General features: G+C 65.9%; 101 protein-coding genes and 3 tRNA genes (1 of these 104 running past the window's edge). 48 read left to right on the top strand and 56 right to left on the bottom strand.

Annotated features, from left to right (window positions below; genetic code table 11):
• Positions 1-2400 carry the 3' portion of a DNA-directed RNA polymerase subunit beta' gene (gene rpoC / locus ABIC17_RS11110; protein ID WP_354281862.1) on the top strand. Its footprint begins 1893 nt before the window's first position, so only the last 2400 of its 4293 coding nucleotides appear in the window; its start codon lies beyond the left edge, outside the window; its stop codon occupies positions 2398-2400.
• 102 nt (positions 2401-2502) lie between these two features.
• Positions 2503-3051, top strand: a complete 549-nt coding sequence (locus tag ABIC17_RS11105) for a pseudouridine synthase (protein ID WP_354281860.1) — start codon at positions 2503-2505, stop codon at positions 3049-3051.
• Positions 3052-3235: 184 nt separating this feature from the next.
• Here the strand turns inward: ABIC17_RS11105 and ABIC17_RS11100 are convergent, their stop codons facing one another.
• From ABIC17_RS11100 to ABIC17_RS11085, 4 genes are all read right to left on the bottom strand, one after another.
• Positions 3236-4015 carry a 3'(2'),5'-bisphosphate nucleotidase CysQ gene (locus ABIC17_RS11100; RefSeq protein WP_354281858.1) on the bottom strand — a complete coding sequence of 260 codons (780 nt, stop codon included), beginning with the start codon at positions 4013-4015 and terminating at the stop codon, positions 3236-3238.
• The gene (locus ABIC17_RS11095) at positions 4008-5363 is read right to left on the bottom strand and encodes a TldD/PmbA family protein (RefSeq protein ID WP_354281856.1); all 1356 of its coding nucleotides are present in this window, start codon (positions 5361-5363) and stop codon (positions 4008-4010) included. The genes ABIC17_RS11100 and ABIC17_RS11095 overlap by 8 nt, the downstream gene beginning before the upstream one ends.
• 71 nt (positions 5364-5434) lie before the next feature.
• Complete coding sequence (gene ubiA / locus ABIC17_RS11090) at positions 5435-6361, bottom strand: 4-hydroxybenzoate octaprenyltransferase (protein WP_354281854.1); 927 nt, start codon at positions 6359-6361, stop codon at positions 5435-5437.
• 117 nt (positions 6362-6478) lie between these two features.
• The gene (locus ABIC17_RS11085) at positions 6479-6793 is read right to left on the bottom strand and encodes a hypothetical protein (RefSeq protein ID WP_354281852.1); all 315 of its coding nucleotides are present in this window, start codon (positions 6791-6793) and stop codon (positions 6479-6481) included.
• 281 nt (positions 6794-7074) lie between these two features.
• On the opposite strand from ABIC17_RS11085, the gene ABIC17_RS11080 reads away from it, so the two are divergent.
• Positions 7075-7230, top strand: coding sequence for a hypothetical protein (locus tag ABIC17_RS11080; RefSeq protein ID WP_354281851.1), 156 nt, complete (start codon positions 7075-7077; stop codon positions 7228-7230).
• Here the strand turns inward: ABIC17_RS11080 and ABIC17_RS11075 are convergent.
• Genes ABIC17_RS11075 through ABIC17_RS11065 form a run of 3 tightly spaced genes read right to left on the bottom strand, consistent with a single transcriptional unit; the run spans position 7217 to position 8782 of the window.
• Positions 7217-7618 (bottom strand): VOC family protein, encoded by a 402-nt coding sequence (locus ABIC17_RS11075; protein ID WP_354281849.1) that lies wholly within the window; start codon positions 7616-7618, stop codon positions 7217-7219. The genes ABIC17_RS11080 and ABIC17_RS11075 overlap by 14 nt on opposite strands.
• Before the next feature lie 25 nt (positions 7619-7643).
• Positions 7644-8105, bottom strand: a complete 462-nt coding sequence (locus ABIC17_RS11070) for a hypothetical protein (RefSeq protein ID WP_354281847.1) — start codon at positions 8103-8105, stop codon at positions 7644-7646.
• A complete protein-coding gene (locus tag ABIC17_RS11065; RefSeq protein ID WP_354281845.1) occupies positions 8102-8782 on the bottom strand; it encodes a YoaK family protein in 681 nt (226 codons plus the stop codon). The genes ABIC17_RS11070 and ABIC17_RS11065 overlap by 4 nt, the downstream gene beginning before the upstream one ends.
• A gap of 174 nt (positions 8783-8956) precedes the next feature.
• Between ABIC17_RS11065 and ABIC17_RS11060 the strand changes: the two genes are divergently transcribed.
• Together ABIC17_RS11060 and ABIC17_RS11055 are read left to right on the top strand one after the other, a co-directional pair.
• Entirely contained in the window at positions 8957-9697 is a 741-nt protein-coding gene (locus ABIC17_RS11060) for a 16S rRNA (uracil(1498)-N(3))-methyltransferase (RefSeq protein WP_354281843.1), read from the top strand.
• 54 nt (positions 9698-9751) lie between these two features.
• On the top strand, positions 9752-11125 hold the full coding sequence (locus tag ABIC17_RS11055; protein WP_354281841.1) for a glutamate--cysteine ligase: 1374 nt from the start codon (positions 9752-9754) through the stop codon (positions 11123-11125).
• Here ABIC17_RS11055 and ABIC17_RS11050 read toward each other — a convergent pair.
• Complete coding sequence (locus ABIC17_RS11050) at positions 11122-11379, bottom strand: hypothetical protein (protein ID WP_354281839.1); 258 nt, start codon at positions 11377-11379, stop codon at positions 11122-11124. The genes ABIC17_RS11055 and ABIC17_RS11050 overlap by 4 nt on opposite strands.
• 117 nt (positions 11380-11496) lie before the next feature.
• On the opposite strand from ABIC17_RS11050, the gene ABIC17_RS11045 reads away from it, so the two are divergent.
• Positions 11497-12204 (top strand): PAS domain S-box protein, encoded by a 708-nt coding sequence (locus ABIC17_RS11045; protein ID WP_354281837.1) that lies wholly within the window; start codon positions 11497-11499, stop codon positions 12202-12204.
• 16 nt (positions 12205-12220) lie between these two features.
• On the opposite strand, the gene mmsB is transcribed toward ABIC17_RS11045, so the two are convergent.
• The 5 genes from mmsB to ABIC17_RS11020 all read right to left on the bottom strand — a co-directional run bounded on the left by mmsB (position 12221) and on the right by ABIC17_RS11020 (position 17880).
• A complete protein-coding gene (gene mmsB / locus ABIC17_RS11040; protein ID WP_354281835.1) occupies positions 12221-13099 on the bottom strand; it encodes a 3-hydroxyisobutyrate dehydrogenase in 879 nt (292 codons plus the stop codon).
• 131 nt (positions 13100-13230) lie between these two features.
• Positions 13231-14004, bottom strand: coding sequence for an enoyl-CoA hydratase (locus tag ABIC17_RS11035; RefSeq protein ID WP_354281833.1), 774 nt, complete (start codon positions 14002-14004; stop codon positions 13231-13233).
• Positions 14001-15044 (bottom strand): enoyl-CoA hydratase/isomerase family protein, encoded by a 1044-nt coding sequence (locus tag ABIC17_RS11030; RefSeq protein ID WP_354281831.1) that lies wholly within the window; start codon positions 15042-15044, stop codon positions 14001-14003. Before ABIC17_RS11030 ends, ABIC17_RS11035 begins: the two co-directional genes overlap by 4 nt.
• A gap of 111 nt (positions 15045-15155) precedes the next feature.
• The gene (locus tag ABIC17_RS11025; RefSeq protein WP_354281829.1) at positions 15156-16301 is read right to left on the bottom strand and encodes an acyl-CoA dehydrogenase family protein; all 1146 of its coding nucleotides are present in this window, start codon (positions 16299-16301) and stop codon (positions 15156-15158) included.
• A gap of 37 nt (positions 16302-16338) precedes the next feature.
• On the bottom strand, positions 16339-17880 hold the full coding sequence (locus tag ABIC17_RS11020) for a CoA-acylating methylmalonate-semialdehyde dehydrogenase (protein WP_354281826.1): 1542 nt from the start codon (positions 17878-17880) through the stop codon (positions 16339-16341).
• A 714-nt stretch (positions 17881-18594) separates the two neighbouring features.
• Between ABIC17_RS11020 and ABIC17_RS11015 the strand changes: the two genes are divergently transcribed.
• A tRNA-Gly gene (locus ABIC17_RS11015) sits at positions 18595-18668 on the top strand.
• Between the two features lie 246 nt (positions 18669-18914).
• Positions 18915-20243, top strand: a complete 1329-nt coding sequence (locus tag ABIC17_RS11010) for a DUF2142 domain-containing protein (RefSeq protein WP_354281824.1) — start codon at positions 18915-18917, stop codon at positions 20241-20243.
• 100 nt (positions 20244-20343) lie between these two features.
• Here the strand turns inward: ABIC17_RS11010 and ABIC17_RS11005 are convergent, their stop codons facing one another.
• Together ABIC17_RS11005 and ABIC17_RS11000 are read right to left on the bottom strand one after the other, a co-directional pair.
• Entirely contained in the window at positions 20344-20895 is a 552-nt protein-coding gene (locus tag ABIC17_RS11005; protein ID WP_354281822.1) for a dTDP-4-dehydrorhamnose reductase family protein, read from the bottom strand.
• Positions 20896-21139: 244 nt separating this feature from the next.
• A tRNA-Tyr gene (locus ABIC17_RS11000) sits at positions 21140-21226 on the bottom strand.
• 189 nt (positions 21227-21415) lie between these two features.
• Between ABIC17_RS11000 and ABIC17_RS10995 the strand changes: the two genes are divergently transcribed.
• A complete protein-coding gene (locus tag ABIC17_RS10995) occupies positions 21416-23038 on the top strand; it encodes a M20/M25/M40 family metallo-hydrolase (RefSeq protein WP_354281820.1) in 1623 nt (540 codons plus the stop codon).
• A 40-nt stretch (positions 23039-23078) separates the two neighbouring features.
• Entirely contained in the window at positions 23079-23825 is a 747-nt protein-coding gene (gene rlmB / locus ABIC17_RS10990) for a 23S rRNA (guanosine(2251)-2'-O)-methyltransferase RlmB (protein WP_354281818.1), read from the top strand.
• Positions 23826-23966: 141 nt separating this feature from the next.
• Here the strand turns inward: rlmB and ABIC17_RS10985 are convergent, their stop codons facing one another.
• On the bottom strand, positions 23967-24284 hold the full coding sequence (locus ABIC17_RS10985) for a 2Fe-2S iron-sulfur cluster-binding protein (RefSeq protein WP_354281816.1): 318 nt from the start codon (positions 24282-24284) through the stop codon (positions 23967-23969).
• A gap of 81 nt (positions 24285-24365) precedes the next feature.
• Between ABIC17_RS10985 and ABIC17_RS10980 the strand changes: the two genes are divergently transcribed.
• From ABIC17_RS10980 to ABIC17_RS10970, 3 genes are read left to right on the top strand one after another with little or no spacing between them, the layout of a single operon-like run.
• Positions 24366-24989, top strand: a complete 624-nt coding sequence (locus ABIC17_RS10980; RefSeq protein ID WP_354281814.1) for a DNA-3-methyladenine glycosylase family protein — start codon at positions 24366-24368, stop codon at positions 24987-24989.
• Positions 24989-25339, top strand: a complete 351-nt coding sequence (locus ABIC17_RS10975) for a hypothetical protein (protein WP_354281813.1) — start codon at positions 24989-24991, stop codon at positions 25337-25339. The genes ABIC17_RS10980 and ABIC17_RS10975 overlap by 1 nt, the downstream gene beginning before the upstream one ends.
• Positions 25336-26205 carry an S-methyl-5'-thioadenosine phosphorylase gene (locus ABIC17_RS10970; RefSeq protein WP_354281812.1) on the top strand — a complete coding sequence of 290 codons (870 nt, stop codon included), beginning with the start codon at positions 25336-25338 and terminating at the stop codon, positions 26203-26205. Before ABIC17_RS10975 ends, ABIC17_RS10970 begins: the two co-directional genes overlap by 4 nt.
• A 238-nt stretch (positions 26206-26443) precedes the next feature.
• Here ABIC17_RS10970 and ABIC17_RS10965 read toward each other — a convergent pair whose 3' ends face one another.
• From ABIC17_RS10965 to ABIC17_RS10945, 5 genes are all read right to left on the bottom strand, one after another.
• Positions 26444-27262 (bottom strand): HpcH/HpaI aldolase/citrate lyase family protein, encoded by an 819-nt coding sequence (locus ABIC17_RS10965; protein WP_354281811.1) that lies wholly within the window; start codon positions 27260-27262, stop codon positions 26444-26446.
• Entirely contained in the window at positions 27259-28809 is a 1551-nt protein-coding gene (locus ABIC17_RS10960) for an efflux transporter outer membrane subunit (protein WP_354281810.1), read from the bottom strand. Before ABIC17_RS10960 ends, ABIC17_RS10965 begins: the two co-directional genes overlap by 4 nt.
• On the bottom strand, positions 28806-32006 hold the full coding sequence (locus tag ABIC17_RS10955; RefSeq protein ID WP_354281809.1) for an efflux RND transporter permease subunit: 3201 nt from the start codon (positions 32004-32006) through the stop codon (positions 28806-28808). The genes ABIC17_RS10960 and ABIC17_RS10955 overlap by 4 nt, the downstream gene beginning before the upstream one ends.
• A 10-nt stretch (positions 32007-32016) precedes the next feature.
• Positions 32017-33123 (bottom strand): efflux RND transporter periplasmic adaptor subunit, encoded by a 1107-nt coding sequence (locus ABIC17_RS10950; protein ID WP_354281808.1) that lies wholly within the window; start codon positions 33121-33123, stop codon positions 32017-32019.
• A gap of 307 nt (positions 33124-33430) precedes the next feature.
• On the bottom strand, positions 33431-34699 hold the full coding sequence (locus ABIC17_RS10945; protein WP_354281807.1) for an amidohydrolase family protein: 1269 nt from the start codon (positions 34697-34699) through the stop codon (positions 33431-33433).
• A gap of 48 nt (positions 34700-34747) precedes the next feature.
• On the opposite strand from ABIC17_RS10945, the gene ABIC17_RS10940 reads away from it, so the two are divergent.
• The 4 genes from ABIC17_RS10940 (at position 34748) to ABIC17_RS10925 (ending at position 42931) form a co-directional block, all read left to right on the top strand.
• Positions 34748-36958, top strand: coding sequence for a penicillin acylase family protein (locus tag ABIC17_RS10940; protein ID WP_354281805.1), 2211 nt, complete (start codon positions 34748-34750; stop codon positions 36956-36958).
• A gap of 253 nt (positions 36959-37211) precedes the next feature.
• Positions 37212-38396 carry an efflux RND transporter periplasmic adaptor subunit gene (locus ABIC17_RS10935; RefSeq protein WP_354282315.1) on the top strand — a complete coding sequence of 395 codons (1185 nt, stop codon included), beginning with the start codon at positions 37212-37214 and terminating at the stop codon, positions 38394-38396.
• Between the two features lie 4 nt (positions 38397-38400).
• A complete protein-coding gene (locus ABIC17_RS10930; RefSeq protein WP_354281803.1) occupies positions 38401-41568 on the top strand; it encodes an efflux RND transporter permease subunit in 3168 nt (1055 codons plus the stop codon).
• An 88-nt stretch (positions 41569-41656) separates the two neighbouring features.
• A complete protein-coding gene (locus ABIC17_RS10925; protein WP_354281801.1) occupies positions 41657-42931 on the top strand; it encodes a DUF445 domain-containing protein in 1275 nt (424 codons plus the stop codon).
• A 22-nt stretch (positions 42932-42953) separates the two neighbouring features.
• On the opposite strand, the gene ABIC17_RS10920 is transcribed toward ABIC17_RS10925, so the two are convergent.
• Positions 42954-43625 (bottom strand): HAD family hydrolase, encoded by a 672-nt coding sequence (locus ABIC17_RS10920; protein ID WP_354281799.1) that lies wholly within the window; start codon positions 43623-43625, stop codon positions 42954-42956.
• A 62-nt stretch (positions 43626-43687) separates the two neighbouring features.
• Between ABIC17_RS10920 and ABIC17_RS10915 the strand changes: the two genes are divergently transcribed.
• From ABIC17_RS10915 to ABIC17_RS10900, 4 genes are read left to right on the top strand one after another with little or no spacing between them, the layout of a single operon-like run.
• A complete protein-coding gene (locus ABIC17_RS10915) occupies positions 43688-44785 on the top strand; it encodes an ABC transporter permease (protein ID WP_354281797.1) in 1098 nt (365 codons plus the stop codon).
• Positions 44785-45618 (top strand): ABC transporter ATP-binding protein, encoded by an 834-nt coding sequence (locus ABIC17_RS10910; RefSeq protein WP_354281795.1) that lies wholly within the window; start codon positions 44785-44787, stop codon positions 45616-45618. Before ABIC17_RS10915 ends, ABIC17_RS10910 begins: the two co-directional genes overlap by 1 nt.
• A 3-nt stretch (positions 45619-45621) precedes the next feature.
• Entirely contained in the window at positions 45622-46593 is a 972-nt protein-coding gene (locus ABIC17_RS10905; protein ID WP_354281794.1) for an MlaD family protein, read from the top strand.
• Entirely contained in the window at positions 46590-47192 is a 603-nt protein-coding gene (locus ABIC17_RS10900) for an ABC-type transport auxiliary lipoprotein family protein (RefSeq protein WP_354281792.1), read from the top strand. Before ABIC17_RS10905 ends, ABIC17_RS10900 begins: the two co-directional genes overlap by 4 nt.
• Positions 47193-47207: 15 nt before the next feature.
• Here the strand turns inward: ABIC17_RS10900 and ABIC17_RS10895 are convergent, their stop codons facing one another.
• On the bottom strand, positions 47208-48110 hold the full coding sequence (locus ABIC17_RS10895) for a peptidylprolyl isomerase (RefSeq protein WP_354281790.1): 903 nt from the start codon (positions 48108-48110) through the stop codon (positions 47208-47210).
• Between the two features lie 122 nt (positions 48111-48232).
• Here ABIC17_RS10895 and ABIC17_RS10890 point away from each other — a divergent pair.
• From ABIC17_RS10890 to ABIC17_RS10880, 3 genes are all read left to right on the top strand, one after another.
• A tRNA-Ser gene (locus ABIC17_RS10890) sits at positions 48233-48323 on the top strand.
• Positions 48324-48551: 228 nt separating this feature from the next.
• On the top strand, positions 48552-49322 hold the full coding sequence (locus ABIC17_RS10885) for a DeoR/GlpR family DNA-binding transcription regulator (protein ID WP_354281789.1): 771 nt from the start codon (positions 48552-48554) through the stop codon (positions 49320-49322).
• 16 nt (positions 49323-49338) lie between these two features.
• Complete coding sequence (locus ABIC17_RS10880) at positions 49339-50481, top strand: MFS transporter (RefSeq protein WP_354281787.1); 1143 nt, start codon at positions 49339-49341, stop codon at positions 50479-50481.
• On the opposite strand, the gene ABIC17_RS10875 is transcribed toward ABIC17_RS10880, so the two are convergent.
• Positions 50410-51375: an SDR family oxidoreductase gene (locus ABIC17_RS10875; protein ID WP_354281785.1), complete on the bottom strand. Its 966-nt coding sequence runs from the start codon at positions 51373-51375 to the stop codon at positions 50410-50412. The two genes, ABIC17_RS10880 and ABIC17_RS10875, sit on opposite strands and share 72 nt — an antisense overlap.
• Before the next feature lie 95 nt (positions 51376-51470).
• On the opposite strand from ABIC17_RS10875, the gene ABIC17_RS10870 reads away from it, so the two are divergent.
• Positions 51471-52292, top strand: a complete 822-nt coding sequence (locus ABIC17_RS10870; RefSeq protein ID WP_354282313.1) for a helix-turn-helix transcriptional regulator — start codon at positions 51471-51473, stop codon at positions 52290-52292.
• A 158-nt stretch (positions 52293-52450) separates the two neighbouring features.
• On the opposite strand, the gene ABIC17_RS10865 is transcribed toward ABIC17_RS10870, so the two are convergent.
• On the bottom strand, positions 52451-55447 hold the full coding sequence (locus ABIC17_RS10865; RefSeq protein WP_354281783.1) for a TonB-dependent receptor: 2997 nt from the start codon (positions 55445-55447) through the stop codon (positions 52451-52453).
• Positions 55448-55746: 299 nt separating this feature from the next.
• On the opposite strand from ABIC17_RS10865, the gene ABIC17_RS10860 reads away from it, so the two are divergent.
• The 5 genes from ABIC17_RS10860 to ABIC17_RS10840 all read left to right on the top strand — a co-directional run bounded on the left by ABIC17_RS10860 (position 55747) and on the right by ABIC17_RS10840 (position 60212).
• Positions 55747-56286 (top strand): RNA polymerase sigma factor, encoded by a 540-nt coding sequence (locus tag ABIC17_RS10860; RefSeq protein ID WP_354281781.1) that lies wholly within the window; start codon positions 55747-55749, stop codon positions 56284-56286.
• Entirely contained in the window at positions 56283-57245 is a 963-nt protein-coding gene (locus ABIC17_RS10855; RefSeq protein WP_354281780.1) for a FecR family protein, read from the top strand. The genes ABIC17_RS10860 and ABIC17_RS10855 overlap by 4 nt, the downstream gene beginning before the upstream one ends.
• A gap of 129 nt (positions 57246-57374) precedes the next feature.
• On the top strand, positions 57375-58940 hold the full coding sequence (locus ABIC17_RS10850) for an alkaline phosphatase D family protein (protein WP_354281778.1): 1566 nt from the start codon (positions 57375-57377) through the stop codon (positions 58938-58940).
• A gap of 115 nt (positions 58941-59055) precedes the next feature.
• On the top strand, positions 59056-59334 hold the full coding sequence (locus tag ABIC17_RS10845; protein WP_354281777.1) for a hypothetical protein: 279 nt from the start codon (positions 59056-59058) through the stop codon (positions 59332-59334).
• A gap of 260 nt (positions 59335-59594) precedes the next feature.
• Complete coding sequence (locus tag ABIC17_RS10840; protein WP_354281775.1) at positions 59595-60212, top strand: PEPxxWA-CTERM sorting domain-containing protein; 618 nt, start codon at positions 59595-59597, stop codon at positions 60210-60212.
• A gap of 57 nt (positions 60213-60269) precedes the next feature.
• On the opposite strand, the gene ABIC17_RS10835 is transcribed toward ABIC17_RS10840, so the two are convergent.
• Complete coding sequence (locus ABIC17_RS10835) at positions 60270-61601, bottom strand: dicarboxylate/amino acid:cation symporter (protein ID WP_354281774.1); 1332 nt, start codon at positions 61599-61601, stop codon at positions 60270-60272.
• A 165-nt stretch (positions 61602-61766) separates the two neighbouring features.
• Here ABIC17_RS10835 and epsC point away from each other — a divergent pair, with 165 nt between their 5' ends.
• The 7 genes from epsC (at position 61767) to ABIC17_RS10800 (ending at position 69922) form a co-directional block, all read left to right on the top strand.
• Positions 61767-62744 carry a serine O-acetyltransferase EpsC gene (gene epsC, locus ABIC17_RS10830; protein ID WP_354281773.1) on the top strand — a complete coding sequence of 326 codons (978 nt, stop codon included), beginning with the start codon at positions 61767-61769 and terminating at the stop codon, positions 62742-62744.
• Entirely contained in the window at positions 62741-63526 is a 786-nt protein-coding gene (locus tag ABIC17_RS10825) for a gamma-glutamyl-gamma-aminobutyrate hydrolase family protein (RefSeq protein WP_354281772.1), read from the top strand. Before epsC ends, ABIC17_RS10825 begins: the two co-directional genes overlap by 4 nt.
• Positions 63523-63786 carry a hypothetical protein gene (locus ABIC17_RS10820; protein ID WP_354281770.1) on the top strand — a complete coding sequence of 88 codons (264 nt, stop codon included), beginning with the start codon at positions 63523-63525 and terminating at the stop codon, positions 63784-63786. The genes ABIC17_RS10825 and ABIC17_RS10820 overlap by 4 nt, the downstream gene beginning before the upstream one ends.
• A gap of 205 nt (positions 63787-63991) precedes the next feature.
• Positions 63992-66478, top strand: coding sequence for a TonB-dependent receptor plug domain-containing protein (locus ABIC17_RS10815; protein ID WP_354281768.1), 2487 nt, complete (start codon positions 63992-63994; stop codon positions 66476-66478).
• A gap of 82 nt (positions 66479-66560) precedes the next feature.
• Complete coding sequence (locus ABIC17_RS10810; RefSeq protein ID WP_354281766.1) at positions 66561-67571, top strand: cell wall hydrolase; 1011 nt, start codon at positions 66561-66563, stop codon at positions 67569-67571.
• A gap of 250 nt (positions 67572-67821) precedes the next feature.
• Positions 67822-68481, top strand: coding sequence for a sugar transferase (locus ABIC17_RS10805; RefSeq protein ID WP_354281764.1), 660 nt, complete (start codon positions 67822-67824; stop codon positions 68479-68481).
• A complete protein-coding gene (locus ABIC17_RS10800) occupies positions 68468-69922 on the top strand; it encodes an O-antigen ligase family protein (protein WP_354281762.1) in 1455 nt (484 codons plus the stop codon). Before ABIC17_RS10805 ends, ABIC17_RS10800 begins: the two co-directional genes overlap by 14 nt.
• Here ABIC17_RS10800 and ABIC17_RS10795 read toward each other — a convergent pair.
• The 5 genes from ABIC17_RS10795 to ABIC17_RS10775 form a co-directional block, all read right to left on the bottom strand.
• A complete protein-coding gene (locus ABIC17_RS10795; RefSeq protein WP_354281760.1) occupies positions 69829-70398 on the bottom strand; it encodes a hypothetical protein in 570 nt (189 codons plus the stop codon). The genes ABIC17_RS10800 and ABIC17_RS10795 overlap by 94 nt on opposite strands.
• A 110-nt stretch (positions 70399-70508) precedes the next feature.
• Entirely contained in the window at positions 70509-72668 is a 2160-nt protein-coding gene (locus ABIC17_RS10790; protein WP_354281758.1) for a GumC family protein, read from the bottom strand.
• A gap of 25 nt (positions 72669-72693) precedes the next feature.
• Positions 72694-74010, bottom strand: a complete 1317-nt coding sequence (locus ABIC17_RS10785; RefSeq protein ID WP_354281756.1) for an outer membrane beta-barrel protein — start codon at positions 74008-74010, stop codon at positions 72694-72696.
• Positions 74007-74534, bottom strand: coding sequence for a hypothetical protein (locus tag ABIC17_RS10780; protein WP_354281754.1), 528 nt, complete (start codon positions 74532-74534; stop codon positions 74007-74009). The genes ABIC17_RS10785 and ABIC17_RS10780 overlap by 4 nt, the downstream gene beginning before the upstream one ends.
• Before the next feature lie 42 nt (positions 74535-74576).
• Positions 74577-75101, bottom strand: coding sequence for a polysaccharide biosynthesis/export family protein (locus tag ABIC17_RS10775; RefSeq protein ID WP_354281752.1), 525 nt, complete (start codon positions 75099-75101; stop codon positions 74577-74579).
• A gap of 410 nt (positions 75102-75511) precedes the next feature.
• On the opposite strand from ABIC17_RS10775, the gene ABIC17_RS10770 reads away from it, so the two are divergent.
• The 3 genes from ABIC17_RS10770 (at position 75512) to ABIC17_RS10760 (ending at position 77570) form a co-directional block, all read left to right on the top strand.
• On the top strand, positions 75512-75655 hold the full coding sequence (locus ABIC17_RS10770) for a hypothetical protein (RefSeq protein WP_354281750.1): 144 nt from the start codon (positions 75512-75514) through the stop codon (positions 75653-75655).
• A gap of 101 nt (positions 75656-75756) precedes the next feature.
• The gene (locus ABIC17_RS10765; protein WP_354281749.1) at positions 75757-76374 is read left to right on the top strand and encodes a transglutaminase-like cysteine peptidase; all 618 of its coding nucleotides are present in this window, start codon (positions 75757-75759) and stop codon (positions 76372-76374) included.
• A gap of 137 nt (positions 76375-76511) precedes the next feature.
• Positions 76512-77570, top strand: a complete 1059-nt coding sequence (locus ABIC17_RS10760) for a glycosyltransferase (protein ID WP_502958461.1) — start codon at positions 76512-76514, stop codon at positions 77568-77570.
• On the opposite strand, the gene ABIC17_RS10755 is transcribed toward ABIC17_RS10760, so the two are convergent.
• Positions 77567-78664 carry a glycosyltransferase family 4 protein gene (locus tag ABIC17_RS10755; RefSeq protein ID WP_354281745.1) on the bottom strand — a complete coding sequence of 366 codons (1098 nt, stop codon included), beginning with the start codon at positions 78662-78664 and terminating at the stop codon, positions 77567-77569. The two genes, ABIC17_RS10760 and ABIC17_RS10755, sit on opposite strands and share 4 nt — an antisense overlap.
• Before the next feature lie 302 nt (positions 78665-78966).
• On the opposite strand from ABIC17_RS10755, the gene ABIC17_RS10750 reads away from it, so the two are divergent.
• The 4 genes from ABIC17_RS10750 to xylA all read left to right on the top strand — a co-directional run bounded on the left by ABIC17_RS10750 (position 78967) and on the right by xylA (position 84474).
• Entirely contained in the window at positions 78967-80466 is a 1500-nt protein-coding gene (locus ABIC17_RS10750; RefSeq protein ID WP_354281743.1) for an oligosaccharide flippase family protein, read from the top strand.
• A gap of 104 nt (positions 80467-80570) precedes the next feature.
• Positions 80571-81680, top strand: coding sequence for a glycoside hydrolase family 43 protein (locus ABIC17_RS10745; protein WP_354281741.1), 1110 nt, complete (start codon positions 80571-80573; stop codon positions 81678-81680).
• 8 nt (positions 81681-81688) lie between these two features.
• The gene (gene xylB / locus ABIC17_RS10740; RefSeq protein WP_354281739.1) at positions 81689-83143 is read left to right on the top strand and encodes a xylulokinase; all 1455 of its coding nucleotides are present in this window, start codon (positions 81689-81691) and stop codon (positions 83141-83143) included.
• 20 nt (positions 83144-83163) lie between these two features.
• Positions 83164-84474, top strand: a complete 1311-nt coding sequence (xylA, locus tag ABIC17_RS10735) for a xylose isomerase (RefSeq protein WP_277970067.1) — start codon at positions 83164-83166, stop codon at positions 84472-84474.
• 98 nt (positions 84475-84572) lie between these two features.
• Here xylA and ABIC17_RS10730 read toward each other — a convergent pair whose 3' ends face one another.
• From ABIC17_RS10730 to ABIC17_RS10700, 7 genes are all read right to left on the bottom strand, one after another.
• On the bottom strand, positions 84573-85796 hold the full coding sequence (locus tag ABIC17_RS10730) for a glycosyltransferase family 87 protein (protein ID WP_354281737.1): 1224 nt from the start codon (positions 85794-85796) through the stop codon (positions 84573-84575).
• Between the two features lie 196 nt (positions 85797-85992).
• The gene (locus tag ABIC17_RS10725) at positions 85993-86577 is read right to left on the bottom strand and encodes a nucleotidyltransferase family protein (RefSeq protein WP_354281735.1); all 585 of its coding nucleotides are present in this window, start codon (positions 86575-86577) and stop codon (positions 85993-85995) included.
• Positions 86574-87506, bottom strand: a complete 933-nt coding sequence (locus ABIC17_RS10720; RefSeq protein ID WP_354281733.1) for an XdhC family protein — start codon at positions 87504-87506, stop codon at positions 86574-86576. Before ABIC17_RS10720 ends, ABIC17_RS10725 begins: the two co-directional genes overlap by 4 nt.
• Before the next feature lie 119 nt (positions 87507-87625).
• Entirely contained in the window at positions 87626-89833 is a 2208-nt protein-coding gene (locus ABIC17_RS10715; protein ID WP_354281731.1) for a xanthine dehydrogenase family protein molybdopterin-binding subunit, read from the bottom strand.
• A gap of 24 nt (positions 89834-89857) precedes the next feature.
• Positions 89858-92083, bottom strand: coding sequence for a xanthine dehydrogenase family protein molybdopterin-binding subunit (locus tag ABIC17_RS10710; protein ID WP_354281729.1), 2226 nt, complete (start codon positions 92081-92083; stop codon positions 89858-89860).
• Complete coding sequence (locus tag ABIC17_RS10705; protein WP_354281728.1) at positions 92080-93054, bottom strand: FAD binding domain-containing protein; 975 nt, start codon at positions 93052-93054, stop codon at positions 92080-92082. Before ABIC17_RS10705 ends, ABIC17_RS10710 begins: the two co-directional genes overlap by 4 nt.
• Entirely contained in the window at positions 93051-93572 is a 522-nt protein-coding gene (locus ABIC17_RS10700; RefSeq protein WP_354281726.1) for a 2Fe-2S iron-sulfur cluster-binding protein, read from the bottom strand. The genes ABIC17_RS10705 and ABIC17_RS10700 overlap by 4 nt, the downstream gene beginning before the upstream one ends.
• Positions 93573-93719: 147 nt before the next feature.
• On the opposite strand from ABIC17_RS10700, the gene ABIC17_RS10695 reads away from it, so the two are divergent.
• Positions 93720-94742 (top strand): glycerophosphodiester phosphodiesterase, encoded by a 1023-nt coding sequence (locus ABIC17_RS10695; RefSeq protein WP_354281724.1) that lies wholly within the window; start codon positions 93720-93722, stop codon positions 94740-94742.
• The gene (locus ABIC17_RS10690) at positions 94739-94987 is read left to right on the top strand and encodes a hypothetical protein (protein WP_354281722.1); all 249 of its coding nucleotides are present in this window, start codon (positions 94739-94741) and stop codon (positions 94985-94987) included. Before ABIC17_RS10695 ends, ABIC17_RS10690 begins: the two co-directional genes overlap by 4 nt.
• Before the next feature lie 39 nt (positions 94988-95026).
• On the opposite strand, the gene ABIC17_RS10685 is transcribed toward ABIC17_RS10690, so the two are convergent.
• Positions 95027-95731 (bottom strand): alpha/beta fold hydrolase, encoded by a 705-nt coding sequence (locus ABIC17_RS10685; protein ID WP_354281721.1) that lies wholly within the window; start codon positions 95729-95731, stop codon positions 95027-95029.
• Positions 95728-96390, bottom strand: a complete 663-nt coding sequence (locus ABIC17_RS10680; protein WP_354281719.1) for a TIGR02117 family protein — start codon at positions 96388-96390, stop codon at positions 95728-95730. Before ABIC17_RS10680 ends, ABIC17_RS10685 begins: the two co-directional genes overlap by 4 nt.
• 46 nt (positions 96391-96436) lie before the next feature.
• Here ABIC17_RS10680 and phhA point away from each other — a divergent pair, with 46 nt between their 5' ends.
• Both phhA and ABIC17_RS10670 read left to right on the top strand, forming a co-directional pair.
• Complete coding sequence (phhA, locus tag ABIC17_RS10675; protein ID WP_354281717.1) at positions 96437-97303, top strand: phenylalanine 4-monooxygenase; 867 nt, start codon at positions 96437-96439, stop codon at positions 97301-97303.
• A 21-nt stretch (positions 97304-97324) separates the two neighbouring features.
• Positions 97325-97630, top strand: a complete 306-nt coding sequence (locus ABIC17_RS10670) for an EthD family reductase (protein ID WP_354281715.1) — start codon at positions 97325-97327, stop codon at positions 97628-97630.
• 8 nt (positions 97631-97638) lie between these two features.
• On the opposite strand, the gene ABIC17_RS10665 is transcribed toward ABIC17_RS10670, so the two are convergent.
• The 15 genes from ABIC17_RS10665 to nusB all read right to left on the bottom strand — a co-directional run bounded on the left by ABIC17_RS10665 (position 97639) and on the right by nusB (position 115070).
• Positions 97639-98571: a 50S ribosomal protein L11 methyltransferase gene (locus tag ABIC17_RS10665; protein ID WP_354281713.1), complete on the bottom strand. Its 933-nt coding sequence runs from the start codon at positions 98569-98571 to the stop codon at positions 97639-97641.
• Between the two features lie 173 nt (positions 98572-98744).
• Positions 98745-99953 (bottom strand): ABC transporter permease, encoded by a 1209-nt coding sequence (locus ABIC17_RS10660; RefSeq protein ID WP_354281710.1) that lies wholly within the window; start codon positions 99951-99953, stop codon positions 98745-98747.
• Positions 99954-100080: 127 nt separating this feature from the next.
• The gene (locus ABIC17_RS10655; RefSeq protein ID WP_354281708.1) at positions 100081-100893 is read right to left on the bottom strand and encodes an ABC transporter ATP-binding protein; all 813 of its coding nucleotides are present in this window, start codon (positions 100891-100893) and stop codon (positions 100081-100083) included.
• Positions 100826-102223, bottom strand: a complete 1398-nt coding sequence (locus tag ABIC17_RS10650; protein ID WP_354281706.1) for an efflux RND transporter periplasmic adaptor subunit — start codon at positions 102221-102223, stop codon at positions 100826-100828. Before ABIC17_RS10650 ends, ABIC17_RS10655 begins: the two co-directional genes overlap by 68 nt.
• Positions 102224-103705 (bottom strand): efflux transporter outer membrane subunit, encoded by a 1482-nt coding sequence (locus ABIC17_RS10645; RefSeq protein WP_354281705.1) that lies wholly within the window; start codon positions 103703-103705, stop codon positions 102224-102226.
• 77 nt (positions 103706-103782) lie between these two features.
• Positions 103783-105951: an ATP-binding protein gene (locus tag ABIC17_RS10640; protein WP_354281703.1), complete on the bottom strand. Its 2169-nt coding sequence runs from the start codon at positions 105949-105951 to the stop codon at positions 103783-103785.
• 55 nt (positions 105952-106006) lie between these two features.
• A complete protein-coding gene (locus tag ABIC17_RS10635; protein WP_354281701.1) occupies positions 106007-106369 on the bottom strand; it encodes a lysozyme inhibitor LprI family protein in 363 nt (120 codons plus the stop codon).
• Entirely contained in the window at positions 106360-107493 is a 1134-nt protein-coding gene (gene bioB, locus ABIC17_RS10630; protein WP_354281699.1) for a biotin synthase BioB, read from the bottom strand. The genes ABIC17_RS10635 and bioB overlap by 10 nt, the downstream gene beginning before the upstream one ends.
• A complete protein-coding gene (gene scpA, locus ABIC17_RS10625; RefSeq protein ID WP_354281697.1) occupies positions 107490-109832 on the bottom strand; it encodes a methylmalonyl-CoA mutase in 2343 nt (780 codons plus the stop codon). The genes bioB and scpA overlap by 4 nt, the downstream gene beginning before the upstream one ends.
• A complete protein-coding gene (locus ABIC17_RS10620; protein WP_354281695.1) occupies positions 109832-110614 on the bottom strand; it encodes an enoyl-CoA hydratase-related protein in 783 nt (260 codons plus the stop codon). The genes scpA and ABIC17_RS10620 overlap by 1 nt, the downstream gene beginning before the upstream one ends.
• A gap of 122 nt (positions 110615-110736) precedes the next feature.
• Positions 110737-110886, bottom strand: coding sequence for a hypothetical protein (locus ABIC17_RS10615; RefSeq protein ID WP_354281694.1), 150 nt, complete (start codon positions 110884-110886; stop codon positions 110737-110739).
• 50 nt (positions 110887-110936) lie between these two features.
• Positions 110937-113084 carry a sodium-translocating pyrophosphatase gene (locus tag ABIC17_RS10610; protein WP_354281692.1) on the bottom strand — a complete coding sequence of 716 codons (2148 nt, stop codon included), beginning with the start codon at positions 113082-113084 and terminating at the stop codon, positions 110937-110939.
• Between the two features lie 107 nt (positions 113085-113191).
• Positions 113192-114232, bottom strand: a complete 1041-nt coding sequence (locus tag ABIC17_RS10605) for a thiamine-phosphate kinase (protein WP_354281690.1) — start codon at positions 114230-114232, stop codon at positions 113192-113194.
• 188 nt (positions 114233-114420) lie between these two features.
• Positions 114421-114597: a DUF4169 family protein gene (locus ABIC17_RS10600; protein ID WP_277970094.1), complete on the bottom strand. Its 177-nt coding sequence runs from the start codon at positions 114595-114597 to the stop codon at positions 114421-114423.
• A gap of 2 nt (positions 114598-114599) precedes the next feature.
• Positions 114600-115070, bottom strand: a complete 471-nt coding sequence (gene nusB / locus ABIC17_RS10595; RefSeq protein ID WP_354281688.1) for a transcription antitermination factor NusB — start codon at positions 115068-115070, stop codon at positions 114600-114602.
• Between the last annotated feature and the right edge of the window lie 273 nt (positions 115071-115343).

Here is a 115343-nt window from a genome sequence, read left to right as displayed (position 1 = left end):
TTCAAGGCGGGCATCTCGTTCGGCAAGGACGACATGATCATTCCGGACGCCAAGATCGCGTTGGTCGACGAGACCAAGGGTCTTGTGAAAGACTTCGAGCAGCAATATCAGGACGGCCTGATCACGCAGCAGGAGAAGTACAACAAGGTGATCGACGCCTGGAGCCGTTGCGGCGATCAGGTCGCGAACGCGATGATGAACGAGATCAAGGCGGTCAAGCATTACGACGACGGCCCCAACAAGGGCCGCGAGAAGCCGATCAACTCGATCTACATGATGGCCCACTCGGGTGCCCGTGGTTCGCAGGCGCAGATCAAGCAGCTTGCCGGTATGCGCGGACTTATGGCCAAGCCGTCGGGCGAGATCATTGAAACGCCGATCATCTCGAACTTTAAGGAAGGTCTGACCGTCCTTGAGTACTTCAACTCCACCCACGGTGCCCGTAAGGGTCTCGCGGATACGGCATTGAAGACCGCCAACTCGGGCTACCTTACCCGCCGTCTCGTCGACGTGTCGCAGGATTGCGTCATCATCGAGGAGGATTGCGGGACGACCCGTGCGCTCGAAATGCGTGCGATCGTTCAGGGCGGTTCGACCATCGCGTCGCTCGGTGAGCGCATCCTCGGTCGTACGACCGCGGAAGACATCGTGGACAGCAAGACCGGCGAAATCGTGATCCCGTCGGGCACGCTGCTCGACGAGCCGATGGTGGCACGGATCGAGGCAGTCGGGACGCAGTCGTGCAAGATCCGCTCGCCGCTGGTCTGCGAAACCAAGATCGGTGTCTGCGGCAAGTGCTACGGGCGCGATCTCGCCCGCGGTACGCCGGTGAACATCGGTGAAGCAGTCGGCGTCATTGCGGCGCAGTCGATCGGTGAGCCGGGCACGCAGCTGACCATGCGTACCTTCCACATCGGTGGTGCGGCACAGCTCAACGAGCAGTCCAACCTGGAGGCAGTGGCCGACGGCACGATGGAATATCGTGATCTTCGCACCATCACCGACCAGCGTGGCCGCCGCGTCGTGCTCAGCCGCTCGGGTGAAATCGCGATCGTCGACATGGACGGTCGCGAGCGTGCGGTGCACCGCATTCCGTACGGCGCATACGTGCTGTTCGACGATGGCCACATCGTTGAAAAGGGCGATCGTCTGGCGGAGTGGGATCCCTTCACCATGCCGGTGATCACCGAGAACCCGGGTGTCGTGAAGTATCAGGATCTGATCGAGGGCAAGACGCTCACCGAGCAGGCCGATGAAGCGACCGGTATCTCGCAGCGTGTCGTCATCGAATATCGCGCCACGACCAAGGCCAAGGAGGATCTTCGTCCGCGCCTCACCCTTACCGGTGCAAGCGCAGAAGAAGCCGGCCGGTACATGCTGGTTCCGGGCGCGACGCTCTCGGTCGAGGATGGAGCGACGGTTTCGGGCGGTGACGTTCTGGCCCGTGTCAGCCGCGAAAGCGCCAAGACGCGCGACATCACCGGCGGTCTGCCGCGTGTTGCCGAGCTGTTCGAGGCCCGCAAGCCGAAGGAGAATGCGATCATCGCAAAGGTCTCCGGCCGCGTCGTGTTCGGCAAGGATTACAAGGCAAAGCGCAAGATCGGTATCCAGCCCGAGGACGGCGGTGATGTCGTGGAGTATCTGGTGCCGAAGTCGAAGGTCATCGACGTGCAGGAAGGCGATTACGTCAAGCGCGGCGACAATTTGATCGGCGGCTCGCCTGATCCGCACGACATTCTCGAAGTGCTCGGCATCGAGCCCTTGGCCGAATATCTCGTGTCGGAAATCCAGGAGGTCTATCGTCTCCAGGGCGTGAAGATCAACGACAAGCACATCGAAACGATCGTTCGTCAGATGCTGCAGAAGGTCGAGATCACCGACGGCGGCGACACCACGCTGCTCGCCGGCGAGCAGGTCGATCGCGACGAGATGGACGAGATCAACTCGAAGATCGACAAGAAGGAGCGTCCGGCCCAAGGCAAGCCCGTCCTGCTCGGCATCACCAAGGCGTCGCTGCAGACCCGCAGCTTCATCTCGGCGGCGTCGTTCCAGGAGACCACCCGAGTCCTCACCGAGGCATCGGTGCAGGGCAAGAAGGACACGCTGACCGGTCTCAAGGAGAACGTGATCGTGGGTCGACTGATCCCGGCGGGTACGGGTGCGGGAATGAACCGCCTGCGTGTCACCGCTTCGTCGCGCGATGCGGCACTGCGGGTCCAGCAGCGGCGTCTCGCCGAGGTTGCGATCGTCGCGCCGAACTCGGCAAAGGAAGAGCATGACGCAGAGCTCGCGCGGTCCACGCGCGACTCGGGCGGCATCGGCAGCGATCCGCTCGCGGCCGTCACCACCAGCGGTCATGGCACCGATGCCGACGCGGGCGAGTATCTGAACAAGGAGTAAGCTCCGCGTTCGGGTCTCGCGCCTGATCCGAAAAAAAGCCGCCGTCCGGGACAGCCCCGGGCGGCGGTTTTTTTATGCGCGCCTTGCGCGTAAGGCACGGCGATGGCCCGCCTGATCCTGCTCAACAAACCCTATGACGTCCTGTCGCAATTCACCGACGCGAAGTCCCCCACCCCGCGCGCGACGCTGTCCGACTATGTCGCGGTGCCGGGGATCTATCCCGCGGGGCGGCTGGACCGCGACAGCGAGGGGCTGATGCTGCTGACCGACGACGGGCGATTGCAGGCGCGAATCGCGGACCCGAAATTCAAGCTGCCCAAGACTTATCTGATCCAGGTCGAGGGCGACCCGGACGACGCTGCGCTGGCGCCGCTGCGCAAGGGGGTGGCGCTCAAGGACGGGATGACGCTGCCGGCCGAGGTCGAGCGGATTGCCGATCCGGCGTTATGGCCGCGCGACCCGCCGGTGCGGTTTCGCAAGAGTGTGCCGGATGGCTGGATCTCGCTGACGATCCGGGAGGGGCGTAACCGGCAGGTGCGCCGCATGACGGCTGCTGTGGGGTTTCCGACCTTGCGGCTGGTGCGGTGGCGGATTGGGAAGTGGACGATCGAGGGGCTGGCGGCTGGGGAGATGCGGGAGGTTATTGCGTGAGGGGTAAGGTTGGTTCTCGGTGAGACACGGCCCCACCCCCAGCCCCTCCCCTGAAGGGGAGGGGAGAATATGTCGCTAAGGCCCTCCCCTGAATCAGAGGGGAAATTCTCTTGTGTTCTTAAGCCCCTCCCCTTCAGGGGAGGGGTTGGGGTGGGGCCGTGCAGCAAAGCCCCCCTCAGCCATCTCACCCAGAAAGCGCCACAGCCCGCTCCCGCAACCGCTCGATCGCAGCAGCATGGATCCCCGGCACACACGTCACCACTCCGAACGCCTGCGCCCGCGGGGTGTTGAACGCGAGCGGCTGCCCCAGCGCATCGGTAACCCGCGCCCCCGCCTCAGCAGCGATCAGCACGGCGGCGGCAACATCCCATTCCCAGCCCCAGCGCAAGGTCGCGACCAGATCAGCCTCGTCCGCCGCAACCATCGCAATGCGCAGGGCAATCGAATTGGGTTTCGCCACCACGACCAGATCGCGATCGACCTTGGGTAAGGCGTCGGTCGGCACACGCGACCCGCTGAACGCCTGCCGATCCCCGACCGCGATCCGCGCATCGTTGCGCCACGCCCCCTGCCCCAGCTCCGCACGAAACACCTGCCCGCGCGCGCCCGCGTCGAGCACACCGATCACCGGACGCCCCGCATCGACCAGCGCGACAGACACCGCCCAGCCGTCACGCCCGCGAATATAGTCGCGCGTGCCGTCGATCGGGTCGACCACCCACAGCCGCGTGCAGCCCAGGCGGTCGGCATTGTCCGCCGTCTCTTCGGAAAGCCACCCGGCATCGGGGAGCAGCGCGCTCAGCCGGTCGCGCAACAGCGCATTCACTTCCAGATCGACCGCACACACCGGATCGCCCGGGCTCTTCTCCCAGCGAACGAAATCGGTGCGCCATTGCCGCAGCGCGAGCGCGCTTGCCTCCGCGACGACCGCGGCAACCGCGTCGGTCAGTCCCGCCTCAACCACTGGCGACGGTCATCCCCTCGACCCGCAGTGTGGGGACGTTGGTGCCATAGCGGAACTCGAGATCATTGGCAGGCGTGAGGTTGCGGTACATGTCGCGCAGATTGCCCGCGATCGTGAATTCGGCGACCGGTCCGGCGATCTGCCCGTCGACGATCCGGAACCCGGCAGCGCCGCGCGAATAATCGCCGGTCACGCCGTTGACGCCCATGCCGATCAGCTCGGTGACGAACACACCGCTCGCAATGTCGCCGATCAGCGTCTGCACCGGCATCTTCCCCGCGACCATGTGGAGGTTGCTCGGCGATACACCCGGAGCGCCGCCGACGCCGCGTGCGGCATGGCCGGTCGGCTCGAGCCCCAATTGCCGTGCCGATGCGCTGTCAAGCAGCCACGCTTCCAGCATGCCGTGCTCGATGATCGCGCACGGGCTGACCGGCAGCCCCTCGCCATCAAACGGGCGTGAGCGCAGCCCGTGCGGACGATGCGGATCATCAAGGATCGTCACGCCAGTCGAAAACACCTGGGTGCCCAGCGCATCGAGCAGAAAGCTCGTCTTGCGCGTGATCGCCCCGCCCGAGATCGCGCCGACCAGATGCCCGAGCAGGCTCGACCCGACACGCGGATCGAACACCACCGACATCGGGCCACTGGCGAGCCGTCCGGGATTGACCCGCGCCACCGCGCGCTCGCCGGCCTTGGTGCCGATCGCTTCCGGGGCTTCGAGCGCGCGCCGGTGCCGCGCGGAACTGTACGCATAATCGCGCACCATCTCGCCGCCGCCCTCGGTTGCGCCCGCCAGGACGCTGGCGGAGAGGCCGTAGCCCGTTGCCGCATAGGCCGCGGCGAACCCGTGGCTGGTCGCAAGCGCCCAGATCGACCGCGATCCGCTGGCCGAGCCGCCTTCGCTATTGGTGACACCGGGCACCGCACGCGCTGCATCTTCCGCCGCACGCGCCGCTTCGCGCAAGCTCTCGGGCGATGCCTCGCCACCGTCGTCGAGGTCCAACATCGGTGGTGCGCCATGCATCAGGCGTTCCTTGGGCGCGAGTCCGGCCCAGGCGTCCTCGGGGGCTTCCCGCGCCATCGCCACCGCCCGCTCGACTAGGGCGCTAATCGAATCTTCCGACAGGTCGGAGGTGGAAACGCTCGCCGAACGCTTGCCGACGAAGACGCGCAACCCAAGGTCCGCGCTTTCAGACCGTCCGACATCCTCAAGCGCACCAAGCCGAACGGATATGTCGAGCGACATGTCCGCGGCGTAAACGGCGTCGGCGGCGTCAGCGCCTGCAGCAGCGGCGCGGGCAACGATATCGGCAGCGCGATCCTGCGCTTGTTCGGGTGTCAGCATCAGCCGGACTTAAGGTGTCCCACCGCGCGATGCTAGAGCGGTTTCACGCAGCACCGCCCTTCAATGCCCCGTCAGATCGTCGTCCCCACGACCACGCACGCCAGGAACACCAGCAACCCTGCGAACCGGTTCGACCGGAACCGCGCAAGCGCGCCCGCGCCATCGTCGGGCGACAGCGTCGCCACCTGCCAGATGAAGTGCATCGCCACCGGCAGCAATGCGGCCACCGCAAGCCAGTCGGGCCGCAAGGTCCAGATCGCGCCAGCCCACAGCGCGAGTGCGGCCCCGTAAAATCCCGCCACGCCTGCGCGCACCTGGCTTCCCATCCGCAAGGCCGACGAGCGGACACCAATCAACGCGTCATCCTCGCGATCCTGCAGCGCGTAGATCGTATCATAGCCGACGACCCAGCAGATCGATCCCGCGTACAGCAGCAGCCCCGGCAGCGAGAGCGTCCGCGTGATCTCCCCCCAGCCAACCAGTGCCGCCCAGGAGAAGACCAGCCCGAGCCAGATCTGCGGCCACCACGTGATCCGCTTCATAAAGGGATAGGCAGCAACCGGCGCGAGGCTGCTCAGCGCAATCACCGCCGCGAACCAGTGCAGTTGCAGCAGGACGACCAGCCCGATGAGACACAGCAACACCAGCCAAACCGCCGCCGCCTTGACCGACACGGCCCCGCTGGCCAGCGGCCGACTGCGTGTGCGCGCAACTTGGCGGTCGAGGTCGCGGTCGACGATATCGTTGAAGACGCACCCCGCACCGCGCATCGCGATGCTCCCGAGCAGCAACCACAGGATCAAGTCCCACCGCTCGATCGCCGCGCCAGCCAACGCGATGCTCCACGCACCCGGCCAGAACAGCAGCCACCAGCCGATCGGCCGATCGAACCGCGCGAGTAAAGCGAAGGGTCGTACGCTCGCGGGCAACACCCCGATTATCCCGCTATGTTCGGTGTCGGGGGTCAGATGCGGGGCGGAGGGATCGGGTACGGGCATTGCGCTGCCGTAGCGAAGAGTTCGGGACTGGGAAATGCGTGGCGGCGTCTGTGCCACCACGAAAAAGGCCTCCGACCCGAGGGGCGGAGGCCTTTCGTACCGATCAAGCCGTATGGCTTACTTGTTGTCGTCCTTGACGCCGATCGTCGGGACCGAGACGGTCTCCTTCTCGGTCTTGACCTTGGGCACTTCGACGGTCTTCTCCGACGTGCCGACAACGACTTCCTTCGAGTCCATGTCGACCTTCGGCAATTCGCCACCCTTGACCGAAACCTCGGGGAGTGCACCGCTCTTGGTCACGTTCGCGCTCCAGAAGCCGGTCGCGAACAGCAAGCCAATAACGACCGCGATCACCACGAGGATGATGAGGATCGTGCGGCCCGCGCCGCTGCGCTTCTCGATGACAGGGTCGGTGCTGCGGTAGTCGGACATGGTTGGCTCCCTTTGGTAACGTTTTGTAATGACGACACTGAAACGAGATATGCGACGAGTGGTTCCGTGAAACTGACGAACGACAACGCAACCGATCACGCCTACCCCTTGAGCTGACGCGCATTTCTCCCCAAGCCTTGCTGCCCGGGGTGGCGCCGCGGGACATCGGCGGGCAACATGCTGCCTCGCTTTCGCCACCAGCGTTCGTCACAGCGGTCGCACCGCGTTGACCGGCTTTCACGTAGTCGCACTCGATTTTACGATCCCGGAGAACCCTGCCCTTGGTCCATCTATCCGTCGCGATCGGACGCTTTTTCGAAGCGTTGCTATGGGCACTCGCGCGCAGCGTCGGGATGGTCGCGGCGTGGGTGGTTCTCGGCGCGATCGCGGTCGCACTGTTAACGATGCTGATCCGCGCCGGGCTCAGGCGGCGGTAGGGCGCATCGGCTGGATCAGGTCCCAGCGATTGCCGTAAGGGTCCTCGAACACCGCGACGATGCCGTAAGGCTCATGTCGCGGGGCCTCGACGAAGCGAATGCCGCGATCGAGATAGGTCTGGTGGTCTCGCGCGAAATCATCGGTTTCGAGAAACAGGAACACCCGCCCCCCGCTCTGCGCCCCAATGGCCGCACGCTGCCGTTCCGTCGCGGCCCGCGCCAGCAAAAGCCCGCCGCCTCCGCCGGAAGGCACAACCACGACCCAGCGCTTGTCTGCGCTCAGCTGTCGATCCTCGTGCAGCTCGAACCCCAGCAGACCCACGTAGAAAGCGATCGCGCGATCGTAATCGTCGACCAGCACGGCGGTCAGCGCGATTCGTTGCGGCATCAGGACATCCTTCCATGAGGGCGCATCACACCAGTGCCGCCAGTCGTGCTGCGCGAACACGGTCCTTGGGTCTGCCGAAGTCGCGCAATAGCACACCCAGTTCCGCCCGATCGGGAACGAAGACGCTGACCCCTTCCACGTCCACCGCCACGCGGGTCTGCGGTCGCACCGCGTGCCAGCCATGCTCCGTCCGGTAACGGAACCCCGCCATCAACTCGACCGGAAGCGGGGCAGCCATCCACGTCCCGAACAGGTCCGACCGGAACTGCGGATGGTCGGCTTGAGGATGCGGTGCAATGTCGAGCGCAGCGAACAGCCGCCTGGCGTCGCCAATGCTCAGCAACACGTCGACATCCGCGACATCGTCCAGATCCACGCCGTGGAGCGCCACTGCCGCACTGGCGATCACCCACCACGGATCGTGCGCAGCCTGCATCACCTCGCCGACCGCGCGCAGGGTAAGCGTGAGCGCGGAACCGGGCGTCATTGGACGTTCCGGCCCGCCCGGCCGGACGCAACGTACGAAGGCTCCACCGGACCGAACGACAGTGCGAGCAGCGCAAGAGCGACCGCAAAGCTAGCCGCGCCCCAGATGCTCGCCATCCCAAACGACCGATAGGCGACGCTCCCCGCGACCGCGCCGCCGACCAGCCCGAGCCACAGTGCAAGATAAGGCACCCAGCCCCACCGGTCGCCGCCCATCAGCGCGTCGGCCAGCCGCTGTCCGAACTTTACCAGCGTTCCCGTCATGTAGGTCACCCCGATGCTGACTTCTCCCGCACGCTGGAAGGTCGTGTTCACACACCCCATTGCCGCCGCCATCAGCAGCGTCGCCCAGCCGTCCGCTACCAGCAGGTCGACCCATGCCGCAAGCGCAAGCAATCCGCCGACCGCCAGCAGGACGATGGGTTTGCGCCACGATCCCGCCACCCTGGCAATCACCGTTCCGGCTACGACTCCGCCGACGAACGCGGCCAACAGCCAGATCGCCATTCGGGCCACGGCAGGGTCGCCCGCCAAGCCGACCGCGAACCGCGTCGAGTTCCCGCTCATGAACGAAACGAACAACCCGCCGAGCTTTAGGAAGCCGACCGCGTCGACATACCCCGCCATTCCCGACGTGGCGGCCGCCAGCAGCCAGATGCGCGCGCCATAGCGTGTCATGGTCGATTCCCCATCTTCTCCCCCGGCGATGACCGGACCCCAGTAGCACAGCGTGGCGGGCAGGGCATTTCTCCCGATCTGCCGCACCCCGACTGGGCTCCCGCCCTTGCCGGGCAAACGCTCGTGCGATGCGAGCGATTGTACTGCCCCCGCGAATCCTTCTACGACGCCGCCATGCCCGCTACGCCCGCCTGGCCCCCGCAATCCACCCCGCGCCTGTTCGTCGAGCATCCGCTCGCGCCCGGCCCTTTGCGCGTCGAGGGCGCGCAGGCGCATTATCTCGCCACCGTGATGCGGATGAAGCCGGGCGATCCGGTCAAGCTGTTCGACGGCACGTCCGGCGAATGGCTTGGCGTCGCGGCAAGCGTAGGGAAGCGCGACCTGCTGCTCGACGTCACCGAACAGCTACGCGAGCGTGAGCACGTTCCCGACCTGTGGCTGTGCGCTGCACCGATCAAGAAGGGGCGGATCGACTGGGTCGCGGAGAAGGCGTGCGAGCTAGGCGTCGCGCGGCTGGTGCCGGTGCTGACTCGCCGGACGATCATCGACCGGTTGAACGGCGAACGCCTGCGCGCACACATGATCGAGGCGGCTGAACAATGCGGGCGCACCGCGGTTCCCGAACTCGTCGAACCCGTCAAACTGACCGCACTGCTACGCGACTGGCCTGTCGGACGGGCGCTGTATTTCGCGGACGAGACGGGCGGCGTGCCCGCTGCGGCAGCCATGCGCAACGGACCGGCAAGCGCCGCGATCCTGATCGGTCCCGAGGGCGGATTCGACGATGCCGAGCGCGAAGCGATCCGCGCCGTGACGGGCGCTGTGGCGATCACGCTCGGCCCCCGCATCCTCCGCGCGGACACCGCTGCGGCGGCCGCAACCGCGTTGTGGATGGCCGCGCGCGGCGATTGGTAGGTGGCGGATCGAAACGCGCTGGCGGGCGGCGCATCCCGGCGCTAAGGCGCGACGATGACGACGCGATCCGACACCATCAAGACCTCGCCTTTGATCGAATCGCGCGACCAGCTCGTCGCCAGTTTCGCAGCCGGGGAAAAGCCGCCCGAACGCTGGCGGATCGGCACCGAACACGAAAAGTTCGTCTACGCCGACAGCGATCATCACGCGCCGAGCTACACCGAAGAGGGCGGCATTCGTGACCTGCTCGATGCGCTGCAGGCGTATGGCTGGAAGCCGGTCGAGGAGAATGGCAACGTCATCGCGATGACCGGCAGCGACGGCTCGATCAGCCTAGAGCCCGCCGGCCAGTTCGAACTGTCGGGTGCGCCCCTCGAGAACCTCCACCAGACTTGCGCCGAGACCGGTCGCCATCTGGAACAGGTCAAGGCGATCGGTGAGAAGTTCGGGATCGGCTTCCTCGGCCTCGGCATGTGGCCCGACAAGACTCGCGCCGAACTGCCGATCATGCCCAAGGGACGCTATGCGATCATGCTGCGCCACATGCCGCGCGTAGGCACGATGGGCCTCGACATGATGCTGCGCACCTGCACGATCCAGGTGAACCTCGATTACCAGTCCGAAGCCGACATGGTACGCAAGTTCCGCGTCGGGCTCGCGCTGCAACCGCTCGCAACTGCGCTGTTCGCCAATTCGCCCTTCACCGAGGGCAAGCCCAACGGCATGCTCTCCTACCGCAGCCACATCTGGTCGGACACCGACTCGGCGCGCACGGGGATGCTCCCGTTCGTGTTCGAGGATGGCTTCGGCTACGATCGCTACACCGACTATGCGCTCGATGTGCCGATGTACTTCGTTTATCGCGAGGGCCGCTACATCGACGCCGCCGGGCTGTCGTTCCGCGACTTCCTCAAGGGGGAGTTGTCGGTCCTGCCGGGCGAGACGCCGACACTCGACGACTGGAACGATCATCTGTCGACCGCCTTCCCCGAGGTGCGCCTGAAGAGCTTCCTCGAAATGCGCGGCGCGGATGGCGGACCCTGGGGGCGGATCTGCGCACTCCCGGCCTTGTGGGTCGGTCTGTTGTACGACGATCAGGCGCTCGATGCGGCGTGGGATCTGGTCAAGCACTGGACGATCGAAGAGCGCCAAGCATTGCGGGACTCGGTACCGCGGCTCGGGCTCGACGCGCCGATCGCGGGTGGCAGAAAGCTGCGCGACATCGCGGGCGAGGTCCTCGACATCTCGCACGCGGGTCTTGCCGCGCGATCGCGGCTCGATGCGGGCGGAAGCAACGAGACGGGGTTCCTCGATCCGCTGCGCGAAGTCGTCCGTAGCGGCAAGGTGCCCGCGGAAGTGTTGCTCGAAAAGTATCACGGGCCGTGGGGCGGCGACGTGTCGCGAGTCTACGAGGACCTGCGGTTCTAGTCTGTCGTGACGGATCGTTCGCGGATCACCGCGACGATCTGTCGCCAGCTATCCGCGACCGTCGGCTGATCGGGCGTTGCGGCATCGACCTGTGCCTGCGCCAGGGAAAGCGCACGGGCGCCGAAGGTCTCGATCATAACCGTCGCCATCGTCGCGATCTTGTCGATGTCAGTGGCAGCATTCCCGTCCGCGCCTGCGTCGGGCGCGCCGCGTTCCGGATCAGTATTGGTCCCTCCGGACACGGCGGTGGGCATGGCGTGACACTCCCAACTAGGCGATGCACTGCCGGATACGCGCCGGATCGATGCCGCACCATAGCGCAGAAAGATCTATTAGCGGATTGAATCTGCACCCGAGATTGATGGAGAAAGATGACGTCGCCCTTTTTCGACCCTGTAGCGCCAATGGCGCATGTGCTGACGGATCTGGCGGGCACGTATCTCTCGGTCGATGACGCCTATTGCGAAATCCTGCGACGCGATCGGCGCGAACTGGTGGGCAAGGCCGCTGTCCAGTTCACCAGTCCGGTGGAACAGGCGCGGCACTTAGCCCTGATCGAACAAATGCGGGAAACCGGCGAGTCGGTCACGCTGAACAAAAGTTATGTCCGGTCGGATGGCAAGCTGAAGCGCGTGCAAAACCATGGGTCGGTAATCTCGGACGGCATCGGTCCCCGTCGCCTGATCGTAACGGTGCGGTCGCTACGCGATGCGGCCCCGATCGGGACGCTGGAGAGCAATTTCATCACGGTTTCACGCATGTTGCGGGCACGGCGCGGCAGGGAGGCGGCGTTCGGTGCGGACCGGTTCGCGGGCAGCCGATGGGACATCGCACTGGCTTGCTACAAGCTCGAATGCGCCGGTCCGCACATGACCGTGGGCGACATCTGCCGCGAAACCGCGATCGACGTGTCGCGTGGGATGTTGCTGGTGCTCGAAATGGTTGCGCGGGGCGATCTCGACATCGAGCGTGCGGGGCAGACCCTCGACGACTCATCGATCCGCATGGCACCGCGGCTTCAGCAGGATCTCGGTGCTTACCTCGCACATCATGGCGGTCCGCCCAGCCGGTGCGGCTGAGCGGCGCCATCCCGTATTACCCCCGCAGCAGCTTGATGATCGCGGAGAAGTCCAGGCCGCCTTGCCCGGCGTCCGCGAACCGCTGGTAGAGGTCCGCCGCCTGCGCGCCCATCGGCGTGTTCGCGTCCGCGTCTTTCGCAGCTTCGGCCGCGAGCTTGAGGTCCTTGAGCATCAACGCGGTCGCGAACCCGCCCTGATAGTCATGGTCGGCGGGCGTATCGGGGCCGACGCCCGGCACAGGGCAATAGCGCGTCATCGACCAGCTCTGCCCCGACGACACGCTCGAAATGTCGTAAAAGGTCTGCGCGTCGAGCCCGAGCTTTTCCGCGAGCAGGAACGCCTCGCACGTCGCGACCATCGTCGCGCCGAGCAGCATGTTGTTGGCGATCTTGGCGGCCTGGCCGGTGCCGTTGGCACCCGCGTGGATCACCGCCTGCCCCATCGCCGCGAGGATCGGTTGCGCGAGCGCGAAGCCTGCGTCGGTGCCACCGACCATGAAGGTCAGCGTCCCCGCATTCGCCGCGCCAATCCCGCCCGACACCGGCGCATCCACCGCGGTGACACCGTTGGCGAGCGCGAGCGCCGCGACATGCTTGGCGGTGGCGACGTCGATGGTCGAGCAATCGATCAGGATCGTCGCGGGCGAGACGTGCGCGGCGAACAGTTCGGCATAGACCGCTTCGACATGCCGCCCGGCGGGGAGCATCGTGACGATCGCCTCGGCCCCGTCCGCTGCCGCGGTGGCGGAACCCACCGGCGCGCAGCCCGCCGCCTTCGCGCGATCGAGCGCGTCCGCCGACAGATCGAACGCGCGGACGTCATGCCCCGCCTTAGCGAGGTTCGCGGCCATCCCGCCGCCCATGTTGCCGAGCCCGATGAATGCGATGCGTGCCATTGTCTCTCTCCTACTTCTCATACCCCCCTCCCGTTTGCGGGAGGGGTTGGGGGAGGGCAGTGCCGCATGGCGCACCGCTTGAGGCACGCCCCTCCCCTAGCCCCTCCCGCAAGCGGGAGGGGGATTTTGGGTTACTTCCCCGTCCACACCCCTTGGCGCTTCTCGACGAAGGCGGTCATGCCCTCGCTCTGGTCCTCGGTGCCGAACAACGCGTGGAACAGGCGGCGTTCGAACTGCACGCCCATGCTCAGGCTGGTCTCGAACGCGGCATTGACCATTTCCTTGTTCGCCAGCACCGCGAGCGGGGCCATGCCCGCGATCGTCGCGGCGACCTTGACCGCTTCCTCGACCAGATCGGCGGCGGGGATCACGCGCGAGGCGAGCCCGGCGCGTTCGGCTTCGTCCGCGTCCATCATGCGTCCGGTGAGGCACATTTCCATCGCCTTGGCCTTGCCGACCGCGCGGGTCAGCCGCTGCGACCCGCCCATGCCGGGCGAGACCGCGAGCTTGATCTCGGGCTGGCCGAACTTCGCACTGTCGGCGGCGAGGATGAAGTCGCACATCATCGCGAGCTCGCACCCGCCGCCGAGCGCATAGCCCGCGACCGCCGCGATGATCGGCTTGCGCGTGCGCGTGAAGCGATCCCAGCCTGCGAAGAAATCATGCGCGTACATGTCGGCAAAGCCCTGCGCCTGCATCTCCTTGATGTCCGCGCCCGCCGCGAACGCCTTCTCGCTGCCGGTGATGACCGCGCAGCCCTGCGACGGATCCGCATCGAACGCCGCCATCGCGGCGAGCAGGTCGGCGAGGATCTGGCTGTTGAGCGCGTTGAGCGCCTTGGGCCGATTGAGCGTGATCAGCGTGACGCGGTCGCGCTGTTCGACGAGGAGGGTTTCGTACGTCATGCCGGGGTCCATTCATCGGCTGGAGAGAGAGGCGCAAAGATCTGGTCGATCACGTGATCGGTCACGTCCTCCGGGGTTGCCGGGTCCCAGCGCGGGGCGTTGTCCTTGTCGACGATCACCGCGCGGACGCCCTCGAGGAAATCATGCCGCTGCACGACGCGCGAGCCGATCGCATATTCCTGCCGCATCTCGTCCTCGAACGTCGCCATCATGTGGCCTTCGTGGAGCAAGCGGAGCGACACCTTCATCGTCTGCGGCGACTTGGTGCGGAGCGTGGCGAGCTGCTGCGTCGCCCATTCCCCGCCATCCGCTTCGAGCGCAGCGTAGATCTCCTCGAGCACGTCCGAGGCGAACAGCCGGTCGATCGCATCGCGCTGCGCGAGGATTTTTGCTTCGGGCGGGGTTTCGCCGATCGCGTCGAGGGTTGCCGCGATCGCCTGTGGGTTGGCGGCGATCCGCGCCTTGGCATCGTCCAGCGCCGCGCTCGGCAGGTAATGCGTCGCCAGACCCAGCGCGAGGCACTCCGCCCCGTCGAGCCGGTGCCCGGTCAGCGCGAGATACTGCCCGATCCGCCCCGGCAACCGCGACAGATACCATCCGCCACCGACGTCGGGGAACAGGCCGATCCCGGTCTCGGGCATCGCGAACTTGGTGTTCTCCGTGGCGATGCGGAAATCGCACGGGCAGGCGATGCCCACGCCGCCGCCCATCGTGATCCCGTCCATGAAGGCGACCGTCGGCTTGGCGTAGGTGAACAGCCGGTGGTTGAGGCGATATTCGGTATGGAAGAACGCCCGCGCCGCGACGCCATCCGCCGCGCCGCTTTCCGCGAGCATCCGGATGTCGCCACCGGCGCAGAAGCCCCTGCCCTCGGCGTGGTCGAGCAGCACCACCTCGATCGCGGGGTCGGCACGCCACGCGTCGAGCGCGTCGAGCATCGCCGTGCACATGTCGGTCGTCAGCGCGTGAAGCGCCTTCGGGCGATTGAGCCGGATCCGGCCGACAGGCCCTTCGATCGAGGTCAGAACGTCGCTGTTCATGCAAGGTCTCTCATCACTGTCTTTGTGTCTTTGTGGCTTCGTGCGAGAAAAGTTCTTTTGCGCGCAAAGCCACAAAGCCACGAAGAAGAAGGGGGGCTTGGCTCCGCCGGGTTATTGTCGCGTCAGTTCGCGACCGATGATCATCCGCATCACCTGATTGGTCCCCTCCAGGATCGAATGCACCCGCAGATCGCGCCAGAAGCGTTCGATCGGGTAATCCATCAGATAACCGTAGCCGCCATGCAGCTGGAGCGCGCGGTCGGCGACCAGCGAGCCGGTGTCGGTCGACAGACGCTTCGCCATCGCCGCGAACTTGGTCTTGTCGGGCGCGTTCGCCGTCACCTTGGCCGCCGCCATGTACAGCAGCGCGCGCGCCGCCTCGAGGTCGGTCGCCATGTCCGCGAGCATGAACTGCGTGTTCTGGAAATCGCCGATCGCCTTGCCGAACTGCTTGCGATCCTTGGTGTAACCAATCGATTCATCGAGGCACCGCTGCGCGCCCCCGAGTGAGCACGCACCGATATTAAGCCGCCCGCCATCGAGCCCCATCATCGCGATGCGGAACCCTTCGCCCTCGCCGCCCACAAGGTTATCCACAGGGACATGCACATCCTCGAACACGACCTGCGCGGTCGGCTGCGAGTGCCAGCCCAGCTTGCGCTCGTTCGCGCCGAAGCTGACGCCGGGCATGTCCTTCTCGATCACGAGGCACGAAATGCCCTTGGGGCCATCCTCACCCGTGCGGACCATCGTGACATAGACTTCGTTCTCGCCGCCGCCCGAGATGAACTGCTTGGTGCCGTTGACGACATAATGATCGCCATCGCGGACCGCGCGCGTCTTGAGCGCCGCTGCGTCCGAGCCCGAGCCCGGCTCGGTCAGGCAATAGCTCGCGATCCGGTCCATCGTGACGAGCGAGGGAAGGTACTTGTGCTTCACCCCCTGCGCGCCGAACCGGTCGATCATCCAGCTCGCCATATTGTGGATCGAGATAAACGCCGAGGTCGATGGGCAGCCATAAGCCATCGCCTCCATGATCAGCGCCGCTTCGAGCCGACCGAGGTTGATCCCGCCCGATTCTTCGGAGACGTAGATCGCCGCGAACCCGAGCTCCGCCGCTGCCTTGATCGTGTCGCGCGGGAAGATGTGTTTCTCGTCCCACTCCGCCGCGAACGGCGTGATCCGGTCGGCGGTGAAGCGGCGCGCGAGTTCCTGGATCTCGCGCTGATCGTCGGTAAGGTCGAACTGGTCGGTCATTGCAGGCTTTCTTCTAGGGTCGCGGGCGATGCGGCAGTCAGCCCATTGTCGGAATCACGAACGCATCCTGGATCCGGCTCGGGCCGCCGTCCTCGCTGCCCGAAGACAGGGCCGAGCCGTCGGGCCAGCGTTGCGTCACGGTCTTGACCTTGGTCCAGAACTTGACGCCCTCCATGCCGTGTTGATTGGTATCGCCGAACGCCGATCGCTTCCACCCGCCGAAGCTGTGGTAGGCGACCGGCACCGGGATCGGCACGTTGATCCCTACCATGCCAACGTTGACGCGCGCGGCGAATTCGCGTGCGGCATGTCCGTTCCGCGTGAATATCGCCACGCCGTTACCATATTGATGCTCGCTCGGCAGGCGGACAGCATCCTCGAAATCGTTCGCGCGGACGATCTGCAGGACCGGGCCGAAAATCTCCTCCTTGTACGATTCCATCGACGTCGTGACGTGGTCGAACAGCGACGGGCCGATGAAGAACCCCTTTTCATGCCCCTGAAGCTCGAACCCGCGGCCGTCAACGACGAGTTCCGCGCCTTCGTCGACCCCGGTCTGGATCCAGTTCTCGATGCGGGTACGGTGCGCGGCGTTGACGACCGGGCCGTAATGCGCGTCCTTGTCGGTCGAGACGCCGACGCGAAGCGCGGCGATCGCCGGGATCAGCTTTTCGCGCAGCGCAATCGCGGTCTTCTCGCCGACGGGCACGACGACCGGCAGCGCCATGCACCGCTCGCCCGCAGAGCCGAACGCAGCGCCGGACAGATCCGCGACGACCTGGTCGAGATCCGCATCGGGCATGACGATCCCGTGGTTCTTCGCGCCCCCCATCGCCTGCACCCGCTTCCCCGCGGCAACACCGCGCCGGTAGACGTAATGCGCGATGTCGGACGATCCGACGAAGCTCACCGCGCTGATCGCGGGGTGATCGAGGATCGCGTCGACCATCTCCTTGTCGCCGTGGACGACCTGAAGGATACCCTCGGGCAACCCCGCCTCGCGGAACAGCTCGGCGAGCCGCACCGGCACCGACGGGTCACGCTCGGAGGGCTTGAGGATGAACGCGTTGCCGGTCGCGATCGCGACGCCCGACATCCACAAGGGGATCATCGCCGGGAAATTGAACGGGGTAATGCCGGCACCAATGCCGAGCGGCTGGCGCATCGAATAGACGTCGATCCCCGGGCCCGCACCCTGGGTGTACTCGCCCTTGAGCACATGCGGGATACCGCAGCAGAATTCGATCACCTCGAGCCCGCGCTGGATATCGCCCTTCGAATCCGCGATCACCTTGCCGTGCTCGGACGACAGCAGCTCGGCGAGCTCGTCCATATGCAGTTCGACCAGCCGCTTGAACTCGAACATCACGCGCGCCCGGCGCTGCGGATTGGTCGCGGCCCAACCCGGCTGCGCCTTCTGCGCGGCAGCGATGGCCGTATCCAGGTCGGCCTGCGTGCCGAGCGTCACGGTCGCCTGGACTTGCCCGGTGTTGGGGTCGAACACGTCGCCGCTACGCACTGCACCACCGCTGGTGCCGCCGTCGGCCCGCCCGGCGATGTGATGATCGATAATCCGCATGGCATCCTCTTCCGCTTGTTTTCCCGGCCTGTCGCCGATTCCGCAACGCACGCCAAGGGGCTATGACGCCAGAGATGGTTACAGGGGAAACTTTTTGCGATGGGTCGGGAGCGGTGACGGCCAGGTCGCGCGCGGGCGCATTCGGCGTCCTCATACCGCGCGCGCCGACATACGACATGATCGTCTCGTTTTGAAGCAAATGGCGGCAACCAATGCTTAACGCTGTATTAACCCGCATTGCGATTCTTACGTGCTCTTATACACTCGGCAACGTTGGAGGGGGTGATGCTCGCATTGCCGATCAACGACGTCGGCGCGCCTGTCTTTTGCAGCCGCGACGACGGTGCGCATTCATCGCTCACGTCGAACATCGGCGGAGCGAGGGTCAGTTGTCAGAGTGAGAGGATCGTCGTTTGGTCATGTTGAAACGCGCTGTGGGAACGCTCGAACCCGTTGCGATCGCGCTGGTCGTGATCCTGCTCTTCCTGGTCGCCTTTGCAGGATATTGGCTGGATAATCCCAAGTCGAGCGTCTGATCGGCCGGCACGGCATATCGACCGACGGCAAGCCGGTACGCGCCCGAATGTCACCAAATCGACCGCAGGATATTGACCCGCGGTGCGCGATCATGCGAATGGCCGGTCGTCGACGATGTGGTGTGCCAGCCAACGCAGCCCCGCCTCAGCCGACACTAGCGCAAGACGCCGGTGCGTCGCGGGTATAGTACAATGGTAGTACAGCAGCCTTCCAAGCTGAATACACGGGTTCGATTCCCGTTACCCGCTCCACTGCCGATAGCCGGTGCTACAGCGTTCGCCGGCCAGGATCACCGGACGCACCAGCGTATCGTTCAAGATCATCTCGCGCCCCTTCGCACCATCGATCTGACTCCAAAAACCGCTTTTATGGTTAATCCAAAAAAGGCATGGTTTTAAGCACATCGCACTGCCTTCGTGGACATAGATGCGAGCGTTGGGGGGAGAGATATGCAGTCGCGATTTCCGTGGCGGAAACTGGACACCATCTACCTGTGGATGGTCGCGCCGCTGATCCTCGCGATGGTCTATATCCTGCCGCCGTTCCAGGCCCCGGACGAAGCCGCCCACTTCTATCGCGCAGTACAGATTTCGCACGGCCAGTTTCGACCCGCAATCGCTCCACCAACCTATCGCCAGGGGGCCGGCGGTTCAGTCGATACCGCGGCATATCAATTGGTCGACCGATATTGCGGGATGCCGAACTGGAACTGCGCACGGCAAGACCGGCCAACCCTTGCTGCGTTGGCAGCCGGATCGCCGCCGGGTCCGTTGCAGACGGTCTCCTTCAGCAATACCGTCGTTTACCTGCCAATAGCGCACGTCGTCCCCGCCGTGGGGATCGCGATCGCGCGAGCGGCTGGTTTGAACCCGCTGGCGTGGCTTTACGCAGGACGGGTCGCAGCCGCTCTTTTCGCCATAGCGATGAGTTGGTTGGCACTGCGTCTGCTGCGCGATCACAGCGCGTCGGCTTTGGTGTTCGCGGTCGCCGCTCTGCCGATGGTATCCTCCATCTCGCCGACGCTTTGCGCCGATTCGGGCGTTGTCAGCTGCAGTCTGCTGTTGTTTGCCTTGTGCGCCACCTTGCTGGAGGGATCGCCGTTTGGCTGGCAACTAGGTCTGGCCCTGGTCGTCGCGGTTTTCTACGCATCCGCGGCCAAGCTTGCTTACCTGCCGCTGGCCCTGCTTCCGTTGGGATGTGCAATCTCTGGACGGCGTTCGAGAACAGTCGTGATCACCACGGCCCTTGTTGCGCTGTGCGCGATCGGAACGACGCTCCTGTGGTCGTCGGCCATCAGAGAGTATGTGTTCCCAATATCGCAGGACCTGAAGGTCGATCCGGAGGGCCAGCTTGTTTATATTCGCGGTCATCCCATCGCGTTTGCCCTGACCATCGGGAAGTCGATGATCGTTCAGGCGCCCTTCGCGGCTATAACGCTCATTGGACGAAAGCTGTCTGATCTGCGGGTATTGTTGCCGTGGGCCGTGGTCGCGATGTCCGCCGTCACTCTTGCGGCGGGAGCCATCACCTCGGGCAGTCGACGCGTACGGCTGCCGTTGCACTTGTTCGCGTTCGTGATCGTCGCCGGGTGCGCAGCGGCGACCTTCCTGTTTCTCTACGTGCAGAACAGTGCGGTCGGCAGCACGCGGGTTGAGGCGTACCAGGGTCGCTACCTCATTCCGCTATTGCCGTTCCTCGCGTTCGTTGTTCCGCCAGTACGGCCACTGGAGTCCATTCGTGTAGCGGCACGCTCTTGGGTTGGTTTCGGCGGAACGCTTGCGACCATTTCGGTAGCATTGTTTCTCGCCGTACGGACGTGGGGCTGATCGGCTGCGTGATTGCCGCCGGGAGTGTCCAGTCCCGGACCAGCTGCGCACGCCCGTCCGGGAAGATGGCGATGCGCCTGAACATCCCGAATGCCCGAACTCACGCTGTCGTGGCCGCGCAGACCTCCGCCACGTCATCCGCCCGCCGCGCGGGTTTCGCCACGCTGCCTACGGGGTGTCCCGTACCCCCCATCAGACGCTCCATCACGCGCGCATACAGCACGTCACCCGTCACCAGCTCGTGATAGAAGGGGTTGGCCGGATCCCCCGCAACTCCGTCGCCGGGAAAATAGCCGACCCGGTCCGTCACCACATTGGCACCCTCGCCGCGATAGAAGACGACGAGTTGCTCGATCACCAATTTCGCGCGTCCATAAGCAGTGTCGGTTCCGATATGCAGCGACGAGGGGATGAAGATCCCGGCCAGGCGCCGCCATTCCGCAAGATGCTGCACCGCGCGCTGGACGTGACCCGCCGGATCTTCATGCTGATACGCGCAATCGAACAGATAGGCGCGCGCGCCGACCATCGGCCACTCTAGCCGCGCGATCGCATCGCCGGTGATCACCTCAAGGCCGTCCCGCGCAAGGCGTGCCGCAAACGCACTTCCGACGCGACCTTCATGGCCGTGAACAATCGCAATACGGCGCATGTCAATTCCTTGGCAGTTGGCCGATCGACCGGGAGTGACGGGCGATGGCGATTTGCCACTTCCCCAGGAGAATAACGCTAGCGGTGAAGGAGCGCAGACAGCGCCCTGCTCTTACCTCGGCGAGCATAGGCAAATGCGCGCTACCGTCGCAAGCGGCGCGTGGTGGTCCGTGCCGACCCGGGGGCGGGTCGAGCAAAACCGCGTCGTGATGATTGAACGTGCTTCCGGAAACGCCGGAAGACGATGGTGGACAGGGTAGGGTTCGAACCTACGTAGGAGAAACTCCGGCAGATTTACAGTCTGCTGCCTTTAACCACTCGGCCACCTGTCCCCAGGCTCGCTCCCCGAAAGGATCGTCGCTCCGAAAAGCGAGGGCGTCCAATGCCGATCACCGGGCGTGCTGTCAACGCCCCCGATACGCAATTTTGCGCAAACCGCCCGGGCTTGCACGCTCGCCCCGCCCCGCATACCGGTAGACCGTCGTCCGGCCGGACGGCATCAGACAACCGGGGGGTTTATCATGCGTCGAGTCCTGCTTCTGTCCAGCGCGGTCGCGCTCGTCTCCACGCCCGCGTTCGCGCCCGTGTTCGCGCAGAGCGTCGATCGCGTGGCGGTGACCCGCATCATTGACGAAGGCATGGCGCATAGCGACGTCATGCCGATCGCGGCGCACCTGTCCGATGTGATCGGCCCGCGGATGACCAACTCCCCCGCAATGCGGCAGGCCGAGGCGTGGACGCAGGCGAAGTTCAGCGAATGGGGCCTGCGCAACGTCCACAAGGAAGGATTCGATTTCGGTCGCGGATGGTCGATCGTCAGTTCGAGCGTACGCATGCTGACCCCGCGCCCGATCGCGCTGACCGCGATCCCGATCGCATGGACGCCCGCGACCAACGGCCCGCTCCGCGCGCCGGTCATCGTCGCGCCGATGAAGCGCGAGCGCGACTTCGCCAAATGGCACGGCCAGCTGACGGGCAAGATCGTCATGGTCACCCTGCCCGACAGCGGATCCGAACCGAAGGAGGCCGCTTTCCAGCGCTACAGCGCGGACGAGCTGCGCAAGCTCGACCAGTATCAGCAGCCGACCTACGATCCCGACGCGATCGACCGGCGGGTCAAGCGGCTCGACTACGCCAAGAAGCTCGACGCGTTCCTCAAGGCGGAAGGCGCAGTCGCGATGGCGACGATGGCGTATCGCGACGGGAAGCTCGTCAGCGGCGAAGGCTACACGTTCGGGGTCGGTGACACGCCGTCGCTCCCCGCGGTGCAGATTGCGGCGGAGGATTACCGCCGGCTCGCGCGCCTCGCCAAGGTCGGCCCCGCCCCCACGCTCGAGATCACCAGCGACGTGCGCTTCGATGACGCGGACACGCAGGCGTACAACGTCATCGCCGAAATCCCCGGGACCGACCCCAAGGCGGGCTATGTCATGGCCGGCGCGCATCTCGATTCGTGGGTCGCGGCAGACGGTGCTGCCGACAATGGCGCAGGCTCGGCGATGGTGATGGAAGCCGCGCGGATCATCGCCAAGACCGGCATCCGTCCCAGGCGGACCATCCGCTTCGCGCTTTGGGCAGGCGAGGAACAGGGGCTGCTCGGCTCGCTGTCCTATGTCGAGAGGCATCTCGCCACGCGCGGCAACCCCGCCGATCCCAAGCTGACCGGGCTCAAGCTCTACACCGGCTGGTCGAACCGCTGGCCGATCACGCCGCAGTCCGGCTGGGGTGATCTCGCGGCCTATTTCAACCTCGACAATGGCTCGGGCAAGATTCGCGGCATCTATGCCGAGAACAGCCCCGCGGTGGTACCGATCTTCCGCGACTGGCTCGCACCGTTCGCGTCGATGGGCGCGACCGAGGTGGTGATCCGCAAGACCGGCGGGACCGATCATGTCTTCATGCAGGCGGTCGGCGTGCCGGGGTTCCAGTTCATTCAGGATCCGCTCGATTATGGCAGCCTGGTGCATCATTCGAGCATCGACACGTTCGATCACCTGAAGGGCGACGACATGCGGCAGGGCGCGACGATCCTTGCATCGTTCCTGGTCAATGCGGCAAATGCGGACAAGGCCTTGCCTCGCCCGCCATTGCCGACCAAGCCCGTCGCGACCGACCCCTTCGCTTATTCGGACGAGGAAGAATGACCGTGACTGTAGTGCGTATGATGAAGTTGGAGCAGCGTTGATGGCAGCACGTCGTGGACATCGTCCGTCCCAGGCCCCCGCGGGCCGCCCGCGGTTCTGGGGACGGCACGCCGTCGCCGCCGCGTTCGAGAACCCCGAACGCGTCGTCCGCAAGATCTGGGCGACGCGCGAGGCGAGCGCCGCGCTGGACATCCCCGCGGATGTGCCGATCGTGTTCGCCGAAGTGACCGATCTCGCGCGGCTGGTGCCGGGCGACGCGCCGCATCAGGGGATCGTGATCGAAGTCGAACCGCTCGAGGACATGTGGCTCGCCGACCTGTTGCAGCAGGGGCAGGACGACAAGCGTCCGCTGATTGTGCTCGATCAGGTCACCGACCCACACAATGTCGGCGCGATCATGCGTTCGGCGGCGGCGTTCGATGCGTTGGGCATCGTGACGCCCGACCGGCACGCGCCCCCCGAATCGGGAACGATCGCACGTGCGGCTTCGGGCGCGCTCGAGATCGTACCGTGGGTGCGCGTGGTCAATCTGGCGCGCGCGCTCGACGAGATCGCGGAAGCGGGGTTCTGGCGGGTCGGGCTGACCGGCGAGGCGACGCAGACGCTCAACCAGGCAATGGGCACGCAGCGCGTCGCGCTGGTGCTGGGGGCCGAGGGCGAAGGCATGCGGCAGAATACCGCGTCGCATTGCGATGAACTCGCACGCCTGCCTATTTCGCCGAAGATGGAGAGCCTCAACGTGTCGAACGCAGCGGCGATCGCGCTGTATGCGGCGGCGAGCCGGTAGGAGTTTTTCCTGAAACCCTTCCCCGGCGAAGGCCGGGGCCCAGGAGCGAGCCGATCGTAGTTCACGCGCTGCGCAAGATTACATCGGCCATCACGACTGGGCCCCGGCCTTCGCCGGGGAAGAGCCTTTATCAGTTACCGATCAATCCTCGGCGGCGATCGTCACCTTGAGGCCATCGAGATCATCGGTGAACGCGACCTGGCACGACAGCCGCGACGTTGCGTTGCGATCCGCCGACGAATCCAGCAAATCGTCCTCGTCCGCGCTCATTTTCGGAAGTTTGGCGACAAAGTCCGGGTCGACATGCACGTGGCACGTCGCACAGGAGCAGCAGCCACCGCACAAGGCAAGCAGTTCATCGATCCCGGCGTCGCGAATGACTTCCATCACCGAAAGGCCGGCCTCTCCCATGATCTCGCGTTCTTCTCCTTCACGAGTCACGACGATAAGCTTGGGCATAGGTGAATCCTTGTATCACTGCGTCACCCTTGCCATGCCCAGCCGGACGCCGCGACGCAAGCGGCAAGCACGGGGTTTCCTATGGGCTTGACGACCGAACAGTTGACCGAGGCGATGGACGCGCTCGCCGCGCGCGAGCCTGCGTTCGCGGTGGCGCTGGAGCGCATCGGCTATCCGCCGCCCCGGATCAGCGAACGCGGCTTCGGCACGCTGCTGCGCACGATCATCGGGCAGCAGGTGAGCGTGACCTCGGCACAATCGACCTACCGGAAGCTCGAGGGGATCGTCGGCAGCCTCGACGACCCGGCGAACATCATCGCCGCGACCGACGAACAACTGCGCGCCGCCGGCCTGTCGCGCCAGAAGGCAAGCTATGCGCGCAGCCTCTCCACGCTCGTCACCAGCGGGGAGCTCGATCTCGCCAACCTCCCCGAGGATGATGAGGAAGCGATCGCCAAGCTGGTCGCGGTCAAGGGCATCGGGCGCTGGTCCGCCGAAATCTATCTGCTGTTTGCCGAAGGGCGCACCGACATCTGGCCCGCAGGGGATCTGGCCGTGCAGATCGAAATCGGGCGGCTGCTCGGTCATGAAGCGCGCCCCAGCGAGAAGCTAGTGCGCGAACTTGCCGAACCCTGGCGACCCCATCGCGGCGCGGCGGCGATCTTTGCCTGGTATCACTACCAAAGCGACATGAAGGTCATCTGATGGCGCGTGCCGATCGCCTCGCCCGGATCGATGCCGACCGCATCGAGCATGAGACAGACTATCGCGCCGCGCTGGTCGCGGCGTTGCAGACGACCGCGAAGGGCCGCTGGGGGCTGTTCGGGCATCAGGGCAAGAAGGGGGAGACCCCGGCGTCGGTCGCGACCGTCACAGCGTTGATCGAATTGGGCGAGACGATCGACGATCTCCGCGACACGCTGGGAATGGAGCCCTTCGCATTGCATGCGGACTTCGTTGCGGCGCGCGGACCGGTGCGCTCCGATGCAGTGGGTGAACCCAAGCAGGCGCAGGCGTGGCTTGCGCGTCTGGAACAGGAATCGGGAACGGCATGAGCGGACAGTGGACAATCGGGATCATCGGCGGCTCCGGCCTGTATGCGATCGACCAGTTGGAAAATCCGGAGTGGCGGCGCGTCGATACGCCATGGGGGTCGCCGTCGGATGACTTGCTGTTCGGCAATATCGGCGCGGTTGAACTCGTGTTCCTTCCCCGCCACGGTCGCGGGCACCGGATCAGCCCGTCTGAGCTCAACGCGCGTGCCAATATCGATGCGCTGAAGCGGGCGGGCTGCACCGACATTCTGGCGATCTCGTCGATCGGGTCGTTGCGCGAGGAACTGGAGCCGGGACGGTTCGTCGTGGTCGACCAGTTCATCGATCGCACCACACAGCGCGACCCCAGCTTCTTCGGCACCGGCATGGTCGCGCACGTCTCGATGGCGGAACCGGTGTGCCCGCGCCTGTCCGCCTTTGCCGCGGAAGCCGTGGCAAGCGCGGGCGGCAACGTGACCAAGGGTGCAACCTATCTCGCGATGGAAGGCCCGCAATTCTCGACCCGCGCGGAAAGCCTGATGTATCGCCAATGGGGCGCTGACGTGATCGGCATGACCGCGATGCCTGAAGCCAAACTCGCGCGCGAGGCGGAGATGCCCTACGCGCTGATCGGCATGGTGACCGACTATGATTGCTGGCGCGAGGAAGCGGCATTCGTCGAGGTCAGCGAGGTCATCAAGCAGATGGGCGCGAACGGCGCGATCGCGCGGCAGACGGTCGCAGCGCTGGTCGCGGCTCTCCCTGCCGAGCGCACCCCCTCCCCGCTCGACACGGTGCTCGACCATGCGCTGATCACCGCGCCCGACACGCGCGACCCGGCGGTGCTTGCCAAACTCGACGCAGTGGCAGGACGCGTGCTGCGCTAACAGCGCCGCAGGCTAATCTACTCTCTTCTACCTTCGTGGCTTTGTGTCTTTGTGCGAGAAAAAGACTTTCTCACGCAAAGGCGCAAAGGCGCGAAGTTAGAAGAACAGGAAGATGCGGACCAAGGAACGCAACCCTTTTTCTCTTCGCGGCTTTGCGCCTTTGCGTGATCAGAATTTCTCGCACAAAGACACGAAGCCACAAAGGTAGAAGAAGGGCTACTGGCTTCGCCGGTTTGGGTCAGGCGCTCGCCACGATCTGCTCGGCTTGTGCAAGATGCAGCCGCTCGACCATTTCGCCGTCGACGCGGATCGCGCCCAGCCGCGCATTCTCGGGCAAGGCGAATGCGGCAATGACCGCCTCCGCCCAGCGCACCTGATCCGCCGACGGCGCGAACGCGCGGTTGGCGGGGGCGATTTGCGCGGGGTGGATCAGGGTCTTGCCGTCGAACCCGAACGCCGCACCCTGCGCGCACTCCGCCGCGAGTTCGGAGGTGTCAGCAAGCACGTTGGAAACACCGTCGAGCGCGATCAGCTGATGCGCCCGCGCCGCCGTGACGATCGCGACCAGATGCGGCAGCAACGGCAGCCGATCGCTCCCCGGCGTGCAACGCATGTCCTTCGCCAGATCATTCGTCCCCGCGATCAGGCACACTAGCCCCGGTGCCGCCGCAATCGCTGGCAACGCGAGCATCGCTGCGCACGTCTCGATCATCGCCCATAGCGGCACATCGCCCAACGTCGCGTGCGCCAGCGCTAGATCGTCGGGGTGCGACACCTTGGGCAGCAGCACCGCATCGAAGCCCGCGCCGCGCGCCGCTTCCAGATCCGCCTCGCCCCATTCGGTGTCGAGCGCATTGACGCGCAGCACGAGCAACCGATCGCCGAACCCGCCGGTCCGCGCCGCAACAATTGCCTGCGCACGGGCGTCCACCTTGCTGTCGGGCGCGACCGCGTCTTCCAGGTCGAGGATCACCGCGTCGCAGTCGAGCCCGCGTGCTTTCTCGATCGCGCGCCCATTCGACGCGGGCATGAACAAGGCGCTGCGGATCCGCTTCACGGTTGCACCACCGGTTCGCGCCGCACCGGCGCGGGCGCGTCTTCCCAGCCACCGCCAAGCGCCTTGAACAGGCTGATCTGCGCATCCGCCACCACCGCATCCGACTGCGCGAGCGCGGCGCGCGCGTCGGCACGGTCGCGCTCGGCCTGGATCAGCAGCAGGAAACTGTCCGCGCCATAATCGAAGCGCAATTGCGACAGCTTCGCCGCTGCGCTGCTCGACGCTTCGGCACGGCGCAGTGCCGCGTTGCGATCGAGCGCCCCCGAATAGCGCGCCAGCGCCTGTTCGACTTCCTGCAACGCGGTCAGCACGCGTCCGTCGAACGTCGCGAGGCTCGCATCCGCCCCGGCCCGCGCCTGGCGGATCCGCGCGCGCGCGATCGTCTGGTTGGGGAAGCTCCATGAAATCAGCGGCCCCGCCGAATAGGTCACCGCGCTGCTCTTGAACAACTGGCTCCCGCGCTGCGCGTTGAGCCCGATCGACCCGAGCAGCGAGATCTTCGGATACAGCTCGGCAGTCGCGATCCCGATCCGCGCAGTGTCGGCGGCGAGCGTGCGCTCGGCCTGGCGCACGTCGGGACGCCGGCGGATCAGCGCCGCGCCGTCGCCGATCGGCAGGATGTCGCGCACCGTCGGCGGCGTGGAGCACGCGTTGGCCGCGGCATCGATCTGCTCGGGCGGCAAACCCGTCAGCACCGCGAGCGCATAGAGCGACGCGCGCCGCTCCGCCTCGAAGCCGGGGATCGTCGCCTGGGTCTGCGCGAGCAGCACGTCAGCGCGATCGACGTCGCGTCGCGTCCCGCGCCCGGCGGTGAACAGCGTGTTGGTCAGCCCGAGCGTGCGTTGCTGGAGCTTGACCGTTTCCTCGGCGACCCCACGCTGCTGGGCGTTGCTGCACGCGCTCGCATAAGCGCGCGCGGTCTCGGCCGCGACCGAGACGCGCGAGGCGTCGAGCTGTGCCTGCGCCGCCTGGACGTCGCCGCGCGCCGCCTCGATCGCGCGGGTGATGCCGCCAAACAGGTCGACTTCATAAGAGGCGTCGAACCCGAGCTTGAAACTGTTAAAGACGAACGACTGCGGCGTCACTGCACCGCCAGTCCCCGTACCGGTTCCAGTTCCGGTCCCAGTCCCGGTTCCTGTTCCAGTTCCTGTCCCGGTCCCAGTTCCGACGCCGGTCCCCGCCCCCCCGAAACCGAGGCTCGCGGTATTGATCTGCGCGCGCGTGAAGCTCGCGTTCGGGCCGGTCGTCGGCAGGCGCGCGCCGCGCTGTTCGGATAGCACGGCGCGGGCACGCTCGAGGTTGCCCGCCGCGACGCGCACGTCGGTATTGTGCGCGAGCGCATCTGCGACCAGCCGGTCGACCACGGGGTCGTTGTACAAGCGCCACCAATGGTCGGGGAGCGGCGTCGGGGTGATCCCCTTGCCGATCCCGGCCTCGGCGAACGCGCCGCCCGTGGGCGGCACCGGCGTCGTCGGCGTCTTGTAGTTAGGGCCCACCACGCACGCCGAAAGCGCGAACGCGGGGAGGACGGTCAGGATACGCTTCATGCCGGTTTTCCTTCCGGAGCGGGCAGCTGGGCGGGCGCGTGATCGTCCGTCCCCGGCCGCTTCCGGCGCAGTTTCGAGGCGACCCAATCGCCCCCCTTGCGGCTGATGACGTAGAAGCTCGGCGTGAACAGTAGGCCGAACGTCGTCACGCCGATCATCCCGAAGAACACCGCCACGCCCAACGCCTTGCGCATTTCCGCGCCAGGCCCCGACCCGAGCACCAGCGGCAACACGCCGAGGATGAACGCGATCGACGTCATCAAAATCGGGCGGAGACGCTGCTCGGCGGCATGTTCCGCTGCCTTGTAGAGCTCCATCCCGGCATCTTCGTTCGCGCGCGCGAATTCGACGATCAGGATCGCATTCTTCGCCGCCAGACCGATCAGCACGACCAGCCCGATCTGGGTCAGGATGTTATTGTCCATCCCCATCAGGTTCACGCCCACGATCGCCGCGAGCAGGCACATCGGCACGATCAGGATAACCGCGAACGGCAGCACCAAGCTCTCGTAATTCGCCGCGAGCAGCAGGAAGACGAACAGCACCGCCAGCCCGAACACCAGCGAGCCGGTATTGCCCGCCTGCTGCTGCTCGAACGCGATTTCGGTCCATTCGTAGCTCATGCCCTTGGGCAGCGTCTCGCCCGCGATCTTGGCCATCGCCTGCAGGCTCTGCCCGGAGGAATAGCCGCGCGACGTGTCGCCCTGCAATTCCGCCGACGGGTAGAGGTTGTACCGCACCACGCGGTACGGCCCGGTATCGTTGCGCAGCGTCATCACCGCATCCAGCGGCACCATGTTGCCCGCCGCCGACCGAGTCCGCAAATGCCCGACGTCGGACACCTGGTCGCGATACGGCGCATCCGCCTGCGCGGTGACGCGGTAGGTGCGCCCCAGATAGTTGAAGTCGTTGATGTACGACGACCCCAGATAGCTGCCGAGCGTCGAGAACACGTTCGATACGGGTACGCCGAGCTGCTCGGCACGCTCGCGGTCGATGTCCGCGAACAGGCGCGGGGTGCGGTTGTTGAAGGTGGTGAACGCCGCCGTGATCCCCGGCGTCTGGTTCGCCTTCGCCATCATCCCGAACGCAGCGCCTTCCAGCGCCTTGAACCCGAGATTGCCGCGATCCTCGATCAGCATCTTCCAGCCGCCGCCGGTCCCGATCCCGCGCACCGGCGGTGGCGGGATGACGAGCAGCAAGCCCGCACTGAGCGGCGCGAACGCCTGTCGCATCTCGTTGGCGATCGCATCCGCGGCGCCACGGTCGGCATGCGGTTTGAGCGTGATGAACATCGCGCCGCCATTGGACGCGGTCGAGAAGGTCGCGCCGTCGAGACCCGCGAACGCCACCGTATCCTGTGTCGCCGGGTTCTTGTGGGCGATCTCGGCCGCGCGCCGGATCAGTTCGTCGGTCCGCTGGAGCGATGCGCCGGGCGGCAACTGCGCCGCGACGATCAGATAGCCCTGATCCTGCGCCGGAATGAACCCGGTCGGGGTCGCGGTGAAGCGCCAGCCAGCCAGCCCGATCAGGATGACATAAGCGATTCCGATGATCGCGAGGCTGCGGATCGCGCGAGCGGTGAACTTGCCGAAGCGATTGCCGAGCCAGTCGAACCCGCGGTTGAAGCCGCGTGCGAACCGCGTCCCGAGCCCGCGGATACCGGGCTTGGGCTCGGCATCATGCTTGGGCTTGAGGATCAACGCAGCGAGCGCGGGCGACAGCGTCAGCGAGACGAATGCCGAGATGGCGGTCGCCGATACAATCGTCAGCGCGAACTGCTGATAGAATTGCCCCGAGATGCCCGGAATGAAGCTCGTCGGGATGAACACCCCGCACAGCACCAGCGCGATCGCGATCAGCGCGCCCGACACTTCGTCCATCGTCTTGTGCGCGGCATCGAACGGGGAGAGGCCCTCCTCTTCCATCAGGCGTTCGATATTCTCGACCACGACGATCGCGTCGTCGACCACGATCCCGATCGCGAGCACCATGCCGAACAGCGACAGGTTGTTGAGCGAGAAACCGAATGCCGCGAGCACCGCGAGGCTGCCGAGCAGCGACACCGGGATCGCGATGATCGGGACGAGCGCCGCGCGCCAGCTTTGCAGGAACAGCAGCACGACCAGCGCGACCAGCACCAGTGCCTCGACCAGCGTATGCTCGACCGCTTCGATCGACGCCTGAATATACTCGGTCGGGTTGTACGGGATCGAATAAGTGAGGCCCGGCGGGAAGGTCTTGGCGACGTTGGCGACTTCCGCCTTCACCGCATCCGCCGTGCTGAGTGCATTCGAACCCGGCAACTGCGTGATGCCGATCGCGGTCATCGACTTGTTGTTGAGCATCGCGTTGATCGTGTAATCCTGCGCGCCCAGCTCGATCCGCGCGACGTCGCGCAGACGCGTCAGTCGCCCCTGGGCATCCCGCTTGACGATGATCGCGCCGAATTCCTCGGGCTTGGTCAACCGTCCGGTCGCCTGGATCCCGAGCTGGAATGCGGTCCCGCCCTCGTTGAACGGCGGCTGCCCGACCGACCCCGCGGCGACCTGCGCGTTCTGCGCCCGGACTGCGGAGGTGATCTCGTCGACCGTCAGATTGCGCGATGCGGCGCGGTCGGGGTCGACCCAGACGCGCATGTTGTAATCACGCCCACCGAACACGCGCACGCCACCCACGCCGGGAATCCGCGACAGGCGATCGATCAGCTGGGTAGTGGCGTAATTGGAGACGTAGGAGGAACTCAGCGACCCGTCGGGCGACGTCAGCGCGACCACCATCAGGATGTCGGGCGAGTTCTTGCGGACCGTCACGCCGATCTGGCGGACTTCCTCGGGCAGGCGCGGCTCGGCGGTGGAGACGCGGTTCTGCACCAGCACCTGCGCCTGATCGACGTTAGTGCCCTGCTTGAACGTGACGGTGATGGCGAGCGCGCCGTCACCGGTCGCCGACGAGGACATGTAGATCATGTTCTCGACGCCGTTGATCGATTCCTCGAGCGGCGCGGCGACGGTGGCGGCGAGCGTTTCCGCGTTCGCCCCCGGGAAGGTCGCGTTGACGACCACGGTCGGCGGCGCGATCTCGGGATATTGCGCGACCGGCAACCCCGGATAGGCGACGACCCCGAACACGATGATGAGGATCGACAGGACCGCCGCGAAGATCGGGCGATCGATGAAGAAATGGGGGAATTTCACGGGCTGCGCCTTAGTTCGCGGTCGCGTCGGAAGCGGGGGGTGCGCTTTCCTGGGTCGACTGCGGCGCGGTGTCCGCCGCCTTGGGCTTCATCTTGACGAGGTTTTCCTTGACCGTCGCGCCCGGTTGCAGCGTCGTGATGCCGTCGATCACAACATGCTCGGTCGGGGCCAGCCCCGACTTTACCACGCGTAACCCCTCGACCTGTGGGCCGGTCTCGACCGGGCGGGCGATGACCTTGCCTTCCTTGCCGACGACGTAGACGAGCTTGCGTGTCTGATCGGTGATGACCGCTTCATCGGGCACCAGCATCGCGCGGTAATGGCCCGATCCGAGCAGGCGCGCGCGACCGAACAGCCCCGGCGTCAGGAAGCCGTCGGGATTGGCGATGACGGCATGCGCGCGGATCGTCCCCGAATTGGGATCGATCGCATTGTCAACGAATTCCATCTTGCCGTGCCAGCGAAAGCCCTTCTCGTCGGCAAGCTGGACGTCGACCGGGTTGTGCGTCGTGCGCGACGAGCCACGCTCGCCGGTCTTCGCCTGACGCAGATATTTGAGGTAGAAGCTTTCGGCCCCTTCGAACGAGAACCAGATCGGGTCGGTCGAGACGACGCGGGTGAGGACGCTGGTGGCTTCCGTGGCGTAATTGCCGGTGCTGACGCGCCGGTCCGACACGATCCCGGTGATCGGCGAACGCACCGTGGTGAAGCCGAGGTTGAGCTGCGCGGTCGTCACATTGGCACGTGCCGCGCCAAGGTCGGCCTGCGCGGTGCGGACCGCGGCGAGCTTGGTCTCATATTCCTCGCGCGCGATCGCTTCGGCCTTCAGCAGCACGTTGGCGCGGGTGAGTTCGGACTGGGCATTGGTCACCGACGCCTGCGCCTTGGCGACCTGTGCGCGCGCTTGTGCCAGTGCGGCCTGATACGGACGCGGGTCGATCGTGAACAGGGCATCGCCCTTCTTCACGCGCTGCCCGTTGGCGAAGAAGATCCGCTCGATCGTGCCCGACACGCGCGGGCGCAGCTCGACGTCCTGGATCGCCTCGAAGCGGCCTACGTATTCATCCCAATCGGTCACGTCGCGCTGCAAGGGTATGGCGACACTGACCTGCGGCATCGGGGGCGGCGGCGGTGCCTTTTGCGAACAGGCCGCAAGCAGACCGAAAGCGGCCGCACCAACAACCGGGCGCAAGATGCGCGCATGTGAACTCGTCAATGTCTGATCCCCATTTGGCGCATCGCTCGGCGGCCGGCCAGTGCGGCTCTGCTCTTCCGGCACGCCGCCGCTATGCAGGGACAAAAGTGCTGCCGCCGATGCTGCAATGCAAGAAGAATATACCGCCCGATCGGTACATATTTGCTAACACACTGTTTAAACGCCGTTATTATTCGGTGCGTGAGACAGCCGGGGCGAGATCGTCTCCTCAGCGCGGCACGACTGCCCCGCCCTTCATCACCCAGTCGACGTGCTGCACCGCCCCTGCATCCCGCATCAGGTGGCCCCGTACCGCGATCAGGTCGGCAAGCAGACCGGGCTTGATGCTGCCGCGATCGGTGAGGTGGAAGGCGCGGGCATTGCCCGATGTCGCAGCGATGAGCACGTCGCTGATCGGCATTCCGGCTTGTGCCAGCAGCACCATTTCGCGCGCATTCTCGCCATGCGCGAACACGCCGACGTCGCCCCCCATGCAGATCGGCACCCCGGCCGAGCGCGCCAGCGCCAGCGACGCGCGGTTCTCCGCGACCGCCTGCGGCACCGGATCGCCGCCGCTCCAGCCACGATAGCGCGATACCGCGTCCGATGCCGCGAGCGTCGGGCACAAGGCGATCCCGCGCGCCGCCATCGCCCGAAAGATCTCGGCTGTGCCACCATAGCCATGTTCGATCGTGTCGGCCCCGGCGGCGATTGCGCGGCGCATGCCTTCGGGGGTGGAGGTATGGACCGCGACGGTCCGTCCAGCATCATGCGCGGCGGCGACCGCGGCGGTCATTTCGGCTTGCGAGAAGGTCGCGCGGCTGGGCTCGCCCGGCCCCCAGCGATAGTCGCCGTACAGCTTGACCACGTCCGCCCCCGCCGCGATCTGGCTGCGGACGACGCGCACCACGTCATCGACACCACTCGCCTCTTCCGCGCCCTGCGGAACCGCGATCCCGGGTTCATAGCCCTTGGGCCCATACGCCCCCTTGGCCACGATCGCGCGCGTCGCGACGAGCATCCGCGGCCCCGGCACGATCCCCTGCGCAATCGCCTGCTTGAGACCGACGTCCGCATAGCCCGCCCCCTCGGTCCCGAGATCGCGTTCGGTCGTGAAACCCGCCAGCAGCGTCGCCCGCGCGCTCACCGAGGCACGCGCGGTGCGCAGCGCGAGCGGTTCGTGGAGCACCTGATCGTCCCACGACGTCTCGTTATAAGGGTGGAGGAACAGGTGCCCATGCCCCTCGATCATCCCGGGCATCAGCGTTTCGCCCGGCAAGTCGATCGTCTCCGCGCCCGCCGGCACCGCGAGCGCAGGGCCGACCGCTGCGATCCGTTCGCCCGTCACCAGCACCTGCCATCCGGCATGCGCGACCGGATCGACCCCGTCGAACACCGCGGCGGGCCGCAACAGGATCGTGCGCGTCGGTGCAGGGGCTGCCCCCATCGCCAGCAAGGCCACCCCGATCAGCCACGTCTTCGCGATCCGCCGCATCATCCACCCCAAGAGTTGTCGCGAGGCACGATGCCCGATAGCGTCGCCCCCATGGATACCCCCGCCCCCGCCATGCGCAAGCGCGCTGCTCTCCTTCTGGCGGCAACGCTGCTGTCGACCGCCGCTGCGCCCGCCCCGTCGGAACGCGCTCGCTGGAAGGCGGAGGCCGCCCGCGTCACAATCACGCGCGACACCTGGGGGATCGCGCATGTCCGCGGGACGACCGACGCGGATGCGGTGTTCGGCGCGATCTACGCGCAGGCGGAGGACGATTTCGCACGGATCGAGGCCAATTACCTCACCGCACTCGGCCGTACCGCCGAAGCCGAGGGCGAGACCGCCTTGTGGGCAGACCTCCGCCAACGCCTGTTCGCCGACCCGACCGATCTGCAGGCGCGCTATGCCGAGAGCCCGGCCTCTCTGCAGGCGCTGATGCGCGCATGGGCGGACGGGCTCAACTATTACCTCGCGACGCATCCCGGGACACGCCCCAAGGTACTGACGCGGTTCGAACCGTGGATGGCGCTGTCGTTCACTGAGGGGAGCATCGGGGGCGATATCGAACGCATTTCGCTGACCGACCTCGCCGCTTTTTACGGAGGCCAGCGCATCGCGGTGGCCGAGGAAGACGCCGGCCCGGTCCCCCGCGAGCCGCGCGGATCGAACGGCATCGCGATCGCGCCGCGCAACACGGTCGACGGGCACGCGCTGCTGCTGATCAACCCGCACACCAGCTTCTACTTCCGCGCCGAATTACAGATGACCAGTCGCGAGGGGCTCAACGCCTACGGCGCGTCGACCTGGGGGCAGTTCTTCATCTACCAGGGCTTTAATGAGAAAGCCGGGTGGATGCACACCTCCTCGGGCGTCGACAATGTCGATTCCTTTGCGGAGGACATCACTCGCGCCGGCAACGCGATCACCTACCGCTACGGCAGCGAACAGCGACCGGTCACGACGCGAGCGATTACCCTCGCCTATCGTAAGGCCGACGGCACGCTCGCGCGCCGCAGCTTCACTACCTATGCCACCCACCACGGCCCGATCGTCGCGGCGCAGGGCGGCAAGTGGATCGCGCAAGGGTTGATGTGGAAGCCCGTCCCCGCGCTTGAGCAGAGCTGGCTCAGGACCAAGGCGCAGGACCTCGCGAGCTACATGAAGGTCGCCGAGCGCCAGGCCAATTCGTCGAACGACACGCTGTTTGCCGACGCCAAGGGGCAGATCGCCTATCTTCATCCACAATTCGTGCCCGTTCGCAACGACACGTTCGATTATGCCAAGCCGGTCGACGGCGCGAACCCAGCGACCGACTGGAAGGGCCTGCACACCGTCGCCTCGCTGCCGAATGCGATCGACCCCGACGTCGGCTGGGTGCGCAACACCAACGACTGGCCGTGGAGCGCTGCTGGCCCCGACAGTCCCAAGGCCAAGGATTATCCCCATTATATGGATACGTTCGGCGAGAACCCGCGCGGGGTCCACGCCGATCTGCTACTCACGGGCAAGCATGATTTCACCCCGGAACGGCTGATGGCCGCCGCCTATGACAGCTACCTGCCCGCCTTCGCGCGGCTGATCCCCCCGCTGCTCAAGGCGTATGACGCGCTGCCCGACAAGGACGCGCGCCGCGCGAAACTAGCGGGGCCGATCGGCGTGCTGCGCGGCTGGAACTATCGCTGGGGTGCGGACTCGGTTGCGACCACGCTCGGCGTGCTGTGGGGCGGCAAGATGTGGCGTGAGGCAGGCACCTTCATTCAAGCCGAGCAGATCAATGTCCCCGATTACATCGCCACCCGCGTTGCCGACGCGCGCAAGCTCGACGCGCTGGGCGAAGCCGCCGACCAACTGACCCGCGACTTCGGGACGTGGCAGGTCGGCTGGGGCCAGATCAACCGCTTCCAGCGGCTCGACGACTCGATCCAGCCGCATTTCGACGATGCGAAGCCGAGCATCCCCGTACCCTTCACCTCGGCGCAATGGGGCAGCCTTGCGTCGTTCGGCGCGCGGCCCTACCCCAATACCAAAAAACTGTACGGATCGAGCGGCAACAGCTTCGTCGCAGTGGTCGAGTTCGGACCCAAGGTCCGCGCCTGGGCGGTGACTGCGGGTGGCGAAAGCGGTGATCCTGGGTCCCCGCATTTCCGCGACCAGGCAGAACGTTATGCCGGCGGCGCGCTGCGTCCGGTGTGGTTCTACCCCGCCGACATTACCGCGCATACCGTACGCCAGTACCGCCCGGGGGCAGCAGCACGCAAACGTTGAACAATGCCGCCCGGCACAGCCAACGTGGCAACGTTGTCAGATGCCGCAGCGCAACACACGTTCAATTCCTGCGGTCAGGCTGTACGCTCGCCTTGCAGCGCGGTTGGAAAAGCGGCATGTAACGCACGAAAATTACCCCTCTTGAGGTTGGTGGTTTATTCCTATAACACAGTGTTGCAAGCACGAAGGCTGCTCTCGGGCGGTACGGGCGGGGGGTAGGGTCGCAAGACCCTAAGGATCTGGATTGACTCAGATGAATTACGAGACGCGTGCGATCGGCAATGAGGAGGTACTTGGGCTCCCGAGTCCGGACGCGCCGCGCCGGGGACGGACCGGGCTGATCATCGGGATCATGATCGTCATCGCGATCGTGGCGGCGATCGCGTATTTCACTATGGGGCGCGCAAAGCCGGTCACGAAGGCGGTCGAGCAATTACCGCTCGTGTCGGTCGTGGTGCCGGGGCGGTCGAGCGTCGCGCGCGTCGTCTCGGCGACCGGATCGCTGGCCGCGCGCCGCGAAATGCCGATCGGCGTCGCGGGTGACGGTGGCATGGTGACGCGCGTCCTGGTCGAGCCCGGCCAGTGGGTCGCCAAGGGGCAGGTCCTCGCGCTGGTCGACCGCTCGGTCCAGACGCAGACGGCTGCGTCGCTCAACGCGCAGATCGCGGTCGCACGGTCGGATGCCGCGATCGCGCAATCCGAACTCGATCGTGCTCAGACGCTGGTGACGCGCGGGTTCCTCTCCAAGGCCGATCTGGAACGCAAGGCAGCGACCCGCGACGCCGCTTTGGCACGCGTCAAGGTCGCGCAGGCGACGCTCGGCGAGGCCAATGCGCGCACCAACCGGCTCGACATTCGGGCTCCTTCGGCGGGTCTTGTGCTGACCCGCGCAGTCGAGCCGGGGCAGATTGTCGGCCCGGGCACGGGGACGTTGTTCCGACTGGCCGACGGCGGCCAGATGGAAATGCGGGCGCAGATCAGCGAAGCCGATTTGCGCGGCCTGCGGATCGGCGCACGCGCTCAGGTCACGCCGGTCGGCGGCAGCGACAGCTTCACCGGAGAAGTGTGGCAGGTCTCCCCCGTGATCGATCCGACAAGCCGGCAAGGCATCGCGCGCATCGCCCTTTCGTACAATCCCGCGCTCCGCCCCGGCGGGTTTGCCTCGGCTTCGGTCGTCTCGGGCATGACCGACGTGCCGCAGCTGCCCAACTCGGCGATCCAGAGCGACGAAAAGGGCAATTTCGTGTATGTGATGGGTGCCGGCGATAAGATCGTCCGGCGCGCGATCAAGGTTGGCGAAGTGTCGGACAGCGGCGTCTCGATCGTCGAGGGGCTCAACGGCACCGAGCAAGTCGTCCTGTCGGCAGGAGCCTTCCTGACGCCGGACCAGAAGGTCAGACCGACGCGCGTCGCGGCGGCCACGGCAAAGCAGGGGTAGCACGATGAGCTTCCGGAACATCTCGGCCTGGTCGATCCGCAATCCGGTCCCGTCGCTGGTCCTGTTCTTCATGCTGACGATGGCCGGCATCGTCAGCTTCACGCGGCTCGACGTCAACAACCAGCCCGACATCGACTTTCCGGTCGTCATCGTCGAGATCAGCCAGCCCGGCGCCGCGCCGACCGAGCTCGAGACGCAAGTCACGCAGCGAGTCGAGGCGGCACTGCGCAGCCTCCAGGGAATCGACGAGATCGATTCCACCGTGACCGAAGGCGATTCGCAGACCGTCGTCCAGCTCGCGATCGGCACGCCGATCGACCGCGCGGTCGAGGACGTCCGCTCCGCAGTCGCGCAGATCCGCAGCAACTTGCCCGACGGTATCCTCGAGCCGCAGATCATGCGCGCCAACACCACCGGCAACGATCTCGCGAGCTATGCCGCGATCAGCACCGACATGACGGTCGAGCAGCTCAGCTGGTACATCGACAACAACGTCGCCAAGGAACTGCTGTCGGTGCCGGGCCTTGCGGGCGTCAACCGCAACGGCGGCGTCGATCGCGAAATCCGCGTCATCCTCGATCCCGCCAAGCTTTCCGCGCACGGTCTGACCGCGTCGCAGGTCAACCAGCAGTTGCGCCAGGTCAACCTCAACGCCGCGGGCGGTCGCGCGCAGCTCGCCGGGTCCGAACAGTCGGTCCGCGTGCTCGGCAACGCGCAAAGCGCGTACCAGCTCGGCCAGACGCAGATCGCCACCGGGCTCGGGCAGACGCTCAAGCTCGCCGACCTTGGTCGCGTACAGGATCTCTACGCCGAGCAGCGCTCTTCGTCCGCGCTCAACGGGCAGCAAGTGCTGTCGTTCGATTTCCAGCGCGCCAAGGGCGCGTCGGACGTCACGGTGTTCGAGGAAGCCGAGAAGAAGCTCGCCGCGCTCGAAGCGCGCAACCCGAAGGTGCATTTCAAGCGCATCTCGGACTCGGTTAAATACACCAAGCAGCAATATGATTCCGCGATGGAAGCGATGGTCGAGGGCGCGTTGCTCGCGGTCGTCATCGTGTTCGTCTTCCTGCGCGACTGGCGCTCGACGATCATTTCGGCGCTTGCCATCCCGCTGTCGGCGATCCCGACCTTCTGGGTCATGGATCTGCTCGGCTTCACGCTCAACAACATGACCTTAATGGCGCTCAGCCTCGTTGCGGGCGTGCTGGTGGATGACGCGATTGTCGAGATCGAGAACATCGTCCGCCACATGCGCATGGGCAAATCCGCCTATCAGGCGTCGATCGACGCCGCCGACGAGATCGGTCTCGCGGTGCTCGCGACGACCATGGCGATCGTCGCGGTGTTCCTGCCGGTTGGCCTGATGCCCGGCATTTCGGGCCAGTTCTTCAAGAACTTCGGCCTGACCGTCGTCGCTTCGGTGCTGATGAGCCTTGCGGTCGCGCGTCTCATCACGCCGATGCTCGCCGCCTATTTCCTCAAGGCGCAAGGCGAGGCTTCGCATGGCGAGGGCTGGATCATGGATCGCTACATGGCGATCCTGCGCTGGACGCTGCTCCATCGCTGGTCCGCGATCCTTGCGGGTGCGGTTGCATTCGGGGCGACGATCTATCTGTTCATGTCGATCCCAGCGACGTTCCAGCCGCTGCGTGACAGCGATTCGAGCACTGCGAACGTCGAAATGGTGCCGGGTACGACGCTTGCGGAAACAAAGGCCGTCGTCGCGCAGGTCGCGGACATCCTCCAGAAACAGCCAAGCGTCGAATCGGTCTATTCGCGTGCCTTCGTCGGCAACGGTCGCGTCACCGCGATCTTCAAGCCGAAGAAGGAGCGCACGATGAAGAGCTACGACTTCGAACGTGCGCTCGCCCCGACACTCCAGACGATCCCCGACGCGCGCGTTTCGTTCCGCTCGTCGAGCGGCTGGGGTAGCGGTGGCCGTGCGCTGACCGTTACGCTCGGCAGCGACGATCCCAAGATCCTTGCCGAAACGGGTGCCAAGCTGGTCGAACAGATGAGCAGACTGCCCGATATCGTCGCGCCGCGGATCAGCGGGGACCTCAAGCGTCCCGAGATCGTCATCACGCCGCACATGGACCTTGCCGCGAGCATGGGGGTGACGACCGCCGCCATGTCGAGCGCGATCCGCATCGCGACGCTTGGTGACATCGACCAGAACAGCGCCAAATTCTCGCTGTCCGATCGCCAGATCCCGATCCGCGTCGCGCTCGACCAGGATTCGCGTCAGCGGCTGTCGACGATCCAGAACCTGCCGGTGCAGACCGCGAGCGGAGGATCGGTCCCCTTGAGCGTCGTCGCCGACATCGGCTTCGGTGCAGGCCCGACCAAGATCGAACGCGTCGCGCAGCAGCGCCAGCTGACGATCGGTGCGGATCTCGCGCCCGGCGTCGTCAGCGGCACAGCGCAGAAGGAGATCCACGAACTCCCGCTGTTCAAGACGATGCCGATCGGGGTCAAGGAACTTGTCCTCGGCGAGTCCAAATGGCAGGAAGAGCTGATCCAGAACTTCATCATCGCGCTGGTTGCGGGTATTTTCCTGCTCTTTGCGGTGCTGGTCCTGCTGTATCGCCGCCTGTTGCCGCCGTTTATCAACATAATGTCGCTGCTTGTGGCACCGCTTGGCGGGTTGATCGGGTTGGCGGTCACAGGCACGCCGATCTCAATGCCGGTCTATATCGGGTTGATCATGCTGCTCGGGATCGTCGCCAAGAACTCGATCCTGCTGGTCGACTTCGCACTGGAGGAGATGAACAAGGGCGTCGACGTCGTCACCGCGATCATCGACGCCGGACACAAGCGTGCACAGCCAATCGTGATGACGACCGTCGCGATGGTGATGGGGATGATGCCGACCGCGCTCGCGCTGACCGGTGACGGATCGTCGCGCGTGCCGATGGGGATCACCGTGATCGGCGGGTTGATCCTCTCGACCGTGCTGACGCTGTTGATCGTGCCCGCCAGCTTCAGCCTTGCGGTCGGGATCGAAAGCCGGGTGGGACCCGTGTTGCGGCGTCGCCTGCTTACCTATCGTCCCGGCGACGATGGCGGCCCGCTGATCGAACACCGTCCCCCGACCCCGCCGCAGCTGGGTCCGGGCGACCCGGGGCGGATCCCGTACAAACCCGGCGACGACAAGCCGCAACCCGCGGAATGATCTGACAATCTCCCGAAGCTCGCGGAAAAAGCGTTCGTTGCGCACAGCGACGCTTGAACATTCCGCGACTTCGGGGATTGGTCCCGCAATGCGACGTCCCCCCCCAACCCGTGCGTTCGAAGCACCACCCGCGGGGTTGGTGCGCATGCGCTGGATCGCGGGCGGTCTGCTCGTGGCGATGGCCATCACCTTCTTCGTGGCGCGCACGCTCTACGATCCACGCACGCCGTTCGGCGCCTCCATGGGGTTCGTCCGCGCCTTTGCCGAGGCAGCGATGGTCGGCGGGCTGGCGGACTGGTTCGCGGTCACCGCCCTGTTCCGCCACCCCTTCGGGCTCCCCATCCCGCACACCGCGATCATACCGCGGAACAAGGATCGCATCGGCACCACACTCGCTGCGTTCCTGCGCGACAACTTCCTGATTCCGCGCGTCGTCGCGCGGCGGATGAACGGGCTCGACATCGCGGGCGCGGCAGGACGCTGGCTCGCCAACCCGCCCGGCGGCGACGGCCGCTTGCGGCGGGGCGCATCGCGCCTCGCGGCGCACATGCTCGAAGCGTTCGATCAGCAGCGACTCGGCGGGATGGTCAAGGCCGGGATCGGTCAGCGTCTGCGCGCGCTCGATGCAGCACCGCTGCTCGGTCAGGCACTAACCGCGGCGATTGCGGAAGACCGCCACCTCCCGCTGCTCGACGGAATCGTCCGCTGGGCGGCGCGCGTGCTGGAAGCCAACGAGCATCTGGTGCGCGCAATGGTGAGCGAACGCTCTGGATCGATGATGCGCTGGACCGGGCTCGACGAAACGCTCGCGAACAAGATCATCGCCGGGTTGAACGGCCTGCTGACCGGCATCGCAGCGGATCCCGATCACCCGCTGCGCGAAAAGGCCGAAGAGGGTCTCGCCAAGCTCGCGGATGATCTGATGCACGATCCCCGGATGCGCGAGCGCGTTGCCGCAGTGAAAAGCGAGATCATCGACAATCCCGCAATGCAACGCTGGCTCGACGGTCTGTGGGAACAGGCGCGCACCGGAATGCTCAAGCTTGCACGTGATCCCGACCGGGTGTTAGCGGGGCCGGTCGGCGATGCGCTGCGCCAGTTGGGCGGCACGCTCCAGACCGATCCGCGACTGCGCCTGACGATCAACCGGTTCGTGCGGCGCGCCGTCGTCGGCTTGGCAGCCGATTATGGCGACGGGATCGTCCGACTGGTGTCCGAAACGGTGCAGGGGTGGGATGCGCAAACAATCACGCGGCGGCTGGAGAATGCGGTGGGCAAGGACCTGCAATATATCCGCGTCAACGGAACGCTGGTCGGTGGGCTCGTCGGCCTCGCGATCCACGCGATCGACGTCACGCTGTGACGCCCGCTCGTCTCCGGGGGCGCTACCGTGTCCAGTCCTCGACCGCCCAGCCGCGCAATGCCGCCATTGCGCGGAGCGGCGGATGCGGATTTACCGCAATCCCCACGTCCGCCCACTCCAGCGCAGGCGCGTCCGAGGCATGATCGGAATAGAAGCGGATCACCGCGTCCTCGCGGGCAATCCCCTGCTCCGCCATCCACGCCTCGATCATGCGGAGCTTGGCGGGCCCGTAGCAATTCTCCCCGTCGATCCTGGCTCGAACCCGGCCGTTCTGTCGGACCACGTTGGTCGCGATCACCGCGTCGAACCCGAGTTGCTCACCAATCGCCTCGGCATAGAAGCCGTACGACGCGGTCGCCATGACGATGCGGTAGCCCGCCGCGCGGTCCGCCGCGATCTGGTCGCGCGCTCCGGCATAGACACCCGATTCGGCGACGGTAGCGGCAAAGCGACTCGCGGCGCGCTTCGCCGCGGCCTCGGTCATGTTGCCGCCAAGCAGCAGGCGTTGCGCGATTTCCTTCAGCCGCGCCCGCCCCATCAGGCGAAGCGTATAGCCCAGCCCGGCAACCGCCACGATCGGGAACAAGCCGAGCCGCCACGGCGCATTTGCGCGCGCGGTGGCGACCAGGAACGGCGTCCAGGTCGGTGCATAGGTGAGCGTTTTGTCCATATCGTAGACGGCAAGATGGTGCATGGCAGCGTTCAAACCACACCAACGCTTGCCGATCCACCCCGATTGCAGCAAGGAAGGCGCGCATGACCGATACGGCCGCCTTCTCCCAGGACAGCGACACGGTACGCTTCACCGGCAGCCTCGTGCTTGCCCGGATCGGCGACCTGCCCGAACGCCTCCGTGACTCCACCGAAAAGGTCGCGCATATCGACCTGAGTGGGGTGGAACGGATCGATACGGTCGGTGCCTGGATCGTCCACCGCTTCGCCGCGCAGCACAAGGCCGACATCATCGGGCTCGACGCAGACGGCGAACATCTTCTCGAACAGGTCGCCAACGCTGACCAACCGGTTGCAATGCGCCCTGCCCCCGTCGGCAGCTTCCAGCGAGTCGTTGGGGAACTGGGCGATTCGGTCGTCCAGGCGGGGCACACGCTCTACGGTCTACTCGGATTCTTCGGCGCGACGCTGATCGCCTTCTGGAATGTCGCGACTCACCCGAAGCGGTTCCGCTTCAACGCGGTGGTCCAGCGGTTCGAGGTCGTCGGCGTGACCGCGCTCGGAATCATTGGCCTGATGAGCTTCCTGATCGGAATCGTCATCGCGCAACAGGGCTCGGTCCAGTTGCAGCAATTCGGGTTCGAAGTGTTCACGATCAACCTGGTCGGGCGAATCACGCTGCGCGAATTGGGCGTACTGATGACCGCGATCATGGTCGCTGGCCGCTCCGGCTCGGCCTTCGCCGCGCAATTGGGCACCATGAAGCTGACCGAGGAAATCGATGCGATGCGCACGATCGGCGTATCGCCGATGGAAGCATTGGTGCTCCCTCGCGTGATCGCATCGGTGGTGATGATGCCGTTGCTCGGCATGTACGCCTCGATCATCGCGATCGTTGGCGGCGGATTGCTGTGCTGGGTTTCGCTCGACATTCCCCCCGTGACGTTCGTCCAGCGCATCCGCGAAGTCGTGCCCGTCACCGATCTCTACGTTGGGCTGATCAAGGCCCCGTTCTTCGGGTTGATCATTGCGATGGCAGGCTGCTTCCAGGGAATGCTGGTCGAGGGCGATGCCGAACAGGTCGGCACGCGCACGACCGCGGCAGTGGTTCAGGCGATTTTCCTCGTCATCGTGCTGGATGCCTTCTTCGCCGTGTTCTTCACCTCGATCGGGTGGTCGTAATGGAAACCGGTAACGCCAAGGGCAAAGAGAACGACGACGTCATCGTCGTCCGCGATCTGGTCAACGGGTTCGGCGAACAGCTGGTCCACGACGGGGTCAATCTGTCGGTCCGCCGCGGCGAGATCATTGGGGTCGTCGGCGGGTCGGGCACCGGCAAGTCGGTGTTGATGCGCTCGATCATCGGGCTCCAGGCACCAAAGTCGGGGTCGATCGAGGTCTTCGGCGAATCCACGCTCAATCGCGAGACGACCGAACTGTCCGACCTGACCAAGCGGTGGGGGGTGCTGTTCCAGGGCGGCGCGCTGTTCTCCACGCTGACGGTTGCCGAAAACGTGCAGGTCCCGCTGCGCGAATTCTATCCGGGGCTCGATCCTGTCCTCCTCGACGAGATTGCCGCCTACAAGGTGGTGATGAGCGGCCTTCCGGCCGACGCCGGCCCCAAGTTTCCGTCCGAACTGTCAGGCGGAATGCGCAAGCGTGCCGGCCTGTCGCGCGCGCTGGCGATGGACCCCGAGCTGCTGTTCCTCGACGAACCGACGGCAGGGCTCGACCCAATCGGGGCTGCGGCGTTCGACGAGCTTACGCGCTCGCTCCAGAAAACGCTCGGCCTGACCGTCTTCCTCATTACGCACGATCTCGACACGCTTTACGCCATCTGCGACCGGATCGCGGTGCTGGCGGACAAGAAGGTGATCGCGGTCGGGACGATCGACGAACTGCTCGCACTGGACCATCCGTGGATCCAGGAATATTTCAAGGGACCGCGCGGCCGCGCCGCGACGGCGACACTCGAGCGCAACGAACATGCTGACGCTGCAGCGGAAGGGCAATAGCTGATGGAAACCCGCTCGAACCATGTGCTGGTCGGATCGGTCGTGCTCATCCTGCTGACGGTGATGCTGCTGTTCCTGGTGTGGATCCTGCGTTGGGGCACCGCCACCGACAAGGAATATGACATCTTCTTCAAGCAGTCGGTCGACGGTTTGGCGAAGGGATCTGGCGTCGCCTTCTCAGGCGTGGTGTCGGGCCAGGTGAAGGAAATCGCGCTGTGGAAGCCCGATCCCTCGCTCGTCCGCGTCCGCATCAGCGTCAATCCCGATACGCCGATCCTGATCGGCACGACCGCGTCGTTGCAAGGCAGCTTCACCGGCACCAGCACGGTGCAGCTCGACGGCGCGGTCAAGGGTGCCCCGCCAATCACCTGCCCGGCCGAGAATCCGCTCGCGGATTGCCCCAACGGTGTGCCGACGATCCCGACCAAGCCCGGCGGGCTCGGTGCGCTGCTGAGTTCCGCGCCACAGCTGCTCGAGCGGATCTCCACGCTGACCGAGCGCCTGTCGGACATGCTGTCGGACAAGAACCAGCAATCGATCGCGGGCATCCTTGCCAACACCAACCGCCTGAGCGCGGCGCTGGCAGATCGCGGGCCTGAAATCGCGGCGACGCTCGCGGAAACGCGCGTCGCGATCCAGAAGGCCGGTGTCGCCGCACAGCAGATCGGACAGCTCGCCGATACGACCAACGGCGTGCTGAAGGACGACGTCAAGCCGGTGATGGCGAACCTCAACAAGACGATCGCTTCCGCACAGCACAGTGCCGAGACGCTCGATGCGGCGATCGGTGATGCGCGCCCGGGGCTCCAGGCCTTCTCCAAGCAGACGATCCCCGAAGTCGGCCAGCTCGTCCACGACCTGCGCCAGATGTCGATGGCGTTGACCTCGGTCGCCGAAAAGGTCGATCGCGGTGGTGCGGGGGCGCTGGTCGGCCAATCGAAGCTGCCTGATTACAAGCCCGGAAAGGGACAGTGACCATGATCCGTTCGACCTCCAAATCGCTGCTCGCGCTGACGGCGCTGGCGTCGCTGTCCGGCTGCATCAGCTTCGCTGCAAAGCCGCCGCCGTTCCTGATGACGCTGACCTCCGCCAACACGCTGCCGGTCAACCAGACGCAGTCGTCGAGCACGTCGCCGACGATCACGATCCAGGTCCCCGCCGTTGCCCAATCGCTGGCGGGCGTGCGCGTGCCGGTGCAGTCGAGCACAACGACGATCGCCTATGTCGCCAATGCGCAATGGGTAGAGCCGCCGTCGCGGATGTTCGCGCGACTGCTGTCAGATACGATCCCGCCGCGTACGGGCAAGATCGTGCTGAGCAGCGCGCAATCCTTCTCGGATCCGGGCGCGGTTCTGTCGGGCGAACTTCGCTCGTTCGGCGTGGATGCGGGCACGAACATGGCGGTCGTCGCCTTCGACGGCTCATTGATCCGCAGCACCGGCAAGGTCGTCGAGAAGCGCCGCTTCGAAGTCCGCGTGCCGGTCAGCAAGGTCGAGGCGGGTCCAGTTGGCGCAGCGCTCAACACCGCTGCCAATCAGGTCGCGGTCGAGGTGGCGGACTGGGTCGGGCGGTAACGAAGCGCCGCCACCTTAACCGGTTGGCACGACTTTCCGTACCGGGCCCATCAGGTTGCACAGGTCCGCCGTCCCCGCTGGGACGGTAAAGAACCTCAGCCCGCGATTGGCGCGCGCTTCCAGCGTGGCGGCAAAGGCGGGCGTACCGGGGCGCAGATACTGATAGGCGAGTTGCTCGGCGGCCGGCAGATCCGCCGCGATAACGATCCGCTTGATCGGCACGCGCATCTTCGGGTCCTCATACAGCCCAAGCCCCCCGCCGGTCCCGCGCGGCAACGCCGACAGCGCCCCCATTCCGTCGATCACGCGCCCCACCACAGCGATGTTGCGGTCGAGATGGCGCGGCGCATGGCCGATCACGGTGTACAGGTCCCCGCCCGTCCCCGTATCCGGCGCCAGATCGCGGGCGACGCCGACCATGCCGTAGCAATGAGGCAACCACTGCTGCTTGCCGTCCCCCGCCAGCGGCCAGCCGCTCGCGCTGAAACCTGTGCGAGGCGCATAGGCGTCGCGATACGGATTGGCGACGACGGAACCGTGCGCGCCCCACACCCACTCATATTCCGCAGGGGGTCGCATCGTGATCCCAGCGGCGGGCGGCTTCTTTTCGGTCGCATCGCCCCATTGCGTGACGTAATTGTCCTGTACGCGGTACACCGTCGCATCGCCCCACCAGCCGCTGCGCGCGATGGTGCGGATGTTGGCGACGTGGACAGGCGCAAACTCGGGGGCGAGCCAGATGACGCTGCGCTGCCCGTCGGCGAAATCGATCAGCAGCAGATCCTCGGGCTTGATCGCTCCCCACGCCTCGGCGGGCGCCGCCGCGGCGATCTGTGTCGCCGTTTGCTTCGGCGGCGCAGTGGCGGGCGCGGCCTGCGCAGCGGCTAGGAGCGAGACGAGCAGCGGGATCATGGTCATTTCGGCATCGTGACATGCGCGTCTGCCATGATGCAATCCCCACCTGATTTGCACGCACCGTATCGGCACGCTTGCACAGTGCCCGACGACGCTCTAGGGCCACGTTTCTGTCCAGGACATGCGGAGCGGTGGCCGAGTGGTCGAAGGCGCTCGCCTGGAAAGTGAGTATACGTCAAAAGCGTATCGAGGGTTCGAATCCCTCCCGCTCCGCCAAGTCCCGATCAAGACCGATCCGCATAGGATCGACCCCAGCCCAATCCCTTAAAACTGGAAAACGCGGCGTCCCTGTTTGTTCAGGGTCGTCCGATGCCCCGCAGTGGTCGACGCCGAGTTGCCCGATTGGGTCGACAGTCCGCGTCGGCCGCACACTAGATGCATAGTATTGCATGTTCTCTAGACGCGCTTCTTGTTTTTGCACGTTTTGTAAGCTAGGCGTTGCGGATGCCAAGTGACATTCCCTCAAGCCGTCGTGATACGATCCTTGAGCGTCTCTCTGCCGGCCAACCGGTTCGTTCCGGCGCGCTTGCTGTCGAATTTGGCCTTTCCGAGGATGCGATCCGGCGCGATCTCCGCAGTCTTGCCGCTGAAGGCCTCTGTCGCCGCGTTTATGGCGGGGCTTTGCCTGTCGTGACCGGGGCCACTCCGATGGCGGAGCGCGTCGGCGAGGACGTGCAGCGAAAGCAGGCGCTCGCGGGCGCCGCCCTTTCCTTGATAGAGCCGAGCAGCTTCGTTTTCGTCGATAACGGCAGTTCCAATCTTGCCCTCGTCGAAAAGCTGCCGCCGTATCTGAACCTTACCATCGCCACGAGTTCGATCACGATCGCTGCAGCGCTACAGCAGCGGGACGACATCGATCTGCTGGTGGTCGGCGGCATGATCGACCGAATGGTCGGCGGCGCGGTCGATGGAACCGCGATCGAGGCGATCCTTCGCCTCAACATCGACCTGTGCGTCCTTGGCGCGTGCGCAGTATCCGTCGCAGGGGGCGTAAGTGCGTACGACCTTGCCGACGCCACCTTCAAACGCGCGTTGACCGCGCGGAGCCGCAGGACGATCGTCCTGGCAACGAACGACAAGCTCGGCCGACGAGCGCGGCACCGCGTGTGTGGCATCGATAAGCTCGCGCAGATCGTGGTCGAGCACGACGCCGATGCCGACTGTGTGCGCGACTTGACGGAAACTGGCGCGACCATTGTGTGCGCCCAGACCTAACCCGAGGATATTACCAGTGAAAAACCCCACTTCCGGCGCGCGCCTCGCGACGCGCTTGGCCTTTCTGGTGTCGGGCTTCGGTCTTGCTTGCTGGGCACCGCTCGTTCCCCTGGCCAAGGACCGGCTGGCGATCGGGGACGGATCGCTTGGGCTGCTGCTTCTGTGTCTCGGACTCGGCTCGGTCGGCGCGATGCAGCTTGCCGGGCCACTGACGTCGAAGCTCGGCGCGCGACCCGCAATTCTCGTCGGCGGCATCGGGCAGGCGATCCTGCTACCTTTCCTGGCCTTCGCCCCCACCGTACCCACTATGGCGATCGCGCTGCTGCTGTTCGGCGCGTTCCTCGGTGTGATCGAAGTCGGCATGAACGTGCATGCGGTTGAAGTCGAGAAGCAGGCCGGTACGCCGCTGATGTCCGGATTCCACGGGTTGTTCAGCGTCGGCGGCTTCGTTGGATCGGCGCTGCTGACCGCCGTGCTTTCGATGAAGATCAGTCCGGTCGCCGGGGTCGTCACGGCCTCGATCCTGATGATCGCGACGCTGGCATTGGCCGCGCCTCGGCTGATCCCGACCCCCAGGACCGAGGAGACTCCGTTGATCGTGGTCCCGCGCGGGATCGTGGTGCTGCTCGCGGCGCTCGCGGCGATCACCTTCCTGACCGAAGGCGCGATCCTCGACTGGGGCGCGTTGCTGCTGAGCGGCAAGGGCCTGCTGCCGGTCTCGCAGGCAGGGCTCGGCTATAGCGTCTTCGCGGTGGCGATGACCGCCGGCCGCCTGACCGGCGATGCGATCGTCGGCAGGCTCGGGGATCGGCGGACGATGCTGTGGGGCGGAATGCTCTCGCTTGTCGGCTATGGCGTCATGCTGCTGGCACCGGTCGCACCGCTCGCGCTGTTCGGGATCCTGCTGATCGGTCTTGGCGCGTCGAATGTCGTGCCGATCCTGTTCCGCCAGGCCGGCAAGCAGACCGTCCTGCCCGCGGGTCTCGCGATCGCTGCGGTCACGACGATCGGCTACGCCGGTATCCTCGCGGGTCCAGCCGCGATCGGCTTTGTCGCGCAGGTAATCGGCCTGCCCGCCGCCTTCTGGCTACTGACCGCGCTCCTGTGTCTCGTCCCGCTTTGCGCGAAGGCCGCCACCGCCAACGGGCGCACATCCTGATCCTTCCCGATATCGCCTCATCGCGCGAATGTCGGCGTGGAGCGTCGGCCCGTCGGGGTTCCAGCCCAGCCGCTCCCGGGTCAGCGTGCTGGAGGCCGACATGTCCTTCGACACGAAGGCGGTGAGCCAGCTGAAATGCGCGCCAGCTTCGTCCGCGCGCACCGACATGACGGGCAGGCCGAAGGTCTCGCCGATCGTCTCGGCGATCTCGCGGAAGCTGATCGCCGCTTCGGCGGTGGCGTGGTAGCGCGCGCCGATCTCGTTCCGCTCGAGCGCGTGCCGGTATAGCCGGGCGGTGTCGGAGACGGGCGCGGCCGACCAACTGTTGCTGCCATCGCCGACATAAGCCGAGACGCCCTTCTCCCATGCAAGCGCAATCACGTCGCTGACGAGGCCCTGTTTGCACGTGTCGTGGATCTGCGAGTTGCGCAGGGTGATGACGTGGATACCGCGCTCGAGGAGCGCCTGCCCTGCCAGTTCGGACGCGACCCGCGGGTTGGGGCTGTGGGCTGCAAAAACGTTTTCCGACGCCGGATCACCCGGCGTTGCCGATCCCATGGCGGTGCTCGACGTGATGACGAACGGCTTGCCGGTCCCCACGAGTCCGCTGCCGAGCGCCGCGATCGCACGGGCATCCTTCTGGCAATTGGCGACGAAGGTCGTGAAGTCATGATCGAACGCCGTATGGATTACGCCATCGCACGACGCGGCCCCGCGCGTCAGGCTCGCGAGATCCTCGATGTCGCCCCGATACGGCTCGACCCCCGCCGCGACCAGTGCCGCGGCACCGGCATCCAAGCGGGTCAGGCCCACCACATGATGACCGGCCGCAAGCAACTCGGGAACGATATACGAGCCGATGAAGCCGGTCGCCCCTGTTAGAAATACGCGCATCGACATTCTCCCTTGATGGTCGATGCCGGATCGGCGCATTCGCTATCCGGGAAAAGCCGTGAGCTTTTACTAGTATAATTGCTAACAGGCTCATGATGACGACGCCCCCCGACAACCCCCTCGGCCTGTATCTCCGCGACCGCCGCACGCGGCTCGATCCCGGCGCATTCGGGTTTCCGATCCGACGGCGGCGCACGCCGGGACTGCGCCGCGAAGAGGTCGCACAACGCGCCAACATCAGCCCGACCTGGTACACCTGGCTCGAACAGGGGCGCGGCGGCGCGCCATCCCCCGATGTGCTGAACCGCATCGCGGGCGGCCTGATGCTGACCGAAGCCGAGCGCGAGCATCTGTTCATGCTCGCGCTCGGGCGTCCGCCCGAGGTCCGCTACAAGGCCGCGGACGGCGTGACCCCGCGGCTCCAGCGCTTGCTCGACGGCATGCTTGCCAGCCCCGCGATCATCAAGACCGCGACCTGGGACGTCGTGGCGTGGAACCGCGCAGCCGCGCTCGTGCTCACTGATTACGGCACGCTGCGCCCCGAGGAGCGCAACATCCTGCGGCTCGTCTTCGCCAACGACCAGGTGCGGGGGGCACAGGAAGATTGGGAAAGCACCGCCCGCTTCGTGGTCGGCGCGTTCCGGGCCGACGCGGTCCGGGCAGGTGCGGTGTCCGAAGTCGGCCAACTCGTCACCGAGCTGTGCGCGACCAGTCCCAAATTCGCGGCGTTATGGGCGGACAATGACGTGCGCTTCCACGGAGAGGGCACCAAGCGGCTGCGCCATCCCGTTCTAGGCGCGATCGAGCTCGAATATTCGGGCTTCGCGGTCGATGGTCGTCCGGACCTCGGGATGATCGTCTACAACCCGGTCGATTCAGACGTGGCCGATCGTATCCGTGCGCTGCTTGCGGGGTAGTCCCGAGCCGGCGCGGTTTGGGAAGATCGATACGAGTGCCTGGAAAGTTCGGCCACACACCACGCCTCGCAACGGTGTCGCAGATTGCCCTGCAGCATTGGAAGAGGCAAGCTCGCACCCGCAGCGATGCTTGCCTCTCCTACCCTGTCGCTTCCGACCTAGAAGCGCATGGACGCGCCTAACGATACCGTCCGCCCGCTGACCGTATTCGTCATCACCCGCTTGGCGGTTCCATCGGCATATTGGACGATCGGCTGATCGGTGAGGTTGATCGCCTCCACCATGACCTTGAACCGCGGCGTCAGGTTGAGATAGGCCGACGCGTCGACGTTGGCCGATCCCTGGATATACTCGCCGATATTGCCGTTGCCGCCATCGCCCCAGCGATAGCGCGAGCGGGTCGCCACCGATCCGCGAATGCCCCAGCGGTCGGTGTCGTAATAGAGCGTCGCGTTGGACGACAGTTTCGACAGCGTGGGCAATGGCAAACGCTTCGCAACGCCCGAATAATACACCGCGGTCGTGCCATCGGCGGCAGTGATGTTGCCGAGGACGCCCAATTTGTCGAACGGGGCGGGCAGGAAGTCGAAATCGCGTTTCGCGGCGATCTCGATCCCCTTGATCGACGCGCCGGGGCCGTTGATCGGGCGCGTGTAGTTGACCAGCACCGACGGATCGACGCCGACGGGCAGCAGTGCATCCAGGTAGCCGGTGGTGTTGTAGGCGACCAGCCGCGTTTCCGAGGTGATGTACGAGTCCATGTGCTTGTAGAAAGCACCGATCGCCAGCGAACCGCGTTGCCCGTCATAATATTCGAGCGATCCCTCGACGGAATCCGCAATGAACGGTTTCAGGTTCGGGTTGCCGCCGGAGATGGTGCCGCCGAACGACGCAAGGTTGAGCGTGCTCGCCGCGCGCATGTCGCTCAGCGCGGGACGGCTCAGATTGCGGTTGCCGCTCACGCGGAAGACGAGCGAAGGGGTGAGGTCGAACGCCAGGTTCGCGGCGGGCAGGAAGCCGTGGTAACTGTTGGTCACATCGACCGGAACCAGCACACCGCCGACCAGCGCCGTGCCCGAGGAGCCGAGATCGGTGTGATAATAGCGCACACCGAAATTGGCGCGCAGCCCGATACCGCCGAGCCGCGTCTTCAGGTCATATTGCAGATACGCCGCATAGGTCTTCTCGAGCAGATCATAAGCGGTCCCCGTGACCGTATTGCTCGCATTCACCGTCGTGCTCTGGCCGAGCAGGGCATAGGTCCCCGGCACGTCGCCAATGACATAGGGGGCGAGACTGCGGTCCGACAGCACGCTGGTCGGCACACGCGGGATACCCGGCTTGTCCTCATAGCTCGGCGCGGCCTTTTGCTGCTGGCCGCTGTTGGTGAAGCGCTTGAAGCCGCCGCCTGCCTTGATCGTCGAGCCCGTCCCGACCTGCCACGCGAGTTCGGCCTTCGTGTTGTAGAATTCGCTGGCGATATGGTCGGCGCGCGTTTCGAGGCCCTGCAGCGCCCATTGCGACGGGTCGGTGATGTCGAAGCCGTAGGTGGTCCGTGGCGACCCCGTGTTCAGCCCCGAGAACGCGTAGCTCTTGTTGACCGATTCCAGATAGACTTCGGCGTAACGCGAGTCGAAAATGGAGCGCGACCAACCTGCCAGCACCGTGGCGGTGAGGGTGTCGGTCAGGTCGGTGTGGCCGTTCAGCGCCGCCTGCCAGAAGGTCGTCTGGTCCTGCGTGTACTTGGACTCGGTGCGCATGTCGACGTGGTCGAACGACGCCCCGACGATGTCGTTATACTGGTCGAAAGCAACGCTGGTCAGCACTTGCGTGCCGGTCACGTTGTTGGCGGAAACACCATTGGTCCCCGCCGCGCCGATCACGCCCGAGCGACGATCGTTGTTCAGCTTGCCGTAGAGCACGTCGAGCGTCACGTCGGTGCGCGCATTGGGGTGATATTGCAGCGCGGTGGTGAGGCCGAGCCGTTCGCGCTTGTTGAAGAAAGTCGCATAGGTTTGCGCGCGGCTGTTCCAGATGCGGTTGGCACCGGTCGCATTGACCAGCAGCGCACGGTCGGCGGCGGAGACAGCGGGGCCGACATTGGCCGCACCGAAAGTGATCTGCGACCAGTTCCAGTTGCGATAGCCGAATTCGATCGTGTCGGCGGTGCTGTACGCCGCCGATGCGAGGAAGCCGAAATCGCCCCAGCGCTGTGACACCAGCCCGACCAGCCGTGGCGTGACCGTCTTGCTGTACTGGTTCGACTGCCCTTTGGCGGACGCCACGATCGTGCGACCCTTATAGTCGAACGGCTTGGCCGTATGCAGGCCGACGGTGCCGCCGATGCCGCCCTCGTCCTGTTCCGCGGCGTAGGATTTCTCGACCACGACCTTGTTGAACAGTTCGGAGGCGAAGATGCTGTAGTCGAACGCGCGCGAGCGGCTGACCGACGATCGGCTATCGAGCCCCGATGAGGTGTTGGTGAGGACTTCCATGCCGTTCAGCTGCGTACGGGTGAAATCCGCGCCCAGACCGCGCAGCGAGATCTGCCGCCCTTCGCCGCTGTCGCGAGTCAGCGCGACGCCGGGAACGCGCTGGAGCGCTTCCGCGAGGTTCTGGTCGGGGAAGGCGGCAATGTCCTGCGCGAGGATCACGTCCTGCGATCCGGTCGCCGCTCGCTTGACCTGCTGCGCCTTGGCAACGCTTTCACGATAACCGGTGACGACGATGTCGGTCGGCTGTTCGAGCCGCGCCTCCGCGCCGGTCTGGCCCTGTGCTTCTGCCCCGGCGGCAACCGCCGGGGCGAGCGCGTCAGCCGTGGCATACCGGGCGGGCCGCGCGACCGTCACCGTGTCGCCGACGATCCTGCCCTCCAGATCATTCCCCGCGATGAGCTGTGCAAGTGCCGCTTCGGCGGTCATCCGCGCGTGGAGACGCTGACTGTGCGCACCTTTCAACAGCGTCGGCGATGCGGCCAGTTGCAGCCCGGTCAGCCGCGAGAAGGCGAGCAGTGCTTCTGCAAGGTCCTGCGCCGGGACGTCGAACGTGAACTGTCGCTCTGCCGGTGCCGCATGGGCCGTGGCGGGCAAACTGATCAGACCGGACACCGCCGCCGAGCTCAGTAGAAGATGCGACATTGGAATTTTGCGGAACATGTTTTCCCCCCAGTGGTTCGGGGGCAAGACGACGTTACATAGCAAAACCCGACATAAGTTTGTCGACTTTCAGCATGTTACAGTATCGCTGCATTATTGTTACAACTGTGCTGCAGAACTTGTGATTTCTATAATCGCTCTAGTCTCATTTATTCTGCTGAAAATTACGCGAGGCAGCCAAGTCGTTTTCCGTCATATCGGCAGGTATCTGCGGCACCTCCAACCGTTAGCCTCGGCATCACCGAGCGAAACTGTCACAAACACGCCGTAGGGGCGGGGCTCCACAATCCGGACGTCCAATGCCCGCGCCGTTGCACCACATTGAGGATATCGCCGGCGCGGCACCCGAAGCGGACTGGCGCACGGTCGCGGCGACGCTCAGCCGCTACGTCCGGGCGCGCACCAGCCGCACCGATCTGGTCGAGGATGTCGTGCAGGAGACGCTGTCGCGGCTGGTGCAGCAAAGCCGCGTGCAGAAACTTGTGAGCGTCTATGCGCTGGGGTTCCGGATCGCCGCAAACCTGCTGGTCGATCATCATAGGCGCGACCGCCGCTATGTCGCCGAACGCGAGGAGGAGCCCGCCAGCCAGGCCCCCCTGCCCGATCGAGTGCTTGCCGGGCGGCAGGAACTTGCGGTGCTTCAACAGGCGCTGGCGACGATGCCGCCGCTGCGCCGCGACGTGCTTGTCCGCCGGCGCTTGCAGGGGCAAAGCTGTGCCGCGATAGCGAGGGAGCTGGGGTTGAGCCCAAAAGCCGTCGAGAAACACATCACGCGCGGATTGGCCGATCTCCACAAGGCGATGGGTGGCGATGCCTTCGCGCGGGGCGCGGAGCAGTGAAGCGCGACACGCAGATCGCCGAGGAAGCGGCCGGCTGGATCGACCGGCTCAACCAGCCGGTGTTCGACGCGGCGGCGGGCCCCGAATTCGACGCCTGGATGGGCGCGTCCCCGCGCCACCGCGAGACCTTCGCCGATCTCCAGGCGCTATGGCAGTCGGAGGCGCTGGCCGAAGCGCTGCGGCCGCCCGAAGCCGTGGCGTCATTGCCGCCAATGCCGCGTGTTGGCGGCCCCCGGCGGCGATATGTCGTTCCCGGATTGGCGGCGGCGGCCTGCGCTGCGCTGGCGGCGGTGGTGATCCTGCCGTCCGCGACCACCACCGCCTATCGCACCGGCGTCGGCGGCGGCAAAGCCGTCGTGCTGGCGGACGGGTCGCGCGTCGATCTCAGCGGCGACAGCGAGCTGCGCGTGCAGATCCTGCCCTGGGCGCGCAAGGCGGAGCTCGTGCGCGGGGAGGCCTTCTTCGACGTTCGCCATGAAAACGCCCGGACCTTCGAGGTCGCGAGCGGAGGCACCGCGGTGCGCGTTCTCGGCACCGCGTTCAACGTCGATCGGCAGGGCCCCGCACGGACCGTCGTGGCGGTCTATCGCGGCGCGGTGGACGTCGCGTTCGCGGGAGAGCACGATCTGGTGCTGCGCAAGGGCGACGCTGCGCACGTCGTCGATGGTCATATCGCCGCGCAACCGCGCACCGCGGAAACCGCACCCGCGTGGAAATCGGGGTGGTTCGAGGCGTCGAACGTCCCGCTGGGCGTGTTGATCGACAAGCTGCAACGCTATTCGGCGCGGCCGATCCTGGTCGAGGATCGCGCGCTGCTCGCCCTGCCGATCAGCGGGCGGTTCCGCATTTCGGATACCGGTCGAGCGCTGCAGGCGGTGCAGGTCGCTTACGGCGTCACGGTATCCTATGATCGCAAAGCCATCTCGATACGCCCGACCGACCCCTTGGGAAGCCGCTGACACGATCGTGTCGGATCAGGTGTCGGGTTTTGGCCGACTGTTCCGTCTTCCCGATATTGCCCGGCCGCGCAGGCCGGTGGCGGAGGTCGTCCGTCACGCTGCCCACGCCGTGCCTGATGGAGTATCGCCGTGGCCCAGCTCGACCGCCGAACGCTGATCAAGACCGGGCTTACGCTGGCGCTTTCGACCGGGATCGATGCGCCCGCGCTGCTTGCGCGAACACGCTTCACGCGCGATCCCTTCACCCTCGGCGTCGCGGCGGGCGAGCCCTGGCCGGACGGGTTCGTGATCTGGACTCGGCTGGCACCCGAACCGCAGACGCCCGACGGTGGCATGCCGCCGCACGACGTGCCGGTTGGCTGGGAAGTCGCCGAAGATCCCGCCTTCCGCAAGATCGTCCGCGCGGGTGCAGCGGTGGCGATCGCCACGCTCGCGCATTCGGTCCATGTCGAGGTCGACGGTCTTCGCGCGCATCGGCCCTATTGGTATCGCTTCCTCGTCGCAGGCGCAGGCACGAGCCCGGTCGGCACCGCGCGCACCGCGCCCGCCGCGGGGGCGGCGCTCGATCGGGTACGGCTCGCCATGCTGGGGTGCCAGGATTTCGAGATGGGCCTGTTTACGGGCTATGCGCATCTGGCGCGCGAGCCCGATCTCGACGCGGTCTATCATTACGGCGACTATATCTACGAGATGGCACCGCGCGCCGGGCCGACCCCGCGCAAGCATCTCGGCGGCGAATGCTACACGCTCGACCAGTACCGCCGCCGCTACGCGCAATATAAAGCGGATCCCGATCTCCGGGCGGCGCATGCCGCGGTCGCCTTCATCATGTCCTTCGACGATCACGAGATCGACGACAATTGGGCGGGCGTGTTCGACAAGGACGGCAACCCGCCAGCCGTCTTCGCGCTGCGCAAGGCCGCCGCACTGCAGGCGTGGTACGAACATGTCCCGGTGCGCCGTGCGCAGCGACCGAGGCCAAATGGCGTGCGCGCCTATCGCCGACTTGATTACGGAAATCTGGTGCGCCTCCACGTGCTCGATACGCGCTCCGATCGCAGCGATCAGCTCTGCGAACGTCCCGGGATCGGGCGCGAGGAACTCGACGCGTGTCAGCTGATCGACCGAGCCGAGCGGACAATGATGGGCGCGGCGCAAGAGGCGTGGTTCGACCGCGGGCTGGACAATGCCGCGCACTGGAACCTCATCGCGCAACAGGTCATGCTGATGCCCTATGATGCGCGCAAGGACAGCGGGACGGCACCGGTCGTCGCCAAGGACAATTGGAACGGCTACCCCATGGCGCGCCAGCGGCTCATCGACACGATCGTCCGCCGCGATCTGAAGAACGTCGTGATCGGCAGCGGGGACCTGCACCAGAATGTGGTCGGATCCGTGCCGGCCCGCGCGGAAGACGTCGAAGGGCCGGCGATTGCCAGCGAATTCCTCGCGACGTCGATATCGTCGAGCGGGACGGGCGGCGCGCGCTATGCGGGCGAAGACCATGCGCTGGACCACAACCCGAACGTCGCGCTGCTCAACAACCAGCGCGGCTATCACCTTTTCACCGTCACGCCGGATCTCTGGCATGCCCAGGTGAAGGTGCTCGACCAGGTTGATCGGCCCGGCGGAAGCATTGCCACGCTCGCCAAATTCGTCGTGGATCCGAAGCGACCCGGTCCACAAGCCGCCTGACATCCGTCTGCATCCGGTTTGTGTGTGAGGCGATATGGTCCGACGCCTGGGCGTTCCCCGCCGTCACCCGGTGTGTGGGCAACATCGCTGCGGCAGCGCGACCACGGCCTTGGTCATGACCGACCACCGGATTTACGGCCAAGTCGAGTTGCGCAATACCGTCGGACCTGTCGGATCGACAGACACATTGTGCCAAAATGTTTCCATCGACCGGTATTTGGCATCAAAGCAGACAATTCAGAGAGATAGCGCTTTTGTCCAAAACGGACAGGCGATGGCCGGTTTTCTTAATAACCTTGAACAAACTTTTGTTTTTCAAAACTCTCTCTGCATGGGGCCGCCAAATGCGCTGATGCACAGTTCGGGAGCATCGATCATCCACTTCCAACTTTAGTATTAAGTACCTGAAAAACCGACTGTCGACCTGCTTTACGACTCCTTTCTGCTACCGGTCCCAAGGCTGACGCAACCTGCGTCTGGCATGGCTTTTGCTCGTTAACCATCGCCATCGTTGGCGTGTCGTCTGGGAAGACTGTCATCCTGTGCTGCCCGTTCGCGTTGGTCGGAGACGGATCGTCGTCTCCGTTCATTCGCATGCGCAAGACCTCGGTCCGTCATCGACATCTTGGCATGCCAAGCAGGGGATGTTCTGTCATGAAGACGCTTTACCGCTGTTTATCCGGGCTGGCTGTTGCGGCCCTCGCCACGACCCTTGGCGCGACGACGGCCAATGCCGTCGCCTTTACCGATACGATTCAGGCACCGACGGGCTTTTTCCTGCCCGCCGGGGTCGATCCGTTCGCGGCACCCTATTATCGCGAGGCGGATCAGGACTGGGGCTGGCGGCACAATCCGATCACCACGCCGTTCAGCACCGCGACGTTGAACATCAGCGCGTTCGACGTCGACTCACCGTTCGAGATCGATACCATCTATGCCTATGACAATGGTGTTCGCACGCGGATCGGAAACCTGACCGGCCTGGACGATACCTATTCGTTCGCGACCTTCACACTTGGCGCGACGTTCTTCGACGACATTGCGAACGGGCTGCGCGTCGAGGTCGATATCGACGCAGAGGACGACGGCTGGGTCCTAACGCTGGTCAAGTCCGCCGTTTCGGTCGATGGCGGCGCTTTGCCGCCGCCGACGCCGGGCGCGGTTCCCGAGCCGGGGACATGGGCGATGTTTCTCGGCGGGTTCGGCCTGATGGGTGCCGCCATCCGCCGCCGCAAGCAGCAAGCGCCGACCCTCCAGACGACGCTCGCCTGAGACCTGCCACCCCTGCGCCGCGGTGGCGGCGCAGGGGTGTACGCCCCCCGGGGCATGTCAGGCGATCGTGGCTGCCGGGACCGTCGCGCGATCCTGCCCGAACGCGGTAAGATCGAGAATCCCTGCCCGCTTGGCGACGATCGTCGGTACCAGCGCCTGCCCCGCGACATTGACCGCGGTGCGCCCCATGTCGAGGATCGGGTCGATCGCGAGCAACAGCCCCGCTCCCTCCAGCGGCAGCCCCAGCGTCGAGAGCGTCAGCGTCAGCATCACGGTCGCGCCGGTCAGCCCCGCGGTTGCCGCCGAGCCGATCACCGAGACGAACGCGATCAGTCCGTAGTCCGAGGCGTGCAGCTGCAACCCGAAGAATTGTGCGACGAAGATCGCCGACAGCGCGGGATAGATCGCGGCACAGCCGTCCATCTTGGTGGTCGCGCCGAGCGGCACCGCGAACGCGGCATAGGCGCGCGGCACGCCGAGTCCGTGTTCGGTCACTTGCTCGGTCATCGGCAGCGTGCCGACCGACGAGCGCGAGACGAACCCCAACTGGATCGCGGGCCATGCATGGCCGAAGAAGCGCAGCGGGCTGAGCCCGTTCGCGAGCAGCAGCAGCGGATAAACCACGAACAGCACCAGCGCGAGCCCGAGGTACACCGCGCCTGCAAACGACCCGAGCGCGGACAGCGAACTCCAGCCGTAGCGGATCACCGCATCGCCGATCAGCGCGGCGGTACCGATCGGCGTCAGCGCAATGACCCAGCGCAACAACCGGCGGAAGACGACGAGCGCGGAGGCGTTGAACGCGAGGAACCCCGCCCCGCCCTCACCGCTGCGCACCGCCGCCGCGCCGATCGCGATCGCCGCGACGATGATCTGGAGCACGTTGAACGACACCGCGGTCTTCGCCACGCCGTCCTCGATCGTGGTCGACGCGCCGATCCCGAAGACATTGGCGGGCACCAGGCCCTTCAGGAAATCGAGCCAAGAACCGCTACTCGACGGCAGCTTGGCGGCGGTGCGGTCGATCCCGGCGTGGAGCCCCGGTTCGATCACCAGCCCGAGCACGATCCCGATCGTCACCGCGATCAGCGCGGTCAGCGCGAACCACAGCAGCGTCTGCACCACCAGCTTCGCGGCATTTTCGAGATCACGCAGCGCCGCGATCGACGCGACGATCGCGGTGAACACCAATGGCGGGACGAGCGCCTTGAGCAACTGCACGAAGATCTGCCCGGTGGTGTGCAACGCTTCCCCGAGGATCGCCGCCGAGGGTCCGTCGAACGCGCGTCCGGCAAAGCCCAGCGCAAGGCCGATCGCCATGCCAAGCAAGACTTGCGCGCCAAACGGCAGGCGCAAGGCGGGGCGCGAAGCCGGCGCGGATAAGGACATGGACGAACTCCGATTGCGTAAGACGTCCCGTCGCGCGGGCGCGCAGGACGCGATCCTTGTGGACCAAGCCGGCCGTAACGTCCGCAAAGGCATGCTTGCGCCAACCGAAGCAATTCTTTCATATCATACCACCGTAGTGGGATATGATCGGGGCTGGAGGTTCCGATGACGACCCACGCCGCTTTCGCCAAGCAACCGCACTCCACCACCCCACCGTCCCCCGTTTATGCGGCGGTCGCGGATCTGCGCACGGCGCGCGATGCGTGGCGCAGTCGCCAGGACGAGGCCCGCGACGTCGCGAGCTTTCCGTCGCGCAATGCGCTGGAACAGGTCGTCGCGTTGCTGTCGGCGACACTGTATCCGCGGCGTCTCGGGCATTTCCGCGGGTCTGCGCAGGAGGAGGACCAGTTCGTCGTCGCGCGTCTGCTCGCCGCGCTGACCGAACTCGAACGCGAGATCGGCGCCGAACTCGGCTATTGGCAACATGAGGCAGGACCGTTCGACCCAGATCATGCCGCGACGATCACCCGGCTGTTCACCGCGACGCTGGGCGACATCCGCCGCCTGGTCGACAGCGACGTGGACGCCGCGTTCCTCGGCGACCCTGCCGCGCGCAGCGTCGACGAGATCCTCGTCTGCTATCCCGGCGCGATCGCCAGTCTGCACCACCGGATCGCGCACGAGCTCCACAATCTCGGCGCGCCGATCGTCGCGCGCGTCATCTCCGAGATCGCCAACGAGCACACGGGAATCGACATCCACCCCGGCGCGACGATCGGCGAAAGCTTCTTCATCGACCACGGCACCGGCGTGGTGATCGGGGAAACCGCGATCGTCGGCGCGCGGGTGCGGCTGTACCAGCACGTCACGCTCGGCGCGCGCAGCCCGGTCGGGCTGACCCGCGACGACGTGCGAGAACGCCATGCCCGCCATCCGATCATCGGCGACGACGTGGTGATCTATGCCGGGACGACGATCCTCGGCCGTGTGGAGATCGGCGCGCGGTCGACGATCGGCGGCAACGTCTGGCTGTTGTCGGACGTGCCCGCGGACAGCGTCGTCGTCCAGCCCGAAGCGATCCGCCTCGACGATGCCGCCGGGCTCGACCTGCGTGACGTTCTCCAGCGGGCAGCGACGCAATGATCGACGCGCGCTTCCGGAAGTCCGCGACCCCGCCGGGCCGGACCGCCCGCCCGGTGATCGGCGTCTTGTGCTGTAATGAGACGAGCGCACGCCCGGTGCAGGCAGTCGCCACGCGCTTCATCACGCCCTTGTCGCAATATTCGGAAGCTGCGGTGGTGCTTGTCCCCGCCGTCCGCGACGACGCCAACATCGCCGCGCTTACGCTGTTGCTTGACGGATTGCTGCTGACGGGGTCGCGCTCCAACGTTGCGCCCGAATGCTATGGCGGTGCGCCTTTGCCAGCGGGCCAGCGCTGCGATCCCGACCGCGACGCGGTGGCGCTCGCACTCGCGGGGGGCATGATCGAGGCGGGCAAACCGGTGTTCGGCATCTGCAGGGGTTTACAGGAAATCAACGTGCTGTTCGGCGGAACGCTGTCCGCCGCGACCTGCGCGGAACGCCATCATCGCGGGTCTTGGGACGGATGTTATCAGGACCTGTTCGGACATTGCCACGATGTCGAGCTCGGCGCTGGCGGATTGCTCGCGGAGTCGACCGGACGGCGGCGGATGCGCGTCAATTCCGTCCACGAACAGGGAATCGACCGGCTCGGTAACGGCCTCGCGATCGAGGCGGTGGCGGCGGACGACGGGCTGATCGAGGCGGTCCGTGCGCGCCCGTGCGGTGCGGACGTGCTCGGCGTCCAGTGGCACCCCGAATGGGATGCCGATCGTTCTGCGGAAAGCCGCGCGTTCTTCGGTTTGATCGGCCAGTCGCTGCGCACCGCGGCGGCGGCACGATGACGGTTCACCACCACGAAAGGGTAATGATGCTGAAAACTCTTCTCACGGCGACGGCGCTCGCCACCACCGCACTCACGATCTCCGCCTGCGCCAAGCAGGACGAAGCGGCCAACACCGTGGTCATCAACGAAACCGTGCCGAACGACCCGGCGGCGGCTGACGGAAACGCCACTGCGGTAGACGCCGTCGGTAACGATCTGACGGTGGCCAACGATTCCGCCACGCTCAACGCCGCTGACGGTGTCGGCAACGCGCAATAGCCTTTCGACCCAACGGGTCGATCCCGAACACGCTGGGTAAGCTCCCGCGTCCCCTTGGCCTGGCACCCAGCGTGCCGGGCCAATTTTTTCGAGATGGCCGCATGGGATTTCTTTGCGTCGCAATCCGTAGCGATCTGCCACGGGGCCGTCATAAACGTGGGCCAGCATATTGCGCCCGCATGGATATTCCAAAGGGACCGCTTTCATGATCACCCACCGGGCGCTGTTCGCCGTTGCCGTTTCGACGCTTGCGCTGGCGGTTTCGACCAACGCACAAGCGCAAGTCGCGACCGCACCCGCGGATGCCACCGACGCGGCAGCAGCCAGCACGCCAGACGCTCCCGCCGAGCCGACCGACATCGTCGTGACCGGCACGCGCACGGTCGGCCGCTCGCGGCTCGACAGCGCGGCACCCGTCGACGTGCTCAGCGCTACCACGCTCCAGCGGCAGGGCACGACCGAACTCGCCAGCGCGCTCGCCGCCGTGGTCCCGTCGATCGATTTCCCGCGCTCGTCCGCGGTCGACGGCACCGACTCGGTCCGCCCCGCGACGCTGCGCGGCCTGTCGCCGGACCAGACGCTGGTGCTCATCAACGGCGTGCGCGCGCATACCTCGGCCCTCATCAACACCAACGGGTCGGTCGGGCGCGGCGCGGCGGCGGTCGATCTCAACACGATTCCCTCGGTCGCGCTCGACCGGATCGAAGTGCTGCGCGATGGCGCGGCGGCGCAATATGGTTCGGACGCGATCGCGGGTGTCGTCAACCTGCGCTTGCGCGAGGCGCGGCACGGCGGCGGCGCGACCGTCACCTACGGCCAGTACATCACCGACGTGACCACCGCGCGCGGCAATCGCAACGAGCGCGACGGCGAGACCGTGACGGTCGCAGGCTGGCAGGGCATCGGGCTCGGGTCGGACGGGTTCCTGACCGTGTCGGGCGAATATCTCGACCGCAACCCGACCAGCCGCGGCGACTTCGATCCGCGCAAGACCCCGGTCCGCATCCGTTCGCGCTACGGCGACCCGGACGTCCAGCAGTACAGCGGCTATATCAACGCAGGGAAACCGCTCGGCGACACCGGCTGGACGCTCTACGGCTTCGGCGGGTACCAGTATCGCGACAGCACAAGCGCCGCGACCCCGCGCGTCAACGGCGGCACCGACAACAACGCCAACGCCGCCGCGCTTGCGAGCCTGTATCCCGACGGGTTCACCCCGCTGATCAACGTCGTCTCGAACGATCTGACCGCAACCGGCGGGATCCGTGGCGAACTGTCCGGCTGGAAGGTCGATTTCAACCTGTCCTACGGGCGCAACCAGCTGAACTTCGCGACGCGCAACTCGGGCAACTCGACCTATGGCGCGGCATCGCAGACCAATTTCTACGACGGCAAGCTGACCTACGACCAGCTCGTCGGCGGGATCGATGTCTCGCGCGAGCAGCCGCTCGGCGCAGGCACGATCAACATCGCCTGGGGTCTCGAATATCGCCGCGAAGGCTTCAAGATCGGCGCGGGCGAGCCGACGTCGTACAACCGCGCGCCGAATACGAGCACCGCACTCGGCTCGGGCGCGCAAGGGTTCCCGGGGTTCCAGCCTTCCAACGTCGTCAACGAACATCGCGACAACGTCTCGGGCTATGTCGACCTCGAAGCCAAGCCGATCGACGGGCTGACGCTGGGTGCGGCAGTGCGCGGCGAAAGCTATTCCGACTTTGGCGAGACCGCGACCGGCAAGCTGACCGCACGCTATGATTTCACGCCCTGGTTCGCGCTGCGCGGCACCGCCTCGACCGGTTTCCGCGCGCCGTCGCTCCAGCAGCAGTTCTTCACCACCACCTCGTCGGTGCTGACGAGCGGCGTCATCGTCGAAACCGGGCTGTTCCCCTCGACCAGCCCGGTCGGTCTCGCGCTCGGCGGGCAAGCGTTGAAGCCGGAGCGCGCGCGCAACCTGTCCGCCGGGTTTGTGATCCGATCGGGCGGGTTCGATCTGTCGGTCGATGCGTATCACATCAAGATCCGCGACCAGATCGCGCTGTCCGAGAACCTCAGCGGCGGGGTCGTGATCGGGCGGTTGCGCGACGAGGGGATCACCGCGGTGACCGCGGGACGTTATTTCCTCAACGGCATTCGCTCGACCACCAAGGGGATCGACGTGGTCGCGCATTACCGCAAGGCGACCGGGGCGGCAGGCACGTTCGACCTGACCGCCGCGACCAACATCAACGACATCAAGGTCACGCGCGCGCCAGCCGCCGCGACGATCACCTCGTCGGCGGGGACGACCACGCTCCCGATCTTCAGCCGCCAGCGGATCGTGTCGTTCGAACAGGGCACTCCGCGCGAGAAGGTCGTTGGCACGATCGACTGGTCGCTCGACCAGCTCGGCGCGACCGCGCGCGCGTCTTATTACGGCGACGTCAATCAGCCGAGCAGCACCGGCTTCGCGGCGGACGACATCCACACCGGCCGCCACACGATCTTCGACCTCGAGCTGCGCTACAAGGTAATGCGCAACCTCAACCTCGCGGTGGGGGCGAACAACCTGCTCGATACCTATCCCGACTTCGTCCGGCTGGCATCGTCGCGCGGGACGGTGCTCAACGGCAGCGGTCTGGTCGCCTTTCCGTATTATTCGCCGTTCGGATTCAATGGCCGCTACGTTTACGGACGCGTCGGGCTGAACTGGTAACGCCCCACGCCCGGCACGAGAGCGCGACAGGCCGGGCGCGTTTCGATTGACATCGTTACGCGACTGGTATGATTCACACGGAATGATCGCGCCGGTTCGCCTGTCGATGCTCTACCTCGGCGCCGCGCTGCTGTGCCTGTCCGGTGCGGCAGCGGCGCTCGTCTATCTCGCGCTCGCCGACCGCCCGGATGCGCTGGCGATCGGCGATGTCCCGGCGCGACCATCGGATGGCGTGGATGCATCGGCGGCACCCGACGATCTGCCGCTCGAGACGTATCTGCCGCAACAGAAACAAGCGCTGGGACCGGTGCAGGCGCTTGCCGAAAACTACGCGCGCGCGTTGACCGCGGTCAATCCGATGCCCCCGCCGTTCGTCGCCACCACCCTGTCCGCGACGGATCGCAGCGCGGCGGCGACCTGTCTCGCGACCGCGATCTATTACGAAGCGAACGGCGAACCGCCGTCGGGCCAGCGCGCCGTGGCGCAAGTCGTGCTCAACCGGGTGCGCAACCCGCATTACCCCAAGACGGTCTGCGGCGTGGTCTATCAAGGCGCGGAACGCCCGACCGGGTGCCAGTTCACCTTCGCCTGCGACGGATCGCTGGCCCGGCGACCGGCGGCGGCAGGACTAGCCCGCGCGCGGGCGGTCGCCGATGCCGCGCTGAGCGGCGCGGTCTCACCGACGGCGGGACAGGCGACGCATTATCATTCGGTGTGGATCGTGCCGCGCTGGGCGGGGGAATTGGCCAAGGTCGCGATCATCGGACATCACGTCTTCTATCGTCCGCCCCGGCCCTATGGCGGCTATCCGACGACCTATTCGCTGGCCACCGATCCGACGCCGATCGCCAGCATATCGCCCGAGCCTGCCACCCGTCCGGTCGATCCGGCTTCCGGCGCGGGTCCGCTCCCTTCCGCCGCGACATCCCCGACCGTAGCGACGATCGCCGCACCGGAAAGCCCGTTGCACGGCACGACTCCCCCCGGCGAAGCAATTGCCCCGCGCGCCACGCCATCCCCGGGCTCGTCACCGGTCGTCTACTTCCCCCATCCCCGCCGCACACCGCCGGCGCTGGCGATTCCTACGCAGTAAGGGAATCGCAACGATCCTGCGGGTCAGCCATCGCCGGGCGAAGGCGATGCCGCCAAATGATGGTCGAGACATACCGCAAACGGCGTATAAATGCTGTTTTATCAGCACCTTGGCTCTGATTTGTTTGTCGCGGGCAAATCATTGCGATACGCTAACGACATTCTTCGGCACCCCGCCCGATCGTATCCAGGGCCTTTCCTCGAAGACTGTACCGCGGACCAGCACAGACCTTGGCAACATCGGGGAGACTATGGTTCAGCTCGCTACGACCGCCGCCCCAACGATCGATTGGCCCACCATTCCGCGCGATGCGATGCGCATCCTGGATATCGTCATCACGCTTCTATTACTGATGTTCTTCGGGCCATTGTGCCTTGCGGTAGCGATCTGCATCAAGGCGACCAGCCACGGCCCCGTCATCTATCGACAACGTCGCATCGGCTATCTCGGGCAGGAATTCTACTGCCTCAAGTTCCGGACGATGCGCCACGATGCCGACGCGCGGCTGGCGGCGTTGCTGCAACACGACCTGCTCGCGCGGATACAATGGTCATACGACCACAAATTGCGGCACGATCCGCGCATCACCCCGCTCGGCAAGTTCCTGCGGCGCTCGAGCATCGACGAACTGCCGCAACTCATCAACGTGCTGCAGGGATCGATGAGCCTCGTCGGTCCACGCCCGATCGTCGCGGCAGAGATCCCGCGTTATGGCCGGCGGTTCGTGCACTACACCGCGATGCGCCCGGGGATCACCGGGCTGTGGCAGGTCAGCGGGCGCAACGACACGACCTACCGTCGCCGGATCGCGCTCGACGTCGTGTTCGCCCGCCGGCGCAGCCTCGGGCTGTACGGGCGGATCATGATGCTGACGGTGCCCGCGGTGCTGCTGCAACGTGGATCGCGCTGACACCGACCCGTGGCGACGACGTTCGCGGGTCCGATCCGCGCGCCTGTCGAACGGGCTGGCGCGCAGTCTCGCGGTGATCCTGATCCTGCCGTTCGCGCTCGGCGGTGCCAACAACGCGGTGCTGACCGCGGCGACGGCGATCGTGCACCTTGGCTGGGCGGCGCTGGCCTTGGCGCTGGTACCGAGCGACGCCCGGTTGGTCAGGCGCATGGCACCAGTCGTGCTGCCGCTGATCCTGCTGCTGGGCTGGACTGCGCTCCCGTTCCGTCCTGACCTCACGCCGCGGCTGATCACCCCCCCGGCCGCACCGGATCTGCTCGGGGTCGCGTGGTGCCATGCCTTTTCGCTCGTCGCGCTGCTGATCGGATGCGCCGTCGCGGCGCGGCTTCCCGGCTTCCGGCGAACGACCGCGACATGGCTGTGCCTATGCGCCGCGGCGCTCATCACCGCGACCCTCGCGCTGCGCGCGTTCGGCACGACCGAGATGGTCCAGCGCCTCGTCGTGGATCATCGCCATCACCGCTTTGCCGGGCTGATCGGCAACGCCAACGCGGCAGGCATCTTCTACGGAATGCTCAGCTTGCTGTTGCACGGCGTCGCGCGCATGCGATGGCGCGATTGGCAGACCCGCCCACGCGGAGACTTGCCGACCGGCGCGATACTCGCCGCGTTCGGCGTGATCGTCACGCTCGTGCTCGTCGCCCTGTCACAATCGCGGACCGCGCTTGCGGCGACACTGGTGGCGCACATCGCCTGCGGCATCGGCTACCGGTCGCAGCGACGGAGCGGACATGCGCTGGTCCGGTGGAGCATCCTTGCGCTGCTATTGATCGCCACAGGCGTGGCCTTGTGGGCGTCGGCAGGGGCGGTGCTCAGCCGGTACGGCGCGCTGGGCGCAAACGGGTCGGGCCGCATCGCGATCTCGCGGCACGCCATCGCCCTCGCCAGCCAGGCACCGCTGACGGGTTACGGTCTGGGCGGGTTCGACACCGTCAACCAGCGCCAGCTCACACCCGATACCGTGCTGCTGGTCGGCGACTTCGGTGCGGCCCATAACGCACCGCTACAGCTCGCGATCGAGGCCGGATGGCCCGGTCTCGCGCTGGTCGCGCTGGCCCTCGCCACCCTGCTCTGGCGCATTGCGCGCGCGCCCTCGACCCCCGCAAACCGGTCCGACACGATCGGTCGCACGATGCTGTTGGCGGTCGCGGTCGCCGCGACGGGATCGCTGGTCGACATCGCGCTCAACGTGCCCGCGATCGCGGCATTGAGCGCCGCGCTGCTGGGGATCACCTGGGGCCGCACGCTCCGCGAAAGCGCGACATACCCCGCCCGCCACCACGCGACTCACCCCAATCCGTGGCCGACCGCCGCCATGCGCAACGCAAAGGCGACCCCCGCGGGCGTATCCCCCAGCAACCGCTCGATCGCGCCGCGCTGACCGTTGTCATAGCGGACTTGCCAGACCGCCTCCTCGATCGCCGCACGCCGTGTCACCGGATCGAGCGCAGTCCAATACAACCGCACGAACGCGATCCGCCAGATCGCGGCGGCGTTGTGGAACGGCCGTTCGCGGTAGCTTGCCGAAAACGCATCGATCGCGGCGGGCGTGGCGGTCGCGTGGACCAGCAGCTCGCGCTGCGCGACCAGCAACAAGGTCGCATCCCAGCCGGGGCGGACATCCCGGAGATGGCGGATCAGCCCCTCCGCACGATCCGCATCGAGCGCGCATAACGCAGGGGTTGCGCCTGCGCGCGCGCCGTCGAGCGCAAGTTGTGCCAACGGGGCGGCGGCGCGGACCGGAAGGTTCGCGGGCGCACGGTCACCATAGGCTTCCAGCACCGCGTCGCGCGCCGTCGCCGATCGATCGGTCGCCGCCCGGGTGATGACCACCGCCAGCCACTCGTCCTGCAGCATGTGTCCGGCAACGACACATCCCGCCAGACACGCGGCGCTCGCCAGCATCGCAACCGGCGAGACACGCCGCCCTCCGTCGCCGTGTTGCCAATTTCGGCGCAAGCGGCGCGTCACGGGTTGTAATAGCGGCTGTACTGCGCCGAATAATATTGCCCGCCCAACGCTTCGGAATGCGGATCGACCATCGTCAAGACCCCGCCGAGAACCACCGCGCCGTCCTGCTCTAGCCCGGCAAGTGCACTGTCGATCGCCGATACGGGGGTGCCGTTCCATTTGACCAGCAGCAGCACGCCGTCGGCAAGCTTCGCCAGCGTCCGCGCATCCGCGACGCCGAGCAACGGCGGCGTGTCGAGCAGGATATGATCATAGCGTTCGCGCGCATGATCGAGCAGCATCGCCATCGCGCCGGTATCGAACAGGTCCACCGGCGTGAACGTCGGCGCCCGCACGCACAGCAGGTCGAGCCCCGGAATATCGTCCGGGACGATCGCCGCCTCGAGCGTCATAGTGCCCGCCAGCACCTCGATCGTCCCCGCGGCCGGAGTCAGTCCGACACCGTCCGCCAGCCCCGCACGACGGACGTCGCAATCGATCAACAGGACGCGATCCCCCGACAGCGCCATGACCCGCGCGAGCGACAACGCACTGGTCGTCTTGCCCTCCGACGGAAGCGTCGAGCCGATCGCGATCACCTTCACCCCGCCGGGGCGGATGACGGTACGGATCGTCCGGAATGCTTCGGAATAAGCCGAGACCGGCCGGTGCAGCAACGTGTCGGCAGGCGCGCAACGCCGTCCCGCGGGGTCGCGCAAGCGGCGCGCCGTCAATTGTGGGATCGCTGCGATGTGCGGTACCCCTAGCATCGTCTCGATCTCCTCGGGGGTGCGGATCGTGCTTTGCACCGCCTCCGCCACCGCCGCGGCACCGATTCCCAGAACGAACCCGACGAGCATTCCCGCGACGCCGATCGCAGGGCGATTGGGATAGGTCGGCCGCGCGAGCACCACCGCGCTTTCGAGAACGCGGGCCTGGGGCTGGCTGCTGCGCTGTGCCTGCGCGGCCTGCTGCACCGTCCCCGCCATGCGATTGTACGCGGTCGTCGCCGCATCCGCCTTGCGTTGCAGACCGTCGGCACGAACCGCCGCCTGATTGTTAAGCGCGATCTCCTGTTTGAGCGCGGTGAGCTGCTGCGCGAGATCGGTTGCCTTGGCGCTGGCGGACCGCGCCTCGCTGCGCAGCCCCTCGATGATCCGCGTCTGCTCCAGCCGGATCTGCTGGTCCAGCGCCTCGATCTGCTGCTTGCTCTGGACCAGCGCGGGAAACTTCTCGCCGTAGCGCGCGGCAAGCTGCGCGCGCTGGCGCTCGGCTTCGGTCCGCTGGCGCCGCAGGTCGGTGATGACGGGGGCGGACAGGACCGCGGACACCGCATCCGATCCACCCGCGGCGATCTGCCGCTCTGCCGCAGCGACGTTCGACCGGAGCGCCGCCGCCTCCGCCTTGGCGGACGCAAGCTGTTGCGAGATCGGGCCGACCTGCTGGTCGTTGATCGTGCCGACTCCGCCGCCCTGCACGATCCCGCTGTCCGCACGATAGCGCGCTACGCTCGCCGCGGCGGCTTCGGCTTCGCGGCTCAATCGGACCAATGCGGTCTGCCCGGTTTCGGTCTGCCGCGTGGCGGTGCTCGCCTGGAAATCGGCAGTGCTGTCGATGTACGCCAGCGCGACCGCATTCGCGATCCGCGCCGCCTTGGCCGCGTCGCGCGAACGGAACCCGATCGCGAGGACGTAGCTGCGTTCCTGTTGCGTCACCGTCAAACGTTGCACCACCGCCGACGTCGCGGTTTCGATCCGGTGGGCGATCGCGACCGGGCTTGCCGGCGGCGGGTTGCCCTCAGGGGTGAACTCCGGATCGCCTTGCAGGCCGAACCGCGTCACGACGCGGCGCGCGACGTCACGCGACCGGATCGTCGCGATCTCGCTGTTGACCAGCGCCTGGTCGAGCGGCTGGTCCTTCGCCGTCTCGAAATCGAGCGGGGCCAGTTTCGCAGGCGTGATCCGGATGCGCGCCACCGCATCATATTGCGGGGTGATCAGCAATGCCGCCGCAACCGCCGCCAGCACCGTCAGCAGCATCGTCGCGCCGATCACGCGCCAGCGACGACGGAAGACGCCGCCCAACGACGCCAGTGTCACCGGCTTGGCCCCGATGTGCCGGCTCTGGTCGAGACGACTGCTCTGGCTCCCCATGCGGGCCTCGGTCTTCATGTCCATGCGGGATCTCTCATCATGATGGCCGCTATCGCTGCACGACAAGGGACAGGACGAACCGGGTTTCGTGATAGGACGGTCCCGATCCCGTCCCCTTCGCCGACCGAAGATCGTGCAGGACCGACGCGCCGATCCCGATCGCACGGGTCAGGATATAGCGCGCACCGCCGCTCACACGGACGATGTCGAGCGTGGCGTCGGTGCCCTTGAACACGTCATGCTCGTAACCGATCTGCGCGTTGAGCAGGACGTAGCGCAGCAGTTCGTGATCCAGTCGCAATGCGACGGTGTTGTTCACGAACCCGCCCGAATTGATGAACGACGCGTCCTCGATCAGGCGTCGCCCGGTCAGCGTCACGGTGGTGATCGGCGTCGGGAAATACTCGACACGCGCTTCCGCGGTCACCCCGCCGATCGGACGGTAGAGGGCTGCGTCATACCGCCGCCGAATGTATCCCACGCCCAGCGACCCGCGCAGCAGCGTGCTGAGATCGAAGGTCGCCCCGCCCAGCGCGCGAAACGTGTTGGAACTCCGGTTGGGAATGCCCGTCGCGAGCGGCCGGGCATAGTCGATCCGGTCGTAACTCCCTTGCGCGAACATCGACGTATCCGGGCTGATCGCATATTCGACCCGGCCCGATCCGCTCATCGTGTGCGAATTGCGGTTGTTCTGGCTGATGACCCCGTTGCCGAACGTCAGCACGTCATCGAACCCGATCGCGGCGAAGGTAAATCCCCCCTGCAATCGCAGACGTCCGGGCGCATAGCCAGCGTTGAACTGGAGCTGCGTGCTCTGATATTGCGACGCCGCGGCGGCGGCACTCGGATAGGCGGCGGAGGTCGGCGGCTCGGTCGCGCGTGCGGTGCGGGCCGAACCCGATAGGGTCATCTGCCCGCCGATGTCGTATCGACCCGATCCGACCACGCGCCAGCCATCCTGATTGCGCCGCGCCTCGGTCAGGAACCGCTTGATGTCCGCGCCCGCCTCGATCGTCAGCGAATGGCGGGACCAGTTGCTCGCGAACCGGGCGTTCGGCGCGATCGTCACCGTCGCATCGGCCTTTCGGTCCGACGAGGTCTGGTAGACGTTATCCTCATACCCGATCGCCGTCTCGACGCGCGGAAACAGCGTGAAACCGCCGATCTTGATCCCCAATGCGTCGAATTCGGGACGCGACCGGTCGAGCACGCCGGTGTTGCGCCCGCGATCATATTCGATCGGCAAATTGGGGACGACGAAATTGTCCCCGACACTTTGCGCGGCCACTGGCGTGGCCACGACCGTCCCCGCCAGACCGATCGCCGCGCTCAGGACGATCGGGGGGACCCGTACGGACCGGGTCACGCGCCCGGCCCGCCAGCCGTCGCAGTCTGGGGCGGGGTGTAGTTCGAGCTTCCCCCCGACAGGCCAAGCGTCGTTCCCTGGTCGACGATCGTCTGCGCATTCGCGAGCGCCGCGGTACCCTCGATCTCGCAGCGTTCCAGCGCGCCCGAGATGTTCTTGAGCGCGACCGCCGCGGCATCGCTCAACTGCCCCGCCTGCGTCGCCGCCTGGGTCAATGCCGCCTTCGAATCGCCGCAGCCCGACTGTGCCTGGCTGATCAACAGCGACAATTGCGCCTCGATCTGCCCGGATTGCGTACCGCCCGCCTTCAACGCGGCGATCAGCGTCGCCGCGAGCGATTCGATCTGCCGATCGCGGTCGGGCTGTGCCGGCGGGTTAGCCGAGGCCGGCGGGTTAGCCGGGGCCGGCGTCGGTGTGGGCGCGGTCTGCGCCGCGCCGGTCGCCGCCTGCGCGGGCCTGTCCCCCGCGAGCCAGGCACCCGCGAGCGTCATCATCAAGATCCGGATCGCAGCTGAATCGATCACATTGCCCTCCACCGACGATTGTCGTCCCCAATGCCAACGCGGTTACAAATAGCGTTCCCCGACCCTGATCGTGTCGCCGGGACGGACTCTCAGATCCGGCGTGATGCGGGCTTTCGCCGACTCCGCTTCGCCCGAATGCTTGATGAAGACTTTCCGCTTGTCCGCGCGGTAGGTGTACCCCTGCGCCGTCGCCACCGCCCCATCGATGGTGAGGCCGGATGAGTAGGGATATTCACCGGGCTTGTTGACCTCGCCGAGGATGTAGAACGGCCGGAACGTCAGGATGTCGATGCTGACCCGCGGCTGAAGCACATACCCGTCCATCAGGTGCCGCCGGATCACCGCCGCAACCTCGGTGGCGGTCTGCCCGACCGCGCGGACGTCGCCAATCAGCGGCAGTGACAATGCGCCGTTCGCGTTGACCGTGAATTCGCCCGACAGCGACGGTTCGTCGAACACGATGATGCGCACCTTGTCCGCCACGCCAAGCGGGTAATCGGTGTCCGCCGGGTCCTGCTGCGCCAGGGTCTGCGCCACCACCGGTAGCGCCAGCATCCCGCCGGGCACGAACGTCGCGCCGGACCATACCAATATTGATGCAATAACTTTCCAGGCTATCCGCACGTCGCATCGCCCCATCGATCAACTGCCGTACACCATTTTACGTATATCTACTTGGCCATATCAAGTATCGTTCAAGACGATTCCGGTTATGCCGTAATATTACTACTCCTATGATGCACCAATTTCCAATGCTGTTTTTGACGCGACCTGCGGGACCAAGGCCAACAGCCTCGATCGAAAGCCTAACATTCGAAAGGACGAACGCGGGCCCCTGTACTAAAAACGGTGCAGTCGTTACGGTTGCGAGCCGTTAACCAGGAATCGCAATGCACGCGCAAAGCCTAAGCCCCGGACAGAAAGAGGCCCCCTACGAGGTGAGCGGACAAGCGCCGACGCGGGCTAGCGCGCGCGACATGCGCGACCGTTCCTGCGACACGCATCCCCCTCTCCAGGACGACCGCTGGCCGCCGCTCGTCCGTGTCTGCGTGACGGTCGGATGCGGCGTGCTCGCCTGGGCCACGCTGCTCGCGCCGGCGTGGTATCTGCTCTCATACTAAAGCCTATCCTCTCGTTATTTCGCACTATTTTGCGACCGACTATAACCTTTCGCTAACACCCCCACGGCCAAGGCTCCGCGACTTTCATCGCGGAGCGGATCGTGGCGAGATTTCTTGGGGTGTTCTTGGCGTGTCTGATGGTCGGCATGCACGGTGCAGAGGCAAAGCCGGCGCAGCAGCCGTTCGTACCATCCGGCACTGCGACCGACATGCCCACCGGCCTCGCCGAGCTGTGCCGCGCGCAACCGGCGACATGCGACCGGCTTGCCGCCACCCCGGCCCCAACCGTGAGCACGGCCGTCAGCACGACCGGGCCGGACGCGCCCGATGCCGACAAGACCCGACTTCGCCTGCTCAAGCGGATCGACGGCATGGTCAACGCGCGCGTGCGCCAGCAAAGCGACATGCTGAGCTACGGCGTGGGCGAATTGTGGCGCCCGAGCGGCTCGGGGCGAAACGCGGTGGGCGATTGCGAGGATCTGGCGATCGAGAAGCGGCTGGAACTGATCGACGCGGGTTTCCCGCCCGAACGGCTGTTCTTCGCGGTCGTCTATCAATCCGGCATCGGGCTCCATACGGTGCTGGTCGCACGGCTGGATGGCGGCGACATGGTGCTCGACAGCCGTTCGAGTTTCGTCGAGCCATGGCAGGACACGCGGTACCAATGGCTGATCGCGGAACACCCCGGAATGCCGACCCGCTGGACAACGGCCTCCTGAATCGCGCCGTCGCGACAGGGACGCCGACCTGATCCATCGCGCCAATCTGGACTTCATCCCCTAATTGCCGCACCACTGGCGCAATTGGGGTGGAGAAGAGATTGCGTATCGCAATCGTTCATTACTGGCTGGTCGGCATGCGGGGTGGGGAACGCGTGCTCGAACATCTTTGCCAGATGTATCCGGATGCAGATATCTTTACGCATGTCGTGGACCCGGAGAGAATATCATCGATCATCCTGCGGCATGACATCCATACGACCTTCATCGCCCGACTACCCTTCGCAAAGCGGCAGTATCAAAAATACCTTCCGCTCATGCCGCGCGCGCTCGAGCTGCTCGACCTCGAGGCCTATGATCTTGTCATCAGTTGCGAGGCGGGGCCCGCGAAAGGCGTCATCACGCGCCCCGATGCGATCCACCTGACCTATTGCCATTCACCGATGCGCTATCTGTGGGATCAATATCCGCAATATCACGCCGCCGGTGGCTTCGGCGCCCGCGTGATGATGCCGCTGTTTGCACCGTCACTACGGCAATGGGACATGACGAGCGCGGCACGCCCCGATCGGATCATGGCCAACAGTGCGTATATCAAGGCCCGCATTGCCAAGAGCTGGCGGCGCGACGCAACGGTCGTCTATCCGCCGGTCGACACCACGCTCTATACGCCCGCCGGGGACGCAAGCGACGAATATCTGTGGGTCGGCCAGCTCGTCCCGTACAAACGACCCGATCTCGCGGTCGACGCCTTCACCCGCTGCGGACGCAAGCTCCACGTGATCGGGGATGGCGCGATGCTCGGCCAATTGCAGGCACGTGCTGGCCCGACGATCCGGTTTACGCGCCATGCTGACTTCGCAAGCCTGCGCGCGGCCTATGCGTCCGCACGCGCGCTCGTCTTTACCGCGGAGGAAGATTTTGGGCTGATCCCGGTCGAGGTGATGGCGTCCGGCCGCCCCGTTCTCGCCTTCGCGCGCGGGGGCGCGATGGAGACGGTCGTTGCCGGCGAGACCGGCCTGTTCTTTGACCACAAGACGATCGAATCGCTGCTGGACGGCCTCGACCGGTTCGAGGCGTGGCTGCCGCGCTTCGACCCGCTTGCTGCGGTCGCGCGCGCGCAGGCGTTCAGCCCGGAACGCTTCCGCCGCGCCTTCACCGCCGTACTGGACGAGGCGATCGCCGATCGCTTCTAGCGTCGTTCGCGCGCGACGTCGCGCAGCACCTCCATCAGCGAGTCGCCCGCGCGGGCCCAAGTGAAGTGGGCGGCACGCAGCCGTCCCATCGCCGCATATCGCGCGCGCAGCTCGGGATCGTCCGCCATCGCGCGGATCGCGCCAATCCAGTCCGCGGGTCGGTCGGGATCGGCATAGAGCGCCGCAGCGCCACAAACCTCGGGCAGCGCGCCCCGATCGCTTACGACCGCAGGACAGCCCGAAAGCATCGCCTCCAGCGGCGGCAGGCCGAAGCCCTCGGTGCGCGACGGCATCGCGTAGCACAGCGCGTTTTGGGTCAGCGCGAGCAATGCACCGTCGGACACACGCCCCGCAAACACGACGTTGGGCGGAACCGCCAGCCCCGCCGCGATCGCGGCCGGTCGCCCCTCGGTGCCGAACAGCACGAGCGTGAGATCGCCGAGCCGTTCCGAAGCGAACGCTTCGAGCAGTACTTTCAGGTTCTTGTGCGCCTGCACGCTCGACAGCGCGAGGACGTAGCGTGCCGCGTCTAGCCCCAGCTTGGGCAGAACCGCAGGATCCGCGACAGTCTGCACCGCATGATCGACGCCGTTGTGGATCACGCGAATGCGATCGGCGGGGGCCACGTTCCATTGCACCAGTTGTTCGGCAGAGTAGCGGGAAACCGTGAGGATCCGTACCGCGCGGGCACCGATCACCGGCTGCACGGTACGATAGAAGTGGACGAAGGCGCGCGAGTAGGACTGCGGACTGGTAAAGACCTGCGTGTCATGGATCATCGTGATCGACGTTGCCGACGCCACCGGGGCAAGGTTGCACAAGTTGAGCAAAAGCTTGCCGCGCGTCTTGGCGGGAAGCTCCAGCTGTTCCCACCATTGCCCCGCCAGAACGCCTTTGCGATCGATCGGCATCCGCGGCAGCCGATCGGTCAGCGCCACCGTATGCGGTGCCGCGAGCGAGGCCGGCTTTCCGAACAGATCCTCGATCTCCGGCTGATGGCAGATCAGCTGGTCGACCAGGCCGAACGCCACCCGGTGCACCCCCGTCATCGCCGCCGACAGGAATTTTCCGTTGATGACGACTTCACTTCGCATGCAAACCCCGCCGATTATCGCCAACGACAAAAATCAAACGTGCACGCGCCACCGCCATTACTACGATGACCGCAATGCGACATGGGGCATATATCACACCACACTTTCATCTGTTCTGTATTTACAAGTTACGCAACCGGGTCATATGGAGTATTGCTCTATCCATCGACGATCTTTTACCTGCTGATGTAATACTGCATATGGGGAACGACGAGCCTTGCCCGAACCGATCCGGCGACCGTGACGACACCGACGCTCCGGACCCGTCTGGTCGCGGGAGCGCCGACAACGATCCGCAGCGCATGACTTCCCGCGCGCAAAGCGACATCGCCACCCGCATTGCCGCCGGGACTGCATGGTTGGTCGCAGCGCGCCTGACGGCGCGCGCGATCGATTTCCTCGGCCTGTTGATCCTCGCCAATCTGCTCCTGCCCGCCGACTTCGGCTTGGTCGCGGTGGCGCTGACCGTCGTGCAGATCGCCGAAGCGGTGTTCGAACTGCCGGTCGGTCAGGTTCTCGTCCGGTCCGAGATGATCACGCGCGATTTGCTCGACACGGCGTTCACGGTCGGACTCCTGCGGGGCGCGCTGCTCGCGGCGCTGATGATCGCCGCCGCCGAACCGTTCGCAATCCTCTATCGTGATCCACGCCTGGCGGCGCTGCTGTGCATGCTTGTCATTGCCCCGGCTTCGCGTGCGGTGGTCAGCCCCGCGATGACGCACTTCGCAAAGGCAATCGATTTCCGTCGTGACCTGCTGATCGAGCTCGTCGGCAAGGGGATGGCGCTCGGCTGTTCGATCTGGCTTGCGCTGGTGTCGCGCAGCTACTGGGCCATTGCGATCGGCACGATCGTCAATCCGGTGGCGATGGCTGCCGCGTCCTATGCGGTCGCTCCATACCGGCCGCGTCTGTCGCTGACGCGGTGGGGCGAGTTTGCCCATTTCGTCGGATGGTCCACCGCCTCCCAGCTGATCAGCGCGATCAACTGGCAGATCGATCGCCTGCTGCTCGGCCGACTGGTCCCGTCAGCAGCCCTGGGGGCCTATGTCCTCGCGGGGGACATCGCAGCGGTGCCGGAACAGGCGTTCGTCAAACCGATCGGCCGTCCGCTGATCGCCGCCTTTACCCAGCTGAGGCAGGATCCGCCCCGCCTGATGGCGGCCTATTTGCGGACCGTGACGTCCGTCCTTACCGTGGGGCTTCCGGTGATGCTCGGGCTGAGTATTCTGGCCCAGCCCGCGGTCCATCTGGCGCTCGGGCCGAAGTGGCAGTCGAGCTGGCCGATCCTGCAATGGCTCGCCGTGTCGCTGATACCGCCGCTGTTGACCGCGCCGCTCGGCGCGCTTGCGGTCACGCTGGGCAGGACCGACATCTTCCTCCGGCGCAACCTGATCGAATTGGCGGTGACGGTGCCGTCGATCATCGCCGGCGCGTATGTCTATGGAATTGCAGGCGTCATCGCCACGCGGCTCGGGCTTTCGCTGCTCATGGCGCTGGTCGCGGCCATCTTCGTCCGCCAGCTCCTCGGGGCTTCGATCCCGCGTCAATGCGCCGGTCTCTGGCGTCCGGTCGTTGCGGCTGCGGGATTGGCGCTGGCGCTGTTCCTGTTGCGCGGTCGCTTGCAGGGTCTGGACGATTTGCCGCTTGCACTGGGGATTATCGCCTGCGCTGCGGTCGGCCTGGCCGTCTACGGTACGATCCTGCTGCTGTCATGGGAGTGGAGCGGTCGGCCGAAAGGGATCGAGACGCTGCTTGCCGGATGGGTTACATCGTCATGGGCGCGGTTTCGGCCACGGGTTTGACGGCATGGAGCCCTGCTCCGACGAATGTCCTTGTCGAACCCTGCTGGTAGCGCTACCTTTCAATCAACCCGCGCCGGCGAGCGCGAGATTCGGGAGATGTTGCGATGAACAAGGGCATGTTTTTGGCCGCTGCAGGTGGCCTGGCTGCGATCGGCCTGGCGTCGGGCGCGGCGCTGATGGCGCAGGAGCATTCCGCCCCTACCCCGTCCGACCCCAAACTTTTCCTGTCGCAGCCGCTGGTCAGCTCGATCTACACCGCCGATCCTTCGGCGCACGTGTTCGGCGGCAAGATCTACGTCTACCCCAGCCACGACATTCCCGCCCCGATCGCGGACGACGATCTCGGCAACCAATATGCGATGCGCGACTATCGCGTGCTGCGGATGGACAAGGTCGGCGCCAAGGTCACGATCGGCCCGGTCGCGCTCGACGTGAAGCAGGTGCCGTGGGCCTCGCAGCAGATGTGGGCACCCGACGCCGCCTATAAGAACGGCACCTACTATCTGTACTTCCCGGCGCGCGACAAGACCAAGGACAAGAACGGCCTCGGCAAGTTCATGATCGGCGTCGCGACCTCCAAGAACCCGATGGGCCCGTTCAAGGCCGACCCCAAGCCGATCGCGGGCGCGTTCTCGATGGACCCCGCCGTATTCACCGACGCGGACGGCAAGGCGTACATGTACTTCGGCGGGATCTGGGGCGGCCAGCTCCAGCGCTGGAAGGACGGCAAGTTCGACCCCAACGGCAGCGACACCGATCTGATGCAGGACACGCAGCCTGCCCTCAGCGGCAAGGTCGCGCGGATGAACCCTGACATGAAGAGCCTCGCCGAGACCCCGCGCGACGCGGTGATCCTCGATGAGAGCGGCAAGCCGGTCCTGGGCGGCGACCATGAAAAGCGCTTCTTCGAGGCGTCGTGGATGTTCACGCGCGGCGGCAAATATTATTACACCTACTCGACCGGCGACACGCATTTCCTGAACTACGCGACCGGCACCAGCCCCTACGGCCCGTTCACCTATCGCGGGCATATCCTGAAGCCGGTGCAGGGCTGGACGTCACATCATTCGATCATCCAGCATGACGGCAAGTGGTGGCTGTTCTATGCGGACACGCAGCTCAGCAACAAGAACCATCTGCGCAACGTCAAGGTGACCGAGCTCAACTTCAACGCCGACGGGACGATCAAGCTGATCGATCCGATGGTCAAGTAAGGCAGCCGATGTTTCTCGGAATCGATATCGGCACGTCGGGCGTCAAGGCCGTCGTCCTAGACACCCATGGCGCGGTCGTCGGTCAGGGCGTCGCCGCGCTCACCGTCCAGCGTCCCCAGCCCTTGTGGTCCGAACAGGACCCCGAGGACTGGTGGAAGGCCACCAGCGCAGCGGTCCTTGCGATCGACCCGAGCGTTCGCCGCGCAGTCCGCGGGATCGGGCTCGCCGGGCAGATGCACGGCGCGACCCTGCTCGGCGCGGACGACAAACCCTTGCGCCCCGCGATCCTGTGGAACGACGGACGCTCCTTCGCCGAATGCGCCGCGCTGGAAGAGGCGACGGGTGACTTCCGCACCGTCGGCGGCAACATCGTGATGCCGGGCTTCACCGCCCCCAAGCTCGAATGGGTCCGCCGCCACGAACCCGAGATCTTCGCGCAGGTTACGACGGTGCTGCTCCCCAAGGACTATGTCCGGTTGCGGATGACCGGCGAGAAGGCGTCCGACATGTCGGATTCGGCGGGCACTTTGTGGCTCGACGTTGCAGGCCGCCGCTGGAGCGAGACGCTCCTCGCGGCCTGTGGCCTCACCGAGGCGCAGATGCCGCGGCTGGTCGAAGGTACCGACGTCGCGGGCACGCTTCGCGCCGACATCGCCGAGGCCTGGGGCATTCCGCAGGTCCCGGTTGCGGGTGGCGCTGGCGACAATGCCGGTGGTGCTGCCGGCGTCGGCGTCGTCACCGATGGCAAGGCGCTGCTGTCGCTCGGCACGTCGGGCGTGATCTTCGTCGCCAACGATCAGTTCCGGCCCAATCCGGCGCGTGCGGTCCATGCGTTCTGCCACTGCCTGCCCGACATGTGGCACCAGATGTCGGTCCACCTGAGCGCAGCCTCGTGCATCGACTGGGTCGCGCGGCTGACCGGCGCGACCGGTGCCGCCGAACTGTTCCAGCGCGCCGAGGCCGCTGGCGTCGCGAACGGTCCCGAGGGTTTCCTCCCCTATCTCTCGGGCGAACGCACGCCGCACAATGATGCACAGGTCCGCGGCGCGTTCTACGGGCTCGACAATGACACCGACGCCAACCGGCTCGCGCAGGCGGTGCTCGAAGGCGTCGCGTTCGCGCTGGCGGACGGGCTCGACGTGCTGCGCGAAGCGGGCACCGAAGTCGCCGAACTCGCGGTCATCGGTGGCGGCGCACGCTCGCGCTACTGGGGCGAGACGCTCGCGGCGGCGATGGACGTGCCGCTCGTCTACCTCCAGGGCGGCGAAGTCGGTCCCGCGCTCGGCGCAGCCCGGCTTGCGCAGATTGCGGTCGACGGCGGGACCCCGGCTGAAGTCTGCGTCGCCCCACCCGTTTCGCACCGCATCACCCCCAATGCGGAATTGACCGCACGGCTCGCACCCAAGAAAGCTGCGTTCCGCGCCGCCTATGCCGCGATTTCCCCCCTCACCGCATCCAACTGACCCTTTGAAGGAGCGCCCCAATGGCCAATGATTTCTTTGCCGACATCCCCCAGATCAGCTTCAAGGGGCCCGAGACCGACGACGAGCTGGCGTACCGCTATTACGACAAGGACCGGGTCGTCATGGGCAAGCGGATGGAAGACCATCTGCGCTTCGCCGCGTGCTTCTGGCACACCTTCTGCTGGCCGGGTTCGGACGTGTTCGGTGGCGGCACGTTCAACCGCCCGTGGCATGCCGGCGCGAACGACGCGGCAGCAGCGGCGGCCAAGCGTGAAGTCGCGTTCGACTTCTTCACCAAGCTCGACATCCCCTTCTACGCGTTCCACGACGTCGACGTGATGGCGGATGCCGCCAACATCACCGAGCATCGCCGCAACTTCGCCGAAGCGGTCGATCATCTCGAGAAGCTCCAGGCCTCGTCGGGCCGCAAGCTGCTCTGGGGCACCGCCAACCTGTTCAGCCACCCGCGCTTCGCCGCCGGCGGCGCCACCAACCCCAACCCGGAAGTATACGCGTTCGGCGCGATGCAGGTCCGTGACGCGCTCGAAGCGACGCATCGCCTCGGCGGCGCGAACTACGTCCTGTGGGGCGGTCGCGAGGGCTATGAGACGCTGCTCAACACCGACATGAAGCGCGAGCTCGACAATTTCGGTCGCTTCCTGTCGCTCGTCGTCGAGCACAAGCACAAGATCGGCTTCACCGGCACGATCCTGATCGAACCCAAGCCGTTCGAGCCGACCAAGCACCAGTATGATTTCGACACCGCGACGGTGTACGGCTTCCTCAAGCGCTACGGCCTCGAGAATGAAGTGAAGGTCAACATCGAGGCGAACCACGCGACCCTCGCCAGCCACACCTTCGAGCATGAGATCGCGACCGCCGCGGCGCTCGGCATCTTCGGCTCGATCGACGCGAACCGCGGCGATCCGCAGAATGGCTGGGATACCGACCAGTTCCCCAATTCGGTCGAGGAACTGACGCTCGCCAATCTCGAGATCATCCGCGCGGGCGGCTTCACCACCGGCGGGTTCAACTTCGACGCCAAGGTCCGCCGCCAGTCGATGGACGCGGTCGACCTGTTCCACGGCCATGTCGGCGCGATCGACGTCGTCGCAAAGGGCCTGCTCAATGCGGCAGCGCTGATCGAGGACGGTCGCCTCGATGCGATCAAGACCGAGCGGTATGCCGGTTGGGATGCGGACTTCGGGCAGAAGGTCGGTGGTCTCGATCTGGCAGGGATCGCGGATCTCGCGGTCGAGCACAGCATCGACCCGCAGCCGCGCTCGGGCCGTCAGGAGCGGATCGAGAATCTGATCAACCGCTTCATCTGATCGGTCGCCTTGACCAAGTAAACAGGAAAGGCCGCGAGCAGATATGCTCGCGGCCCTTTTTGTATTTCATGGGGTGCGATGCCTTCCGCGTATCGAGGTCACGTCACCGCGGATTGGAAACCATCCCGTGGGGCATGTCCGTTACCAAAATCGAATATCCACGCGCGCCGCAACGCCAGGAAGAATACCGTGATCGTCGCGATCCAGTTGACCGGCACCAAGGTCAGATCCATCATCTGCCGACCAAACAGGGGAGCCAGATAGGCAAGCGCGAGAATGCTTTTTTCCTGAGCCAGCCACCCACGCGTTCGAGCATCGGCAACGATAAAGCAGAGCGCACCGCCCAGAATGACCAAATCATAATCCAGGGCATAGGGCGTTGAAAGCAACGCCGCACTGCACACGGCCGAACCGCGCACGCACGCACTTGCCCAGCGCGCCGTGATCGCCGCTCCAGTGATCGCAAGCACTGTCGTAACGCCCTGCACCGCATAGGCGATGGGCACCGCTCCCCCCCACGCTCGGACCAATGCAAAGGCCGTGATGATTTTCTCCCATCCGGTCTGACCCGTTTCGATGACGATGGCACGGGTCGGACCCAGCGATTCATAAAATCCGGCCCATACCGGCCACCCCCAGACCGCCAACGTGAGCGCAACCAACCCGCACGATGACAGCGCCGCGCCCAGAAAAACCCGGCGATCCCGCAAGACAATCAGCACCACGGGAAGCAGGACCGCAAACTGCGGTTTGTAGACGAGACATCCCAGCAGCAGCCCGGCCACCCACGGACGCCGATCGATCAGCAACAGCCCACCCGCCAGCAAGCTTGCGGTGAGAAAGGCGTTCTGGCCGTGGCCGATACAGACGAAGCTGGCCGGTGCCGCAATTACCGCAAGTGCGGACATGGGCCCGGGCACAATCCGGCGCGCTACTGCCAACGCTGCGGCAAGCGTCGTGCCCTGCCACAGCGCCAGCGCGGCGAGATACGGAAGGGTTGCGAGTCCGCTTGCAACCAGAAGAAATGGGGGTGGGTAATGCCATCCGTAGAAAGGAACCGTGCGGGAGTTATTCAGCATCTGCTGTACCCGATAATGCTCCGGCCAGACCCACGCGGCAGCGGCGCGGCTGTGATTGGCCATCCAACCGGCGGCATAAACGTCGGAGAAGTCGGTCCCGATCGGGCGCCCCTTCCAGTCGAGCGTATCATGACTGGTCAGCAGTAGCGCCGCATAAGAAATGATCGTCATCGCCAGCAGCGCCCCGCAGACCGATCGTATGCGCGAATCCACCCAATCGCCACTATGCCAGCTTCTGTTCATGGGCGAACGGTAGCAACGCTCGCCTAACATACCCTTCCTGTCTCCAGGGGTGTGCTCAACATCCTTGCGAACCACCGCCGACGCGCGCGGATGGCGTCATGCGGACGCGATTGCCGTAGCGGCCGGATCGAACGAGCGAAATGACCGCTCTAGGAGCTTAGGGCAGAGGCAAGAAGGTCACTCCCCGCCCCAACCCTCACCGCAAGCTCCGCAACCGCTCCAGATCCTCGGGCCGGTCCACGTCGAGCAACTCCGCTTCCGGCGCGATCACATGTCGCCCTGCCCGCACCATCGCGCGCGCGCCCTCTTCGCCCTCCAGCGTCAGCAACGCCTCGAACTGATCCGCCCCGAACACCGCGGGTGGGGTCGGGTGGACGCCGTTGCTCGACGCGATCACCGCATCCCGCCCCGATGCCGCCTCCAGCAGTCGGTAGATGTGCGTCGCGGTCACGCGCGGCATGTCCGCCAGCGCGATCACCACCGCGTCGCACCCGATTTCGCGCGCAGCGGCCACGCCGAGCTTGACCGAGCCCGACATGCCGTCCCCCGGATCGTCATTGTGGATCACGCGGTAGCCGCGGCTGGCGAAATCGAGGTCCGACCCCGAGCAGATCGCCAGCCGCGCCTTGAACGGCATCGCTTCCAGCGCGGTCACGACATGGAAGGCAAGCGGCTTGCCGAGGAAGTCCTGCTGGAGCTTGTCCAAATCCCCGAACCGAACCGAACGCCCCGCCGCCAGCAGGATCAGCACACAACGATCCGGGGTCAGCACCGCGCTCATCCCTTCCTGCGTTCGTCCACGTTGAACGCGCCCACCATCGCCGCCGCGATCGACAGCGCGATTTCCGCCGGGCCGACCGCGCCGATGTCGATCCCGACGGGCGCATCGATCCGGTCGAGGTCCGCCTCCGACACGCCCGCCGCGGCGAGCCGCTCGCGCCGTGCGGCATGGCTTCGCCGCGAGCCGAGCGCACCGACATAGGCGGTCGGATGCGCAAGCGCCGCGATCAGCGCGGGATCGTCGATCTTGGTATCGTGGCTGAGCGTCACCACCGCAGTCGCGGGGCCGGGATCGAGCGCCTCGACCGCCTCGTCGGGCCAGCGATCGTCGAGCGTGACGCCGGGGAATCGTTCCTCGGTCAGGAAGCGCGCGCGCGGATCGATCACGGTCGTCGCGATCCCCATCTCGCGCGTGAGGCCAGCGAGCGCCTGTGCGATCTGCACCGCGCCGACGATCAGCAACCGACGTGGCGGATCGTAGCGGTTGACGAACGCAGCACCCTCCTGCGGGCGGAGCGAGCTCTGGCCCGACGCGAGATCGGTCACCACCTGCAACGCCTTGCCGTCGTCGCGCGCTTCGGCGATCCGGTCGAACAGTTCGGGGTCGAAGCCTTCGGCCGACACCGGCTGGACCAGCACCGAAATCTCGCCCCCGCACGGCAGCCCGACTTCCCACGCCGCGGCATCCGCGATGCCGTAATTCTTGAGCTGGAACGGCGCCCCCGCGATTACCTCGGCGGCGGTCGTGAGGATGTCGTTCTCGACGCATCCGCCCGAGACCGATCCCTCGAACCGGCCATCGGCATGGACGAGCATATGGCTCCCGCGCGGACGTGGCGCGGAGCCCCAGGTCGACACCACGGTGGCGAGCGCGAGTGGGGCGCCCTTCCACTGGGTGGCGGCATTCAGCACGGAATCATTGTCAGCCATCTCTACTCCCTCTCCCGCTTGCGGGAGAGGGCCGGGGAGAGGGGCGTGCCTCAAACCGGCCATCACCCTAGTCACACTGCCCTCTCCCCGACCCTCTCCCCGGAAGGGGAGAGGGAGAACTACATATCCGGCAATCCGCCGAGGATCTTGTCGAGCGTCAGCGGGAAGTCGCGCACCCGCACCCCGCACGCATTGTAGATCGCGTTGGTCACCGCGGCCCCCGCGCCCGAGATCGACAGTTCGCCCAGCCCCTTCACCCCGATCGGATTGGCGTGGCGGTCGATGTGCTCGATGAACAGCACGTCGAGCGGCGGCACGTCGGCATGGCTCGGGATGTGATATTCGCCGAGGTCGTGGTTGACGAACGCACCATGGCGCTGGTCGAGCACCGCGTCCTCCATCAGCGCATAGCCGATCCCCCAGATCATTCCGCCGATCGCCTGGCTGCGCGCCAGCTTGGCGTTGAGGATCCGTCCCGCCTCGAACACACCGAGCATCCGGCGGACGCGGACTTCGCCGGTCACGCTGTTGACCGCAACCTCGGCGAACTGTGCGCCGTGCGCTGCCTGGCTGTAGGTCTTGGCGTTGCTCCCCTGGCTGATCTTGCCAAGCGCCGCGAGCGGTTCGCTGCCGACCAGCTCGGACAGCGGCACGCGGCGGTTACCCGCGATCGCATGGCCGTCCTTGAGCGTCATGTCCTTGGGATCCGCCTGCATCCGCTCGGCAAGCGTCGCGACGATATCCTCGCACGCAAGCGCGACCGACGATCCGGCGCTCGCCGCGCCGAACGACCCGCCCGACCCGGCACCCGGCGGCAAATCGGTATCGCCGAGGATCACATCGACACAATCCATCTGCAAACCGAGCGATTCTGCGGCAATCTGGCCTAGAATCGTGTAACTTCCGGTACCGATATCGGTCATATCGGTCTCAATTCGCGCACGTCCGTCGGGCGAAAGCGTCACGCGCGCCTGTGAATCGACCAACAGGTTGATCCGGACCGCGGCCGCCATCCCCATGCCGATCAGCCACTCGCCGTCACGCACCTGCCCCGGCCGCGGCGACCGTTTGGCCCAGCCGAACCGCTCCGCGCCCTTGTCGAGACACTCCACCAGAGCGCGCGTCGAGAACGGCGCGCCCGTCATCGGATCGACGGGCGGCTCGTTTAACTTCCGAAAATCAATGGGATCGCGCCCGAGCGCCTCCGCCATTTCGTCGATCGCGGTTTCGAGCGCGAGCATGCCCACAGCCTCGCCGGGCGCACGCACCGCGCCTGCCTGAACCATGTCGAGCGTGACGATCTTGTGCGTGAAGTGCCGCACCGGCGCATCGTACAAGGCGATCGACCCCAGCGCGACTGGCTCCATGAACCCGCCGTCCGGCCCCTGGCTCACCACGCTGTCATGCGCCAGCGCAGTCAATTTGCCATCCTTATCAGCGGCTAAGCGGATGCGCTGATGCGTATCGGTGCGGCGATAGACGTTGTGGAACAGCTGGGTCCGCGCCATCGCGATCTTGACCGGACGCCCGACCTTCTGCGCCGCGATCGCCGCAAGCACCGCTTCCGGCCCGAGCATCTTTCCCCCAAAACCGCCGCCGATATAGGGCGACAGGATACGAACCTTGTCCGCTTCGATCCCCACCGACTTGGCCAGAATGCCCTTGGCGGCGTGAAGGATCTGCAAGCTCGAATGGAGCGTCAGCGTGTCGCCGTCCCAGATGGCGACGGATGCATGCGGCTCCATCGCGGCATGCACTTGATTCGGCGTGGTATAAACCTGATCGATCGTCACCACGGCATCCATCATCGCGGCATCGATATCGCCCTTGGCCATATCCTGCAGACGGCTGTCCTTGGGCGGGCCGCTGGCGTCGGCGACGTTCGCCATCGTGTCGAACCGACCCTGTGCGGGCTCGATCGTCATCGTCACCGCCTTGGCGGCATCACGCGCGGCTTCGAAGCTGGTCGCGACCGCGACGCCAACAATCTGATCCCAATGGTCAATTTCGTCGTTACCGGCATGCGCCGGAACGAACGCCGCGGCCTGCCGCGGAATGCGCGGGTCATCGAGGATGACGTCGAGCACGCCGGGCAGGCTGCGCGCGGCATCGGCATCGAAGCCGCTGATCTTGCCCTTGGCAGCGGGGGCGGTGATCAGATAGCCGTAGGCCACCTCCCCCGCGACCGAATGTTCGTAGCCGTAGCGCGCCGCGCCACTGACCTTGAGCGCGCCTTCGCTACGGTCGAGTGCGGCACCCAATACTCCCTGAACGCCCCGGTCCAACGCGAGACCGGAATGATCGGCGTCCATCTTGAAGTCGGCCATGATATTCCCCGCCAGGGCCTGCCCTTAGAGTGCGGGCAGGCCGTCCAACACCTTGTCGAGCGTAAATGGGTAATCGCGCACGCGAAAGCCAGTGGCGTTGTAAACGGCATTGGCGATCGCCGCACCTGCACCCGAGATCCCAAGCTCACCAATCCCCTTGGCGTGCATCGGATTTGCATGGATGTCGCGTTCCTCAAGGAACTCGACTTCCAGCTGCGGCACGTCCGCGTTCACCGGCAAGTGATATTCCGCGAGGTCGCGGTTCACCAGCTTCCCGTTGCGCGGATCGTGGATCAGATCCTCAGTCAGCGCGGTGCCGATCCCGAAGGTCATGCCGCCGAGGCACTGCGAGCGCGCGGTCTTCGCGTTGAGGATCCGCCCCGCCGCGAACACGCCGAGCATCCGGCGAACGCGGATTTCACCCGTCACGGCATTGACGCCGACTTCGGCGAAATGCGCGCCGTACGACGACTGGGTCGTTTCCTTTTCCTGCTTGCCTGGCTTGATCGACCCGACCGCGACGATCCCCTCGCCCGCCAGCTCGCCCAGCGGGACGCGACGGTTGTCGGCAATCGCGTGACCGTCCTTGAGCGTCAGCGCGTCGACGTCGACACCCATCGCCTTGGCTATCTTCTCGCGGATCGCTTCCGCCGCGAGATAGACCGACGTTCCGCTAGACCCTGCACCGAACGAACCGCCCGAACCCGCCGCAGTCGGGAAGTTGGTATCGCCCAGCTGGACCTCGACATGCTCCAGCGGAAGGCCGAGGACTTCGCCTGCGATCTGGCCGAGGATGGTGTAGGTTCCGGTGCCGATGTCGGTCATGTCGGTCTCGACCGTGGCATGACCCGTGGCCGACAGCGTCACGCGCGCTTCCGACGGCTGGAGCATGTTGGCACGCGCAGCCGCGGCCATGCCGATGCCGACGAGCCACTCGCCCTCACGGCGCGTGCCCGGCGTCGCATTGCGCTTGTCCCAGCCGAAACTGGCCGCACCGACGTCCATGCACCGCACCAGTTCGCGCGACGAATGGGGCACGTTCTTCTCGGGGTCCTGCGCGGGCTCGTTGATCCTGCGAAACTCGATCGGGTCGAGCCCGAGCTTCTCCGCCAGCTCGTCCATCGCGCCTTCCAGCGCGAGCATCCCGACCGCTTCGCCCGGCGCGCGCATCGACCCGGACACAAGCCAGTCGAGCCGGACGAGGTCATGGTTGATCTCGCGATTCTCGGCATCGTACATGAAGTGCGTCGCCTGGCCGGTCGGCTCGAAATAGTCGTCATCGGCGAGGTTCGAGGCGATCGTGTCGTGGCCGAGTGCGGTCAGCTTGCCGTCGGTGGTTGCCCCCAGACGAATCCGCTGCTCGGTGTTCGACCGGCGAACGGTCGCATCGAAGACTTGCTGACGCGCCATCACGCACTTGACCGGACGACCAAGGACACGCGCCGCCAAAGCCGCCGCGACCGATTCCGGTGCGATCCCGAGCTTCGACCCGAAACCACCGCCGACATAGCGCGCGACGATCCGGATCTTGGACTCACTCACGCCGAGCGCGGCGGAGAGCTGCTTCACATCCTGCCCGAGCAACTGGTACGACCCGTGGATCGTCAGATTCCCCCTGTCGTCCCACGATGCGATACTGGCATGCGGCTCCATCGCCGCGCTGTTCTGGCTCGGCGTGGTGAAGGTCGAGTCCACAGTGACGGCAGCGTCCGCCATCGCCTTCTCGAGGTCGCCCTGCGAGAAGTGCGCGGGGATATCGCCGTCGGCGGGCTTCTCCGCTTCCGACTTCAACGCTTCGAAGTCGAACCGGCCGTCATCGGCTTCGTCATATTCGACCACGACCTGCTGCGCCGCATCGCGCGCAGCCTCGAAGCTCTCGGCCAGCACGATCGCGACCAACTCGCCGAAATACTGTACCTTTTCGACGCCCTGCGGTGCTTTCGGCGCAAGCCCCTGCGCCGGGGTGGCGATGAACTTGTCCAGATCGGTCACGACATCGATCACGCCTGGCAGCGCCTTGGCCACGTCCGAATTGACGCCGGTCACCTTGCCCTTGCCGAACGGCGCACCGACCATCACGCCATAAGCGAGATTCTCGATCGCATACTCCGCCGCATAGGTCGCCGCGCCGGAAACCTTGAGCGGCCCTTCCTTGCGGTCGAGCGGCTTGCCGATGATCCCTTGCGTGCTCGTATCGAGCAGGCTGTCGGGCGCCGGCTTGTCCATCTTCAGAGCGTTGGTCGTACTCATGCGGAAACTCCCGTCAGCTCACGCAGGCTCGCAATCAGGGTGCGGCGCGTGAGCGGAATTTTGAAATCGTTCGTACCGTAGCCCTTGGCATCCTTGAGCAATGCATCCGCCGCCGCACCGAACACTGCATCCGACGGTGCCTGACCGACCAGCGCGGCCTCGACTGCGGGGTCACGCCACGGCATCGGACCGAGCCCGCCGAACGCCAGCGACGCCGATGCGATCTTGCCGTCCTCGACCGATACGATCCCGGCGACCGACACCAGCGCGAACGCATAGGATGCACGGTCACGGACCTTGCGGTAGATCTGTTCACCCTTGGGCGGCGCCGGCAATTCGACGTGCGTGATCAGTTCGCCCGCCTCGAGAACGTTCTCGATATGCGGCGTGTCGCCCGGGAGACGATAGAACTCGCCAATCGCGATGCGACGACGATCGCCGTCTGCTTTCAGCGTCACGATCGTCGCATCGAGCGCGCGCATAGCGACCGCCATGTCGCTCGGATGCGTGGCGATGCAATGCTCGCTAGTGCCGAGGATCGCGAGGATGCGGTTGACCCCGCCGATCGCCGAACAGCCCGTGCCCGGCTCGCGTTTGTTGCAGGCGGTCGCCTTGTCATAAAAATAATAGCAACGCGTCCGCTGGAGCAAATTGCCCCCGGTCGACGCCTTGTTGCGAAGCTGCCCCGATGCGCCCGCGAGCAATGCACGGCTCAGCACGGGATACCCCTCGATCACGCGCGGATCGGCGGCGAGATCGCTGTTGGGGACGAGCGCCCCGATCGTCAGACCGCCATCCTCGCGCTCCTCGATCTTCGCGAGATCGAGCCGACTGATGTCGACCAGCGATTCCGGCGTCTCGATCTGGAGCTTCATCAGGTCGAGCAGGTTGGTCCCGCCCGCAATGAAACGTCCACCCGCAGCGACCGCGGCTTCGGGGCTGTCCGCCCGGCTATACGCGAAGGTCTTCATGCGTCCGCTGCCTCTTTCTTGGCGGGCGCGAGGCCCGAAACTTCGGAGATTGCGTCGACGATGTTGGGATAGGCCGCGCAGCGGCAAAGGTTGCCACTCATCCGCTCGGAAATCTCGTCACCGCTGAGCGAGACGCTGTCGAGCTTGTCGGTGACGTGGCTGGGCCAGCCCTTCGACACTTCGTCGAGCATGCCGACCGCCGAGCAGATCTGCCCCGGCGTGCAGTAACCGCACTGATATCCGTCATGCTTGACGAACGCCGCCTGCATCGGATGCAGATTGTCCGCGCTGCCAAGCCCTTCGATCGTCAGAATGTCATCATCCTGATGCATGACCGCGAGCGTGAGACACGAATTGATCCGGCGCCCGTTCACCAGCACGGTGCACGCACCACACTGGCCGTGGTCGCAGCCCTTCTTGGTGCCGGTCAGGCCAACGTGTTCACGCAGCACGTCGAGCAGCGACGCGCGGATATCGGGTTCTACGGTACGGGTTTCGCCGTTGATGGTGAATTGCATGGGGCAGCGCCTCCTTTTCAGTACGGGTTAACGAACATGAATGATTTGGTTTCCGCAGATACACGCGGGTTTCGGCTTTATTCTCACCCCGTCCGACGCGGCGTGCGATGCCTTGCGGCACTGTCGCTGCTGGCGGCGGTTCCGGCAATGGCGCAAGGTGCGCCGATGCCCCCGAAACAATCCCAACCGCTCTCCCCGCCAATCGTCATCGCGCACCGTGGCGCAAGCGGGTTGCGTCCCGAACATACCATCGCCTCCTACACCCTCGCGATCGAGCAGGGGGCCGATTTCATCGAGCCCGATCTGGTCCTGACGAAGGACAATGTCTTCGTCGCGCGACACGAGAATGACATCACCGGCACGACCAACGTCGCGACCCATCCCGAATTCGCCGCACGCCGCACCACCAAGCTGATCGACGGCGAGAGCCATACCGGCTGGTTCACCGAGGATTTCACGCTCGCCGAGTTGAAGACCCTTCGCGCCATCGAGCGCCTGCCCAAATTGCGCCCCGACAACGCGAAATATGACGGCCAGTTCGAGGTGCCGACGCTTGCCGAGGTAATCGCGCTCGCCAAACGCCATTCGGTCGGCGGGCGGGTCGTCGGGATCTACCCGGAGACCAAGCATCCGAGCTATTTCGCGGGCATCGGGCATCCGATGGAAGCACTGCTCGTCGCGCAACTGAAGGCAGCGGGCTGGGACAAGCCGTCCGACCCGGTGTTCATCCAGTCGTTTGAGGTCGACAATCTCAAGCGGCTGCACGGCATGACCGGGCTACGACTGATCCAGTTGATGGATGCGCGTGGCGGTCCCGCCGACCACGCTACCCCGAGCTACGCCGCGATGATCACCCCCGCCGGCCTCAAGGCTGTCGCGGCTTATGCTTACGGCATCGGCCCGGGCCTCGCGATGATCGAGGACAGCGACGCCGTGCCAACCACATTGGTGGCGGACGCGCACGCCGTCGGGCTGCGGCTCCACCCCTGGACTTTCCGCGCGGAAAACGCGTTCCTGCCCAAAAGCTTGCAGGTCGGCACCGATCCCGCGACGCACGGACACGTCGACACCGCGATGCGACGCTATCTCGCGCTTGGCGTTGACGGTTTTTTCACCGACTTTCCGGGTATTGGGGTAGAAGTGCGTAACGCCCTGAAGGAAAAACGATGAAGTACCTCCCCCTGATCGCTGCCGCGATGCTGCCGCTCGTCGCGGGCGGCTGTGTCCGGACCGCTGCCAGCATCGTGACTTTCCCGGTCAAGGCCGCGGGCAAGACGATCGACTGGACCACGACCAGCCAGTCCGAATCCGACCGGAACTACGGCCGCAAGATGCGCAAGCAGGAAGAACGCGAAGGCCGCGAGCGCCGCAAGGCGCAACGCGAGTGCCGCGAGGACCGTCGTCGCGATTGCTGATCGATCCGCCTCCCTGACGGTCGGCCTTGCGCCGCACCGTCAGGCGGCTTGCGCAGCGCTGCTTTCACCCAGAACGCGCGCAACCGCGAGCAGGACTTCGGGGCGCACCTGCACCAGCACGTGACTGCTGCGCACCTCGATCGTCCGGCCGTTCGCATCGTGGCAGATCATGCCGTTGACGAACCCGTCGCTACGGCTCCAGATCGCGGTCGACGGCACGGGCAGCGGTTCCGCCACCAGCTTGCGTTGCGCCAGCACGCCGGGCGAATCGATCCGCTCGCCGGTCAGCAGCTGGAACGTCCGCCACACGTTGGTGGCAAGCGGTGATCCCGCAAAGGGCGAGCTGATCGTGATCACTTCCGCCACCGCGTCCGGCAGCCGGTGCGCGGCGTAGCGCGCCATGATCCCCCCGAGGCTGACGCCCACCAGCGTCACACGCTGCCCGGTTTCCGCATGCAGCGACCGGACTCGCTCGAGCAACAGCGCGCCCTCAAAACCGATCGCCCGAACCCCGAGGTTGCGTCCCAGGCCCCAGCCCTCGGCGCGATACCCGAGACGCCGCAAATAGCGCCGCAGCACGACCATAGACCTGTCGCTGTTGATCATCCCGGGCAACAACAGCACCGGCCGCCCGTCCCCGCGCGGGGCCGCGTCGAGCTTGCGCCGCGCGCCCAGCAGTGATGCGAGCCCGAAGGCGGCACGCGGCAGTTCCGCGGCCCACAACAGGCGCGATGGCGGCTTCATGCCGCGAACCAGTGGAGCACGGTCGCAGAGAACGGCGTCCACGCGCCGACCCGCACACCCGCAGCGCGCAAGCCGTCCCCGGTCCAGGCGTTGCACGTGTGGATCGCGTCATATCGACCCGTTGCTGCGTAAAAGGCGTCGTCCATCCCGTATCCCGTGCGGTGCCAGCCTCGCGGCGCGAAGCTTGCCCGGATGAACGCGGCCAACCGGCGATATTCTCCCGGGCGCAACAGAATAACGCGCGCGTCCGGCCCCGGCTTGGGCATCGCGATATGCTCGACGTGGAGGACGGTCTGTCCGCTGCCGAGCGCGGCCCAGAGCATCGTCATCGGGCGCACGTCCGCCCAGGTCGGCGTCTCGACGTAGAATTTCCGATCGCCCCACCCGATCGCGACATGATCATAGGCGGCATAGCGCGGATCGGCGAGGTCGCCCGCGGGCAGCAGGTTGCGCCAATCCACCCCGGCCGCGACCTTGGGCAGCACCAGTCCGGTGTGGACCCCGTTGCTCTCGATAATGACGGGAATGCCCTGCGCCGGGCGAACCGAGCCGGCATTGGACGGGATCAAACCGCCGACCACCCCCGCGACACCGTACGCCCCCAGCACAAGCAGCAGAAGAAAAAGGCCGATTCCGACCGAAAGACGCAACTGTCGCATTCGCTTCCTGTTTCAACCGCAACGATCGCTATGGTAGGGATGATGGATGACCGATGATACGCATGTTCTCGACGCTCCCCCCGCAGAGGCCAACGCCGACTGGACCATTCCGCAAAACTGGGACGCTTTTACGGCAGAGGAGCATCGCGTCTGGGATACCCTGTTCGAACGCCAGGCGAAATTGCTGCCGGGGCGTGCTTCGAACGCCTATCTACGCGGGCTGGATGTACTCAAGCTGTCCAAGCCCGGCATTCCCGATTTCGACGAATTGTCCGAACGGTTGATGCAATTGACCGGCTGGCAGGTCGTCGCGGTGCCAGGCCTGGTGCCGGACGACGTGTTCTTCGACCATATGGCGAACCGTCGCTTCGTCGCAGGCAATTTCATCCGCCGTGCGGACCAGCTCGATTATCTGCAGGAACCCGACGTCTTCCACGACGTGTTCGGGCACGTGCCGATGCTCGCCGACCCGGTGTTCGCAGATTATCTCGCGGCCTATGGGCGCGGAGGCCAGCGTGCACAGGGACTCGATGCGCTCAAATATCTCGGGCGGCTGTATTGGTACACGGTCGAATTCGGCCTGATCGCCGAACCTGAGGGGTTGCGCATCTATGGCGCAGGGATCGTATCGAGCTTCGCCGAGAGCCGCTTTGCGCTCGACGATCCGAGCCCCAACCGGATCGCGTTCGACCTGGAACGGGTGATGCGCACCGAATATCGGATCGATGATTTCCAGCAGAACTATTTCGTCATTCCGAGTTTCGAGGAACTGTTGCGCGTAACGGTCGAGACCGATTTCGCCCCATTGTATCGCACGCTGGCGACGCAGCCCGACGTGCCGGTCGCCGAAGTGCTGCCGGGCGACACGATGATCACGAACGGAACGCAGGCCTATGCGTTGGGCAAGCGTTAACCCATTCTCTAGGAACACCGCATGATCATCGTCAGCATCCTGTACGAAGCGTCCGACCATTTCGACGAAGACTATTACATGACCCAGCACATGCCGCTGGTGCGGGACCGCTGGTCCGGCGTGCTGAGCGAAACGCGGATCCTGAAGGGGATGACAGCGCCCGACGGGACGCCGCCGCTGTACGTCATCATCGCGGAACTGTCGTTCGCGACGATGACCGATGTCGATCAGGCGATGAACGGCCCGCACGCCGCCGAGATCTTCGGCGACGTCGCCAACTTCACCGACGCCAAGCCCAAGCAGTTGATCAGCCAGACGCTCGACTGATTGGTTCGCTACAGATCCAGCGCCCAGCCATCGCGCCCCTTGGGGTCGATCGGCTGGGTCGGGACATAGCGCACTGCCCCGGCGTGCAGGCGCAGGATCGTCCAGTCGCCACGCCGATCGGTCTCGGCAAGCGCACACCCGCAGCGTTCGAACGCTGCAACGACATCGGCACGTTGCGTGTCGAGCAACCCGGCGAGCACGATCGTCGCCCCCGGTGCCGCAATCGCGGCAATCTCGGGTGCCATCGAAACGAGCGGCCCCGCCAGAATGTTGGCGATCACCAGGTCATACGGCGCACGCGCCGTGATCCCGTCGTCCAGCGTCCCGTCCGCGACGATCAGGTCGACCCCGTCGACGCCGTTCAGCGTCGCATTCTCTTCCGTCACGATAATCGCGCGCGGGTCGATGTCGGTCGCGACGATCTCCGCCTGCGGCCATAGATGCCGTGCGGCGAAGGCCAGCAGCCCGGTGCCCGTCCCGATGTCGATCGCGCGCGTAAAGGACTGTTCCGCCATCCGGTCGAGCATCGCAAGGCACCCCGACGTGGTCGCATGGTGCCCCGTGCCGAACGCCTGCCCCGCCTCGATCAGGAACGCGCGGCCACCGGCGGGAACATCCGCCGGATGCGCGCTGGTGTGGACGACGAAGCGCCCCTCCGCGATCGGCTCGAGCCCTTGCTGACTGAGCGTTACCCAATCCTCCTCGGGCAAAGCCTCGATCTGCGGCGCGGAACCGGTGGCGCTGGGCACGAGCGCCTGGATTGCGGCGATCATCGCGGCGTCGGGTTCGTCCTCGAGATACGCGTCAAGCCGCCAATGCTCGCGGTCGTCCTCCTCGAGTTCGGTCGTCATCAGCACGACGCCGTCGGCGATATCCTCGGCGGCATCGATCGCCTCGGCTTCGGCGCGGGTGCAGGGGAGGCTCAATTTCCAGCTGGTCATGGACGTGTCCCTGCCCGCCTGAACACCGACGCGCAAGCGTCCTGCAAACCTGCTTCTCTTTGTGGCTTTGTGCCTTTGTGCGAGTCCATTCTGCCTTCTTCAGAAGAAGATTGGCCTCGCACAAAGCCACAAAGCCACGAAGGTAGAAGAGCGAGGGGTTGCGCTACGCGTCGTTATTCGTGGCGGAGCGCGTCGATTGGGTTGAGCGCGGCGGCGCGGCGGGCGGGGAAATAGCCGAAGACGACCCCGATTACCGCCGAAATGGCAAAGGCGATCATGTTGATCTGCGGATCGAACAGATAGTCGACCTTCATCACCCCCGTCAGCGACAACACCGCGATCTGCGCGACCACCAGCCCGATCAGTCCGCCCAGCATCGACAGCGCGATCGCCTCGACCAGGAATTGCAACAGCACCTCCCCCGCCACCGCGCCGATCGCAAGGCGGATACCGATCTCACGCGTGCGCTCGGTCACCGAGACGAGCATGATGTTCATGATCCCGATCCCGCCGACGACGAGACTGATCCCCGCCACCGCGGTGACGATCCCGGTCAGCAACGTCGTCGATTGCGTCAGCGTCGCCGAAATCTGCGCGGTATCGAAGATGTTGAAATCATCGTCCTTGCCCCCGGTGATGTTGCGCCGTTCGCGCAGCAAATCCTCGATCGCCGCCTGCACCGATCCGGTCGAGTACGCCTGGTCGACCCCGACCAGCATCAGCTTCAGGTCGGTCGACCCGGTGAAGCGGCGCTGCACCGCTTTTAGCGGCATGATCACGACATCGTCCTGATCCCCGCCGAACCCCGCCTGTCCGCGCGCCGACAGACGACCGATCACGTCGCACGAGATCCCGCCGATCCGCATCCGCGTGCCGAGCGGCGAGCCGCCGCGATACAGGTTCGTGTTGACGGTATTGCCGATGATGCAAACCGATTTGCCCGCGCCCTCTTCTGCTGGCGTGAACGTGCGGCCCTCGGTCAGTGGCCACGGCTGGACCTGGAAATAGGCGTTGGTCGTGCCGTTGAGCGTGGTCGACCAGTTCGCACCTTCGTAGATCGCGGTCGCGGTCGTGCCCGCCTGCGCGGCGACCGCAGTGACGCCCGCAATCTGGTCGCGGATCGCGACTGCGTCCGCGGGCTTGAAGTCGGGCGGCCGCGGCCCGCCGCCGCCGCGTCCGAACCCCTGACCGGGCCGGACCTGGAGGATATTGGTGCCGAGCGAGGAGATCGACTTCTGGACCGCAGCGGTCGTCGCCTTGCCGAGCGTGACCATCGTGACGACCGCGGCCACGCCAATGATGATCCCGAGCGTGGTGAGGAACGAGCGCAACTTGTGCCGCGCGATCGAGCGGAGTGCTAGCGAGAGCGTCGTACCGAACATTATCTCAGCCCCTCCCCTTCAGGGGAGGGGTTGGGGTGGGGCCGTGCAGCATTCCGACGCTGTGGTGAAGGCACGGCCCCACCCCCAACCCCTCCCCTGAAGGGGAGGGGCTTGTTTGTTGCGCGCGTCACGACACCACCTCGTCCTGCCGATGCTGCGTATCGATCCGCTCCACCAGCCCGTCCTTGAAATGCACGATCGTCCGCGCGAACGCAGCCATTTCAGGTTCGTGCGTCACCATGATCACCGTGATCCCGCTGTCGCGGTTCAACCCCGCGAGCAATTCCATGATCTCGACCGACCGCTCCGAATCCAGATTCCCCGTCGGTTCGTCGGCAAGCAGCACCGCAGGGCTGGTGACGATCGCGCGCGCAATCGCAACGCGCTGCTGTTGCCCACCCGATAGCTCGGCCGGCGTATGGTCCCACCAGTTCGCAAGGCCCACCTTGTCGAGCGCTGCCATCGCCGCCGCCCGCCGCGCAGCCTTCGCATCACCACGATACAGCAACGGCAGCTCGACATTCTCCAGCGCGGTGGTGCGCGCGAGCAGATTGAACCCTTGGAACACGAAACCCAGATACTTCCGCCGCAACAAGGCGCGCTGATCGCGGTCGAGCGTCTCGACATGGACGTTCTTGAACGCGAACGTCCCGCCGGTCGGCACGTCGAGGCAGCCGAGGATGTTCATCGTCGTCGACTTGCCCGATCCGCTCGCGCCCATCACCGCGACGAAGTCGCCCTGCGCGATATCGAGGTCGATCCCCTTGAGCGCGAGGAACGCGGTCGCACCGTCGCCGTACCGCTTGATGACGTTGCGCAGCGAGATGATCGGCGCGACCGCAGCCGCCTCCGATACCGCGGGCGAGGCGGGGTTACTGGCCACCGCCCTGCCCGCCCGACCGCCGCCGCTGGCCGCTTCCGCCGCCTGCGCCATTCGCATCCTTCGCAAGCTGCCCGGTAATCACCTTGTCGCCGGGCTTGAGTGCGCCGCCGAGAACCTCGGTCATCGATCCGTTGCTTTCGCCGGTGGTGATATCGACCGATTTGGGCGTCCCTTCGGCGGTCAGCACATAGACCGTCTGCGCGCCACCGCGCTTGACGGTCTCGCCCTTGCCGCTGTTCGCGCCGCCACGCCGACGCGGGCGGGGCACCAAGGCACCTGCGATCCCGCTGCTGCCGGTCGAAGCCCCAGTGTCGGTCGGCTTGAACCGCAGTGCGGCATTGGGGACGAGCAGAACGTTGGGCTTTGCGGTGGTCACGATGTCGGCGGTCGCGGTCATCCCCGGGCGCAGTTGCAGGTTCGCGTTTCCGACCGACAGCTTCGCGCTATAGGAAACGACCTGCCCCGCCGTCGTCGCGGTCGTGGTGGTCGATGTCGTCGATTGCGCACTCAGGTTCGATCCGAGATCGACCCGGGTGATCGTCGCTGGGAAGCTCTTGCCCGGGAAGGCGTCGACCGCAAAGCTCGCGGCCTGCCCTTCCTTGACCGACCCAACGTCCGCTTCGTCGATCGCGACCTCGAGCTTCATCCGGCTGAGATCCTCGGCAATGACGAACAGCGTCGGCGTGCTGAACGAGGCGGCGACGGTCTGTCCCGGCTCGATCTGGCGCGCGAGCACCACGCCGTTGACCGGCGACCGGATCACCGTCTTGACCAGCTGAGTCGCGTTCGACGACAGCGTCGCGCGCGCGGAGGCCACGTTCGCTTGTGCCGCGCGCACGTTGGCCACCGCGCGCGCGCGATCGGCCCGCGCCTGGTCGAGCTCGGTCTTGGCGGGAACCCGCCCGCCCGACAGCCGGCTGACTTCCTCGAAGCGCGTGAGCGTCGCGGACGATTGTGCGAGCGTCGCCTGATTCTGTGCGACCGTCGCGACCGCGTTATCGAGCGCCGCCTGGCTCTGGTTGACCGCATCCTGGAACCGCGACGGATCGACCAGCGCGAGCGGTTGGTTCTTGGTCACGCGGTCGTTGACGTCAACGACCACCTTTGTGACGAGGCCCGACAGCTCCGAGCCGACCTCAACCTGATTGGTCGGCGCCAGCTTGCCCGTTGCAGATACGCTGACCGACAACGCCCCGCGCTCGACCGCGGCGGTCGCATAGTCGGGCTTCTCCGCTCCGGCGAAACAGCTCTTGAGCGCGAGCAGCAACAGCACGACGCCGAGAGCGACAAGTACCCATTTCCCCCAGCGCTTCCACGCCGGAACGGGTTTGGTACCCAGAAAGGCATCGAGATCGCCGTTGGGCTGGGTCGGGGAGGTGCTGGCCATTTAGCGTTCCTGGCGGACGATGGGGTTCGACGCGGGTGCGGCGATGACGGCGGTCGGGTCGGCGCTGCTGTCCCACCCGCCGCCGAGCGCGAGGAACAATTGGACGAGCGCGGTGGCGCGGTCCGATTGCGCCTGGCTAAGCCCGTTGCGCGCGTTCAGCAGCGCGGTCTCGGTGGTGTTGAGCGTGAGGAAGTCGGTCAGTCCCGCGCGATACTGGCTGCGCGACAGGATCGCGCTGTTGTTGGCGGCGTCGAGCGCGATCGAGAATTGCTCGACCCGGCGCTTGGCCGAATCGAGCGCGACCACGGCGTTCTCAACATCCTCCAGACCCTGCAGGACGGTCGACTTGTACGCCGCGAACGCGCCCTCGGCGGCGGCTTCGCTGCTGCGCACCTGCGAGCGCAACCGTCCGCCGTTGAAGATCGCCTGCGTCAGCCCGCTGAACACCTGCCCCGCGATCGTCTGAAACAGATTGGTGATCTTGGAGGCGTCGGTCGACAGGCTGCCACTGATCGCGAACGCGGGATAAAGCTGCGCCTTGGCGACGCCGATCTGCGCGGTCGTCGCGGCAAGCGAGCGTTCGGCGGCGCGCACGTCGGGTCGCTGCCGCAAGGTGTCGATCGGAACGCCCACCCCCACGCTGTCCGGCCCGTTCGGGATCAGGCGCGGCGCGGCGAGTTCGGCTTTGAGCGCGCCGGGCGCCTGCCCCGTCAGCACGCCGATCCGCGACACCGCCGCATTGTAATTCTGTTCGATCGTCGGGATCGTCGCGGCGGTACTCGCCCGCTGCGACCGCGCCTGTTCGACATCGACCGACGACACCAGCCCGGCCTGAACGCGGAAGCCCGCGATCTCGAGATTATCGTCCTGCAGCCGCAGCGATTCCTGCGCATTGCCGAGCTGTGCCTGATACAGTCGCGCGAGCAGATAGTTGCGCGCCGCTTCCGCTTCGGTCGACAGCGCGATCGTCGCCAGATCATAGCCCGCGGTCTCATATTGTGCGCGGCTCGCCTCGACGGTGCGGCGGATCTCGCCGAACAGCCCGACCTGATATTGCACGTCCGCGCCGAGCGACAACGTATCGCCCGATCCGCGACCCGTGATGACGGTCGCGCCGCCGGGCAGCGTCGTGGTGCCGCCAAGGATGCTTTGCGACCGCGTATAGCCGCCCGACCCGTTGAGCGTCGGCAGCAGTTGCGCGCGCGACTGGACCAGCGATTCCCGCGCTTGCCGCAACCGCGCGACCGATTGCGCGATATCGAGGTTGTTGGCGCGCGCACGCTCGACCACGCTGGTCAGCAGCGGATCGTTGAACTGCGTCCACCACGCGGTCAGGTCCCCGCGCGCCTGCGCCGGCAAGGGCACAGAATAGACGTCGGGAACCCCGAGAGCAGTCGGCGACGCCGGATGGTAATCCGGGCCGACCGTGCAGGCCGCGATCGGCAACGTCAGGGAGAGCAGCAGGATCGGGCGGAGGCGCATTCGTCCTATGTGGCTAACACACCGCGCCCGGTCCACCGAATAGTTGTCGCAATATGTCGCGACGGAGTGTTCTGACGTTATTCCATTTCGAGGATGATCGCGTCGACCGCCAGACTGTCGCCCGTCTTGGCATTGACCGTCTTGACCGTCCCGGCCTTTTCGGCGCGCAGGATGTTCTCCATCTTCATCGCCTCGACCACGGCAAGTGGTTGTCCCGCCTCGACCTTGTCGCCGACCCCGACGTCCAGCCGCATCAGTAGGCCCGGCATCGGGCACAGCAGGAACTTCGACAGATCGGGCGGGATCTTCTCGATCAGATGCTGCGCATAGGGCGCGACATGCGCGGGCAATACGCGCGCTTCGTGACTAGCCCCGCGCGTAGTCAGCCGGAAACCGCCGCGCGTGCGGACGATCTTCACGCTCAGGTCGGCGTCGTCGATCTCGGCATGCACCATCCGGTCGCCGGGGGTGTATTCCAGCCCGATGTCCAGATCGTCGCCGTCAATGGTGACGCCGTCGGTCGAAATGTCGACGACATGCGTAGCGTCGCCGATCTTGACCGACCATTGTGCGGGCGGGCGCAGCCGCTTGCCGAGCTGGCCATCGATCCGGCGCGCACGATCTGCTTCGGCGGTCGCGGCGAAGGCGGCGATCGCGGACAGGTCGCGGATGAGGTCGTCCGACGCGGGCGCGCCGTGGAAGCCGTCGGGATATTCCTCGGCGATGAACCCTGTGGTGATGTTACCCGAGCGGAAACGCGGGTGCTGCATCAGCGCGGAGAGGAAGTCGATGTTGTTGCCGGGGCCGGTGATCTCGAACGCATCGAGCGCGGCGATCTGTTCGTCGATCGCTTCCTCGCGGGTCGGCGCCCAGGTGATCAGCTTGGCGATCATCGGGTCGTAGAAGATGCTGACCTCACCGCCTTCGCGCACGCCGTCGTCGACACGGACGTAAGCTGCTCCTTCTTGCCCCTCCCCTTCAGGGGAGGGTGCGGAGGCTGCTTCTTCTTGCCCCTCCCCTTCAGGGGAGGGGTAGGGGGTGGGGGCGGTCTCACCGAGCCCGACGTCGGTTGAGTCGGCTGCACGGCCCCACCCCAACCCCTCCCCCGAGGGGGAGGGGCTTAGATCGGTATAAGGCGTGCCCACACTCTCCGGCGGCTGATACCGCACCAGCCGCCCCGTGCTCGGCAAGAACCCGCGATACGGATCCTCCGCATAAACCCGGTTCTCGATCGCCCAGCCCTTGAGCGTCACGTCGTCCTGCCCGAACGGCAACGCCTCGCCCGCCGCCACGCGGATCATCAGCTCGACCAGATCCAGCCCGGTCACCGCCTCGGTCACCGGATGCTCGACCTGGAGCCGGGTATTCATCTCGAGGAAATAGAACCCCTCCCCCGTCGTATCCGCGCCCGACACGATCAGCTCGACCGTCCCCGCCGAATAATACCCGACCGCCCGCGCCAGGGCGACCGCCTGCTCGCCCATGGCTTTCCGCATCTTGGGCGTCACGAATGGCGACGGCGCTTCCTCGACCACCTTCTGGTGGCGGCGCTGGATCGAGCATTCACGCTCGCCGAGATAGACGATGTTGCCGTGCTGATCGCCCATCACCTGGATCTCGATGTGGCGCGGCGATTCGATGAATTTCTCGATGAACACGCGGTCATCGCCGAACGACGCCAGCCCCTCGCGCTTGGTCGCCTCGAAGCCCTCGCGGACGTCCTGCTCGGAATACGCCAAGCGCATCCCCTTGCCGCCGCCGCCCGCGCTGGCCTTCATCATCACCGGATAACCGATGTCGCTCGCGATCCGCACCGCCTCGTCGGTGTCCGCGATCTCGCCCAGGAACCCGGGGACGACGTTGACGCCCGCCGCCTTGGCCAATTTCTTGGACTCGATCTTGTCCCCCATCGCGGCGATCGCTTTCGGGGGAGGCCCGACGAACGCGATCCCCGCATCGGCACAGGCACGCGCGAAGCTCTCGCGTTCGGACAGGAAGCCGTAGCCCGGATGAATGCAGTCCGCGCCGGTCTCCTTGGCGGCGAGCAGGATCAGGTCGGCGAGCAGATAGCTCTCGCCCGCCGGCGGCGGCCCGAGCCGGACGCTCTCGTCCGCCATCAGCACATGCGGCGCGCGCGCGTCCGCGTCCGAATAGACCGCGACCGTCGCGATCCCCATCTTCTTGGCGGTCCGCATGACGCGGCAGGCAATTTCGCCGCGGTTCGCGACCAGAATTTTCTTGAACATCACTCGCCCTAAACTGTGCCGTCTCCCCGAACGGATGCCGGGTGCGGACTGATCGTTATTGGTACCAGATCATCGATTTGAGTTGCGCCGTGCGCGCGCGCGTCAGGCGTGTGCGGCACGCCGCCATCGTCATGCCCTGCGCGGAGCCGCCCGCATATTGCCCGCCCTCGATCACACACTGCGTATCGCGGAACTGAAGCCACGCGCGCTGGCTCGCGAGCAACGACGCCGCGAAGCCGAACCCGCCACCGCGCGACGTGTCCTGCCCGTCGCGGCGCTTCATATACGCATAGGTGCGCTTCCACTGCGCGGTCATCGCCGCATCCGCCTGCGCGTAGCTCGACCCGGCGGTGCGGTTCATGTCCGCCTGCGTCTGGACCGGCGCGGCAGTGGCGACCAGCAGCGCGATCAGCAGCATGTCTTCTCCTTCCGCATCGGTTCCTCGCCGACCATCGGGACCAGCCCGAGCTTGGCCAGCAGCGCGGCGTCCTTGTCGTCCCCGGCATTGCCCGTCGTCAGCAACTTGTCGCCGGTGAAGATCGAATTCGCGCCCGCCATGAAGCACAGCGCCTGCGTCGCATCGGACATGCTCTCGCGCCCCGCCGACAGCCGCACCATGGAGAGCGGCATGGTGATCCGCGCGACCGCGACGGTGCGGACGAACTCGATCTCGTCAATCGCGGCGAGCGGGGTATCCGCCAGCATGTTGCCGAGCACCGTGCCCTTGACCGGCACCAGCGCATTGACCGGCACGCTCTCCGGGTGACGCGGCAAGGTGGCGAGCGCATGGATGAAGCCGACGCGATCCCCGCGCGTCTCGCCCATCCCGACGATCCCGCCGCAGCACACGTTGATCCCCGCTTCGCGCACATGATCGAGCGTATCGAGCCGGTCCTGGAAAGTGCGCGTGGTGATGACTTCGGCGTATTTCTCCGGCGAAGTGTCGATGTTGTGGTTGTAATAATCGAGGCCCGCATCGGCGAGCTGCTGCGCCTGATGCGGCGCGAGCATGCCCAGCGTCATGCAGGTTTCCATCCCCATCTGGCGGACGCCCTGCACCATCTCGATGATCGCGGGCATGTCCTTGTCCTTGGGGTTGCGCCACGCCGCGCCCATACAGAAGCGCTGGCTCCCCGCGTCACGTGCCTGCGCCGCGGATTGCAGCACCGCGCGGACGTCCATCAGCTTGCTGGCTTTCAATTCGGTGTCGGCGCTGGCGGACTGGTTGCAGTATCCGCAATCCTCGGGGCAGCCGCCGGTCTTGATCGACAGCAGCGTGCACAGCTGCACCTGCCCCGCGGCATGATGCGCGCGGTGGGTGGTCTGCGCGCGGAACATCAGTTCGTCGAAGGGCAAGTCGAACAGCGCAGCAATGTCCTGGCGCGTCCAGTCGTTCCTGGTCTGCCCCTCCCCTTCAGGGGAGAGGATGGGGGTGGGGGACGTCTCACCGAGCCCGACGTCGGTTAAGTCCGCTGCACGGCCCCACCCCAACCCCTCCCCCGAGGGGGAGGGGCTTTGAACGGCGGTCAGTCCATCAGTCATTCCACATTTCCCTCAACCGGGGGCATATTATGCCCCAGCAATCGCAACACTTCGCCCGCCGCCTCGACCAGATTGGTCCCGGGCCCGAAAATCCCCTGCACGCCCGCGTCGCGCAACGTCTGATAATCCTGCGCGGGGATCACCCCGCCTGCGATCACCTTGATGTCGCCGCGCCCGGCGTCGCGCAGATGGCCGATCAGCTCGGGGATCAGCGTCTTGTGCCCCGCCGCGAGCGACGACGCGCCGACCACGTCGACATTGCGCGCAATCGCGAGCGCGGCGGCCTCGGCGGGCGTCTGGAACAACGGCCCCGGCACGACCTCGAACCCGAGATCGCCGAATGCCGACGACACGAGGTTCGCGCCGCGATCATGCCCGTCCTGCCCCATCTTGGCGACGAGCATCCGCGGGCGGCGGCCATTGCGCGTCTCGAGCGAGACGACGCCTTCCTTCAGCCCCTGCCACGCCGCGTCGAACTCGTGCGCGCCGCCGTAGATGCCTGAAACCGGCGTCGGCACGGTATCATACCGCCCGAACACATCCTCCATCGCGGAGGAGATCTCGCCAAGCGTCGCCCGTTGCCGCGCGCATTCGACCGCAAGCGCGAGAAGGTTCGACTCCATTCCTCCCCCAACGGGGGAGGTGGCAGCCGAAGGCTGACGGAGGGGTTCTGCCGCAAGCGCTGCGCCCGGATCGACCCCTCCACCGTTCGCTGAATGCTTACGGTCCCCCTCCCCGTTCCGGGGAGGATTTGCTCTCGCCCCCTCGCGCAAAGCATCCAGCGCCGCCTGACACTTCGCCTCATCCCGCCCGGCCTTCGATCGCGCAATCCGCGCGATCTGCGCTTCGCGCACCGCGACGTTGTCGACGTCGAGAATGTCGATCGGGTCCTGCTCGGAAAGTTTGTACTTGTTGACGCCGACGATCACGTCCTCGCCCTTGTCGACGCGCGCGGCACGCCCGGCAGACGCCTCTTCAATCATCGCCTTGGGCCAGCCCGCCGCGACCGCCTGCGCCATCCCGCCCTCGGCCTCGACGCGCTGGATGATCTCCCACGCCTTCTCAACGAGTTCCTCGGTCAGGCTCTCGATGTAATAGCTACCGCCGAGCGGATCGACGACCTTGGTCATCCCCGTCTCTTCCTGCAGCACGATCTGCGTGTTGCGCGCGATCCGCGCCGAGAAATCGGTCGGCAGCGCGATCGCCTCGTCGAGCGCGTTGGTGTGAAGACTTTGCGTCCCCCCCAGCATCGCCGCCATCGCCTCGACCGTGGTGCGGATCACGTTGTTATACGGGTCCTGCTCGGTGAGCGACACGCCAGACGTCTGGCAATGCGTGCGCAGCATCTTGGAGCGCTCGTCCTTCGCGCCGAGATCGGTCATCACGCGGTGCCACAGTTTCCGCGCCGCGCGCAGCTTGGCGATTTCCATGAAGAAGTTCATGCCGATCGCGAAGAAGAAGCTCAGCCGCCCTGCGAACGCATCGAGATCGAGCCCCGACGCCATCGCCGCCTTGGCGTACTCGCGCCCGTCCGCGATCGTGAACGCCAGCTCCTGGAGCTGCGTCGCCCCCGCTTCCTGCATATGATAGCCGGAAATCGAGATCGAATTGAACTTCGGCATGTGCGCCGACGTATACCCGATGATGTCCGAGATGATCCGCATGCTCGGTTCAGGCGGGTAGATATACGTGTTGCGGACCATGAACTCCTTGAGGATGTCGTTCTGGATGGTCCCGTCGAGCAGGTGCTGCGGCACCCCCTGCTCCTCGCCCGCGACGATGAAGAAGGCGAGGATCGGGATCACCGCGCCGTTCATCGTCATCGAGACCGACATCTTGTCGAGCGGAATCCCGTCGAACAGGATCTTCATGTCGTCGATCGTGTCGATCGCCACGCCCGCCTTGCCGACATCGCCGGTCACGCGCGGATGATCGCTATCGTAGCCACGATGCGTCGCCAGATCGAACGCGACCGACAGCCCCTTCTGCCCGGCGGCCAGGTTGCGACGGTAAAAGGCGTTGGACGCCTCGGCGGTCGAGAAGCCCGCGTACTGCCGGATCGTCCACGGCCGTCCCGCATACATCGAAGCGCGCACACCACGCGTGAACGGCGCGAAACCGGGGAGGCCGGGGTCGATGTCCGCCACGTCCGCCGCGGTGTAGAGCGGCTTGACGTCGATCCCTTCGGGCGTGTGCCAGGTCAGGTCCCTGCCCTTGACCTCCTTGGCCGCCGCCGCCGCCCAAGCGTCGAGCGTCGGGCGCGTGCTCGGCTCGGGAAGATCGCGTGGGGCCGGCGTGCTCCCGGCGTCCTCACCCGTATTCAGTTCAATCTCTGCCATCAGCGTCCTGTGAACTGTGGCTTTCGTTTCTGCAAGAAGGCCATGCCGCCTTCCATCGAATCCGCGGTACCCCGGACATGCCGCTGGTTTTCGGCCTCCTGGAGCATCGCCGCAGCGTAATCCGTCTCATAGGCATGGCGGATCTGGCGGCGGATCAGCCCCATTGCGACGGTCGGCCCGGCGGCGAGCCGTTCCGCCAATGCGATCGCTTCGGCATCGAGCGAGTCGTCCGTGGTGACCTTGTGGATCATCCCCCAATCGAGCGCCTTTTCAGCGGGAACGCGTTCGCCCAGCAGCATCATCTCGGTCGCACGCCCACGGCCGATCAGCCGCGGGAGCATCCACGATGCGCCGCCATCGGGAACCAGCCCGATGTTGACGAACGCCTGGAGGAAGTACGCGGTCTCGCTCGCCACGCAGAAATCGGCGGCGAGCGCGAGGCTGCACCCGATTCCCGCGGCAGGCCCGCGCACCGCGCTGACGACGGGGACGGACAGGTCGGCGATCGCGGCGATCGTCGGGTTATACGCTTCGGTCAGCGCCTTGAACGTGGCGTTGCCCGGGTCGTCGCTCCCGAGCGCGCCGCCGCCGACATCCGCGCCCGAGCAGAAGCCCCGCCCCGCCGCCGCGATCAGCACCGCGCGCGCGCCGTCCAGCGTGGCGAGCGCGGCGCGGAGGTCCTCGAACATCTGCGGCGGGGCTGCATTGAGCCGGTCCGGGCGGTTGAGCGTCACGATGAGGACATCACCGCGGCGTTCGGTCTGGATCATCGGGTCGGGCATCGGCTGGTCCTTGGAAACGTGCTGTGATTGGTAGCGCAAAGCGGGGGCAGGTTCCCCCCTATCGATTAGTTGAAGCAGGATTCCTGTCCCCCCTTCCGGCATTCTCGCGAAAGCAAAAGTTTTCAAAACCGTCCGTCATCCTGAACTTGTTTCAGGATCCAGCCCTCCGCGAGTTCGGACTTGGCCTGTTGCGCGGTGGATGCTGAAACAAGTTCAGCATGACGGCAGCTTGTGGGGCAAGGGGTCACGATCAAACCTTCGATTGCCTTCATTCAGCGGTCTCGCCTTCGCCTGAGGGCAGGCCGAACTACCCGCTCCCCCCTCACCCCGCCGCGAGCGCCGCTAGCAGCAGCAACGCCACGATGTTCGTAATCTTGATCATCGGATTCACCGCCGGCCCCGCGGTATCCTTGTACGGATCGCCCACCGTATCCCCCGTCACTGCCGCCTTGTGCGCCTCGGACCCCTTGCCGCCGTAATTGCCGTCCTCGATGAACTTCTTGGCATTGTCCCAAGCACCGCCCCCCGACGTCATCGAGATCGCAACGAACAGCCCGGAAACGATCACCCCGAGCAACATCGCGCCCAGCGCGGCAAACCCCTCGGCCTGCCCCGCGACGAAGGTGATTACGAAGTACACCAGGATCGGCGACAACACCGGGAGCAGCGACGGCACGATCATCTCGCGGATCGCCGCGCGCGTCACGAGATCGACCGTCCGCGCATAATTCGGGCGGCTGGTGCCGAGCATGATCCCCGGATTGTCGCGAAACTGCGCGCGGACTTCCTCCACGACAGCGCCCGCCGCGCGCCCGACCGCAGTCATCCCCATCGCGCCGAACAGATAGGGCAGCAACGCGCCGAGCAGCAGCCCGACGATGACATAGGGGTTGGAAAGCGCAAAATTGACCACGAGCGTCGGGAAATCGCGCGCCAGATCCGACGTATAGGCATTGAACAGCACCAGCGCCGCCAAAGCCGCCGAGCCGATCGCATAGCCCTTGGTCACCGCCTTGGTCGTGTTGCCGACCGCGTCCAATGCATCGGTACGATGCCGCACGTCATCGGGCAGCCCCGCCATCTCGGCGATCCCGCCCGCATTGTCGGTCACTGGGCCATAAGCGTCGAGCGCGACGACCATCCCCGCCTGCGCGAGCATCGCGGTCGCGGCAAACGCAATCCCAATCACCCCCGCCAATTGATACGCCGCGATCACCGCGACGACGATCACAAGCGTCGGCAAAGCGGTCGATTCGAGGCTGATCGCGAGCCCCTGGATCACGTTGGTGCCATGCCCCGTCTCGGACGCCTTGGCGATCGAGCGGACCGGGCGGAAGTTGGTGCCGGTGTAATATTCGGTGATCCACACCAGCAGGCCGGTCACCGCCAGCCCGATCATCATGCACCAGAACAATTGCATGCCGGTAAAGCTCGTCGCCGCCATCCCCGCGATTGCCTCGGGCGTCGCACCGTCGAGGAACGCATTGCCCCCGATCCGCGCGCCCATGTCGCCGAGCGTGTAACTGGTCGCGAAGTAAATCGCCGGGATCGACAGCCCGACGCTCAGCCAGAACCCCTTGTACAGCGCCCCCATGATCGTGCCCGACCCCAGCCGCACCGCATAGGTGCCGAGGATCGAGGTCAGGATGCACACCCCGCCGACGATCAGCGGCAGCGTCATCACACTCAGCAGATGATCCGCATTCTTGAGCGCGAGCGCGACCGAGATCATCGTCACGCCAATCGTGACGACATAGGTCTCGAACAGATCCGCCGCCATGCCGGCGCAGTCGCCGACATTGTCGCCGACATTGTCCGCGATCGTCGCGGGGTTGCGCGGATCGTCCTCGGGGATTCCCGCCTCGACCTTGCCGACCAGATCCGCGCCGACGTCCGCAGCCTTCGTAAAGATGCCGCCACCCAGCCGCGCGAAGATCGAGATGAGCGATGCGCCGAACGCCAGCGCGGTCAGCGCCTTGACCACGACGGGCGCACCCGCGTCGACACCGTTCGGCCCCGCGAGATACAGGAACGTCCCCGAGATCGACAGCAACCCGAGCCCCGCGACGAGCAATCCCGTCACCGCGCCCGAGCGGAACGCCATCGTCAGTCCACCCTGCAGCGAGGTCCGCGCCGCCTCGGCGGTCCGCACGTTCGCGCGGACCGAGATGTTCATCCCGACATAGCCCGCCACGCCCGACAGCACCGCGCCCAGCGCGAAGCTCAGCGCCGACACTGGCGTGCGCATCCCGTCGAGGAACACCCACACCAGCAGCAGGACGATGACGCCGACGATCGCGATCGTACGATATTGCCGCCCGAGATAGGCCTTCGCCCCCTCCTGGATCGCGGCGGCGATATCCTGCATCTTTTCATTGCCCGCGGGCGCGCGGAGGACCTGCTGGCTGGTGACCGCGCCGTAGGCGACGGCGATCAGGCCACAGATGATGGCGGCATAGACGATCGTCATGCTGTTCCTTTCCCTGAAGTCCGGCAAGGATCGCGACACGCGGTCTCGTCCCCGCTCTTGCGCATCATCCTACAGGTGGAGGATGGGTTGGCAAGCGCGCGAGACGCTTACCGGTTGTGCTGGAACCCGAGATTGCCGGGAAGCGGAACGGCTTCGCCCGCGTCGATCAGCGTCAGTCCGGTCCCCGCTGAAAACCAGCCGACGCGCGTCGCTGCACACGGCAAAGCAACGTCGGGCGCGGCAGCGAACAGGAGCTGGTAATCGTCCCCCGCGGTCGCCGCCGCGAGCCGCGCCGCGCGGTCATCCCCTGCGAAGGCGCGATAGGCGCCGGACAACGGAATGTCGGCAAGGTCGAGCGTGACCGACAGGCCGCTTGCCGCCGCCATCCGCTGCGCATCAATCAGCAAGCCGTCGGACACGTCCATCATCGCGCTGACGACGCTGGCCAGTGCACGCCCCTCGGCGAGGCGAGGCTGCGGGCGGCGGTACGCGGCGAGCAGTTCGGCGGGGCCTGTTTGCCCCTGCGCGATCTTCAATCCCGCGCCCGCGTCACCGATCGTGCCGGTAACGTAGAGCAAATCGCCCGCGCGTGCGCCGGTGCGGATCGGTGCCGTCGCGTTCGAGCCAATCGCGGTGAGGGTGATGACGCGCGGAGCGTGCGCAGGAAGCGACACGGTGTCGCCACCGAGCAGCGGGGCGCTAAAGGTGGTGAGCGTGTCCGCGAAGCCTTCGAGAAACGCGGCGTCCCAGCTTTCCCCATCCCCCCCTTCTTGCTTCCCCGGCGAAGGCCGGGGCCCAGTCGAAGTGGCCGAGGTAACGTCTGGCTGCCCTTCGCCATCACCGTTTCGCAACTGGGCCCCGGCCTTCGCCGGGGAAGCGAAGTAAGGGGAAGAAGACGCCCGCAAAGGATAGTTGAGCATCACCCCGACCGGCACAGCGCCCTTGGCAGCCAGATCCGACACATTGGTCGCCACCAGCTTCCACGCCACATCCCCCGCCGAATCGTCGGAAAGATAATGCACCCCCTCCACCAGCGTATCGGTGGTGAGCACCAGATCCCCCAGCCGCGCCGCATCGTCGCGCAGGTCGAGCGCACCGGGGTGGAGCGGGAGGCGGCGCAGCGCGGCGATAAATTCGGCTTCGGTCATGCGCTGGGGTCTAGCGGGAGTGGCAGCCCTGCAGGTACGAATTTTTCGGGGTAGTCGCGCCACGCCCCGCAATTAGGGTCTTCGCCACGCAGCGACCGAGACGGTCACGCTAGAACAGGAAGAAGGCGCCTGGCGCATCGTCGCGGTGGTCATCGACTAGCGGGGATTAACGCACCGCGCGCGAGGGCTCACTCCTCGCGCTTCGCTCCATCGAGCAACCGCGCCTGCCGCTCGGCCTCGACCGCCGCAGCGTCGCGCTCGGCCTTGGTCCGGCCGAACGCGGCGCGGTTGACGGCAGCACCTTCGGCGGCGGCATCGCGCGCGCGGGCCTTGCGGGCGCGGCGGAGGTTGATGACCTCCGCCATGCTCAGGCGCGCACGTCCTTGGCGATCGCGTCGAGCAGCCCGTTGACGAACCCCGACTCGCGCTTGTCGAAGAAGGCGTGCGCGACGTCGACATATTCGGTGATGACCGCACCGGTCGGCACGTCCGCGCGCGCCAGCAGTTCATAGGTGCCCGCGCGCAGGATCGCACGCATCGCCTTGTCGAGCCGCGCGAGGTTCCAACCCTTGGCGAGCTTACCCGCGATCGCGGTGTCGATCTCGGACAGCCGCGCGCTCGTGCCCTTTACCACGTCGTCGAAGAAATCGACTTCGGGCTCGGCATATTCGGCATCCTCGATCGTCGCGCCGAGGCGGTGGTTGTGGAATTCGTGGAGCAGCACCGGGATCGCGGTGGCTTCCATGTCGTGCTGGTACAGCGCCTGGACGGCGGCAAGGCGAGCGGCGGCGCGCGCCTTGGAGCGAGGGGCGGTGCGGGGGGTAAGGTGGGAAGACATTGCGCGGCCCTTAAGCGAAAAAGCCGCGGACGGGAAGCTGGGGTGATCCTTCTTAGCCCCTCCCCTTCAGGGGAGGGGTTGGGGTGGGGAAGTCCAGCAGAACTTTGCTCTCTGCGAGGCACGGGGCCCCCCCCCCCCCCCCCCCCCCACGGGGGGGGGGGGGGCCCCCCCCCCCCCCCCCCCCCCCAAAACCCCCAACCCCCCCCCCCCCCGGGGTTTTTAGAAAAACAAACCCCCCCCCCCCCCCCAACAAACCGAGAAGCCACCCCCCCC

The sequence above is a fragment of the Sphingomonas sp. PvP056 genome, from assembly GCF_040549155.1.
Lineage (GTDB): Bacteria > Pseudomonadota > Alphaproteobacteria > Sphingomonadales > Sphingomonadaceae > Sphingomonas.
The sequence above is the reverse complement of the archived record's forward strand: the minus strand, read 5'-3'. Positions and strand labels throughout refer to the sequence as shown.

Bases quoted from the DNA above. Each gene is read 5' to 3' on its own strand.
- ABIC17_RS10650 (WP_354281706.1), bottom strand. From the start codon at position 102,223: ATGGCCAGCACCTCCCCGACCCAGCCCAACGGCGATCTCGATGCCTTT.
- ABIC17_RS11055 (WP_354281841.1), top strand. From the start codon at position 9,752: ATGACGACGCGATCCGACACCATCAAGACCTCGCCTTTGATCGAATCG.
- ABIC17_RS11025 (WP_354281829.1), bottom strand. From the start codon at position 16,301: ATGACCGACCAGTTCGACCTTACCGACGATCAGCGCGAGATCCAGGAA.
- mmsB (WP_354281835.1), bottom strand. From the start codon at position 13,099: ATGGCACGCATCGCATTCATCGGGCTCGGCAACATGGGCGGCGGGATG.
- ABIC17_RS10820 (WP_354281770.1), top strand. From the start codon at position 63,523: ATGACGGTTCACCACCACGAAAGGGTAATGATGCTGAAAACTCTTCTC.
- ABIC17_RS11065 (WP_354281845.1), bottom strand. From the start codon at position 8,782: ATGACACGCTATGGCGCGCGCATCTGGCTGCTGGCGGCCGCCACGTCG.
- ABIC17_RS10635 (WP_354281701.1), bottom strand. From the start codon at position 106,369: ATGCTGCTGATCGCGCTGCTGGTCGCCACTGCCGCGCCGGTCCAGACG.
- ABIC17_RS10795 (WP_354281760.1), bottom strand. From the start codon at position 70,398: ATGCTGCAGGACGAGTGGCTGGCGGTGGTCATCACCCGGGCGGCGACC.
- ABIC17_RS10925 (WP_354281801.1), top strand. From the start codon at position 41,657: ATGCGACGTCCCCCCCCAACCCGTGCGTTCGAAGCACCACCCGCGGGG.
- ABIC17_RS10905 (WP_354281794.1), top strand. From the start codon at position 45,622: ATGGAAACCCGCTCGAACCATGTGCTGGTCGGATCGGTCGTGCTCATC.
- ABIC17_RS10935 (WP_354282315.1), top strand. From the start codon at position 37,212: ATGAATTACGAGACGCGTGCGATCGGCAATGAGGAGGTACTTGGGCTC.
- ABIC17_RS10845 (WP_354281777.1), top strand. From the start codon at position 59,056: ATGACCGACCACCGGATTTACGGCCAAGTCGAGTTGCGCAATACCGTC.
- ABIC17_RS10895 (WP_354281790.1), bottom strand. From the start codon at position 48,110: ATGACCATGATCCCGCTGCTCGTCTCGCTCCTAGCCGCTGCGCAGGCC.
- ABIC17_RS10985 (WP_354281816.1), bottom strand. From the start codon at position 24,284: ATGCCCAAGCTTATCGTCGTGACTCGTGAAGGAGAAGAACGCGAGATC.
- ABIC17_RS10615 (WP_354281694.1), bottom strand. From the start codon at position 110,886: ATGAAGGCAATCGAAGGTTTGATCGTGACCCCTTGCCCCACAAGCTGC.
- ABIC17_RS10770 (WP_354281750.1), top strand. From the start codon at position 75,512: ATGCGCGACCGTTCCTGCGACACGCATCCCCCTCTCCAGGACGACCGC.
- ABIC17_RS10745 (WP_354281741.1), top strand. From the start codon at position 80,571: ATGAACAAGGGCATGTTTTTGGCCGCTGCAGGTGGCCTGGCTGCGATC.
- ABIC17_RS10690 (WP_354281722.1), top strand. From the start codon at position 94,739: ATGAAGTACCTCCCCCTGATCGCTGCCGCGATGCTGCCGCTCGTCGCG.
- ABIC17_RS10750 (WP_354281743.1), top strand. From the start codon at position 78,967: ATGACTTCCCGCGCGCAAAGCGACATCGCCACCCGCATTGCCGCCGGG.
- ABIC17_RS10960 (WP_354281810.1), bottom strand. From the start codon at position 28,809: ATGAAGCGTATCCTGACCGTCCTCCCCGCGTTCGCGCTTTCGGCGTGC.
- ABIC17_RS10685 (WP_354281721.1), bottom strand. From the start codon at position 95,731: ATGAAGCCGCCATCGCGCCTGTTGTGGGCCGCGGAACTGCCGCGTGCC.
- nusB (WP_354281688.1), bottom strand. From the start codon at position 115,070: ATGTCTTCCCACCTTACCCCCCGCACCGCCCCTCGCTCCAAGGCGCGC.
- ABIC17_RS10760 (WP_502958461.1), top strand. From the start codon at position 76,512: ATGCGGGGTGGGGAACGCGTGCTCGAACATCTTTGCCAGATGTATCCG.
- ABIC17_RS10995 (WP_354281820.1), top strand. From the start codon at position 21,416: ATGCGTCGAGTCCTGCTTCTGTCCAGCGCGGTCGCGCTCGTCTCCACG.
- ABIC17_RS11075 (WP_354281849.1), bottom strand. From the start codon at position 7,618: ATGCCGCAACGAATCGCGCTGACCGCCGTGCTGGTCGACGATTACGAT.
- ABIC17_RS10790 (WP_354281758.1), bottom strand. From the start codon at position 72,668: ATGGACATGAAGACCGAGGCCCGCATGGGGAGCCAGAGCAGTCGTCTC.
- xylA (WP_277970067.1), top strand. From the start codon at position 83,164: ATGGCCAATGATTTCTTTGCCGACATCCCCCAGATCAGCTTCAAGGGG.
- ABIC17_RS10680 (WP_354281719.1), bottom strand. From the start codon at position 96,390: ATGCGACAGTTGCGTCTTTCGGTCGGAATCGGCCTTTTTCTTCTGCTG.
- ABIC17_RS10725 (WP_354281735.1), bottom strand. From the start codon at position 86,577: ATGAGCGCGGTGCTGACCCCGGATCGTTGTGTGCTGATCCTGCTGGCG.
- ABIC17_RS11020 (WP_354281826.1), bottom strand. From the start codon at position 17,880: ATGCGGATTATCGATCATCACATCGCCGGGCGGGCCGACGGCGGCACC.
- ABIC17_RS10695 (WP_354281724.1), top strand. From the start codon at position 93,720: ATGGCGCAAGGTGCGCCGATGCCCCCGAAACAATCCCAACCGCTCTCC.
- ABIC17_RS10930 (WP_354281803.1), top strand. From the start codon at position 38,401: ATGAGCTTCCGGAACATCTCGGCCTGGTCGATCCGCAATCCGGTCCCG.
- ABIC17_RS10875 (WP_354281785.1), bottom strand. From the start codon at position 51,375: ATGCGCGTATTTCTAACAGGGGCGACCGGCTTCATCGGCTCGTATATC.
- ABIC17_RS10950 (WP_354281808.1), bottom strand. From the start codon at position 33,123: ATGCCGCAGGTCAGTGTCGCCATACCCTTGCAGCGCGACGTGACCGAT.
- xylB (WP_354281739.1), top strand. From the start codon at position 81,689: ATGTTTCTCGGAATCGATATCGGCACGTCGGGCGTCAAGGCCGTCGTC.
- ABIC17_RS10755 (WP_354281745.1), bottom strand. From the start codon at position 78,664: ATGCGAAGTGAAGTCGTCATCAACGGAAAATTCCTGTCGGCGGCGATG.
- ABIC17_RS10705 (WP_354281728.1), bottom strand. From the start codon at position 93,054: ATGAAGACCTTCGCGTATAGCCGGGCGGACAGCCCCGAAGCCGCGGTC.
- ABIC17_RS10805 (WP_354281764.1), top strand. From the start codon at position 67,822: ATGGTTCAGCTCGCTACGACCGCCGCCCCAACGATCGATTGGCCCACC.
- ABIC17_RS10970 (WP_354281812.1), top strand. From the start codon at position 25,336: ATGAGCGGACAGTGGACAATCGGGATCATCGGCGGCTCCGGCCTGTAT.
- ABIC17_RS10810 (WP_354281766.1), top strand. From the start codon at position 66,561: ATGATCGCGCCGGTTCGCCTGTCGATGCTCTACCTCGGCGCCGCGCTG.
- ABIC17_RS10980 (WP_354281814.1), top strand. From the start codon at position 24,366: ATGGGCTTGACGACCGAACAGTTGACCGAGGCGATGGACGCGCTCGCC.
- ABIC17_RS10720 (WP_354281733.1), bottom strand. From the start codon at position 87,506: ATGGCTGACAATGATTCCGTGCTGAATGCCGCCACCCAGTGGAAGGGC.
- ABIC17_RS11095 (WP_354281856.1), bottom strand. From the start codon at position 5,363: ATGCTGACACCCGAACAAGCGCAGGATCGCGCTGCCGATATCGTTGCC.
- ABIC17_RS10610 (WP_354281692.1), bottom strand. From the start codon at position 113,084: ATGACGATCGTCTATGCCGCCATCATCTGTGGCCTGATCGCCGTCGCC.
- ABIC17_RS10710 (WP_354281729.1), bottom strand. From the start codon at position 92,083: ATGAGTACGACCAACGCTCTGAAGATGGACAAGCCGGCGCCCGACAGC.
- ABIC17_RS10915 (WP_354281797.1), top strand. From the start codon at position 43,688: ATGACCGATACGGCCGCCTTCTCCCAGGACAGCGACACGGTACGCTTC.
- scpA (WP_354281697.1), bottom strand. From the start codon at position 109,832: ATGGCAGAGATTGAACTGAATACGGGTGAGGACGCCGGGAGCACGCCG.
- ABIC17_RS11005 (WP_354281822.1), bottom strand. From the start codon at position 20,895: ATGCGCCGTATTGCGATTGTTCACGGCCATGAAGGTCGCGTCGGAAGT.
- ABIC17_RS10605 (WP_354281690.1), bottom strand. From the start codon at position 114,232: ATGACCGAAGCCGAATTTATCGCCGCGCTGCGCCGCCTCCCGCTCCAC.
- ABIC17_RS10945 (WP_354281807.1), bottom strand. From the start codon at position 34,699: ATGATGCGGCGGATCGCGAAGACGTGGCTGATCGGGGTGGCCTTGCTG.
- ABIC17_RS10910 (WP_354281795.1), top strand. From the start codon at position 44,785: ATGGAAACCGGTAACGCCAAGGGCAAAGAGAACGACGACGTCATCGTC.
- ubiA (WP_354281854.1), bottom strand. From the start codon at position 6,361: ATGCCCGTACCCGATCCCTCCGCCCCGCATCTGACCCCCGACACCGAA.
- ABIC17_RS10975 (WP_354281813.1), top strand. From the start codon at position 24,989: ATGGCGCGTGCCGATCGCCTCGCCCGGATCGATGCCGACCGCATCGAG.
- ABIC17_RS10825 (WP_354281772.1), top strand. From the start codon at position 62,741: ATGATCGACGCGCGCTTCCGGAAGTCCGCGACCCCGCCGGGCCGGACC.
- ABIC17_RS10870 (WP_354282313.1), top strand. From the start codon at position 51,471: ATGACGACGCCCCCCGACAACCCCCTCGGCCTGTATCTCCGCGACCGC.
- ABIC17_RS10645 (WP_354281705.1), bottom strand. From the start codon at position 103,705: ATGCGCCTCCGCCCGATCCTGCTGCTCTCCCTGACGTTGCCGATCGCG.
- ABIC17_RS10840 (WP_354281775.1), top strand. From the start codon at position 59,595: ATGAAGACGCTTTACCGCTGTTTATCCGGGCTGGCTGTTGCGGCCCTC.
- ABIC17_RS10860 (WP_354281781.1), top strand. From the start codon at position 55,747: ATGCCCGCGCCGTTGCACCACATTGAGGATATCGCCGGCGCGGCACCC.
- bioB (WP_354281699.1), bottom strand. From the start codon at position 107,493: ATGACTGATGGACTGACCGCCGTTCAAAGCCCCTCCCCCTCGGGGGAG.
- ABIC17_RS10865 (WP_354281783.1), bottom strand. From the start codon at position 55,447: ATGTTCCGCAAAATTCCAATGTCGCATCTTCTACTGAGCTCGGCGGCG.
- ABIC17_RS10670 (WP_354281715.1), top strand. From the start codon at position 97,325: ATGATCATCGTCAGCATCCTGTACGAAGCGTCCGACCATTTCGACGAA.
- ABIC17_RS11070 (WP_354281847.1), bottom strand. From the start codon at position 8,105: ATGACGCCCGGTTCCGCGCTCACGCTTACCCTGCGCGCGGTCGGCGAG.
- ABIC17_RS10920 (WP_354281799.1), bottom strand. From the start codon at position 43,625: ATGCACCATCTTGCCGTCTACGATATGGACAAAACGCTCACCTATGCA.
- rlmB (WP_354281818.1), top strand. From the start codon at position 23,079: ATGGCAGCACGTCGTGGACATCGTCCGTCCCAGGCCCCCGCGGGCCGC.
- ABIC17_RS11010 (WP_354281824.1), top strand. From the start codon at position 18,915: ATGGTCGCGCCGCTGATCCTCGCGATGGTCTATATCCTGCCGCCGTTC.
- ABIC17_RS11085 (WP_354281852.1), bottom strand. From the start codon at position 6,793: ATGTCCGACTACCGCAGCACCGACCCTGTCATCGAGAAGCGCAGCGGC.
- ABIC17_RS10600 (WP_277970094.1), bottom strand. From the start codon at position 114,597: ATGGCGGAGGTCATCAACCTCCGCCGCGCCCGCAAGGCCCGCGCGCGC.
- ABIC17_RS10640 (WP_354281703.1), bottom strand. From the start codon at position 105,951: ATGTTCAAGAAAATTCTGGTCGCGAACCGCGGCGAAATTGCCTGCCGC.
- ABIC17_RS11105 (WP_354281860.1), top strand. From the start codon at position 2,503: ATGGCCCGCCTGATCCTGCTCAACAAACCCTATGACGTCCTGTCGCAA.
- ABIC17_RS10835 (WP_354281774.1), bottom strand. From the start codon at position 61,601: ATGTCCTTATCCGCGCCGGCTTCGCGCCCCGCCTTGCGCCTGCCGTTT.
- ABIC17_RS10885 (WP_354281789.1), top strand. From the start codon at position 48,552: ATGCCAAGTGACATTCCCTCAAGCCGTCGTGATACGATCCTTGAGCGT.
- ABIC17_RS10700 (WP_354281726.1), bottom strand. From the start codon at position 93,572: ATGCAATTCACCATCAACGGCGAAACCCGTACCGTAGAACCCGATATC.
- ABIC17_RS10730 (WP_354281737.1), bottom strand. From the start codon at position 85,796: ATGAACAGAAGCTGGCATAGTGGCGATTGGGTGGATTCGCGCATACGA.
- epsC (WP_354281773.1), top strand. From the start codon at position 61,767: ATGACGACCCACGCCGCTTTCGCCAAGCAACCGCACTCCACCACCCCA.
- ABIC17_RS10660 (WP_354281710.1), bottom strand. From the start codon at position 99,953: ATGTTCGGTACGACGCTCTCGCTAGCACTCCGCTCGATCGCGCGGCAC.
- ABIC17_RS11045 (WP_354281837.1), top strand. From the start codon at position 11,497: ATGACGTCGCCCTTTTTCGACCCTGTAGCGCCAATGGCGCATGTGCTG.
- ABIC17_RS10655 (WP_354281708.1), bottom strand. From the start codon at position 100,893: ATGCGAATGGCGCAGGCGGCGGAAGCGGCCAGCGGCGGCGGTCGGGCG.
- phhA (WP_354281717.1), top strand. From the start codon at position 96,437: ATGACCGATGATACGCATGTTCTCGACGCTCCCCCCGCAGAGGCCAAC.
- ABIC17_RS11050 (WP_354281839.1), bottom strand. From the start codon at position 11,379: ATGCCCACCGCCGTGTCCGGAGGGACCAATACTGATCCGGAACGCGGC.
- ABIC17_RS10815 (WP_354281768.1), top strand. From the start codon at position 63,992: ATGATCACCCACCGGGCGCTGTTCGCCGTTGCCGTTTCGACGCTTGCG.
- ABIC17_RS11060 (WP_354281843.1), top strand. From the start codon at position 8,957: ATGCCCGCTACGCCCGCCTGGCCCCCGCAATCCACCCCGCGCCTGTTC.
- ABIC17_RS11030 (WP_354281831.1), bottom strand. From the start codon at position 15,044: ATGAACAGCGACGTTCTGACCTCGATCGAAGGGCCTGTCGGCCGGATC.
- ABIC17_RS10715 (WP_354281731.1), bottom strand. From the start codon at position 89,833: ATGGCCGACTTCAAGATGGACGCCGATCATTCCGGTCTCGCGTTGGAC.
- ABIC17_RS10665 (WP_354281713.1), bottom strand. From the start codon at position 98,571: ATGACCAGCTGGAAATTGAGCCTCCCCTGCACCCGCGCCGAAGCCGAG.
- ABIC17_RS10620 (WP_354281695.1), bottom strand. From the start codon at position 110,614: ATGCCCGACCCGATGATCCAGACCGAACGCCGCGGTGATGTCCTCATC.
- ABIC17_RS10940 (WP_354281805.1), top strand. From the start codon at position 34,748: ATGGATACCCCCGCCCCCGCCATGCGCAAGCGCGCTGCTCTCCTTCTG.
- ABIC17_RS11035 (WP_354281833.1), bottom strand. From the start codon at position 14,004: ATGACGTACGAAACCCTCCTCGTCGAACAGCGCGACCGCGTCACGCTG.